General features: G+C 73.7%; 107 protein-coding genes (2 of these 107 running past the window's edge). 19 read left to right on the top strand and 88 right to left on the bottom strand.

The genetic code is table 11. The annotated features are described in order from the left end of the window. The 15 genes from pgeF to dinB form a co-directional block, all read right to left on the bottom strand. On the bottom strand, nt 1-701 hold the 5' portion of the coding sequence (gene pgeF, locus FE251_RS05370) for a peptidoglycan editing factor PgeF (RefSeq protein WP_139948183.1). It extends 58 nt beyond the left edge of the window; the window shows 701 of its 759 coding nt (coding positions 1-701); it begins with the start codon at nt 699-701; its stop codon lies beyond the left edge, outside the window. A 12-nt stretch (nt 702-713) separates the two neighbouring features. Next, on the bottom strand, nt 714-1928 hold the full coding sequence (gene ftsZ / locus FE251_RS05365; protein WP_139948182.1) for a cell division protein FtsZ: 1215 nt from the start codon (nt 1926-1928) through the stop codon (nt 714-716). A 220-nt stretch (nt 1929-2148) separates the two neighbouring features. After that, nucleotides 2149-3075 carry a cell division protein FtsQ/DivIB gene (locus tag FE251_RS05360; RefSeq protein ID WP_139948181.1) on the bottom strand — a complete coding sequence of 309 codons (927 nt, stop codon included), beginning with the start codon at nt 3073-3075 and terminating at the stop codon, nt 2149-2151. Continuing rightward, the gene (gene murC, locus FE251_RS05355; protein WP_139948180.1) at nt 3072-4433 is read right to left on the bottom strand and encodes a UDP-N-acetylmuramate--L-alanine ligase; all 1362 of its coding nucleotides are present in this window, start codon (nt 4431-4433) and stop codon (nt 3072-3074) included. The genes FE251_RS05360 and murC overlap by 4 nt, the downstream gene beginning before the upstream one ends. Next, a complete protein-coding gene (murG, locus tag FE251_RS05350) occupies nt 4430-5536 on the bottom strand; it encodes an undecaprenyldiphospho-muramoylpentapeptide beta-N-acetylglucosaminyltransferase (protein ID WP_139949264.1) in 1107 nt (368 codons plus the stop codon). The genes murC and murG overlap by 4 nt, the downstream gene beginning before the upstream one ends. Before the next feature lies 1 nt (nt 5537). Beyond that, nucleotides 5538-6809 carry a putative lipid II flippase FtsW gene (ftsW, locus tag FE251_RS05345; RefSeq protein ID WP_330998313.1) on the bottom strand — a complete coding sequence of 424 codons (1272 nt, stop codon included), beginning with the start codon at nt 6807-6809 and terminating at the stop codon, nt 5538-5540. Continuing rightward, the gene (gene murD, locus FE251_RS05340; protein WP_139948179.1) at nt 6806-8263 is read right to left on the bottom strand and encodes a UDP-N-acetylmuramoyl-L-alanine--D-glutamate ligase; all 1458 of its coding nucleotides are present in this window, start codon (nt 8261-8263) and stop codon (nt 6806-6808) included. Before murD ends, ftsW begins: the two co-directional genes overlap by 4 nt. Further along, nucleotides 8260-9354, bottom strand: coding sequence for a phospho-N-acetylmuramoyl-pentapeptide-transferase (gene mraY / locus FE251_RS05335; protein WP_139073565.1), 1095 nt, complete (start codon nt 9352-9354; stop codon nt 8260-8262). Before mraY ends, murD begins: the two co-directional genes overlap by 4 nt. Further along, complete coding sequence (locus tag FE251_RS05330; RefSeq protein WP_179954779.1) at nt 9348-10751, bottom strand: UDP-N-acetylmuramoyl-tripeptide--D-alanyl-D-alanine ligase; 1404 nt, start codon at nt 10749-10751, stop codon at nt 9348-9350. Before FE251_RS05330 ends, mraY begins: the two co-directional genes overlap by 7 nt. A 61-nt stretch (nt 10752-10812) precedes the next feature. Then, entirely contained in the window at nt 10813-12564 is a 1752-nt protein-coding gene (locus tag FE251_RS05325; protein WP_139948177.1) for a peptidoglycan D,D-transpeptidase FtsI family protein, read from the bottom strand. Then, a complete protein-coding gene (locus tag FE251_RS05320; RefSeq protein ID WP_139073568.1) occupies nt 12561-12944 on the bottom strand; it encodes a hypothetical protein in 384 nt (127 codons plus the stop codon). Before FE251_RS05320 ends, FE251_RS05325 begins: the two co-directional genes overlap by 4 nt. Further along, complete coding sequence (gene rsmH / locus FE251_RS05315) at nt 12941-13954, bottom strand: 16S rRNA (cytosine(1402)-N(4))-methyltransferase RsmH (protein WP_407925287.1); 1014 nt, start codon at nt 13952-13954, stop codon at nt 12941-12943. Before rsmH ends, FE251_RS05320 begins: the two co-directional genes overlap by 4 nt. 152 nt (nt 13955-14106) lie before the next feature. Continuing rightward, the gene (mraZ, locus tag FE251_RS05310; protein WP_139073663.1) at nt 14107-14538 is read right to left on the bottom strand and encodes a division/cell wall cluster transcriptional repressor MraZ; all 432 of its coding nucleotides are present in this window, start codon (nt 14536-14538) and stop codon (nt 14107-14109) included. 605 nt (nt 14539-15143) lie between these two features. Further along, nucleotides 15144-15527 (bottom strand): DUF3040 domain-containing protein, encoded by a 384-nt coding sequence (locus FE251_RS05305; protein WP_139948176.1) that lies wholly within the window; start codon nt 15525-15527, stop codon nt 15144-15146. Nucleotides 15528-15631: 104 nt separating this feature from the next. Next, nucleotides 15632-16861, bottom strand: a complete 1230-nt coding sequence (gene dinB / locus FE251_RS05300) for a DNA polymerase IV (protein WP_139948175.1) — start codon at nt 16859-16861, stop codon at nt 15632-15634. Nucleotides 16862-16886: 25 nt separating this feature from the next. Between dinB and FE251_RS05295 the strand changes: the two genes are divergently transcribed. Further along, nucleotides 16887-17753 (top strand): spermidine synthase, encoded by an 867-nt coding sequence (locus FE251_RS05295; RefSeq protein ID WP_139948174.1) that lies wholly within the window; start codon nt 16887-16889, stop codon nt 17751-17753. A gap of 52 nt (nt 17754-17805) precedes the next feature. Here the strand turns inward: FE251_RS05295 and FE251_RS05290 are convergent, their stop codons facing one another. From FE251_RS05290 to FE251_RS05270, 5 genes are all read right to left on the bottom strand, one after another. Further along, a complete protein-coding gene (locus FE251_RS05290) occupies nt 17806-18009 on the bottom strand; it encodes a cold-shock protein (RefSeq protein ID WP_139073571.1) in 204 nt (67 codons plus the stop codon). A 198-nt stretch (nt 18010-18207) separates the two neighbouring features. After that, nucleotides 18208-19155 (bottom strand): PAC2 family protein, encoded by a 948-nt coding sequence (locus FE251_RS05285; protein WP_168202656.1) that lies wholly within the window; start codon nt 19153-19155, stop codon nt 18208-18210. 71 nt (nt 19156-19226) lie between these two features. Next, on the bottom strand, nt 19227-19649 hold the full coding sequence (locus FE251_RS05280) for a response regulator (protein WP_139073666.1): 423 nt from the start codon (nt 19647-19649) through the stop codon (nt 19227-19229). Between the two features lie 5 nt (nt 19650-19654). Further along, nucleotides 19655-21262 (bottom strand): sensor histidine kinase, encoded by a 1608-nt coding sequence (locus FE251_RS05275; RefSeq protein WP_230976558.1) that lies wholly within the window; start codon nt 21260-21262, stop codon nt 19655-19657. Then, a complete protein-coding gene (locus FE251_RS05270; RefSeq protein ID WP_168202655.1) occupies nt 21259-22389 on the bottom strand; it encodes a SpoIIE family protein phosphatase in 1131 nt (376 codons plus the stop codon). The genes FE251_RS05275 and FE251_RS05270 overlap by 4 nt, the downstream gene beginning before the upstream one ends. A gap of 117 nt (nt 22390-22506) precedes the next feature. On the opposite strand from FE251_RS05270, the gene FE251_RS05265 reads away from it, so the two are divergent. The 3 genes from FE251_RS05265 to mgrA are packed head-to-tail and all read left to right on the top strand — an operon-like array spanning nt 22507 to nt 27048. After that, nucleotides 22507-24720 (top strand): HelD family protein, encoded by a 2214-nt coding sequence (locus FE251_RS05265; RefSeq protein WP_139948172.1) that lies wholly within the window; start codon nt 22507-22509, stop codon nt 24718-24720. 58 nt (nt 24721-24778) lie between these two features. After that, on the top strand, nt 24779-25996 hold the full coding sequence (gene serA, locus FE251_RS05260; protein WP_139948171.1) for a phosphoglycerate dehydrogenase: 1218 nt from the start codon (nt 24779-24781) through the stop codon (nt 25994-25996). A 20-nt stretch (nt 25997-26016) separates the two neighbouring features. Beyond that, nucleotides 26017-27048: an L-glyceraldehyde 3-phosphate reductase gene (gene mgrA, locus FE251_RS05255; RefSeq protein ID WP_139073574.1), complete on the top strand. Its 1032-nt coding sequence runs from the start codon at nt 26017-26019 to the stop codon at nt 27046-27048. Nucleotides 27049-27165: 117 nt separating this feature from the next. On the opposite strand, the gene nrdR is transcribed toward mgrA, so the two are convergent. Both nrdR and FE251_RS05245 read right to left on the bottom strand, forming a co-directional pair. Then, the gene (gene nrdR, locus FE251_RS05250; protein ID WP_139073575.1) at nt 27166-27681 is read right to left on the bottom strand and encodes a transcriptional regulator NrdR; all 516 of its coding nucleotides are present in this window, start codon (nt 27679-27681) and stop codon (nt 27166-27168) included. Nucleotides 27682-27768: 87 nt separating this feature from the next. Next, on the bottom strand, nt 27769-28227 hold the full coding sequence (locus tag FE251_RS05245; RefSeq protein WP_139948170.1) for a LysM peptidoglycan-binding domain-containing protein: 459 nt from the start codon (nt 28225-28227) through the stop codon (nt 27769-27771). Nucleotides 28228-28346: 119 nt separating this feature from the next. Here FE251_RS05245 and lexA point away from each other — a divergent pair, with 119 nt between their 5' ends. Beyond that, a complete protein-coding gene (lexA, locus tag FE251_RS05240) occupies nt 28347-29099 on the top strand; it encodes a transcriptional repressor LexA (RefSeq protein ID WP_456237481.1) in 753 nt (250 codons plus the stop codon). Then, entirely contained in the window at nt 29100-30113 is a 1014-nt protein-coding gene (locus FE251_RS05235) for an Ldh family oxidoreductase (protein WP_139948169.1), read from the top strand. On the opposite strand, the gene FE251_RS05230 is transcribed toward FE251_RS05235, so the two are convergent. The 3 genes from FE251_RS05230 to hflX are packed head-to-tail and all read right to left on the bottom strand — an operon-like array spanning nt 30110 to nt 34631. Then, nucleotides 30110-31057 (bottom strand): L-lactate dehydrogenase, encoded by a 948-nt coding sequence (locus FE251_RS05230; RefSeq protein WP_139073579.1) that lies wholly within the window; start codon nt 31055-31057, stop codon nt 30110-30112. The genes FE251_RS05235 and FE251_RS05230 overlap by 4 nt on opposite strands. A gap of 26 nt (nt 31058-31083) precedes the next feature. Beyond that, complete coding sequence (locus FE251_RS05225) at nt 31084-33150, bottom strand: ATP-dependent DNA helicase (protein ID WP_407925286.1); 2067 nt, start codon at nt 33148-33150, stop codon at nt 31084-31086. Further along, nucleotides 33147-34631, bottom strand: coding sequence for a GTPase HflX (gene hflX / locus FE251_RS05220; protein ID WP_139073670.1), 1485 nt, complete (start codon nt 34629-34631; stop codon nt 33147-33149). The genes FE251_RS05225 and hflX overlap by 4 nt, the downstream gene beginning before the upstream one ends. A 92-nt stretch (nt 34632-34723) precedes the next feature. Between hflX and FE251_RS05215 the strand changes: the two genes are divergently transcribed. Then, a complete protein-coding gene (locus FE251_RS05215) occupies nt 34724-35353 on the top strand; it encodes a class I SAM-dependent methyltransferase (RefSeq protein ID WP_230976557.1) in 630 nt (209 codons plus the stop codon). A gap of 116 nt (nt 35354-35469) precedes the next feature. After that, entirely contained in the window at nt 35470-35673 is a 204-nt protein-coding gene (locus FE251_RS05210) for a hypothetical protein (RefSeq protein WP_139948168.1), read from the top strand. Here the strand turns inward: FE251_RS05210 and dapF are convergent. Genes dapF through miaB form a run of 3 tightly spaced genes read right to left on the bottom strand, consistent with a single transcriptional unit; the run spans nt 35670 to nt 39103 of the window. Continuing rightward, nucleotides 35670-36575 (bottom strand): diaminopimelate epimerase, encoded by a 906-nt coding sequence (gene dapF, locus FE251_RS05205; RefSeq protein ID WP_139948167.1) that lies wholly within the window; start codon nt 36573-36575, stop codon nt 35670-35672. The two genes, FE251_RS05210 and dapF, sit on opposite strands and share 4 nt — an antisense overlap. Before the next feature lie 26 nt (nt 36576-36601). Next, nucleotides 36602-37534, bottom strand: a complete 933-nt coding sequence (gene miaA / locus FE251_RS05200) for a tRNA (adenosine(37)-N6)-dimethylallyltransferase MiaA (RefSeq protein WP_456237480.1) — start codon at nt 37532-37534, stop codon at nt 36602-36604. A 51-nt stretch (nt 37535-37585) separates the two neighbouring features. After that, nucleotides 37586-39103, bottom strand: a complete 1518-nt coding sequence (miaB, locus tag FE251_RS05195; protein ID WP_139948166.1) for a tRNA (N6-isopentenyl adenosine(37)-C2)-methylthiotransferase MiaB — start codon at nt 39101-39103, stop codon at nt 37586-37588. Between the two features lie 145 nt (nt 39104-39248). Between miaB and FE251_RS05190 the strand changes: the two genes are divergently transcribed. From FE251_RS05190 to FE251_RS05175, 4 genes are all read left to right on the top strand, one after another. After that, the gene (locus FE251_RS05190) at nt 39249-39968 is read left to right on the top strand and encodes an amino acid ABC transporter ATP-binding protein (RefSeq protein ID WP_139073671.1); all 720 of its coding nucleotides are present in this window, start codon (nt 39249-39251) and stop codon (nt 39966-39968) included. A gap of 23 nt (nt 39969-39991) precedes the next feature. Next, nucleotides 39992-40864 carry a glutamate ABC transporter substrate-binding protein gene (locus tag FE251_RS05185; protein ID WP_139948165.1) on the top strand — a complete coding sequence of 291 codons (873 nt, stop codon included), beginning with the start codon at nt 39992-39994 and terminating at the stop codon, nt 40862-40864. A gap of 74 nt (nt 40865-40938) precedes the next feature. Continuing rightward, the gene (locus FE251_RS05180; RefSeq protein ID WP_139948164.1) at nt 40939-41640 is read left to right on the top strand and encodes an amino acid ABC transporter permease; all 702 of its coding nucleotides are present in this window, start codon (nt 40939-40941) and stop codon (nt 41638-41640) included. Further along, on the top strand, nt 41637-42506 hold the full coding sequence (locus FE251_RS05175; RefSeq protein WP_139948163.1) for an amino acid ABC transporter permease: 870 nt from the start codon (nt 41637-41639) through the stop codon (nt 42504-42506). The genes FE251_RS05180 and FE251_RS05175 overlap by 4 nt, the downstream gene beginning before the upstream one ends. A 36-nt stretch (nt 42507-42542) precedes the next feature. On the opposite strand, the gene FE251_RS05170 is transcribed toward FE251_RS05175, so the two are convergent. The 3 genes from FE251_RS05170 to FE251_RS05160 form a co-directional block, all read right to left on the bottom strand. Beyond that, nucleotides 42543-43010, bottom strand: coding sequence for a regulatory protein RecX (locus FE251_RS05170; protein WP_407925293.1), 468 nt, complete (start codon nt 43008-43010; stop codon nt 42543-42545). Nucleotides 43011-43108: 98 nt separating this feature from the next. Further along, the gene (gene recA, locus FE251_RS05165; RefSeq protein WP_139073585.1) at nt 43109-44152 is read right to left on the bottom strand and encodes a recombinase RecA; all 1044 of its coding nucleotides are present in this window, start codon (nt 44150-44152) and stop codon (nt 43109-43111) included. Nucleotides 44153-44370: 218 nt separating this feature from the next. Beyond that, complete coding sequence (locus tag FE251_RS05160; RefSeq protein WP_139948161.1) at nt 44371-44601, bottom strand: DUF3046 domain-containing protein; 231 nt, start codon at nt 44599-44601, stop codon at nt 44371-44373. Nucleotides 44602-44688: 87 nt separating this feature from the next. Between FE251_RS05160 and FE251_RS05155 the strand changes: the two genes are divergently transcribed. Then, the gene (locus FE251_RS05155) at nt 44689-49386 is read left to right on the top strand and encodes an ATP-dependent helicase (protein ID WP_139948160.1); all 4698 of its coding nucleotides are present in this window, start codon (nt 44689-44691) and stop codon (nt 49384-49386) included. After that, nucleotides 49379-50164, top strand: a complete 786-nt coding sequence (locus FE251_RS05150) for a DNA-formamidopyrimidine glycosylase family protein (protein ID WP_139948159.1) — start codon at nt 49379-49381, stop codon at nt 50162-50164. The genes FE251_RS05155 and FE251_RS05150 overlap by 8 nt, the downstream gene beginning before the upstream one ends. Before the next feature lie 73 nt (nt 50165-50237). Here the strand turns inward: FE251_RS05150 and FE251_RS05145 are convergent, their stop codons facing one another. The 3 genes from FE251_RS05145 to pgsA form a co-directional block, all read right to left on the bottom strand. Then, complete coding sequence (locus FE251_RS05145; protein WP_230976556.1) at nt 50238-50546, bottom strand: helix-turn-helix domain-containing protein; 309 nt, start codon at nt 50544-50546, stop codon at nt 50238-50240. Nucleotides 50547-50683: 137 nt separating this feature from the next. Further along, nucleotides 50684-51187 carry a CinA family protein gene (locus tag FE251_RS05140; protein WP_139948158.1) on the bottom strand — a complete coding sequence of 168 codons (504 nt, stop codon included), beginning with the start codon at nt 51185-51187 and terminating at the stop codon, nt 50684-50686. After that, nucleotides 51184-51789 carry a CDP-diacylglycerol--glycerol-3-phosphate 3-phosphatidyltransferase gene (pgsA, locus tag FE251_RS05135; RefSeq protein WP_176554791.1) on the bottom strand — a complete coding sequence of 202 codons (606 nt, stop codon included), beginning with the start codon at nt 51787-51789 and terminating at the stop codon, nt 51184-51186. Before pgsA ends, FE251_RS05140 begins: the two co-directional genes overlap by 4 nt. Nucleotides 51790-51855: 66 nt before the next feature. Between pgsA and FE251_RS05130 the strand changes: the two genes are divergently transcribed. Beyond that, nucleotides 51856-53151, top strand: coding sequence for a CapA family protein (locus FE251_RS05130; protein WP_139948157.1), 1296 nt, complete (start codon nt 51856-51858; stop codon nt 53149-53151). Nucleotides 53152-53163: 12 nt separating this feature from the next. Here the strand turns inward: FE251_RS05130 and FE251_RS05125 are convergent, their stop codons facing one another. Then, complete coding sequence (locus tag FE251_RS05125) at nt 53164-55791, bottom strand: DNA translocase FtsK (protein WP_139073593.1); 2628 nt, start codon at nt 55789-55791, stop codon at nt 53164-53166. Between the two features lie 116 nt (nt 55792-55907). After that, nucleotides 55908-56318 carry a hypothetical protein gene (locus FE251_RS05120; protein WP_139073594.1) on the bottom strand — a complete coding sequence of 137 codons (411 nt, stop codon included), beginning with the start codon at nt 56316-56318 and terminating at the stop codon, nt 55908-55910. Between the two features lie 79 nt (nt 56319-56397). On the opposite strand from FE251_RS05120, the gene FE251_RS05115 reads away from it, so the two are divergent. Next, nucleotides 56398-57009 (top strand): TetR/AcrR family transcriptional regulator, encoded by a 612-nt coding sequence (locus FE251_RS05115; RefSeq protein ID WP_139073595.1) that lies wholly within the window; start codon nt 56398-56400, stop codon nt 57007-57009. On the opposite strand, the gene FE251_RS05110 is transcribed toward FE251_RS05115, so the two are convergent. Both FE251_RS05110 and dapA read right to left on the bottom strand, forming a co-directional pair. After that, nucleotides 56984-58669: a ribonuclease J gene (locus tag FE251_RS05110; protein ID WP_139073596.1), complete on the bottom strand. Its 1686-nt coding sequence runs from the start codon at nt 58667-58669 to the stop codon at nt 56984-56986. The genes FE251_RS05115 and FE251_RS05110 overlap by 26 nt on opposite strands. Then, nucleotides 58666-59565: a 4-hydroxy-tetrahydrodipicolinate synthase gene (dapA, locus tag FE251_RS05105; protein ID WP_139073597.1), complete on the bottom strand. Its 900-nt coding sequence runs from the start codon at nt 59563-59565 to the stop codon at nt 58666-58668. Before dapA ends, FE251_RS05110 begins: the two co-directional genes overlap by 4 nt. A 126-nt stretch (nt 59566-59691) precedes the next feature. On the opposite strand from dapA, the gene FE251_RS05100 reads away from it, so the two are divergent. Then, nucleotides 59692-60321 carry a GNAT family N-acetyltransferase gene (locus tag FE251_RS05100; protein ID WP_139949259.1) on the top strand — a complete coding sequence of 210 codons (630 nt, stop codon included), beginning with the start codon at nt 59692-59694 and terminating at the stop codon, nt 60319-60321. A gap of 27 nt (nt 60322-60348) precedes the next feature. Here the strand turns inward: FE251_RS05100 and FE251_RS05095 are convergent, their stop codons facing one another. Together FE251_RS05095 and dapB are read right to left on the bottom strand one after the other, a co-directional pair. Continuing rightward, a complete protein-coding gene (locus tag FE251_RS05095; protein ID WP_168202654.1) occupies nt 60349-61242 on the bottom strand; it encodes a serine/threonine-protein kinase in 894 nt (297 codons plus the stop codon). Between the two features lie 53 nt (nt 61243-61295). Beyond that, nucleotides 61296-62048 (bottom strand): 4-hydroxy-tetrahydrodipicolinate reductase, encoded by a 753-nt coding sequence (gene dapB, locus FE251_RS05090; RefSeq protein WP_139948156.1) that lies wholly within the window; start codon nt 62046-62048, stop codon nt 61296-61298. Nucleotides 62049-62112: 64 nt separating this feature from the next. Here dapB and FE251_RS05085 point away from each other — a divergent pair, with 64 nt between their 5' ends. Beyond that, on the top strand, nt 62113-63048 hold the full coding sequence (locus FE251_RS05085) for a nucleoside hydrolase (protein WP_139073600.1): 936 nt from the start codon (nt 62113-62115) through the stop codon (nt 63046-63048). A gap of 21 nt (nt 63049-63069) precedes the next feature. Here the strand turns inward: FE251_RS05085 and FE251_RS05080 are convergent, their stop codons facing one another. From FE251_RS05080 to rpsB, 25 genes are all read right to left on the bottom strand, one after another. Next, nucleotides 63070-64440 (bottom strand): M16 family metallopeptidase, encoded by a 1371-nt coding sequence (locus FE251_RS05080; protein ID WP_139073601.1) that lies wholly within the window; start codon nt 64438-64440, stop codon nt 63070-63072. Beyond that, complete coding sequence (locus FE251_RS05075; RefSeq protein ID WP_176554792.1) at nt 64433-66802, bottom strand: polyribonucleotide nucleotidyltransferase; 2370 nt, start codon at nt 66800-66802, stop codon at nt 64433-64435. The genes FE251_RS05080 and FE251_RS05075 overlap by 8 nt, the downstream gene beginning before the upstream one ends. Before the next feature lie 217 nt (nt 66803-67019). Next, nucleotides 67020-67343, bottom strand: coding sequence for a 30S ribosomal protein S15 (rpsO, locus tag FE251_RS05070; RefSeq protein ID WP_176554793.1), 324 nt, complete (start codon nt 67341-67343; stop codon nt 67020-67022). 39 nt (nt 67344-67382) lie between these two features. Then, nucleotides 67383-68327 (bottom strand): bifunctional riboflavin kinase/FAD synthetase, encoded by a 945-nt coding sequence (locus FE251_RS05065; RefSeq protein ID WP_139948155.1) that lies wholly within the window; start codon nt 68325-68327, stop codon nt 67383-67385. A 61-nt stretch (nt 68328-68388) separates the two neighbouring features. Next, nucleotides 68389-69822 (bottom strand): NupC/NupG family nucleoside CNT transporter, encoded by a 1434-nt coding sequence (locus FE251_RS05060; RefSeq protein WP_139948154.1) that lies wholly within the window; start codon nt 69820-69822, stop codon nt 68389-68391. A gap of 280 nt (nt 69823-70102) precedes the next feature. Next, nucleotides 70103-71044, bottom strand: a complete 942-nt coding sequence (gene truB / locus FE251_RS05055; RefSeq protein WP_407925285.1) for a tRNA pseudouridine(55) synthase TruB — start codon at nt 71042-71044, stop codon at nt 70103-70105. Between the two features lie 272 nt (nt 71045-71316). After that, complete coding sequence (locus FE251_RS05050; protein ID WP_139948153.1) at nt 71317-72081, bottom strand: sulfite exporter TauE/SafE family protein; 765 nt, start codon at nt 72079-72081, stop codon at nt 71317-71319. Nucleotides 72082-72092: 11 nt separating this feature from the next. Next, nucleotides 72093-72548 (bottom strand): 30S ribosome-binding factor RbfA, encoded by a 456-nt coding sequence (gene rbfA, locus FE251_RS05045; RefSeq protein ID WP_139073607.1) that lies wholly within the window; start codon nt 72546-72548, stop codon nt 72093-72095. A gap of 71 nt (nt 72549-72619) precedes the next feature. Next, complete coding sequence (gene infB, locus FE251_RS05040) at nt 72620-75502, bottom strand: translation initiation factor IF-2 (RefSeq protein WP_139948152.1); 2883 nt, start codon at nt 75500-75502, stop codon at nt 72620-72622. A 70-nt stretch (nt 75503-75572) separates the two neighbouring features. Next, complete coding sequence (locus FE251_RS05035; protein WP_139073677.1) at nt 75573-75923, bottom strand: YlxR family protein; 351 nt, start codon at nt 75921-75923, stop codon at nt 75573-75575. Nucleotides 75924-76031: 108 nt separating this feature from the next. After that, on the bottom strand, nt 76032-77012 hold the full coding sequence (gene nusA, locus FE251_RS05030) for a transcription termination factor NusA (protein ID WP_139073608.1): 981 nt from the start codon (nt 77010-77012) through the stop codon (nt 76032-76034). Between the two features lie 9 nt (nt 77013-77021). Further along, a complete protein-coding gene (locus tag FE251_RS05025) occupies nt 77022-77507 on the bottom strand; it encodes a ribosome maturation factor RimP (protein WP_139073609.1) in 486 nt (161 codons plus the stop codon). A gap of 67 nt (nt 77508-77574) precedes the next feature. After that, nucleotides 77575-78495 (bottom strand): DUF4439 domain-containing protein, encoded by a 921-nt coding sequence (locus tag FE251_RS05020; RefSeq protein ID WP_139948151.1) that lies wholly within the window; start codon nt 78493-78495, stop codon nt 77575-77577. Further along, nucleotides 78492-80285, bottom strand: a complete 1794-nt coding sequence (locus FE251_RS05015) for a proline--tRNA ligase (RefSeq protein WP_139948150.1) — start codon at nt 80283-80285, stop codon at nt 78492-78494. The genes FE251_RS05020 and FE251_RS05015 overlap by 4 nt, the downstream gene beginning before the upstream one ends. A 92-nt stretch (nt 80286-80377) precedes the next feature. Beyond that, nucleotides 80378-81208: a GNAT family N-acetyltransferase gene (locus FE251_RS05010; RefSeq protein WP_230976555.1), complete on the bottom strand. Its 831-nt coding sequence runs from the start codon at nt 81206-81208 to the stop codon at nt 80378-80380. 39 nt (nt 81209-81247) lie between these two features. Then, nucleotides 81248-82411, bottom strand: coding sequence for a flavodoxin-dependent (E)-4-hydroxy-3-methylbut-2-enyl-diphosphate synthase (gene ispG, locus FE251_RS05005; protein ID WP_139073613.1), 1164 nt, complete (start codon nt 82409-82411; stop codon nt 81248-81250). Nucleotides 82412-82450: 39 nt separating this feature from the next. After that, nucleotides 82451-83758, bottom strand: coding sequence for a M50 family metallopeptidase (locus FE251_RS05000; protein WP_139948149.1), 1308 nt, complete (start codon nt 83756-83758; stop codon nt 82451-82453). Then, entirely contained in the window at nt 83755-84921 is a 1167-nt protein-coding gene (dxr, locus tag FE251_RS04995; protein WP_139948148.1) for a 1-deoxy-D-xylulose-5-phosphate reductoisomerase, read from the bottom strand. The genes FE251_RS05000 and dxr overlap by 4 nt, the downstream gene beginning before the upstream one ends. Next, nucleotides 84918-85472 (bottom strand): DivIVA domain-containing protein, encoded by a 555-nt coding sequence (locus FE251_RS04990; RefSeq protein WP_456237474.1) that lies wholly within the window; start codon nt 85470-85472, stop codon nt 84918-84920. The genes dxr and FE251_RS04990 overlap by 4 nt, the downstream gene beginning before the upstream one ends. Then, entirely contained in the window at nt 85469-86644 is a 1176-nt protein-coding gene (rlmN, locus tag FE251_RS04985) for a 23S rRNA (adenine(2503)-C(2))-methyltransferase RlmN (RefSeq protein ID WP_139073615.1), read from the bottom strand. The genes FE251_RS04990 and rlmN overlap by 4 nt, the downstream gene beginning before the upstream one ends. A gap of 31 nt (nt 86645-86675) precedes the next feature. Continuing rightward, entirely contained in the window at nt 86676-87587 is a 912-nt protein-coding gene (locus FE251_RS04980; RefSeq protein WP_330998311.1) for a phosphatidate cytidylyltransferase, read from the bottom strand. 7 nt (nt 87588-87594) lie between these two features. Then, entirely contained in the window at nt 87595-88152 is a 558-nt protein-coding gene (gene frr / locus FE251_RS04975) for a ribosome recycling factor (protein WP_139073616.1), read from the bottom strand. Beyond that, nucleotides 88149-88946 carry a UMP kinase gene (gene pyrH / locus FE251_RS04970; RefSeq protein WP_176554795.1) on the bottom strand — a complete coding sequence of 266 codons (798 nt, stop codon included), beginning with the start codon at nt 88944-88946 and terminating at the stop codon, nt 88149-88151. Before pyrH ends, frr begins: the two co-directional genes overlap by 4 nt. 71 nt (nt 88947-89017) lie before the next feature. Further along, complete coding sequence (tsf, locus tag FE251_RS04965; protein WP_139073617.1) at nt 89018-89857, bottom strand: translation elongation factor Ts; 840 nt, start codon at nt 89855-89857, stop codon at nt 89018-89020. Nucleotides 89858-89883: 26 nt separating this feature from the next. Beyond that, nucleotides 89884-90891 (bottom strand): 30S ribosomal protein S2, encoded by a 1008-nt coding sequence (gene rpsB / locus FE251_RS04960; RefSeq protein WP_139073618.1) that lies wholly within the window; start codon nt 90889-90891, stop codon nt 89884-89886. A 554-nt stretch (nt 90892-91445) separates the two neighbouring features. Here rpsB and FE251_RS04955 point away from each other — a divergent pair. Further along, on the top strand, nt 91446-91997 hold the full coding sequence (locus FE251_RS04955; RefSeq protein WP_139948147.1) for a M23 family metallopeptidase: 552 nt from the start codon (nt 91446-91448) through the stop codon (nt 91995-91997). 327 nt (nt 91998-92324) lie between these two features. Here FE251_RS04955 and FE251_RS04950 read toward each other — a convergent pair whose 3' ends face one another. The 23 genes from FE251_RS04950 to FE251_RS04840 form a co-directional block, all read right to left on the bottom strand. Continuing rightward, on the bottom strand, nt 92325-93251 hold the full coding sequence (locus FE251_RS04950; RefSeq protein ID WP_179954777.1) for a tyrosine recombinase XerC: 927 nt from the start codon (nt 93249-93251) through the stop codon (nt 92325-92327). A gap of 119 nt (nt 93252-93370) precedes the next feature. Then, nucleotides 93371-94576: a formaldehyde dehydrogenase, glutathione-independent gene (fdhA, locus tag FE251_RS04945; protein ID WP_139073621.1), complete on the bottom strand. Its 1206-nt coding sequence runs from the start codon at nt 94574-94576 to the stop codon at nt 93371-93373. A gap of 101 nt (nt 94577-94677) precedes the next feature. Continuing rightward, the gene (gene dprA / locus FE251_RS04940; RefSeq protein ID WP_139948145.1) at nt 94678-95868 is read right to left on the bottom strand and encodes a DNA-processing protein DprA; all 1191 of its coding nucleotides are present in this window, start codon (nt 95866-95868) and stop codon (nt 94678-94680) included. Beyond that, nucleotides 95861-97396, bottom strand: coding sequence for a YifB family Mg chelatase-like AAA ATPase (locus FE251_RS04935; RefSeq protein ID WP_139948144.1), 1536 nt, complete (start codon nt 97394-97396; stop codon nt 95861-95863). The genes dprA and FE251_RS04935 overlap by 8 nt, the downstream gene beginning before the upstream one ends. A gap of 1 nt (nt 97397) precedes the next feature. Beyond that, the gene (locus FE251_RS04930; RefSeq protein WP_139073624.1) at nt 97398-97754 is read right to left on the bottom strand and encodes a YraN family protein; all 357 of its coding nucleotides are present in this window, start codon (nt 97752-97754) and stop codon (nt 97398-97400) included. 123 nt (nt 97755-97877) lie between these two features. Next, nucleotides 97878-98183, bottom strand: coding sequence for a DUF2469 domain-containing protein (locus tag FE251_RS04925; RefSeq protein WP_139073625.1), 306 nt, complete (start codon nt 98181-98183; stop codon nt 97878-97880). A gap of 7 nt (nt 98184-98190) precedes the next feature. Then, the gene (locus tag FE251_RS04920; protein WP_330998310.1) at nt 98191-99021 is read right to left on the bottom strand and encodes a ribonuclease HII; all 831 of its coding nucleotides are present in this window, start codon (nt 99019-99021) and stop codon (nt 98191-98193) included. Between the two features lie 46 nt (nt 99022-99067). Then, nucleotides 99068-99817 (bottom strand): signal peptidase I, encoded by a 750-nt coding sequence (gene lepB / locus FE251_RS04915; protein WP_230976553.1) that lies wholly within the window; start codon nt 99815-99817, stop codon nt 99068-99070. 80 nt (nt 99818-99897) lie between these two features. Beyond that, nucleotides 99898-100239 carry a 50S ribosomal protein L19 gene (rplS, locus tag FE251_RS04910; RefSeq protein WP_139073627.1) on the bottom strand — a complete coding sequence of 114 codons (342 nt, stop codon included), beginning with the start codon at nt 100237-100239 and terminating at the stop codon, nt 99898-99900. A gap of 158 nt (nt 100240-100397) precedes the next feature. Next, entirely contained in the window at nt 100398-101711 is a 1314-nt protein-coding gene (trmD, locus tag FE251_RS16070) for a tRNA (guanosine(37)-N1)-methyltransferase TrmD (protein WP_139948142.1), read from the bottom strand. 1 nt (nt 101712) lies between these two features. Beyond that, entirely contained in the window at nt 101713-102222 is a 510-nt protein-coding gene (rimM, locus tag FE251_RS04900) for a ribosome maturation factor RimM (protein ID WP_139073629.1), read from the bottom strand. 71 nt (nt 102223-102293) lie between these two features. Next, entirely contained in the window at nt 102294-102533 is a 240-nt protein-coding gene (locus tag FE251_RS04895; protein ID WP_139948141.1) for an RNA-binding protein, read from the bottom strand. Next, complete coding sequence (rpsP, locus tag FE251_RS04890; RefSeq protein WP_139073630.1) at nt 102523-102981, bottom strand: 30S ribosomal protein S16; 459 nt, start codon at nt 102979-102981, stop codon at nt 102523-102525. The genes FE251_RS04895 and rpsP overlap by 11 nt, the downstream gene beginning before the upstream one ends. Nucleotides 102982-103248: 267 nt before the next feature. Beyond that, nucleotides 103249-104031 (bottom strand): ABC transporter permease, encoded by a 783-nt coding sequence (locus tag FE251_RS04885; protein WP_139948140.1) that lies wholly within the window; start codon nt 104029-104031, stop codon nt 103249-103251. Next, complete coding sequence (locus tag FE251_RS04880; protein WP_139073631.1) at nt 104028-104960, bottom strand: ABC transporter ATP-binding protein; 933 nt, start codon at nt 104958-104960, stop codon at nt 104028-104030. The genes FE251_RS04885 and FE251_RS04880 overlap by 4 nt, the downstream gene beginning before the upstream one ends. A gap of 1 nt (nt 104961) precedes the next feature. After that, on the bottom strand, nt 104962-105717 hold the full coding sequence (locus FE251_RS04875; RefSeq protein ID WP_139073632.1) for a hypothetical protein: 756 nt from the start codon (nt 105715-105717) through the stop codon (nt 104962-104964). Beyond that, nucleotides 105714-106595 (bottom strand): ATP-binding cassette domain-containing protein, encoded by an 882-nt coding sequence (locus tag FE251_RS04870; RefSeq protein WP_139948139.1) that lies wholly within the window; start codon nt 106593-106595, stop codon nt 105714-105716. Before FE251_RS04870 ends, FE251_RS04875 begins: the two co-directional genes overlap by 4 nt. Further along, the gene (locus FE251_RS04865; RefSeq protein ID WP_139073634.1) at nt 106592-106954 is read right to left on the bottom strand and encodes a GntR family transcriptional regulator; all 363 of its coding nucleotides are present in this window, start codon (nt 106952-106954) and stop codon (nt 106592-106594) included. The genes FE251_RS04870 and FE251_RS04865 overlap by 4 nt, the downstream gene beginning before the upstream one ends. Nucleotides 106955-107125: 171 nt before the next feature. Then, a complete protein-coding gene (locus FE251_RS04860) occupies nt 107126-109966 on the bottom strand; it encodes a carbohydrate-binding protein (RefSeq protein ID WP_230976552.1) in 2841 nt (946 codons plus the stop codon). Nucleotides 109967-110159: 193 nt separating this feature from the next. After that, complete coding sequence (locus tag FE251_RS04855; RefSeq protein ID WP_139073636.1) at nt 110160-111515, bottom strand: ABC transporter substrate-binding protein; 1356 nt, start codon at nt 111513-111515, stop codon at nt 110160-110162. Nucleotides 111516-111561: 46 nt separating this feature from the next. Further along, nucleotides 111562-112527 (bottom strand): carbohydrate ABC transporter permease, encoded by a 966-nt coding sequence (locus tag FE251_RS04850; RefSeq protein WP_139948137.1) that lies wholly within the window; start codon nt 112525-112527, stop codon nt 111562-111564. Beyond that, nucleotides 112524-113366, bottom strand: coding sequence for a carbohydrate ABC transporter permease (locus FE251_RS04845; RefSeq protein ID WP_139949256.1), 843 nt, complete (start codon nt 113364-113366; stop codon nt 112524-112526). The genes FE251_RS04850 and FE251_RS04845 overlap by 4 nt, the downstream gene beginning before the upstream one ends. 53 nt (nt 113367-113419) lie before the next feature. After that, nucleotides 113420-115343, bottom strand: partial view of an alpha-galactosidase gene (locus FE251_RS04840; RefSeq protein WP_230976551.1) — the 3' portion only. Its footprint extends 254 nt past the window's final position; the window shows 1924 of its 2178 coding nt (coding positions 255-2178); its start codon lies off the right edge, out of view — the gene reads right to left on this strand; it ends in the stop codon at nt 113420-113422.

The following is a 115343-nucleotide window of genomic DNA, read 5'->3' as shown; positions in this document are numbered from 1 at the left end:
TAGAACCGCTCGTCCTCGGCGGTGCACAGGTCCAGCCGCTGCACGCGGCGCACGCCGGCGGCGCGAAGCTGCGCGGCCACGCCGGCGGGCAGGTCGAGGGCGGGGGTGCCCCAGGAGGTCTCGGCGCACGCCTCCGGCACGGCGCTGGCGACGTCCTCGCGCATCTCGCCGGGCACCTCGTAGCAGCGTCCGCAGATGCTCGGGCCGAGGCTCGCGTAGAGGTCCTCCACCACCGCGCCGCGGGCGCCGAGCTCCGCGAGTGCCGCGGCGACGACGCCGCCGACCATGCCCTGACGGCCGACGTGGACGGCGGCGACCTGCGCGCCGTCGGGCGTGGCGAGGAGGAGGGGGACGCAGTCGGCGACCATGACGGCCACCGCCGGCGTCGTGGGGCCGTTGCGGAGGGCGACGAGCGCGTCGCACTCCCCCGCGGTCACGGCCTCCGCGGCAGGGGGCGCGGTGACCGTGACGACCCGGGCGCCGTGCACCTGGCTCATCCAGGTGACGCGCTGCCCGAGCGCGCGGTCGAGGAGCGCACGGTTGGCGGTGACGGACTCGTCGTCGTCACCGACGTGCGGGCCGAGGTTGAGCCCGCCGTCGCCGTCCCGGGCGGCGTAGCGCCCCCCGGAGACGCCACCGGCGCGCGTGGTGAAGACACCACGCGCGCCGGGGCCCAGATCGCCAGAGACCAGCTCGAGCACGGCTCAGCCGGCTCAGCGCAGGAAGTCGGGGATGTCGAGGTCCTCCTCGCGACGACCGCGGACCGGCTCCTCGTCGAAGACCCGCGGCACCTCGAGCGGCCGGCGCTGCTCGCCCTCGCGACCCGCGTAGACCGGCTCGGGCTCCGGGGCCCGCTCGGGGCTGGCAGCCACGACGGGGCTCGGCGCGACGACCGGCTCGGGAGTGCTCGGGGCGCTGTCTAAGGCGACGGGCGCCTCGGCCGCACGACGGCGCGCGGGAGGCATCGCGACGGGCTTGGCCGTGGGCTCGTCGAACCCGGCGGCGATGACGGTGACGCGCACCTCGTCGCCGAGGGCGTCGTCGATGACGTTTCCGAAGATGATGTTGGCCTCGGGGTGCGCGGCCTCCTGGACGAGGCGGGCGGCCTCGTGGATCTCGAAGAGGCCGAGGTCGCTGCCACCCTGGATGGAGAGCAGGACGCCGTAGGCGCCGTCGATGCTCGCCTCGAGGAGCGGGGAGGAGATCGCCAGCTCGGCGGCCTGGACCGCGCGGTCCTCACCGCGGGCCGAGCCGATGCCCATGAGGGCGCTGCCCGCGCCCTGCATGACGGACTTGACGTCGGCGAAGTCGAGGTTGATGAGACCGGGGGTGGTGATGAGGTCGGTGATCCCCTGGACACCCGACAGGAGCACCTGGTCGGCGCTCTTGAAGGCGTCGAGGACCGAGACGTTGCGGTCGGAGATCGACAGCAGACGGTCGTTGGGGATGACGATGAGGGTGTCGACCTCGTCGCGCAGCGCCTCGATGCCGGACTCGGCCTGGGTGGAGCGGCGCCGGCCCTCGAAGGTGAAGGGGCGGGTGACCACGCCGATGGTGAGCGCGCCGAGCGAACGGGCGATCCGGGCGACGACGGGCGCGCCGCCGGTGCCGGTGCCGCCGCCCTCGCCGGCGGTCACGAAGACCATGTCGGCCCCGCGCAGGACCTCCTCGATCTCCTCCGCGTGGTCCTCGGCGGCCTTCTTGCCCACCTCGGGGTCCGCGCCGGCCCCGAGCCCGCGCGTGAGCTCACGGCCCACGTCGAGCTTGACGTCGGCGTCGCTCATGAGGAGCGCCTGGGCGTCGGTGTTGACGGCGATGAACTCCACGCCCTTCAACCCGACCTCGATCATCCGGTTGACGGCGTTGACACCGCCACCTCCGATGCCCACCACCTTGATCACTGCTAGGTAGTTCTGCGGTGCCGCCACGTCGGCCCCCTCACTTGAGTCTGCTGCTGGTCCACACGGCCTAACCCTCAATCTCTACCTCAGGGTTAGACTTATGTCATTCTCTGGCACCCGAACGCTAGGGGCCGACGAGGGCACCGGCAACGACCTCGGCAGGTGTGTCGCACGCGCCCGTGCGGTGTCCCCGGTCACCCCTGCTCCGGCGCACCCCCTCCCGCCGAGCGCCGGATCGTGCGCAGGGTCAGTCGGAGAGGGTCGGGGAGCGCGGGACGGTGACGTCGTAGACCGCGGCCGGGCGCTCCCGCACGACGGCGAGGACGGCGGCCTTGAGCTCGGACTCGGCCACGTCGCCCCACAGCACCCGGGCGCCGTCGGTGAGCTCGAGGGTGATCGACGCGGGGTTCGTCGCCCCGGCGGTCGCGACCTCCGCCCGCAGCTCCGCGGGCAGCTGGGCGAGGACCGCGAGCACGGCCTCGAGGGTCTGGCCTGCCCGCTCGCCGGACAGCGGCACGGTGACGCGCGGCAGCCCATCGGGCGGCTCGGCGACGGAGCCCACGACGACGCCGTCGACGTCGAGCAGGACGAGCCCTTCCTCGGCCGTCGCCGCGGCGACCGGCACGCGGGCGGTGACCTGCACGGACAGTCCGCGCGGCCAGGAGCGGCTGACGTCCACCGAGCGCACGGTGGTGATCGCGCCGACCTGCTCGGTGAGGCCGGCGGTGTCGAGCCGGGTGAGCGGGACGCCCTCGTGCCGCATGACGACGTCCATCACCGCCTCGACGGGGACGGTCGTCCCCTCCCCCGCCCCCGAGACGGTGACCTGCTCGACGTCGAGGGCGAGCAGCGGCGAGGCGAGCAGCGCCCAGGCGAGGGCGCCGACGGTGACGAGGACACCGACGGCGAGGAGCACCTTGCGCCACGCGAGCCGTCGCTGGGCGCGCGTGCGCTCGGCGAGGCGCTCGAGGAACCCCGGCCCGGCGGGCCGGCTGTCCTCGGGGCGCTGGCGCACCGGCAGCCAGCGCCGCGCGCGCTCGGTCGGCACCGGCTCACGGGCGGGCTGCTGCCGCGGGGCCGGCGGCGTCACGGTCGTCCGGCCGCGCTCCTCCTGGACCGGGACGTGCGGGGTGGGTCCGGGGCGCGGCAGGCGCGGCTGGGCGGGCGGCCTCACGCCCGCTCCTCCAGCAGGCGCAGGATGCGCGGTCCGAGCTCGGTGACGTCCCCGGCGCCCATCGTGAGGAGCAGGTCTCCGGGGCGGGCGAGACCGGCGACGACGGCCGCGGCCTCCTCCCGGTCGGCCACGTAGCGCCCGGCAGCGGTGCGCCGCGTGATGAGGGAGCCGTCGACGCCCTCGACCGGGTCCTCGCGGGCGGCGTAGACGTCGGTGACGACGACCTCGTCCGCGAGCGAGAGCGCGTCGGCGAACTCGGCGGCGAAGGCCACGGTCCGGGAGTACAGGTGCGGCTGGAAGAGCACGAGGACGCGTCCGTCACCGGCGGCCAGGCGGGCGGCGGTGAGCGTGGCGGCGACCTCCGTCGGGTGGTGGGCGTAGTCGTCGACGACCCGCACGCCGGCGGCGCTCCCCCGGTCCTCGAAGCGGCGACCGGTGCCGCGGAAGGAGCCGAGGGCGGCGGCGAGCTTGTGGGGGTCGGCGCCGAGGGCGACGCCCGCGCACCACGCACCGGTCGCGTTGCGCACGTTGTGCTCCCCGGTGGCGGCGAGCTCGAGCGGCACCGGGCCCTGCGGCGTGCTCAGCACCGCGCTCGCCCCGGCCGCGCCGAGGACGAGGTCGGTGATCCGCACGTGGCCCTCCCCCACGCCCGGCGCCTCGCCGGTGCCGTAGGTGAGGACCCGGGTCCCGGTGGCGCGCCGGGCCAGGCGCAGCGCGCCGGCGTCGTCGGCGCACACGACGAGCACACTCGTCACGCGCCCGGCGAAGTCGACGAAGGCCTGCTCGAAGGCCTCGCGCGAGCCGTAGTGGTCGAGGTGGTCGGGCTCGACGTTGGTGACGACGGCGACGGCGGGACGGTAGTTGAGGAAGGAGCCGTCGGACTCGTCGGCCTCGGCGACGAACGCCCGACCCCGCCCGAGGTGCGCCCCGCTGCCGAGCCCGGCGACCTGGCCGCCGATCGCCCAGCTCGGGTCGGCGCCGACCCCGGAGAGCGCGACGGCGAGCATCGCCGACGTCGTCGTCTTGCCGTGGGCTCCCGCGACCGCGACGAAGTCCTGGCCCTCGGCAGCGACGACGAGCGCCTGGGAGCGGTGGATCACCGGCAGGCCGAGCTCACGCGCCCGGACGAGCTCGGGGTTGTCGGGCCGCACCGCCGTGGAGACGACGACGGTCGCGTCCGGGGGCACGTGCACGGCGTCGTGCCCGACGTAGGCCGTGATGCCGGCGGCGCGCAGCCGCTCGAGGGTCGCGCTCGGGCGGGCGTCGGACCCACTGACCTCGAGCCCACGGGCGGCGAGGAGCTCGGCGACGGGCGCCATGCCCGCCCCGCCGATGCCGATGAGGTGGTAGCGCGTCATCGTCCCTCCCGGGCCGCCGAGATCACGAGGTCGGCCAGGCGTGCGGCGCCGTCGCGGACACCTGCCCCGGCGGCGGCACGACCCATCGCGGCGAGCCCGTCGCGGTCGGCGAGCAGCTCGAGGAGCGGGCCGGTGACGTAGCCGGCGGTGAGGTCCGCGTCGTCGACGAGCCGGCCCCCGCCCGCGGCGACGACGTCGGCGGCGTTGCGCCGCTGCTCGCCGTTGCCAATCGGCAGGGGGACGTAGACCGCGCCGATCCCGAGCGCCGCGAGCTCGCTCACCGTGCCCGCGCCCGAGCGGGCGAGGACGAGGTCGGCGGCCGCGTAGGCGCTGGCCATGTCGTCGAGGTAGGGCAGCACGTGGTAGCCGTGCAGGCCTGCGGTCGCGGCGCGGACCGGCTCGTCCTTGCCCTGGCCGGTGAGGTGGAGGACCTGCACTCCGGCGGCGTCGAGCGCGGCGGCGCCGGCGGACACGGCGTCGTTGATCCGCTGCGCGCCGAGCGAGCCGCCGGTGACGAGCAGCGTCGTGGCGTCGGGGTCCAGGCCGAGGGCAGCGGCGCCCGCCCGGCGGCGGGCGGCGGCGTCGGCCGCGCGCTCGGCGACGAGCTCGGCGATGGGCGCGCGCAGCGGCAGCCCGGTGAGCGTGGCGTGGGGCAACGGGGTGCCGGGGAAGGTGACGGCGACGTGGCGCGCCCAGCGGGCGCCGAGCCGGTTGGCCAGGCCCGGCCGGGCGTTCTGCTCGTGGACGACGATCGGCACCCCGAGCCGGCGGGCGGCGAGGTAGGCGGGCGTGGCGACGTACCCGCCGAAGCCGACGACGACCTCGGCGCGGCTCTCCTCGACGGCCGCGGCGGCGCGGCGGACGGCGTCACGCAGGCGCCCGGGAAGGCGCAGGAGGTCCGGGGAGGGCCGGCGCGGCAGCGGGGCACGGGGGACGACGCGCAGGGGCAGGCCGGCCGCGGGCACGAGACGTGACTCCAGGCCCTCGGCCGTGCCGAGCACGGTGAGCGCGGCACCCTCGGGACGGGCCGCGAGCTCGGCGGCGGTGGCGAGGAGGGGGTTGACGTGACCGGCGGTGCCCCCGCCGGCGAGCAGGACGCGCAGCTCAGCCACGACCGCGACCTCCCACCACGGCGAGGGACCGGCGCACCGCACCGCGCCGCGCGCGCAGTCCGGCGGCGGCGCCCGGCTCGTCGCGGGCGAAGGCGAGGACGACGCCCATGGCGAGCAGGGTCGCGATGAGCGCGGAGCCGCCGGCGGAGACGAGTGGCAGCGGCACACCGATGACCGGCAGGAGCCCGATGACGACCCCGATGTTGATGAGCGCCTGGCCCAGGATCCACGCGGCGATGGCCCCGGTGGTGATCTTGACGAACGGGTCGGGGTGGCGGCGCACGATGCGGAGCAGCCCCAGGGCGAGGACGGTGAACAGGCCGAGGACGAGGAGGGTGCCGAGCAGCCCGAGCTCCTCGCCGATGATGGCGAAGATGAAGTCGTTGTGCGCCTCGGGCAGGTAGGCCCACTTCTCCCGGGAGGCGCCCAGCCCCACCCCGGAGATGCCGCCGGTACCCAGGCCGTAGAGACCGTGGAGGGTCTGGTAGCACGCGCCCGACTCGTCGCAGTCGCCGCCGAAGACGGCCATGACGCGCTGGATCCGGTTGGGCGAGGCGATGACGAGGAAGGAGACGACGGCGGCGCCGGCGACGGCCGCGATCCCGAACCAGCGCATCGGCACGCCGGCGACGAACATCGCCCCGGCGACGACCGCGGCGACGACGAGCGCCGTGCCGAGGTCACGCCCGACGAGGACGAGGCCGATCGCCACGGCGGCGACGACGAGCCCCGGGACGAGGACGTGCTGCCACCGGTGGAGGAGGTGGGCCTTGCGGGCCAGGACGAGGCCGAGCCACACGGCGAGGGCGAGCTTGAGGAACTCCGAGGGCTGGACGGTCTGCCCGGTGCCCGGGATGAGGATCCAGTTCGTGTTGCCCTTCGCGCCGCGCGCGAGCGGGGTGAAGATCAGCGCCTGGAGGAGCAGGCCGACGCCGAGCGCGGGCCAGGCGAGCTTGCGGTACCAGGCGACGGGGATGCGGCTGGCGACGACCATGAGCGGCAGCCCGATGAGCGCGAACGTCGCCTGGTTGAGGAAGTGGCCCCACGGGCTGCCGGTCTCCCGGATCGAGGTGATCGAGGAGGCCGACAGGACCATGACGACGCCGATGGCGAGCAGCAGGAGGACCGCCCCGCCGACGAGGTAGTAGCTGAGCACGGCCGGGCCGCGCACGGCGGAGGTCTCACGGGCGCCGGTCCGCATCGCCCCGCGCCCGGCCCCCGGGGCGAGGGCACGCGCGGCGCGTGCCGGCTGGACCGCCGTCATCCCGGCTCCCCCGGCAGCGCGCGGACCGCCGCGGCGAAGGCGTCCCCCCGGGCGCCGTAGTCGGTGAACTGGTCCATCGACGCGCACGCCGGGGCGAGCAGCACGGTGTCACCCGGGCGGGCGAGCCGGGCGGCTGCGGCGACGGCAAGAGGCATCACGCCCTCAGTGTCACCAGCCTCCACCTCGGTGACCGGCACATCCGGTGCGTGTCGTGCAAGTGCCGCGCGCAGCGGGGCCCGGTCCACGCCGATGAGCACGACGGCGCGCAGCCGGTCGGCGACGCCGCGGACGAGCTCGTCGAAGGTCGCACCCTTGGCCAGGCCCCCGGCCACCCACACCCCGCGCCCGGGCGGCAGCGCGCCGAGGCTGGCGCGGGCGGCGTGGGCGTTGGTGGCCTTGGAGTCGTCGACCCAGGTGACGCCGTCGCGCGTGGCGACGGTCTCGATCCGGTGCCGCCCGCCGGTGAAGGAGCGCAGCCCGGCGGCCACGGCGGCGGGCTCCACGCCTCGTGCGCGGGCGAGCGCGGCGGCGGCGAGAGCGTCGGCGAGGACGTGACGGGGCACCTCTCCGCCGTCGGCCGGGGCGAGGTGGGCGAGGTCGGCGAGCGTCGCGAGCGGCACCGCGTGCGTCTGGCGGCGCCGGTCGAAGGCACGGTCGCACAGGACGTCCTCGACGAGGCCGAGCTCCCCGACGGCGGGAGCACCCAGCCGGGTGCCCACGGCCCGCGCCCCCTCGGCGACGTCGGCCTCCTCGACCATGGCCCGGGTCATGTCGTCGGTGTAGACGCACGCGACGCGGGTGCGGGCGTAGACCCGTGCCTTGTCCTCGCGGTAGGCGGCGAAGGACCCGTGCCAGTCGATGTGGTCGGGGGCGAGGTTGAGGCAGACGGAGGCGAGCGGCGCGACGCTGTGGGTGAGGTGGAGCTGGAAGCTCGACAGCTCGACGGCGAGCGCGTCGGCCCGGCCCTCGGCGACGACCCGCACGACCGGCGTGCCGACGTTGCCGACGGCCGGGGCGTGCAGCCCCGCCGCGGTGAGGATCGAGGAGAGCATGCCGACCGTGGTCGTCTTGCCGTTGGTGCCGGTGATGGTGAGCCAGTCGGGACCGGGACCCGGCGCGGCCTGCTGCACCTGCCAGGCGAGCTCGACCTCGCTCCAGCACGGCAGGCCGCTCGCGGCGGCCCGGGTGAGGAGCGGGGAGGTCGCGGGGACGCCCGGGGAGACCACGGCGAGGTCGGCGCCTCGGCCCAGGACGAGGTCGGCGAGCGTCTCGTCGTCCCCCGCGGCGGTGAGCCGGGCGGCCGGGCCGAGCTCGGCGCGGGCGGCCTCGACGGACGCCTCGCTGCGGTCCACCCCCTCGACGTGGGCGCCGAGGGTGGTGAGCACCTCCGCGGCCGCCCGGCCGGACGTGCCGAGCCCGACGACGACGACGCGCGCACCCGCCAGCGTGGTCATGCCACGGTCACCCACTCGGCGTAGAAGAGGCCGAGGCCGAGGGCGACGCAGAGTGCGGCGATGAGCCAGAAGCGGATGACGATCGTCACCTCGCCCCAGCCCTTGAGCTCGAAGTGGTGGTGGAGCGGGGCCATGCGGAACACCCGTCTCCCGGTCGCCTTGAAGAAGCCGATCTGGATGACGTCGCTCATGACGATGATGACGAACAGGCCGCCGATGACGATGGCGAGGAACTGGGTGTGGGTGAGGATCGACAGGCCGGCGATAGCGCCACCGAGGGCGAGGGAGCCGGTGTCGCCCATGAAGATCTGGGCCGGTGAGGCGTTCCACCACAGGAACCCGAGGCAGGCGCCGATGAGCGCGGCCCCGATGAGCGAGAGGTCGCGCGGGTCGCGCACCTCGTAGCACGCGGACCAGGCCGAGCTCGGGTCGGCCAGGAACTGGCAGTTCTGGTTCGCCTGCCACATGGCGATGACCGTGTAGGCGGCGAAGACCATCGCCGAGGCGCCGGTCGCCAGGCCGTCGAGGCCGTCGGTGAGGTTGACGGCGTTGGACCAGGCGGTGATGAGGAAGTTCGCCCACAGGATGAAGAGGATGAGCCCGAGCACGGCCCCGGCGAAGGCGAGGTCGATGCCGGTGTCACGCACCACCGAGACGTGCGTCGACGCGGGGGTGCGGAAGTTCTCGTTGGGGAACTGCAGGGCGAGGACGGCGAAGGTGACGCCGACGAACGCCTGGCCGACGATCTTCCACCGGGCGCGCAGCCCGAGGGAGCGCTGGCGGCTGATCTTGATGTAGTCGTCGGCGAAGCCGATGGCGCCGAGCCCGACGATGAGGAAGAGGAGGAGCAGGCCGGAGGCGTTCGGCGGACGGCCCGCGGTGAGGTTGGCGACCGCGTAGCCGACGACGGTCGCGAGGATGATGACGACCCCGCCCATGGTCGGCGTGCCGCGCTTGGTGTAGTGCGCGGTGGGGCCGTCCTGGCGGATGAACTGGCCGTAGTTCTTCTTCACGAGGAAGCGGATGAACAGCGGCGTGCCGAACAGGGCGATGACGAGGGCCGTGGCCCCGGCGACGAGGATCGTCACCACTGGGCACCACCTCCCGGCTCCCCGACGAGGCGCTCGGCCAGGCGCCACACGCCCGAGCCGTTGGAGCCCTTGAGCAGGACGAGGTCACCGGCGCGCAGCAGCCCGTCGAGCAGCTCGGCGGCGGCCCCGACGTCGGCGGGGGTGTGGACCTCGACGCCGGTGCCCGCGCCGCGGCGCACCTGCTCCCCGGTGATGCCGGGGGCGACGAGGACGTCGATGCCGAGCGCGGCGGCGAGGCGTCCGACGTCCTCGTGGGCGCGCTCGCTCTCCTCCCCCAGCTCGAGCATCCGCCCGAGGACGGCGACCCGCCGCTGGGCGGGCATCGCGACGGCGGCGCGCAGCGCGGCGGCCATCGAGTCGGGGTTGGCGTTGTAGGCGTCGTCCAGGACGACGACGCCGTCGGGCCGGTGGGTCACGGCCATGCGGTGGGCGCTCACCCGGTCCGCGCGGCTCAGGCCGCGGGCGACCGCCCCGGCGTCCAGGCCGAGGGCGAGCGCGGCGCCGGCGACGGCCAGGGCGTTGGACACCTGGTGCTCACCGTGCAGGGCGAGGCTCACCTCGTGGCGCGAGCGTGCCCCGGAGGAGTCGGTGTGGAGGACGAAGGAGGGGCGGGCCTGCTCGTCGAGGGTGACGTCGGTGGCCCGGACGTCGGCGTCCTCCCCGCGCCCGAAGAGGATGACGCGGCCGGGGGCCGCGGCGGCCATCGCCCGCACACGCGGGTCGTCGGCGTTGAGCACCGCGGTGCCCCCGTCCCGCAGGCCGGCGACGATCTCCGCCTTGGCGTGCGCGACGGCGTCGATGGTGCCGAACCCGCCCATGTGGGCGTGCCCGACGACGAGGACGACGGCGACGTCCAGCGGCGCGATCCGGGTGAGGTAGTCGATGTGGCCCGGGCCGCTCGCTCCCATCTCCAGGACGAGGTAGCGCGTCTCACGGGTGGCCGAGAGCACGGTGAGGGGCAGGCCGATCTCGTTGTTGAACGACTCGCGCGGCGCGACCGTGGGCCCGGCGTGCGCGAGCACCTGGGCGAGGACGTCCTTCGTCGTCGTCTTGCCGACCGAGCCGGTGAGCCCGACGACCTCGAGCGAGCCCTCGGCGCGCAGCCGGCGCAGCACCTCGCGGGCGAGCTCGCCCAGCGCCACGACGGAGTCGGTGACGAGGACGTGCGGACCCTCGACGGGCCGCTCGGCCACGACGACGACGGCGCCCGCCGCGAGCGCGGCGGCGGCGTGGTCGTGACCGTCGGTCCGCTCACCGCGGACGGCGACGAAGACGGAGCCTGGCTCGGCGAGCCGGGAGTCGGTGACGACACCGGAAGTGACGAGCTGCTGCGGGTCCACGCCCACCGCTCGCCCTCCGACTGCTTGGGCGAGCTGGGCGACGGTGAGCTGGATCATGGCTGCCCCCACCGGGCGCGCTGGTCTGAGGTCACGTTCCGACAATCTAGCCGCAGGGCGGTCACTGCGCCCGCAGCGGGAAGAGTGATGCAGGCGTCGTCGACGGCGGGATGCCGAGGTGCTGGAGGGTGAAGCCCGCGATCTCCTTGAAGGCCGGAGCCGCGATGATCGAGGACGGAACCTGGTGTCCCGGGTGGTAGACGACGATCCCGACGGCGAACTGCGGGTCGTCCGCGGGGGCCACGCCGACGAAGTTCGCGACGGTGCGCGTGAGGTTCCCCTCATCGTCGGGCACCTGGGCGGTACCGGTCTTGCCGGCGAGGCGGTAGCCGTCGAGCTGGCCGAGCACGCCGGTGCCCTCCTGTGAGACGACGCCCTCCATCATCGTCACCATCTGCGCGGCGGTCTCCTCGCTGACGACCTGCCGCCCCTCGGCGGCCTCGGCGGCGTGGAAGCGCCCGGAGGCGTCGGTCGTGCCGTCGACGAGCCGGGGCGGCAGGTAGACCCCGCCGTTGCCGAGGGCGGCGACGATCGCGGTGTTCTGCACGAGGTTGACGGCCAGGCCCTGGCCGAACATCGTCGTGTAGCGCTGGCGTCCGTCCCACGTGTCCGGGGAGCCGAGGATGCCGGGGGTCTCGCCGGGCAACTCGATGCCGGTCCGCTCCCCCATCCCGAAGGCGCGCATGTACTCGTAGCGCTGCTCGTCGCTCAGCCGGTCACCGATCATCACGGTGCCGGTGTTGGAGGACGTGGCGAGGATGCCGGCGACCGTCATCTGCTCGGTGGCGTGCGGGTCGGCGTCGGAGAAGGTCTGCCCGGAGGGCGTCGTGTACCGGTCCGGGGTGGTGAAGGTCGTCGTCGGGGTGACGACGCCGGCGTCGAGGGCGGCGGCGAGGGTCGGCAGCTTGCCGGTGGAGCCGTTCTCGTAGGCGGCCTGGACGGCGCGCGAGCCGCGGTTCTCCGGCGGGGTGGCCTGGTAGTCGTTGGGGTTGACGGTGTCGGAGTCGGCGAGCGCGAGGATGCGCCCGGTCTCGATCTCCTGGACGACGAGCGCACCCCACTGGGCGGCGTACCGGTCGACCGTCGCGTCGATGACCTCCTGGGCCCGGAACTGGATGTCGCGGTCGATCGACGTGTGGAGGGTGTCGCCCGGCTGGGCGGGCGTCGTCTCGCGCAGGCCGGTGGGGATGGACTGCCCGGTGCGGCCCACCTCGACGACGCTGCTGCCGGGGACGCCGCGCAGGGCGTCCTCGAAGGTGAGCTCGAGCCCGGCGAGGCCCTCGCCGTCGCGTCCGACGTAGCCCAGGACGTTGCCGGCCGTCGTGCCGTTGGGGTAGATCCGCTCGGAGGTGAGCTCGGGCTCGATGCCGGGGATGCGCAGGGCGCTGATCTCCCGCCACTGCGCCGGGGTGAGCCCGCGGGCGATGTAGGCGAAGGTCGACTCGCCGACCATGTCCGCGCCCAGCTCGGCGGCGTCACGCCCGAGGATGGGGGCGAGCAGGGCGGCGGCGGCGACCGCCCCCTCCTTGTCCTCGCCGTCGATCTCCGCCTCGAAGTCACGCACGCGGATCTGGTTGACGCCGACGTTGTAACGCTGGACCGAGGTGGCGAGGACCTCGCCGTTCGCGTCGAGGATGTCGCCGCGCGGGCCCTGGAGGGTGGAGTGCCGCAGCCGGGTGTTGAGCGCGTCCTCGGCCAGCCGCGGTCCCTCGAGGGCCTGGACGTAGACGAGACGTCCGGCGAACACGATGACGATCGCGAGCAGGACGGTGAGGACGGCGTTGTGACGACGCGTGAGGGTGCGCGAGGTCACCCCTCCTCACCCCCGCCGAGGATCCGTCCCTCCCGGAGCACGATGAAGTCGACCCGTTCGGCCGGGACCATCCCCAGGGCCTCGGCGCGCTGCTTGAGCGACGCCGGCGACCCGGCCTCCTCGACCTGCTGGACGAGGGAGGCCTCGGTCTCCACCAGGCGGGTGAGGGTGTTCTGGGACTCGAAGATCGCGTAGGCGTCCACGGCCATGTGGGTGTTGATGACGAGTGCGGCGACGAGCGACCCGAGGAGGATCGTCGCGCACAGGGCGAGATAGGGCACCAGCGACCGCGCCGGGGCGGGGCTGCGCACGACCTGGAGTCGAGGGCGCCAGGACCGGCGCGGCTCGACGACGGCGGTGCGGGCGGGCATCGCACTCATGCGTCACTCCTTGATCCTGGTCGCATGTGGTCTGGGGTGGGGCGGGTCCGTTCGGCGGCGCGCAGCCGGACGGAGGTGGCGCGGGGGTTGGCCTCGCGCTCGGCCTCGTCGGCCTCCTCCGCGCCGCGGGTGAGCAGCCGGAGGTAGGGCCGGTGGGTCTCCGGCTCGACCGGGAAGTCCGGTGGGGCGGAGGACGTCGCGCCGCGGGCCAGGGCCCGCTTGACGGCCCGGTCCTCAAGCGAGTGGTAGGCCATGACGACGATCCGGCCGCCGACGACCAGCGACTCCAGCGCCCGGGGCAGGGCGTCCTCGAGGACGGCGAGCTCGTCGTTGACCGCGATGCGCAGCGCCTGGAAGGTGCGCTTGGCGGGGTTGCCCCCGGTGCGGCGGGTGGCGGCGGGGATCGAGGCGCGGACGAGGTCGACGAGCTCGCCCGTCCGGGTGAGCGGCTGGGTCTGGCGCCGGCGCAGGACGGCGGAGGCGATCCTGCCTGCGAAGCGCTCCTCGCCGTAGTCGCGCAGGATGCGCCTCAGCTCCTCGGCGGAGGCGGTGGCGAGCAGCTCGGCGGCGCTCGTGCCGCGGGTGGGGTCCATGCGCATGTCGAGCGGGGCGTCCTGGGCGTAGGCGAAGCCGCGGTCGGCCTCGTCGAGCTGCAGGGAGGAGACGCCGAGGTCCATGAGGATGCCCTCGACGCCGCCGGGCGCGTGCTCGGCCACGACCCGGTCGACGTCGTCGTACACGGCGTGCACGGCGGTGAACCGGTCACCGAACGGGGCGAGCCGCTGTCCGGCGAGCGCGATGGCCTGGGGGTCGCGGTCGATGCCGACGACCCGAAGCTGCGGGAAGCGCTGGAGGGCGAGCTCGCTGTGGCCACCCATCCCGAGGGTGGCGTCGACGAGCACCGCACCGGGGCGCTCGACCGCGGGGGCGAGGAGGTCGAGGCACCGCTGCGCGAGCACGGGTACGTGCCGCTCAGCCGCGCTGCGCTCGTTCTCGGCCAGTGCCCTCACCTCCTCGTCCTTCTCGTCGTCCTGCTGGTCTTGCCACTGAGGCGGTCGGGGGCCCTCCACCACCCGACCAGGACTCCCGCCGCCGTGCTCTGGCGCCGGGGAAGTGCGTCAGAGTCGCGGTGAGAGACCTCGTCGTGCGGAGGCCGGGCCGGTCAGAAGATCCCGGGGACCACCTCCTCGGCGGTCTGGGAGAACGCCTCCTCGGAGGCGGCGAGGTACTCCTCCCACGCGTCGGCCGACCAGATCTCCACGCGGGCACCGGTGCCGATCACCGCGAGCTCGCGCTCCAGACCGGCGTAGCTGCGCAGGTGGGGCGGGATGGTGATGCGGCCCTGCTTGTCGGGCTGCTCGTCGGTGGCGCCGGCGAGCAGGACGCGCGAGTAGTCACGCACGCGCCGGTCGGTGACCGGTGCCTTGCGCAGCTGCTCATGGATCTCCTCGAACTCCCGCATCGGGTAGAGCGTGAGGCAGCGTTCCTGCCCCTTGGTGAGCACCAGCCCGCCCGCGAGCTGGTCGCGGAACTTGGCCGGGAGGATCAGCCGACCCTTGTCGTCCAGGCGCGGGTGGTAGGTGCCGAGGAACATGCCGGCCACCACCCTTCGCTGAACCACTGACCACCAGTGACCCCCACATTACTCCACTTCCCTCCCCCGTCAATGAAGAAACCCGACTTCCGCAGGAGAACTTTCCGCGAATGTGCAGGTCAGCACGGGTGGTGGAAGGTGGAGGGCTTTCGCGCCCCGACGCCCCGTTCCGGCGCCCTTCCCTGCCCCCGCCGCAGCCCTCTCCCGCCCCCCGCCGAGCGCCCTCCCCCTCCCCCACCGATAGCCGGGTCGCGCACCCGGTGCGCCGAAAAAGCGCGGGATCCTGCGCCTGACTCGCGGCGGCGTGGAGCGGGTGGACAGCGGCGTCACCCGCCCTGCGGGGACGGTCCTGGGCCGACGGCAAAGGACGCGGCGAGCCCGGCCGCGACGGTGCGGGACGGCGGTGGAGCGATGTGGAGGGACCCGGTGGGGCGATGTGGAGGGACCCGGTGGAGGGAGGTGGAGGGACCGCGCCCCGGGAGCGTCGTCCCCGCCGGGAGCGCCCGGGCTCAGGCGACGGCGCCCGGCTCGCCCCTGCCCACGACGACGTGTGGGGCCCGGGTCCTCAAGGGACCCGGGCCCCACACGGTGGTGTCGTCAGTGCGTCAGCGGCCGCGCTGGTCGCGGCGCCTGTCCCAGCGCTCCTCGAGACGCTGCATGAAGCCGCTGTGCTTCCGAGCCGGTGCGGGCGAGCCGCCACCCTTGCGCGCCGGGGCCATCTGGCGCGGCGCGGCACCCTTCGGCCGGGAGATGGCGAGCATGACCCCGCCCAGCATGGCGAGGAAGCCGAGGACGCCGAGCCAGATGAGGGAGCCGGCGACCCCGCCGACGAGCATCCCGAGCCCGGCGAGGACGAGCAGCGCCCCCAGGGCGAGCCGCCGACCGGAGTAGCGGTGGTCGGTGGTGAAGGTGCTCACCAGCCGTGGGTCGGAGCGGAGCTGCTGCTCCATCTGGCTGAGCACCCGCTGCTCATACTCAGAGAGAGGCATCGGTCCTCCGATCCGCGAGGGTGGGTGCCCTTCGACGAGGGCGACTGTGTCCAAGTTTAGGTCGCCGCAGCGCCGGACGAAAGCGGACGGGGACCCAGCGCCGTTCAGCCCTCCCCGGGCTGCTCGGTCCCCCGCCTCAGGAGGGCCGCGGGGCCGAGGGCAGCGGCTCCGAAACGCCGACGGATGCTGTCCATCGCCGCCTCGGCGTCCCGACGCTGGTCGTCCTCGTCGAGCCGGAGCTGGACCCCTCCGTCGGCAGGCGCCAGCTGCTCGACGCGCACGCCGAGCAGCCGCACCCCGTCGGCCGGGACGGCCACCTCGGCGAGCAGGGACCGCGCCACGCCGAGGACGTCGTGGCCGACGTCCGTGGCCGGGGTGGCGCGCGAGCGGGTGATCGTGCGGAAGTCGGCGAAGCGCACCTTGATGGCCACGGTCCTCCCGACGAGTCCGGCCGCGCGCAGCCGCGCCGCGACCCGGTGCGACTGGTCCAGGAGGACGGCCTCGAGGGTCGCGCGGTCCGTGACGTCGGCGGAGAACGTCGTCTCGGTGCCCACCGACTTCTCCACCCGCTCCGGCTCGACGGACCGCGGGTCCCGCCCGCTCGCGAGGTCGTGCAGACGCTGGCCGGCGGCCACCCCGAGGATCCGGTGGAGGGTGCGCACCGGGGTGGCGGCCAGGGTGGCGACGGTGTCGATGCCGTACCGGTGCAGCCGCTCGCGGGTCTTGTCCCCCACGCCCCACAGCGCGCCGACCGGCAGCGCGTGGAGGAAGTGCACGGTCTGTGCGCGCGGGACGAGCAGCAGTCCGTCGGGCTTGGCGTGGCTCGAGGCGAGCTTGGCGACGAACTTCGTCGCGGCGACCCCGACGGACGCCGGGATGCCGACCTCGGTCCGGATCCGCTCGCGCAGCTGCCGGGCGATGGCCGCGGGCGGTCCGAGGCGGCGCACGGCACCCGAGACGTCGAGGAACGCCTCGTCGATGCTCACCTTCTCCATGACCGGCGTCACGTCGGCGAGGATCTCCATGACGTGCCGGGAGACCCGCGTGTAGCTGTCGTGGTGGGGCGCCAGGACGACGGCCTGCGGGCACAGCGCCCGGGCGCGGCTCATCGGCATCGCCGAGTGGACGCCGAACTCGCGCGCCTCGTAGGTGGCCGAGAGGACAACCCCGCGCTGCTCACCGCCGACGATGACCGGACGCCCGAGGAGGTCGGGCCGGTCGAGCAGCTCGACGGCGGCGAAGAACGCGTCCATGTCCACGTGCAGGATCGAGCAGCCGGCGTCGTCGGTACCCCAGTCACGCCGGGCCTCCGCACTGCGCTCACCCCTGCTCATCCGGCACAAGGCTAGCCTGGAGCGCATGCCCGAGCGTCCATCCCGCCGGCGCAGCCGGCGCCTGCCCCTCCCCCACCTCCCCGCCGAGCCGGTGCAGACCTCCACCGGCGTCGTCGAGCTGCTGCGCGACCCGGGGCGTCCCTCGGCGGTCACCGTCTTCATCAACGACGCCGAGAGCTCCTACGTCGACCTCGCCGACCCCAGCCACCTCGAGTTCGAGTACATGCAGCAGATGGTGGCGGTGCTCGACGAGGTCGGCCCCCCGCCGACCGAGCCGTTGCGCGTCGTGCACCTGGGCGGCGCCGGGTGCGCCCTCGCGCGGGCGCTGGACGCGGCGCGGCCCGGCTCCACCCAGCTCGTCGTCGAGATCGACGCCGAGCTCGCCCGGCTGTCGCGCGAGTGGTTCGACCTCCCGCGCGCGCCGCGGCTGCGCATCCGGGTGGCGGACGCGCGAGCGGCCCTGGGCACGCTGGCGCCCGGCGCGTGGGACGTCATCGTGCGGGACGTCTTCGCCGGCATCGTGGTGCCTGACCACGTGCGCACGGTCGAGGCCGCTGCGGAGGCGCGCGCGGCACTGGCGCCCGACGGGCTGTACCTCGTCAACCTCACCGACCGGCCGCCGCTCACGGCGGCGCGGACCGAGGTCGCCACGCTGCTGGAGGTCTTCGGCCACGTCGCCGTCATCGCCGACCCCGCGATCCTGCGCGGCAAGCGCTACGGCAACGTCGTGCTCGTCGGGTCCACCACACCGATCGCCACCGCGTCGCTGGACCGGGCCCTACGGCGCCTGCCGCTGCCGGTGCGCCTCGTCGCCGGGGAGGACGTGCTCACGTTCGCCGGCTCCCACCGCCCGGCCCGCGACGTGGCCGGGACGGCGCCCGCCCCGGCCTGAGCAGCCGAAAGGGCCCGCACCGTGAGGTGCGGGCCCTTTCGAGAAGGGAGACTCAGAGAGCGTGGACGCTCTCGGCCTGCGGGCCCTTCGGGCCCTGCGTGATCTCGAACTCGACGCGCTGCGCCTCCTCGAGGGAGCGGTAGCCGTCGGACGCGATCGCGGAGTAGTGCACGAAGACGTCGGCGCCGCCGCCGTCCTGCGCGATGAAGCCGTAGCCCTTTTCGGCGTTAAACCACTTAACGGTTCCCTGTGCCATGGTGCTGTCCTTCCGGGGACGTTCTGGGGCCGACCGTGTGCCAGCCCCGCCTTGCCGCAATGCCTCGTCCCACGTCGTGCACAGCCCGGCGGTAAAGCCAGGGTCATACGTAAGCGAACTGCAACTGCAACGACCCTCAGTGTGGCACGTCCTGCCGGTCGTGGCTACCCATACTTTTCTCGAGTCTCCGGCCGAGGGTCAGGAGAGGGTCGTTCCGCCCTCGTCACCGGGCCCGTCCTCGGGCGACTCACCGGGGTCCGTGTGGTCGGCGAGGAACGCCTCGACCGCGGCCCCGATCTCCTCGGCGCTCGGCAGGTCGACCGGCTCGGCGAGGAGGGTCGTGCGCTCCTCCAGGCTCACCCCGCGCATGAACGCGTCGTACTGCTGCTCCAGTGCCCGGACCACCGCGGTGACCTCGGGCGATGCCGAGACCTGGCGCTCGATCTCGACGGCGGCCTCGCTCGCCGCGCGCTCGAGGTCGCCGACCGGGAGGGCGAGCTCGCCGGACCTGGCGATCTGCCGGACGAGCTCGGCGGCAGCCTGGTGGTACTGGCTCTGCGCGAGGTAGTGCGGGACGTTCGCGGAGAAGCCGACGGCCTGGTGGCCGGCCCGTCCGAGACGGAGCTCGATGAGCCCCGTCACGCTCCCGGGCACCTGGACAGTGCCGAGGATCTCAGGGGTGTCGACCAGCCCGTGCTCGGTGGCGTGCGCCGTCACGGTCGTGGGCCGCGTGTGCGGCACGCCCATCGGCACGCCGTGGATGCTGATCGTGCGCTGGACGCCGTAGCGCTCCACGGCGGCGATGACGGCGTCGACGAAGCCGTTCCACCGCAGGTCGGGCTCGCGGCCGTGGAGGAGGAGCAGCTCGGTGCCCTCGTCGTCACGGACGAGGTCGAGGGCGATGTAGGGCTCCTCGTAGTCCGTCCAGCGCCAGCTCTCGAAGGTCATCGGGGGCCGGTGGGCGCGGTAGTCGACGAGCTCGTCGACGTGGAAGGTGAGCACACGCCGGGTCTCGAGCGTCTCCGTGAGGTGGTGGGCGACCAGTGCCGCCGCGTGCCCCGCGTCCATCGCCCCGGTGAGCGCGTTGACGAGCACGCGGGCGTGCACGTCGCCCGCCTCGGGATGCACGTCGTACAGGTCAACCACCGTCTGCCTCCTCCACGTCGGTCCTGCGTTGTGGAACGCCGGGCGAGGGGCCGGCATTCCCGGCCGGTCGGTCAGCGCTTGGGCAGTCGCACGACCGAGACGAAGAACTCGTCGATCTTGCGGACCACCGAGATGAACCGCTCGAAGTCCACCGGCTTGGTCACGTAGGCGTTGGCGTGGAGGTTGTAGGAGCGCAGGATGTCCTCCTCCGCCTCCGAGGTCGTGAGGACGACGACGGGGATGCGGCGCAGCTCGGGGTGCTCCTTGAGCTCGGCGAGGACCTCACGCCCGTCCATCCGCGGCAGGTTGAGGTCGAGGAGGACGAGGTCGGGTGTTGCGGCGCCGGCGTGCTCACCCTCCTTGCGCAGGTAGCGCATGGCGGACTCGCCGTCGGCCACGACCGTGAGACGGTTGGCGACCTTGTACTCGGCGAACGCCTCCTCGGTCATGAGGACGTCGCCCGGGTCGTCCTCGACCAGCAGGACCTCGATCATGTCGCTCACGTCTGCACCTTCTCCTGCTCCGGTCCGCGCGGTGCGTCCCCGCCGTCGATCCTAGGGTCTGCCGGCGCCTCCGCCGTGCGGTCCACCCGCACGAGCCAGCGCTGGGGCTGGGCGGGCAGCGTCCAGCACACGGTCGTGCCCTCGCTCGGGTCCTGGTGGAGGATCCAGATCCGCCCGCCGTGGTACTCCACGATCCGCTTGCACATCGCCAGCCCGATCCCCGTGCCGCTGTAGGCGTCCTTGGCGTGCAGCCGCTGGAAGATCGCGAAGACGCGCTCCGCGTGTCGCGGCTCGATGCCGATCCCGTTGTCGCTGCACCGGAACTCCCAGTCCTCCCCCACGCGCTCGGCGGTGACGTGCACCCTCGGCGCCATGTCGGGGCGGCGGAACTTCACCGCGTTGCCGACGAGGTTCTGCAACAGCTGGGTGATGAGGCCGGCGTGGCCCACGACCTCGGGCAGCGGGTCGGAGGTGACGACCGCGCCGGTCTCCTCGAGGAGCTCGGAGAGGTTGTCCAGCGCCTCGGCCAGGCAGTCGCCGACGACGACGGGCGCCGGGTCCTCCTCCACCCGGCCGAGCCGGGAGAAGGCGAGGAGGTCCTGGATGAGGCGCTGCATGCGACGCGCACCGTCGGAGGCGAATGCGATGTACTGGTGGCCGCGCTCGTCGAGCTGGTCGCCGTAGCGCCGCTCGAGCAGCTGGGTGAAGGAGGCCACCTTGCGCAGCGGCTCCTGCAGGTCGTGCGAGGCGACGTAGGCGAACTGCTCGAGGTCGCGGTTGGAGGCGCGCAGCTCGGCCTGCGCCTGCTCGGCGGTGGCGATCTCCGCCACGAGCCGGCGGCGCATGGACTCGACGTCGTCGGCGAGCATGACGATCTCGCGCGGCCCTCCGCCGACGACGGGGCTGTCGAGGTCCCCCTGGGCCACCGCACGGCTGGAGACGGCGAGGTCGTCGAGCGGCTCGGTGACCCAGCGACGCAGGTAGCGCCAGAGCATGACCCCGGAGGCGACACCGAGCCCGCTGAGCGCGACGACCGAGCCGACGAGGATCCGCTGCCAGTCGCGCATCGTCGCGGCGGTCTCGTTGCGGTACTCGACGAGCGCCTCGAGGGTCTCATCGAGCTCCAGACGCACCTCGGAGTACCGCTCGACCCCGGTGGCATCCCAGTCCGCGGCGACCGAGGCGCCGTCGCGGGTGGCGGCGACGACGGGCTCGGCATGCTCCACGCGCCACGCGTCGACCGCCCCGGCCAGCTGGTCGAAGTGGGCGTGGAGCCGGGCGTCGTCGGGGAGGACCTCGCCGATGACCGACCGCACGTCGTCCGCCCGCCCGTAGGGCAGCTGGGCGTAGCCAGCGAGCATGTCCTCGTCACCACTGAGGGCGAAGGCGCGCAGGGCGGCCTCGGCGTCGACGATCTCGGACTGCAGGTCCTGCAGGTCGACGACGGCGGTGAACAGCAGCCGGGTCACGGTGTCCTGGTAGCGGACGAGCTGGCCGAAGGCGACAACCGCGACGACGAGCGTCACCGTGAGGAGCGCCGCGGCGCTGAGCACGGCGACCCGCAGCCGCCCGCGCAGCGACCAGGCCATACGGGGTGCGCTCACGCCGGGGACCAGCCGAGGAGGACGAACTGGGTGGCCGCGCGGTTCGGGCCGTAGGCCCGCACGACCCGCTCGACGGTGCCGGCGATCGCGTGGTCGTCGCCCCAGCCCTTGCTGGCGGCGTCCAGGACGGTGGCGAAGCCCTGGCCCGAACGGGCGCCGCTCTGGGCGAGGACGGCGTCGTGGAGGAGGAGGAGCCGCTCCTGGTCACCGACGTCGGTGGTGAGGGTGGGCCGGGGGCACGGTCCGCGACCCAGCGGCTCTCCCTGGGCGGTCGTCGCGAGCGGCTCGGCCGCGCCGGGGCTCATCGCGAGCGGGGCGTGGTGGCCGGCGAGGTGGCACACCGCGGTGTGGCGGGTGCCCGGAACGAGCTCGACGAGAGCGGCGCGGACCACCGCCCCGTGGGTGCGCACGAGGTGGTCGAGGGAGTCGAGGACCTCGACGGCGGCCAGCGTGCTGAGCGCGAGCCCACGGAAGGCCGCGCGTACCGTGGCCGCGACGGCCGCGGCGCCCGTGCCGCTGCCCTCCACGGTGCCGATGACCGCGAGGACACTGCCGTCGGGACGCTCGACGACGTCGCACAGCTGGGTGCTCAGGGCGTGCTCGTCGGAGTCACGCACGAGCACCCGCACCGGCGAGGAGGGCACGTGCGGCTCGGGCCGCATCCGCAGCGCGAGCTCGGCGACCTCCTCGGCGCGGGCGCGCAGCGCCTCCTGGCTGCGCCGGTCCCGGTCGCCACGGCGCCGCTCGACGGCGTAGCGCACCGCCCGGCCGAGCGCCTCCCCGTCCACCGAGCCCTTGACGAGGTAGTCCTGCGCGCCGGCGGCGACGGCCTCGAGGCCGCGCTCGGCGTCGTCGAGGCCGGTGAGGACGACGAGCGCCGCGTCCGAGGCGTCACGCAGCCGCACGAGTGCGTCGAAGCCCGTGGCGTCGGGCAGCCCGAGGTCGAGCAGGATGCAGTCGACCGGGAAGGCGAGGGCGTCGACCGCGGCCTCCAGGCTCCACGCCCGGGTGACCTCGGTCTCCAGGCCGGCGTCGCTCAGCAGCTCCTCGACGAGGACGGCGTCCCCGTCGTCGTCCTCGACGAGGAGCAGGTGGAGCGTGCCGGCGCGCGCCTCGGTGTCCGTCACTGTGGGGGGTCCTCTCGTCGGTCGGGACATCGTACGCAGACGGAGTCGCGCCCCGGACACGCCACGTCGGTCGCCGGGATCGTAGATAATGGTCAGCCGATCGAGAGGGGATGGAACGTGGCGCAGCCGAACGCGACGCGGGTTCCGTGGCAGGCGGACCAGGAGTTCGTCGACCATGTGTACGCGCGCCTCGACGACCTTCGGCGCCGCTACCGCGACCGCCTGGCCGACGTCCGCCGACAGGGCGCGTCGGGGACACCGCAGAACCGGTCCGAGCGCGACGCGTTCGCCACCCACTACGAGGAGACGCTCGCGCGGCTCGAGCAGGTGGAGAACCGGCTCGTCTTCGGCCGCCTCGACCTGCAGGACGAGTCGCGCCGGTACATCGGGCGCATCGGCATCGCAGACGACGAGCAGGAGTCGCTCCTCATCGACTGGCGCGCGCCGGCCGCCCGCCCCTTCTACCAGGCGACCGCCGCCCAGCGCGGTGAGGTCGTGCTGCGCCGCCACCTCATGACCCGCGGCCGCCAGGTCACCGGCGTGGAGGACGAGCTGCTCGACACGGCCGCCGACGTCGAGGGCCTCACCGGCGAGGGCGCCCTGTTCGCCGCGATGTCCGCAGCCCGCGAGGGCCGGATGAACGACATCGTCGCCACGATCCAGGCCGAGCAGGACGAGATCATCCGCTCCGACGTCGACGGCGTCCTCGTCGTCGAGGGCGGGCCGGGCACGGGCAAGACCGCCGTCGCGCTCCACCGCGCCGCCTACCTCCTCTACACCCACCGCGAGCGCCTCGAGCGCTCCGGGGTGCTCGTCGTCGGGCCGAGCCGGGTCTTCCTGCGCTACATCGAGCAGGTCCTCCCCTCCCTCGGTGAGAGCGGCGTCGTCGCCACCACGCTCGGCGACCTGCTCGCCGACGTCCCGGTCACCGGCACCGAGCCCGAGGCGGTCGCCGCGCTCAAGGGCCGGCCGGTCATGGCCCAGGTCCTGCGCAGCGCCGTGCGGGGCATCCCGCGCCGCCTCGCCGAGCCCGTCGTCCTCGACGTCGACGGCGAGCAGGTGCTCCTCGAGCCGGACGACGTGCGCTCCGCGCAGGAGCGCGCCCGGCGCAGCGGCCGGCCGCACAACATCGCCCGGCGCACCTACGCGACGGCGGTGCTCGAGGCCGTCGTACGCCGCTGGGCCGAGGACAAGGGCCTGGACCTGGAGTCCGAGCACGGCTACCTCCTGCAGTCGGTGCGCGAGTCGCGCGACGCCCGCCGCGAGATCAACCTGCGCTGGATGCCCACGACGCCCGAGCAGCTGCTGCGGCGGCTCTACGCCGACCCCGAGCTGCTCGCCCGCCACGCCCGCGGGCTCACCGTCCAGGAGCGCCGCCTGCTCCGCCGGCCCGCCGACGCCCCGTGGACCCCAGCCGACCTGCCGCTCCTCGACGAGCTCGCCGTCCTCCTCGGGCACCTGGAGAACCCGCAGCAGGAGCGGGCGCGCGTCGCCCGCGAGGCCGAGCAGGCAGCCGCGGTGGCCTACGCCGAGCACGCCATCCGTGAGGACGGCCTCGGCGGCGGCCTCGTCGACGCCCAGACCCTCGCCGCGCGGTTCGCCGCGCCGGAGGCGAGCCTGTCGGTCGCCGAGCGGGCGGCCGCGGACCGGGAGTGGACCTACGGCCACATCGTCGTCGACGAGGCGCAGGAGCTGTCGCCGATGGCGTGGCGCGCGCTGCTGCGGCGCAACCCGGCCCGCTCGATGACGCTCGTCGGCGACCTCGACCAGCGTTCAGGCCACACCCCCGCCCGCAGCTGGCGCGAGCTGCTCGGGACCGCGGCGCACGAGCACGTGCGCACGGCGGCCCTGACGATCAACTACCGCACGCCCGCCGAGGTCATGCGCGCCGCCGTGCGCGTCCTGCGCGCCGCCGGCGGGGCGCACGCGGCGCCCGCCCGCTCGGCCCGCGAGGTGCCCGGCTCGCTGCGCACGACGCGCCTGGCGGGCGAGGCCGACCTCGTCGACGTCGTCGCCGCGGAGCACGCCGCGCTCGGCGCGGGACGGGTCGCGGTGATCACTGCACCCGGCAGGGTCGCCGCGACGCGGGCCGCGCTCGCCGACCGGCTGGCGGGGAAGCTCGAGGCGCCCGGTGGGGACCTCCTCGGGGCGCCCGTCGTCGTCCTGGACGCCGTCGCGGCCAAGGGCCTGGAGTTCGACGTCGTCGTGCTCGTCGAGCCGGCCGAGATCGCCCGTGGCGGACCCGGCGACCTGTACGTCGCGATGACCCGGCCGACCCGCCGCCTGCACGTCGTCCACCGCGCCCCGCTGCCGGAGGGGTTCGAGGCGTAGCCGTCCGGTTGGCGGATCGGTTTCCCCCTTCGGGGCCCGGTGCGAGAACATAAGGTCCGTGCGCGCACTGCTGCTGGAGAACCCCCACCCGAACGCCGACCTTGCCCTGGAGGCCGCCGGCCTCGAGGTCCGCCGCCACCCCGGCGCGATGGGCGAGGACGAGCTCATCGCGGCCCTGGACGGCGTCCAGGTCCTCGGCATCCGGTCCAAGACGACGGTGAGCCGCCGGGTGCTCGAGGCTGCGCCGGACCTCCTCGTCATCGGCTCCTTCGCCATCGGGACGAACCAGATCGACCTGCGCTTCGCGGCCCACCGCGGCGTGGCCGTGTTCAACGCCCCGTTCTCCAACACGCGCTCGGTCGTCGAGCTCGCGCTCGGGGAGATCGTCGCGCTCAGCCGGCGCCTCACCGTCGTCGACGACGCCCTGCACGCCGGGACCTGGCTCAAGAGCGCGGCCGGCGCGCACGAGGTGCGCGGGCGCACGCTCGGCATCGTCGGCTACGGCAACATCGGCACGCAGCTGTCCGTCCTCGCCGAGGCGCTGGGCATGCGGGTGGTCTTCTACGACATGGCCGAGAAGCTCGCGCTGGGCAACGCACGGCGCATGGGCAGCCTGGACGAGCTGCTCGACGTCTCCGACGTCGTCACCCTCCACGTCGACGGTCGGCCGGGGAACGCGGGGATGTTCGGCCCCGAGCAGTTCGACCGGATGCGGCCCGGCTCGATCTTCCTCAACCTCTCGCGCGGCTTCGTCGTCGACTACGGCGCGCTGCGCGAGCACGTCCTCTCGGGCAAGATCGTCGGCGCCGCCGTCGACGTCTTCGCCGACGAGCCGATGCGCACCGGTGACCCGTTCGACTCCGAGCTGCGCGGCCTGCCCAACGTCATCCTCACCCCGCACGTCGGCGGGTCGACCGAGGAGGCGCAGGAGGGCATCGGCGCGTTCGTCTCGAACAAGCTCGCCCGCTACGTCCTGGACGGCACGACGACGATGAGCGTCAACGTCCCCCCGCTCGCCCTCGACCCGGCGCCCGCCGCCCGCCACCGGGTGGCCTACCTGCACCGCAACACCCCCGGTGCGCTGGCGCTGGTCAACCAGGCGTTCGCGGAGAGCGGGGCGAACATCGAGGGGCAGATCCTCGGCACCTCGGGCGACCTGGGCTACGTCATCACCGACATCGGCGGCGACCTGCCCGACGAGGCCCGCCAGGCGCTGGACGAGGTCCCCGACACCATCCGGCTGCGTGTCCTGCCTGCTGGGCAGACCGAGGTCTGAGCCGACTACGGTGGGGAGCCATGAGCTACCTGCCCGCGGGTGACCGCTACGACTCCATGATCTACCGCCGCTGCGGACGCAGCGGCCTGGACCTGCCGGCGATCGCACTCGGCCTGTGGCAGAACTTCGGGCACGACAAGTCCGAGGACACGCAGCGGGAGATCGTCCTGCACGCCTTCGACCGCGGCGTCACCCACATCGACCTCGCGAACAACTACGGCCCGCCCCCGGGCGCGGCCGAGTCGTTCTTCGGCCGGCTGCTCGCCACCGACCTCGCGCCCTACCGCGACGAGCTCGTCATCTCCTCCAAGGCCGGCTACCGCATGTGGCCGGGGCCCTACGGCGAGTGGGGCTCGCGCAAGTACCTCCTCTCCTCCCTCGACGCCTCGCTGCGTCGCCTCGGGCAGGACTACGTCGACATCTTCTACTCCCACCGCGACGACCCGACGACCCCGCTGCACGAGACGATGGGGGCACTGAAGACCGCCGTCGACTCCGGCCGCGCGCTCTACGCGGGCATCTCCTCCTACACCGCCGAGCGGGCCGCACAGGCCGTCGAGGTCGCGCGGGAGATCGGTCTCACGCTGCTCGTCCACCAGCCCTCGTACTCGATGCTCAACCGCTGGGTCGAGGAGGGCAGCCCGAGCGCGCTGGACGTCACCGCGGAGGCCGGGATGGGCAACGTCGTCTTCTCCCCGCTCGCCCAGGGCATGCTCACCGGCCGCTACCTCGACGGCGTGCCGCAGGACTCGCGCGCGGCGCGCGACGGCTCGCTGCGCCGGGAGTTCCTCACCGAGGAGAGCATCGGGCACATCCGGGCACTCGCCGACATCGCGGCCGAGCGCGGTCAGACGCTCGCCCAGCTCGCCATCGTGTGGGTGCTGCGCGACCCGCGCGTGACGACCGCCCTCGTCGGCGCCTCGAGCGTCGCACAGCTGGACGACACGCTCGCGGCGCTGGACAACCTCGAGCTCAGCGACGAGGAGCTCGCGCGCATCGACGAGCACGCCGTCGACGCCGGCATCAACATCTGGGCGGCGCGCACCCGCTGAGGCCGACAGGCCCGCGCGGGGCGAGGAGCCCTGCGCGCGGTCCGTCCCAGGGGCAGGCCCCGAGAGACGAGGAACCGGTGACGGTGGCGGCTTCCCCTCCGCCACCGTCACCGGTGGTCAGCGCGAGCCGGGCTCGCCAGCCTCAACACTAGCCGAGCCGTCCGCCTCGGGCCCGGGGGACGGGTCGGGGCGCTCGGCCCGCAGGGCGGTGATCGCCGACTCGAAGTCGTCCAGGGAGGTGAAGGAGGAGTAGACGCTCGCGAAGCGGAGGTAGGCGACCTCGTCGAGGGCGCGCAGCGGCCCGAGGATGGCGCGGCCGACCTCCTCGGCATCGATCTGCGCGGCGCCGGCCGAGCGCACGGTCTCCTCGACCTGCTGGGCCAGGAGTGCGAGGTCGTCGTCGGAGACCGGGCGGCCCTGGCACGCCTTGCGCACCCCGGCCATGACCTTCGCGCGGCTGAAGGGCTCGACGACGCCCGAGCGCTTCACCACCGAGAGACTCGACGTCTCGATCGTCGTGAAGCGCCGGTGGCACGCGGTGCACTCGCGCCGCCTGCGGATGGACGAGCCGTCGTCGGCCGTCCGCGAGTCGATGACCCTGGAGTCGGCGTTCCGGCAGAACGGACAGTGCACGCCAGGCTCCTCGTCGTTCGGGCGGTCCACCGTGCGGCACCGCTGAGGTGCACGGTACGGGCGCGCGAACGGGACGTGCAACATCGCTCAGGGCGCGGGGACGACGATCTGCTGCCCCACGACGAGCTCCCCGGACCCCAGGCCGTTGAGGCGCATGATGTCGTCGACGACGTCGCGCACGTCCTGCCCCTCCGCTGCCGACGTGGCGGCGATCGCCCACAGGGTGTCCCCCGCGCCGACGCTCACGCGCTCGACCGGTCCGGTGTACGTGCCGGCCTCCGAGGCGACGCTGCCCACCCAGGCACCTCCCGCGATCGCCAGGGCGAGTGAGGTGAGGAGCAGGAGGGCCCCGCGCACGACGCGCCCGCGGGCCGAGAGGCGGATCGCGGGCCTCGCGGCGGGACCGGCGGTGGGACGGGCGGTCGGCGCCACGACGGCGACGGGCGGGACGAAGTCCGGCCCGACGAGGCGGAGGTGGGGTGCCGGGCGGGCGGCGCGGACGCCACCGACGGGGCCGGACCGGACGGGGATCGCCAGTGCACTCATCGTCTCTCTCCTTCGAACGCCTGTTCGTCGAACATCTGTGCGACACCGTACTACGCGGCTCCGACACTGTCGACACGCCGTCGAACAGATGTTTGATATCGGCCGTGGGTCCTTCTACGCTGTCGAGCACGAGCACATCACCAGCCACTGACATTCGAGGAGCACGAGGCGTGAACCAGGACGAGCGGCCCGGCGCGACCGTGCACGAGCTCCCCGAGCGTGAGCCTGTCGACGGCGCCCTCACCGAGCGGCAGCGTCTCGTCCTCGAGACGATCCGCCGCTCGGTCGACGAGCGCGGATACCCCCCGACCATGCGGGAGATCGGCCACCTCGTCGGGCTCACCAGCCCGTCGTCGGTCAAGCACCAGCTCACCGCCCTCGAGCGCAAGGGGTACCTGCGCCGCGACCCCAAGCGCCCGCGGGCGATCGAGATCGTCGGCAGCGAGGTCCGCGGACCGCAGCAGCTCGGCAGCCCGGAGGACGGCACCGACGCCCCCGCGCCCACCTTCGTGCCCGTCGTCGGGCGCATCGCGGCCGGCGGCCCGATCCTGGCCGAGCAGACGGTCGAGGACGTCTTCCCGCTGCCGCGCCAGCTCGTCGGGGACGGGGACCTCTTCCTCCTCAAGGTCCAGGGCGACTCGATGATCGAGGCCGCCATCTGCGACGGCGACTGGGTCGTCGTGCGCCGCCAGCCGGTCGCGGAGAACGGGGAGATCGTCGCCGCCCTGCTGGGGGAGGAGGCCACGATCAAGACGCTCCAGCGCCGCGACGGCCACGTGTGGCTGCTCCCGGCCAACGAGGCCTACTCCCCCATCGACGGCGACCACGCCCAGGTCCTGGGGCGCGTCGTCTCGGTCCTGCGCAGCCTGTAGATGGCCGACGGCGAGCTGCGCCTGCCGCTCGAGGAGGTCCACCGCGTCGTCCGCGCCGCGGTCGGGCGGCTCGGGCTCACCGGCGAGCGCGGCGACCTGTGCGCCCGGCTGTTCGTCGAGGCCACCCGCGACGGGGTGTACTCCCACGGCGTCGAACGCCTCCCCCGCTTCGCACGCACCGTCGCCGCCGGCCTCGTCGACGTCTCGGCCACGCCGGAGCGGACTGCCGGCAGCGGGGCTGTCGAGCGGTGGGACGGACGGCGCGGCCCCGGGAACCTCAACGCCTGGGCCGCGATGGACCGCGCGGTCGCCCTCGCCCGCACGCACGGGGTCGGCGCCGTCGCCCTCGGCAACACGAACCACTGGATGCGCGGCGGCACCTACGGCCGGCAGGCGGCCGAGGCTGGCCTCCTCGCGATGTGCTGGTCGAACACCATCGCCAACACCTCCGCCGCCGGGGAGGAGCCCGTCGTCGGCAACAACCCGCTCGTCGTCGCCGTCCCCCGGCCTGCCGGTCCGCTCGTCCTCGACATGGCGCTGAGCCAGTTCTCCGTCGGTGTCCTCACCGGCTACGCCCAGCGCGGCGAGCGGCTCCCGGTCCCCGGCGGCTTCACCGCCGAGGGCGACCTCACGCACGACGCCGCCGCGGTCCTCGACAGCGGGCGCCCGGCCGCGGTCGGTCGCTGGAAGGGCTTCGCGCTCGCCGTCGTCCTCGACGCGTGGGCCGCCATGCTCTCCGGCGGGGCCGCGACCCACGAGCTCGGCACGGACCCGGAGGGCGAGAGCGGCCAGACCCAGTTCTTCCTCGCCCTCGACCCGGGCGTCGTCAGCGGTCCCGACGAGCAGGAGCGGGTGGCCGACGCCGTCGTCGCCTCGCTGCACGCCGCCGGCGCGGACCTGCGCTACCCCGGTGAGGGCACCGAGCGCGCCCGGCGCGAGAACCTCGAGCGCGGGCTGCCCGTGCGGCGGGCCACCTGGGCCGAGGTCAGCACCCTCGCGGGCGCGAGCGCCTAGAAGCCGAGCTCGCGCACGACCGAGCGGATCCGCTCGGCGCTGGCGTGCAGGCCGGCGAGCTCGGCACTCGTCATCGGAAGCACGAGGCGCTCCTCGGCACCGCTGCCGCCCACGACGGTGGGCACCGAGAGGCACACCCCGGAGATCCCGACGTAGTCGGTGAGCAGCGTGGAGACGGGCAGCACCCTGTTCTCCGAGCGGAGCACGGCCTGGATGATCTCGACGGCAGCGAGCGCGACGGCGTAGTTCGTCGCACCCTTGCCCGCGATGATCCGGTAGGCCGCGGCGACGACCTCCTCCGCGACGGCAGCCCGCGCGTCCGCGTCGAGCCGCGGCGCGTGCGTGGTGCTCCAGTCCAGCAGCGGGACCGCCCCGATCATCGCCGAGCTCCACAGGACGAGCTCGGAGTCCCCGTGCTCACCGACGACGTAGGCGTGGACGTTCTTCGCCGCGATGCCCGTCTCCTGGGCGATCCGGTGGCGCAGGCGCGAGGTGTCCAGGACGGTGCCGGACCCGAAGAGCTGCTCGCGCGGCAGCCCGGAGATCGTCAGGGCCGCCTGCGTGACGATGTCGACGGGGTTGGTCACCATGAGGTAGACGGCGTCCGGGGCGACGGCGGTGAGGCCCGGGACGAGGGTGCGCATGAGGGAGACGGTGCTCGCGGCGAGGTCGAGGCGCGTCTGCCCCGGCTGCTGCTTGGCACCCGCGGTGACGACCACGACGTCGGCGTCCCGGCACACCTCGATGTCGTCCGAGCCGACGACCTGCGCGGGTGGGACGAACTGGATGCCGTGGGCCAGGTCGAGCGCCTCCGCCTCGACCTTGGCCCGGTTGACGTCGTAGAGGACCACGCGCTGCGCGGCGCCCCGCATGAGCAGGGCGTAGGCGAGGGTCGCCCCCACCGTCCCGGCTCCGACGATCGCCACGGTGCTACCTCTGACCATGCCCACCCCTTTCGTCCTGCCCGAGCCTAGGTCCTGGTCGCGGGCTGCGCGCCCAGGCGGCGGAGCGCGCCGCGGGCGACCTCACCGTCGGTGGTCGGCCACAGCGGTGGCATCGAGCGGCGCAGGAAGGAGCCGTAGCGGGCCGTGGCGAGCCGCGGGTCGAGGACGGCGACCACGCCCCGGTCCCCGGTCGAGCGGATGAGCCGGCCGGCGCCCTGCGCGAGGAGCAGGGCGGCGTGGGTGGCGGCGACCGCCATGAACCCGTTGCCGCCGGACGCCGCGACGACCTCCGAGCGCGCGGAGCGCACGGGATCGTCCGGGCGGGGGAAGGGGATGCGGTCGATGACGACGAGCCGGCAGGTGCGCCCGGGCACGTCCACGCCCTGCCACAGCGACAGGGTGCCGACGAGCGTGGCGTCCTCGTCCTGCGCGAACCGCCGCACGAGGGAGGCGAGCTGGTCCTCCCCCTGGCACAGGACCGGGGTGTCGAGCTCGGCGCGCAGCAGGTCGGCGGCCTCCTCCGCGGCGCGCCGGGAGGAGAACAGGCCCAGCGCGCCTCCGCCGGAGGCGCGGACGAGGTCGACGAGCTCGCGCTGCGCCTCCTCGCTCGGGCCCTCGCGGCCGGGCGCGGGCAGGTGCCCGGCGACGTAGAGGATGCCCTGGCGGGCGTAGTCGAACGGTGAGCCGACGTCGATGCCCCGCCACCTCGTGCCGGCGCTCGTCGGCGTGACGGCGGGCTCGTCCTCCTCGCCCTCCGGGGCCGTGCGCCGGACCGGCCGCTCGGCGTCGTCGCCGTCGTCGAGGTGGTCGAGGAGGGAGACGCCCAGCGTGCGGGCCACGGGGTCGAAGGTGCCGCCGAGCGCGAGGGTGGCGGAGGTGAGGACTGCTGCGCGGCCGGCGAGCAGCTCGGTGGCGATCGGCCGGGCGACGTCGAGAGGTGCGAGATGGAGCCGGGCGGACTCGAAGCCGGTGCGGCCACGGTCGCACCACAGCACCTCGCGGCGCTGGGCGACGCCGTCGCCGAGGAGCCGCTCGGCGATCTCGTGGAGGACGAGCATGGCCGAGCGCGCCATGAGGCGTCCGCCCGGCTCGGCCTCGCCGTCACCGCGCAGGGCGGTCATCGCCTCGCGGCTGCCCGCCTCGAGGAGGGTGAGGGCGTCGAGGAGCTCGGCGGGCACGCGGCGCAGCCGGCCCGCCGGTGCGGTCTCGAGCCAGGCGCCGAGCGCGCGTCCCGCCGCCTCGAGCGACTCGGCACTCACCCCGGCGTGCTTGCGGGCCAGGCGCACCGTGCGGTCGACGACGGCTGCGGAGAGCTCGAGGGTCGACTGCGCGGTGACCCGCTCGGCGAGCTCGTGCGCCTCGTCGACGACGAGCACGTCGTGCTCGGGCAGCACCCGGGAGGACCCGGCGGCGGCGATGCCGAGCATCGCGTGGTTGGTGACGACGACGTCGGCCTCGTGCGCCGCGCGACGCGCCGCCTCGGGGAAGCACTCCTCGAGCATCGGACAGCTCGCGCCGAGGCACTCGAGCTTGGTCACCGAGACCTGGCGCCACGCGCGGTCACCGACGGCGAAGTCGAGGTCGTCACGGTCCCCCGAGTCGGTCTCCTCGGCCCACTCGCGCAGCCGCAGCACCTGCTCGGCGAGCGGCCCCCGGGCGGGCGCCCCGCCGGCGTCGGCGGTCGCGGCGTCGAGGGCGAACAGGCCCGGCTCGTCGTCCGCCGGGTAGCCGCCCGCGACCTTGTGCCGGCACACGTAGTTGTGCCAGCCCTTGAGCAGCGCGACGTTCGGGCGCGGCCGGCCGGACGCGGCGACGACGTCGGCGACGAGCGGGACGTCGTGGGTGAGCACCTGGCGCTGCAGGGCGAGGGTGGCGGTCGAGATGACGGCCCGCTCGTTGTGCTCGACGGCGTGGGCGAGGACGGGCACGAGGTAGCCGAGGGACTTGCCCGTGCCGGTGCCGGCCTGGACGAGGAGCGCACCGGGCTCGCGCAGGGTCCGGGCGACCTCGCGCGCCATCGTCAGCTGCCCGTCGCGTTCCTTGCCCCCGAGCCGTTCGACGGCGGCGTGCAGCAGCTCCGCGGTCGTGCTCACGCCGAGTGGGCGGCGACCAGCTCTGCCGCGAGCGCCTCGTCGACGAGTGCGGTGAGCCGGGTGCCGGTGCCCGTGTGCTCCTCGGCGATGACCTCACCGCTGTTGTGCGCCCGGGAGACGAGGTCGCCGCGCGAGTACGGCACGAGCACCTCGACCCGGACCGACGGGCGCGGCAGCAGCTCGGCGATGCGCTCGCGCAGCTCCTCGATCCCCGCGCCGGTGCGCGCCGAGACCGCGACGGCCCCGGGGTAGCGGGTGCGCAGCCCGGCGATCGTGCCCGGGTCGGCGAGGTCGGCCTTGTTGAGGACGATGACCTCGGGGATCTCCTCGACGCCCTCGATGTCGGCGAGGACGTCGCGCACGGCCTTGACCTGGCCCTCGGGGTCGGGATGGGCGGCGTCGACGACGTGGAGGACGAGGTCCGCCTCGGCGACCTCCTCGAGGGTCGAGCGGAACGCCTCGACGAGCTGGTGGGGCAGCGAGCGGACGAAACCGACCGTGTCGGCCAGGGTGTAGACCCGGCCGTCGGGCGTCTCGGCGCGGCGGACCGTGGGGTCCAGGGTGGCGAACAGGGCGTTCTCGACGAGCACGCCGGCGCCGGTGAGCCGGTTGAGCAGGGAGGACTTGCCGGCGTTCGTGTAGCCGGCGATCGCGACCGACGGGATGTGGGCGCGGTGACGCGAGGCGCGCTTGGTCTCCCGGGAGGGCGCCATCTGGGCGATCTGGCGACGCAGCCGCGCCATGCGGGTGCGGATCCGCCGCCGGTCGAGCTCGATCTTCGTCTCACCGGGGCCGCGCGAGCCGATCCCCGCGCCGCCGGCGACCCGGCCACCTGCCTGCCGGGACATCGACTCACCCCAGCCGCGCAGGCGCGGCAGCAGGTACTCGAGCTGGGCGAGCTCGACCTGCGCCTTGCCCTCCCGGGACTTCGCGTGCTGGGCGAAGATGTCGAGGATGAGGGCCGTGCGGTCGATGACCTTGACCTTGACGACGTCCTCGAGGGCGCGCCGCTGGGAAGGGCTGAGCTCGGAGTCCGCGACGACGGTGTCCGCGCCGAGCTCGGCGACGAGCTCGGCGAGCTCGGCGGCCTTGCCCGAGCCGAAGTACGTCGCCGGGTCGGGCGAGGCGCGGCGCTGGAGCACGGCGTCGAGCACGACCGAGCCGGCCGTCTCGGCGAGCGCCGCCAGCTCCGCCAGGGAGACCTCGGCGAGCTCGGAGTCCGGCCCGGACCACACACCGATGAGCACGACCCGCTCCAGGCGCAGCTGCCGGTACTCGACCTCGGTGACGTCCTCGAGCTCGGTCGACAGCCCGCCCACGCGACGCAGCGCCGAGCGCTCCTCGCGGTCGAGCTGCTCGCCGTCGAGCTCGTGACCGTCCGCGGCGTCCTCCTGCACGGCCGTGCCGGCCCGTGCGAGCACCCGTGCCACGACGTCGTGCGCAGGGTCGGTCGGTGCGGAGGTCTCGTCGTGCTCTGCCATGTTCTCCCAGTCGTCGTCCACTCCCCCAAGGGTCCCACGGAGGCGCGCCGGCTGCGAACAGATATCCACACCCCGCGAGGTAGGTTTCTGGGGTGAGCGAGCACTACTTCTCCGCCCAGCCGGCCTCCTCCGGGGAGACCCGCACGATGACCGTGGAGCTCCGCGGCAGGCGCGTCCAGGTGACCACGGCCGCCGGGGTGTTCTCCGGCGACCGCCTCGACCTCGGCACCCGGGTGCTGCTCGAGGCCGCGCCGGACCCGGCGCCGTCGGGCACGCTCGTCGACCTCGGCTGCGGGTGGGGTCCGGTGACCCTCGCCCTGGCGGCGGCCTCCCCCGCCGCGCGGGTGGTCGCCGTCGACGTCAACGAGCGGGCACGCGACCTCACGGCACGCAACGCCGCGGCCCTGGGCCTGCGCAACGTCGTCGTCGCCACGCCCGAGGAGGCGGCGGACCTGCTGCCCGACGGGATCACCGAGCTGTGGTCCAACCCGCCGATCCGCATCGGCAAGCCGGCGCTGCACGAGCTGCTGCGCACGTGGCTGGGCCGGCTCGCGCCCGAGGGCCGGGCCTACCTCGTCGTCGGGAAGAACCTCGGCGCCGACTCCCTGCACCGGTGGATCGAGACCGAGCTGGCGCTGCCGACCGAGCGCCTGTCGAGCTCGAAGGGCTTCCGGGTGCTCGACGTGCACTCGCCCGCAGCGGCGCCGGGCGCGGATCGCTAGCCCGGCCGGGCGCCGAACGGTCCAGCGCTACATGCGCGTCCTGCGGGCGCGGGGGGCCGACCTCCCCGAGCTGCTCTCGGCGTGACGAGCAGGCGTCGTGACCGGGTTCGTCCCCGGTGGCGACGCAGGCACCGGCGGCGACCCGCGCGCAGGTCGGCCGCGTAGGCGCGGTGGTCCGGGCGGTCCACGACGCGAGCGAGGGCCTGGACGCCGAGGAGCTCGGGCTGGGGCCCGCCCTGCTCCGGTTCCTCCAGGACAACACCGACGTCAGGCGCGCGGCGATCGCCCCCGGCCGGGAGGACGGCGCCGGAAACCCCTAGCGGAGGGTGAGGCGCGCGACCAGCGTCGCGGGACCGGTGAGCAGGGCGCGGCCGTCGTCGGTCAGACGCACGAGCAGCTCCCCACCGGGCACCTGCACCCGCCACAGCCGGGGAGCCTCCTGCCCGCCCCACGCGTGGAGCGCGACGGCGACGGCGCACGCGCCCGTCCCGCACGAGCGGGTCTCCCCCGCCCCCCGCTCCTGCACGCGCATGCGCACCGTGCCGGCCGTCTCCCCGTCGAGGGTCGTCTCCCCGAGGGGGACGACGAGCTCGACGTTGGTCCCCTCCGGGGGCAGCGGGTCGACGGCGACGAGCGGGCCGAGGTCGGCGCCGTCGAGCTCGGCGACGTCCGGCAGCGCGACGACGGTGTGCGGGTTGGGCATGGTGACGCGCAGTCCGGCGCGGGTGCCCTCGAGCCCGGTGGCCTGGACGGCGACGTCGAAGCCCCGCCGGACGGCCTCCGCACCGCCGGGCAGCCCCCACGGGCCCATGTCGACGGTGTAGAGCCCGCCGCTGCGCCACACCGAGCGCACCCCGCCGCGGGTGCCGAGGAGGACGGGCTCGCCGTCGGCGAGCGACAGCAGGCCCTCGTCCTCGAGGAAGGCGATGACGAGCCGGGCGGCGTTGCCGCACATCTCGGCCGGTGAGCCGTCGGCGTTGCGGTAGTCCATGAACCACTCCGCGCCGTGCGCGGCGGCCTCGGCCGCCTCGGCGAACGCACGGGAGCGGACGACGCGCACGACGCCGTCGGCCCCGATGCCGGCCCGGCGGTCGCACAGGGCGGCCACCGCGGCGGCGTCGAGCTCGCGAGCGCCGTCGGGGTCGGCGAGGAGGAGGAAGTCGTTCTCGGTGGCGTGCCCCTTGGTGAGGGACAGGCCGGACAGGGCCGCGAGGGAAGGCATGGCGAGAGCCTACGTCCGGCGACCGGTCAGGTCGCGGCCCCGTCCACGAAGGCCTGCGCCGCGCGTGCCGCGAGGTCCGGCCCGGGCTCCAGCCACCGGACGCGCGGGTCGCGGCGGAACCACTTCTCCTGGCGCCGGGCGAGCTGGCGGGTGGCGATGGTGATGGCCTCGTGCGCCTCGTCGACGTCGAGCCGCCCCTCGAGGACGGCCACCGCCTGGGAGTAGCCCACGGCCCGTGAGGCCGTGCGTCCCTGGGCCAGCCCCGCGGCCAGGAGGTCGCGGGTCTCCTCGAGGAGGCCGCCGTCGAGCATGGCACGGGCGCGCGCCGCGATGCGGCGGTCGAGCTCCTCGCGCGGGACGGCGATCGCCACCTGGACGGCGGGCAGGTGGTAGCGGTGCTCGGGCATCGAGGCCGAGTACGGGCGGCCGGTGAGCTCGATGACCTCCAGCGCCCGCACGACGCGGCGCGCGTTGGCCGGCAGGATCCGCGCGGCCGCCTGCGGGTCGCGGGCCGCGAGCTCGGCGTGGAGGATGCCGGGCCCCTCACGCTCGACGCGCTCCTCCAGCCGGGCCCGGACCTGCGGGTCGGTGCCGGGGAAGTCGAGCTCGTCCAGCGCGGCGCGCACGTAGAGCCCCGAGCCGCCGACGAGGACCGCGCGCCGGCCACGGCCGTGGACGGCGGCGACGTCCGCGCGCGCCTCACGCTGGTAGGCGGCGACGTTCGCCTCCTGGGTGACGTCCAGGACGTCGAGCTGGTGGTGTGCCACCCCGCGCCGCTGGTCCGGCGGCAGTTTGGCGGTGCCGACGTCCATGCCGCGGTAGAGCTGCATCGCGTCGGCGTTGACGACCTCGGCGGCGTCGGGGCCGCCGAGGAGGTCGACGACGTCGAGCGCGAGGTCCGACTTGCCCGTCGCGGTGGGCCCGACGACGGCGAGGACGGGGTGGGGCACGGCCGTCAGCCTACGTCGCCCCGGTCCCCCGGCCCCAGCCGCGGGTCCCCACGCCCGCGGTCAGCGGGTGCGCAGCGAGGGCATGCCGAGGGTGACGGCGCCACCGGGCGCGGGCGCCGCCCCGCCGCCGTGGTCGTGGTCGCCGCGGCGGGCGCGCTCCCAGGCGTCCCCGGCGCGCGTGCGGCGCAGGGCGTAGGTGCCGCCGAGCGCCGGGGAGTCGGCGACGAGGTGGTGCGGGGCGCCGTGGGTCACCGTCGCGGTGACCATGTCCCCGGGGCGTGGCAGCTCGGTGGTGCCCGGGGGCAGTGCGACGTGGACGAGCCTGTTGTCGGCGGCGCGGCCGCTGATCCTCGCCGTCGCGCCGTCCTTGCGGCCCTCGCCGTCGGCGACGAGCACCTCGACGGTGCGCCCGACCTGGCGCTCGTTCTCCAGGGTCCCGATCCGCTCCTGGAGGGCGACGAGCCGCTGGTAGCGGTCGGCGACGACGTCCGGCGGGACCTGGTCGGGGAGGTCGGCGGCCGGGGTACCGGGGCGCGGGGAGTACTGGAAGGTGAAGGCGCTGGCGAACCGGGAGGCCTCGACGACCTCGAGGGTCTGGGCGAAGTCCTCCTCCGTCTCCCCCGGGAAGCCGACGATGATGTCGGTGCTGATCGCGGCATTGGGGACGGCGGCGCGCACGCGGTCGAGGATGCCGAGGAACTTGGCCGAGCGGTAGGAGCGGCGCATCGCCCGCAGGATGCGGTCCGAGCCGGACTGCAGCGGCATGTGCAGCTGGGGCATGACCGTCGGCGTCTGGGCCATCGCCTCGATGACGTCGTCGGTGAAGGCAGCGGGGTGCGGGGAGGTGAACCGCACGCGCTCGAGGCCCTCGACCTGCCCGCAGGCGCGCAGCAGCTTGGCGAACGCGCCGCGGTCACCGAAGCTCACGCCGTAGGAGTTGACGTTCTGCCCGAGCAGCGTGACCTCGATCGCGCCCTGGGCGACGACCGCCTCGACCTCGGCGAGGACGTCACCGGGGCGCCGGTCGCGCTCCTTGCCGCGCAGGTGGGGCACGATGCAGAAGGTGCACGTGTTGTTGCAGCCGACGGAGATCGACACCCAGCCCGCGTAGGCGGACTCGCGCTTGGTGGGCAGCGTCGAGGGGAAGACCTTGAGCGACTCCTCGATCTCCACCTGCGCCTCGGCGTTGTGCCGGGCGCGCTCGAGGAGGGTCGGCAGGACGTCGAGGTTGTGGGTGCCGAACACGACGTCGACCCACGGGGCCTTGTCGACGATGCCGTCGCGCATCTGCTGGGCGAGGCACCCGCCGACGGCGATCTGCATGCCCGGCCGCCCGCGCTTGACGGCGGCGAGCTGGCCGAGGTTCCCGAAGAGCCTGGTCGCGGCGTTCTCGCGCACCGAGCACGTGTTGATGACGACGACGTCCGCGCCGGTGACGAGCGGGTCGGAGGCGGGGTCGGCCGGCACGTAGCCGGCGTCCTCCAGCATCCCGGCGAGGCGCTCGGAGTCGTGGACGTTCATCTGGCAACCCATGGTGCGCACGGCGTACGTGCGGGGTGCGCTGGCGGTGGCACTCATCGTCTGGCAAGTCTAGTTCCGCCCGGACTGTCCGACCTCACGCCCCCGGAAAACATGACCTGCGCCACTGCTTACGGTTAGGTTTGCCCGTATGACTCAGCCGGGCACCTCCATGCCCCCTCCCTCCAGCGAGCCTCTCGTGGAGATGCGGGCAGTCGAGAAGCACTTCGGGGACCTGCACGTCCTCAAGACCATCAACCTCACCGTGCACCGCGGCGAGGTCGTCGTCGTCATCGGCCCCTCGGGGTCGGGCAAGTCGACGCTGTGCCGCACGATCAACCGGCTCGAGACGATCGACTCCGGCGAGATCCTCGTCGACGGGACCCCGCTTCCCGAGGAGGGCAAGGCCCTCGCCAAGCTGCGGGCCGACGTCGGGATGGTCTTCCAGTCCTTCAACCTCTTCGCCCACAAGTCGGTCCTCGACAACGTGACCCTCGGCCCGATCAAGGTCCGCGGCATGAAGAGCAAGGAGGCCAAGGACCACGCGATGGACCTCCTGCGTCGCGTGGGGGTGGCCGACCAGGCCGCCAAGCTCCCCGCCCAGCTCTCCGGCGGCCAGCAGCAGCGTGTGGCGATCGCCCGCGCCCTGGCCATGCAGCCCAAGGTCATGCTCTTCGACGAGCCGACCTCCGCGCTGGACCCGGAGATGATCAACGAGGTCCTCGACGTCATGACCGAGCTCGCACGCTCGGGCATGACGATGGTCGTCGTCACCCACGAGATGGGCTTCGCACGGAGGGCGGCGGACCGCGTCGTCTTCATGGACCAGGGCGAGATCGTCGAGGAGAAGGACCCCGAGACGTTCTTCACCGCCCCCGAGTCGGACCGCGCCAAGGACTTCCTCGGCAAGATCCTCACCCACTGACCCGCACCGACCGAAGGAGACCCATGAGAATCACACGAGGAACCCGAATCGCGGCACTGGCTGCGGCGGGCGCGCTCATGCTCGCCGCCTGCGGCAGCGACGACGGCGGCAGCGGGAGCGGCGACGCGACCACCGGCGGCTCGACCGAGGGCGCGAACGGTGGTGACGGCATCACCATCGGCATCAAGTTCGACCAGCCCGGCCTCGGGCTCCAGGAGGGCAGCGAGTTCACCGGCTTCGACGTCGACGTCGCGCGGTACGTGGCGGGTGAGCTCGGCTACACCGACGACCAGATCACCTTCGTCGAGTCCCCCTCCGCCCAGCGCGAGAACATGCTGCAGAACAACCAGGTCGACATGATCTTCGCGACGTACTCGATCACCGACGACCGCAAGGAGCTCGTCTCCTTCGCCGGCCCGTACTTCGTCGCCGGCCAGGACCTCCTCGTGCGCGCCGACGAGACCGAGATCACCGGCCCGGACACCCTCGACGGCAAGGTGCTGTGCTCCGTCGAGGGCTCGACGTCCGCCGAGCGGATCCGCGAGGAGTACGCCGAGGGCGTGGAGCTCTACCCGACCGTCGGCTACTCCGAGTGCGTCGAGCTCCTCACCGCCGGCACGGTCGACGCGGTCACCACCGACGACGTCATCCTCGCCGGCTTCGCGGCCCAGCCGCAGTACGAGGGCCAGCTCAAGGTCGTCGGCAACCCGTTCTCCGAGGAGCGCTACGGCATCGGCCTCAACAAGGACTCCGACCTGTGCGAGGACATCAACGCCGCGGTCGAGAAGATGGTCGCCGACGGCGACTGGGAGCGGATCCTCGCCGAGAACGTCGGCGACTCCTTCACCCCGGACGCCTCGCTCAACCCGCCCACCGAGCTCGAAGCCTGCAGCTGAGCCACTGACGACGTCGGGGAGCGCGGCCTCGGGTCACGCTCCCCGACGTCTCGGCCTCGGAACGAAAGGAAGCAATGGGCGAGTACCTCTCGGGGTTCGCCGAGGTCGTCACGCAGTACGACGTGATCGGCGCGTTCGGCTCCAACCTCCGGCTCACCCTCTTCTCGGGGCTGGCCGCCCTGGTCATCGGCGTGGTCCTCGCGGCCATGCGGGTCAGCCCCGCGCCGAGCCTGCGCCTGGCGGGCGCCGCGTACGTCACGCTCGTGCGCAACACCCCGCTCACCCTCGTCGTCGTCTTCTGCTCCCTCGTCCTGTGGGGGCAGCTCGACATCCAGCTCGTCAGCCGTGACCAGGCGGGCTGGCTCGAGGTCAACAGCTTCCGCCTCGCCGTGCTCGGCCTGGCGGCGTACACCGGCGCGTTCGTCTGCGAGGCGCTGCGCAGCGGCGTCAACACCGTCCCTGTCGGCCAGGCGGAGGCGGCCCGGGCGATCGGCCTCGGCTTCACCGACTCGATGCGCCTCATCATCCTGCCGCAGGCCTTCCGCGGCTCGGTGGCGCCGCTGGGCAACACGCTCATCGCGCTGACGAAGAACACGACCGTCGCCCAGGCGGCCGGGGTGTTCCAAGCCTCCTCGGTGATGAACACGATGATCGAGTTCCACCCGCAGTACATCGTCGCGATCTTCCTGACCTTCGCCCTCGGCTTCATCGTCATCGTCCTGCCGATGGGGCTGCTGGCCACCTACGTCTCCCGGAAGGCGGCGGTCCGCCGATGAGCACCACCCTCTTCGACGCCCCCGGCCCCCGCATGCGGCGCCGCATCCTCGTGGCCAACATCATCGGGGCGCTCGTCCTCCTCGCGCTCCTCACCTGGGCGGTCGTCGGCCTCGCGGGCAAGGGCCAGTTCACCGCGCAGAAGTGGGAGCCGTTCCTCACGGCGAACGTCTGGGAGAACTTCTTCCTCCCCGGGCTGCTGGCCACCCTCAAGGCGGCGTTCCTCGCCATCATCGGCGCCCACCTCTTCGCACTCGTCTTCGGCCTGGGGCGCCTGTCCCAGCTCGCACCGGTGCGGTGGGCGTCCGGCGCCGTCGTGGAGTTCTTCCGCGCCGTGCCGGTGCTGATCATGATGATCTTCCTGTACTTCTGGTTCACCCGGAGCGGCGTGGTGCCTGCGTCCGAGGGCCCGCTCTGGGCCGTCGTCGTCGCGCTCACGCTCTACAACGGCTCGGTCATCGCCGAGCTGCTGCGCTCGGGCGTGGTGAGCCTGCCCCGCGGCCAGCGGGAGGCGGCGCTGACGATCGGCCTGCGCCACGGGCAGTCGCTGCGCCTGGTCGAGCTGCCCCAGGCGATGCTCGCCATGCTGCCGTCGATGGTCAGCCAGCTCGTCGTCATCCTCAAGGACTCGGCGCTCGGCTACATCATCACCTACACCGAGCTGCTGCGGGCCGCCCGGCTCGTCGGCAGCAACTTCGGCAACCTGCTGCCCGCGCTGCTCGTCGCGGCGGTGATCTTCATCCTCATCAACTGGATGCTCACGACGCTCGCGGAGCGTACGGCCTCCCGCATGCGCGCCCGCACGGCCGGGCCCGTCCGGGTCGGTGCGCCGTCGGCCGTCCCGCAGAGCGCGGGCGGGAGCCACTAACGCTGAGGGGGTCGCCGTCCGTGGACGGCGACCCCCTCACTGCAGGTCCTCCCCGCCCGGGTCCTCCCCCTCGCCGCCGAGGGCCTCCTCGACCGCGCGCATGACGACGCCGGGAGGGTAGCCCTTGCGGGCGAGCATCCCGGCGAGGCGGCGGCGCCGCTTCACCGGGTCCAGGCCGCGAGTCGTCCGCGCCTTGCGCACGGCGAGCGCGACCGCCGTGGTGACCTCGTCCTCGTCGTCGATCTGCTCGAGCGCCTGCTCGGCGACCTCGGGGCTCACGCCCTTGAGGCGCAACTCGTGGGCGAGCGCCCGCCGGGCCAGGCCACGCTCCTCGTGCCGGGTACGGACGAGCATCTCGGCGTACGCGGCGTCGTCGACGAGCCCGACCTCCTCGAACCGGTCGAGGAGAGCCTCGGCCAGCTCCTCCGGGACGTCCCGGGAGGCGAGCTTCCCGGCGAGCTGGGACCGGCTGCGCGGGGCGGCGGCGAGCTGGCGCAGGAGGATCGCGCGGGCGACCTCCTCCGTCGGCGGCTCGCGGTCCTCGGCGGCGGCGCCGGTGGCCGGGGGCTCAGGCGCCCGGCCACCGGAGCGACGTGCGGGGCTCAGAAGTCGACCTCGGCCTCCGCGCCGTCCTTCGCCTCGGCGGACTTGCCGATGCCGAGCTTGTCGAGGATCTTCTTCTCGATCTCCTCGGCGAGCTCGGGGTTGTCCTTGAGGAAGCGACGGGAGTTCTCCTTGCCCTGGCCGAGCTGGTCGCCCTCGTAGGTGAACCAGGCACCGGACTTGCGCACGATGCCGTGCTCGACGCCGAGGTCGAGCAGGCCACCCTCGCGCGAGATGCCCTGGCCGTAGACGATGTCGAACTCGGCCTGCTTGAAGGGCGGGGCCATCTTGTTCTTGACGATCTTGGCCCGGGTGCGGTTGCCCACCGGGACGGCGCCCTCCTTGAGGGTCTCGATGCGGCGGACGTCGATCCGGATCGAGGCGTAGAACTTCAGCGCCTTGCCACCGGTGGTGGTCTCGGGCGAGCCGAAGAACACGCCGATCTTCTCGCGGAGCTGGTTGATGAAGATCGCGGTGGTGCCCGAGGCGGACAGCGCGCCGGTGATCTTGCGCAGCGCCTGGGACATGAGGCGCGCCTGCAGACCGACGTGGGAGTCACCCATCTCGCCCTCGATCTCGGCCTTGGGCACGAGCGCGGCGACCGAGTCGATGACGACGATGTCGATCGCGCCGGAGCGGATCAGCATGTCCATGATCTCCAGCGCCTGCTCACCGGTGTCCGGCTGGGAGACGAGGAGGGCGTCGGTGTCGACGCCGAGCTTCTTGGCGTACTCCGGGTCCAGCGCGTGCTCCGCGTCGATGAAGGCGGCGATCCCGCCGGCCCGCTGCGCGTTGGCCACCGCGTGGAGGGCGACGGTCGTCTTGCCGGAGGACTCCGGGCCGTAGATCTCGACGACGCGCCCGCGGGGCAGTCCGCCGATGCCGAGGGCGACGTCCAGGGCCACCGACCCGGTGGGGATGACGGCGACGGGCGGACGGGTGTCGTCCCCCAGCCGCATGATCGAGCCCTTGCCGAACTGGCGGTCGATCTGGCTGAGCGCGGCCTCCAGGGCCTTGCTGCGGTCTGCTACGGGAGCGGCCATGTGAGTTCTCCTTGGGTCAGTCGGCCGGGCGCCGGCCGGGCGGAACAGGGCTGGTCTTCCAGGGCCCGCCCTCTCCGGACGGCTACCTGTTGGGGAGGCTATGCCCGACCACCGACATCCGGGTCGCGGCCCCTCCCGACTGTGGAGACCCGCGACCCGTCCTTCCCTGGGGACCAGCCTAGACCGAACGGGTGTTCGACCGCACGCGACACGCGGGGTCAGCGACGCTTCGGGTCCAGCGTCCCGCGGTGGCGCCAGCGCACGAGCTCACCGAGCTCCATCTCCTGGCACACGGCGTCCCACACCTGCTGCGGCGCGAGGCCGTCGGCGAGCGCCTGGGCGGCCGTCCGGTTACCCAGCGGCACGAGGACGAGCTCGGCGGCGAGGGTGCGGCCGTACGCCGAGCCGAAGGTGTCCTCCAGCGCCTGCCGGAACTCCGAGTGCTTCACCGCACAAGGGTGCCACGGCGGCCCGTGAGGGCGCGCACCGGAGGGCTCGGGGCGTGCGTGTCGGACCTCACCTGCACAATGAGGGCCATGGTGGCAGACGTGTTGGCCGGGTTCTCCGCCCCGACGCGCGCCTGGTTCGCCGGCGCCTTCGCCGCGCCCACCGCCGCCCAGACCGGCGCCTGGGAGGCGGTGCGCGCCGGGGACCACGCCCTCGTCGTCGCCCCGACCGGCTCGGGCAAGACGCTCTCGGCGTTCCTGTGGTCGGTCGATCGCCTCCTCACCGGGGAGGATCCCCCGCCCGAGCGGCGCGCCCGTGTCGTCTACGTCTCCCCGCTCAAGGCCCTCGCCGCGGACGTCGAGCGCAACCTGCGCTCCCCCCTCGTCGGCATCACCCGGGCGGCGGCCGCATCCGGCACCCCGCTGCGCGACGTCACGGTGGGCGTGCGCACGGGCGACACCCCACCCGCGGAGCGCCGCGCCCTGGCCACCCGGCCGCCGGACATCCTCATCACCACCCCGGAGTCGCTCTACCTCGTCCTCACCTCCGCAGCGCGCGAGGGGCTGCGCGGGGTGGAGACGGTCATCCTCGACGAGGTCCACGCCGTGGCCGGCACCAAGCGCGGGGCGCACCTCGCGGTCACCCTCGAGCGGCTCGACGCCCTCCTGCCGCGCCCGGCGCAGCGGATCGGGCTCTCGGCCACGGTGCGTCCGGTCGAGGCGGTGGCGCGCTTCCTCTCCGGTGCCCGCACCCCGGACGAGGGCGGTCGCCCGGTCCGCATCGTGCGCCCGGAGGTCGCCAAGGAGCTGCAGATCGACGTCGTCGTCCCCGTCCCCGACCTGTCCGACCTGCCCGAGGCACCGAGCGAGCCCGCGGCGGAGCCGGACCTGTCGGGCTCCGCCGCCGGCCGCCTGCCCGGACCGCACCGCGCCTCGATCTGGCCGCACGTCGAGGAACGCCTCGTCGACCTCATCACCACCCACCGCTCGACCATCGTCTTCGCCAACTCACGGCGCGGAGCCGAGCGCCTCGCCGCACGGGTCAACGAGGTCTGGGCCGAGCGCACCCGGCCCGCCGACGCGGAGAGCGGGCCCGCGAGCTCGGCCGACGCCTGGGCCGCCCAGGTCCCCGGGCAGTCGGGGACGGCCTCGCCGGCCGCCGACGGAGAGCTCGCCCGGGCCCACCACGGCTCGATGAGCCGCGAGGAGCGCACCCGCATCGAGACGGCGCTGAAGTCCGGCACCCTGCCCGCCGTCATCGCCACCTCCACCCTCGAGCTCGGCATCGACATGGGCACGGTCGACCTCGTCGTCCAGGTCGGTGCCCCGCCGTCGGTGGCCTCGGCGCTCCAGCGCATCGGGCGGGCCGGGCACCAGGTCGGGGCGCTGTCCCGCGGCGTCGTCCTGCCCACCCACCGCGGTGACCTCCTCGCGTCCTCGGTGACCTCCGTGCGGGCCCAGGAGGGGGCGATCGAGGCGCTGCACGTCGTGAGCAACCCGCTCGACGTCCTCGCCCAGCAGGTCGTGGCGATGCTCGCCGTGGACGACTGGTCGGTCGACGAGCTCGCCGCCCTCGTGCGGCGCAGCGCCCCGTTCGAGTCACTCGGGGACGCCTCCCTCCACGCGGTCCTCGACATGCTCTCCGGCCGCTACCCCAGCGAGGAGTTCGCCGAGCTGCGTCCGCGCGTCGTGTGGGACCGCGCCGCGGGCACGCTCACCGCGCGGCCGGGCGCGCTGCGGCTGGCGACGACGAGCGGGGGCACCATCCCCGACCGTGGCCTGTACGGCGTCTTCCTCGCCGCCACCGCGACCCAGGACGGCGACGGCGTCACCTCCGCGGGTCGGGGCGGGCGCCGGGTGGGCGAGCTCGACGAGGAGATGGTCTTCGAGTCGCGCGTCGGCGACACCTTCACCCTCGGGTCGAGCACGTGGCGCATCGAGGACATCACCCCCGACCGGGTCCTCGTCTCCCCCGCCCCCGGCCAGCCCGGGCGGCTGCCGTTCTGGAAGGGCGACTCCCCCGGGCGGCCCGTCGAGCTCGGCCGGGCGCTGGGCGCGTTCGTCCGCACGACCGCGGCGCTGCCCACCGACGAGGCGCACGCCAGGCTCGCGGCGCAGGGCCTGGACGAGTGGGCGCGGGACAACCTCCTCGGCTACCTGTACGAGCAGCGCGAGCACGCCCACCTGAGCGACGACCGCACGATCGTCCTCGAGCGCTTCCGCGACGAGCTCGGCGACTGGCGCGTGGTCATCCACTCCCCCTTCGGCTCCCGGGTCCACACCCCGTGGGCGCTCGTGCTGTCCGCGCGGCTGCGTGAGCGGCTCGGGATGGACGTCGCCGCCATGCCGGCCGACGACGGCATCGTCCTGCGCCTGCCCGACGTCGGCCCCGAGGGCGGGGAGCTGCCGATCGCTGCCGAGGACCTCCTCCTCGAGCCCGACGAGGTCACCGGCCTGGTCGTCGAGGGGCTCGCCGGCTCGGCGCACTTCGCCTCGCGGTTCCGCGAGGCCGCCGCCCGCGCGCTCCTCCTGCCGCGCCGGCGCCCCGACCGCCGCCAGCCGCTGTGGCAGCAGCGCCACCGCGCCGCCCAGCTGCTCGGCGTGGCGGTCGACCACCCCGACTTCCCCATCGTGCTCGAGGCGGTTCGTGAGTGCCTCCAGGACGACTTCGACACCCCGGCGCTGGCCGAGGTCATGGCGCAGGTGGCCCGGCGCGACCTGCGCGTCGTCGAGGTCTCCACCCCCACCCCCTCACCCTTCGCGCGCAGCCTGCTCATGGGCTACGTCGGGCAGTTCCTCTACGACGGCGACGCCCCCGCCGCCGAACGCCGCGCCGCCGCCCTCACCCTCGACCCGCGCCTGCTCGCCGAGCTCATCGGCCCGGGTGCCACCGAGCTCGCCGACCTCCTCGAGCCGACCGCCCTGGCGGACATCGAGGAGGAGGTGGGGCTGCGCCGCCACCCCGCCGGCGACCTCGAGGCCGTCGCCGACCTCGTGCGCCGCCTCGGTCCGGTCACCGGCGCCGACGTCGCCGCCCGGTGCGCCCCGCCCACGTCCGCCGGGGAGTGGCTCGCCGAGCTCGAGACGGCCCGGCGCGTCATCCGCGTCACCGTCGGCGGCCAGGAACGGTGGGCGGCGATCGAGGACGCCGGCCGGCTGCGTGACGCCCTCGGGGTGGCCCTGCCCGTCGGCCTGCCGGAGGGCGTGCTCGAGCCCGTCGCCGACCCGCTCGGTGACCTCGTCCGTCGCTACGCCCGCACGCACGGCCCCTTCCGCGCCGAGGAGCCGGCCGCCCACCTCGGGCTGGGGACCGCCGCGATCGCCCCGGTCCTGCGGCGGCTGACGGCGGCCTCCGCCCTCGTCACCGGACGCCTGCGCCCGGGCTCGGAGACCGGCGACCAGTACTGCGACGCCGAGGTGCTGCGCCGCATCCGCCGCCGCAGCCTCGCCGTGCTGCGTGCGGAGGTCGAGGCCGTGCCGGCGACCACCCTCGGGGCCTTCCTCCCACGCTGGCAGCAGGTCGCCACCGCCGGCAGCGGCCCCGCGGCGCTCGCCTCGGTGGTCGACCAGCTCGCCGGGGCCAGGGTCCCGGCCTCCGCCCTGGAGTCCCTCGTCCTGCCGGCGCGGGTCAGTGGCTACCGCGGCGCGCTCCTCGACGAGCTCACCACCGCGGGTGAGGTCCTGTGGTGCGGCGCCGGCGCGCTGCCCGGCGTCGACGGCTACCTCGTGCTCGCCCCCGCCGACAGCCCCGAGCTGCTGCCTCCCGCCCAGGAGGTGGCGGACGACCCGCTCCAGCACACCCTCCTCGAGGTGCTCGCCGGGGGCGGGCAGTTCTTCCGCGAGCTGCTCGCCGCCTGCCGCGAGCAGGACGCCATGGTGAGCACCGACCGGGTGCTCGACGCGCTGTGGGAGCTCGCCTGGGGCGGCCACGTGACCAACGACTCCCTCGCCCCCGTCCGCGCCCGGCTCTCCGGCGGCCGCCCGGCCCACCACTCCGCGCGCCGGCCGCCTCGGGCCAGCGGCGCGCTCTCCCGGCGTCGCTCGCTCGTCGCCGCGGCCGCCGGGTCCAGGCCGGGCGGGCCGCTACCGCCCGCCGCGGCCGGGCGCTGGTCCCTCGTCCCCCGCGCCGGCGGGAACGCCACGGCCGTCCTCGCGCAGGTCGCGGCGCTGCTCGAGCGGCACGGCGTGCTCACCCGGGGCGCGGTCGGCCTGGAGGACCTCCCCGGCGGATTCGCCACCGCCTACCCCGTGCTCACCCGGCTCGAGGACGCCGGGAAGGTCCGCCGCGGCTACCTCGTCGAAGGGCTGGGCGCGGCCCAGTTCGCCCTCCCCGAGTGCGTCGACCTGCTGCGCGACGCCGCCCGGCGCGCCTCGCCCACGCCTCTGCTCCTCGCCGCGACCGACCCGGCCAACCCGTACGGTGCCGCGCTCCCCTGGCCCGACGCCACGGCGGAGGGCGCCCGCCCGCGCCGTGCGGCGGGCTCGGTCGTCGTCCTCGTCGGCGGCGAGCTGTGCCTCTACGTCGAGCGAGGCGGGCGCACCCTGCTCTCCTTCACCACCGACCCCGCCCGCCTGGAGGTCGCGGCCGGCGAGCTCGCCCGCACCGCCGCACGCGGGACGCTCGGCCGTCTCACCCTCCACCGGGTCGACGGTGAGCCCGCGCTCGGCGCCGGCGGCCCGGTCCGCGCCGCCCTCCAGGAGGCGGGCTTCTTCGCCACCCCCCGCGGCCTGCGGCTCCGTGAGGACGGGCCGGCCCGGCGCGCGGCGGACGGAGCAGCACGTGCCTGAGGGGGACATCGTCCTGCGGGTGGCCCGGCGGATGGACGCGGTGCTCGCCGGCCAGCGGCTGGTCCGCGGCGAGCTGCGCTGGGGCCGCCTCGGGGACACCGACCTCGCCGGACGGGTGGTGCTCGGCAACCAGCCGGTGGGCAAGCACCTGCTCACCCGCCTCGACGACGGCCGCACGCTCCACACGCACCTGCGCATGGACGGCAGCTGGTGGATCACCCGCGCCGGCCAGGAGCGCGGCGCCGACCGCTCGCCCCGGGTCCGCGCGGTGCTCGGCACCGAGCGCTGGACGTGCGTTGGACGGCTGCTCGGGATGGTCGACCTCGTGCGCACGCGGGACGAGCACCTCCTCGTGGGCCACCTCGGCCCCGATCTCCTCGCCGACGGCGTCGACCTCGCCGAGTGCGGCGAGCGTGTCCGCGCACAGGGCGACCGCCCGATCGGCGCCGTCCTGCTCGACCAGACCGTCGTCGCCGGGATCGGCACGCTCTACCTCGCCGAGTCCCTGTGGGCCCACCGGGTCCACCCGCTGCGCCCCGCGCGGGACGTCGACCAGGCGCAGGCGCTGTGCGCGACCGCCCGCGCCCTCATGCTCCGCTCGGCGGACGCTCCGCTGCCCACCGCCACCGGGGAGAGCGCCCCCGGGCGCACCAGCCACGTCCACGGCCGGCGCGGGCGCCCCTGCCGGCGCTGCGGCACCCCGATCGCCGAGCTCCGGGTGGGCCCGCCGGGCCAGGAGCGCCCGGCGTTCTACTGCCCTGCCTGCCAGCCGCGCTGAGCGGCAACGACCCGGGCACGACTCAGCCCCCGACGGCCGGAGCCGGTCGGGGGCTGAGTGGGTCGCGCGGGTGTCAGGCGACGCCGGCGAGCTCCTTGCGGAGCGAGGAGACGAGCTCCTCGGGCACCGTGTCGGGGACGTGGACGCCCTCGGCGACCGCGATGCGGTCGCTGACCTTGCGCAGCACGAAGGACATGGGGATGTTGAGGGCGGTGCAGATGGAGGCGAGCAGCTCGGAGGACGCCTCCTTCTGGCCGCGCTCCACCTCGCTCAGGTAGCCGAGGGAGACGCGCGCTGCAGAGGAGACCTCACGCAGTGTGCGGCCCTGGTGCTGTCGCACCGTCCGAAGTACGTCACCGATCTCGCGTCGTAGGACGATCACCGGGGCCACCTCCTGTCGCTCGCCGTGGTTTGCCTTACGGTACCCCGGCGCAGGCGAGGGCGCGGGCCGGGACGGGAGCCGTCTCGCTGGGCGGTTGGGCGGCCCGAGCACGGTGCCGCCATGGATGTGGTGTGTCATCACCTGCTCCAACTCCGGCCCGAAGCAATTTGTTCCCGGTCCTCGAGCAGCCCGACGAGGAGGGCGAGCACCGCCGCGGTGCTCGCCCGCCGCACGAGCGGACGCGTGCCGGACAGGCGAAGACGCCGCACCCGCACGGTTCCGGCCAGGCTCGCGGCGACGAAGACCGTCCCGGCCGGGTGACCCTCGTCGGGGCCGGGGCCGGCGACGCCGGTGGTCCCCAGCCCGCAGTCCGCCCCGAACACGCGCGCGGCCCCGGTGGCGAGCTGGGCGGCCACCTCCGCCTGCACCGCGCCACCTCGCGCGAGCAGTGCGCGGTCCACCCCGAGCAGCTGCGCCTTGAGCTCGCTCACGTAGGCGACGAGCCCGCCACGCACCACACGCGAGGAGCCGGGCACGTCGACGAGCGCCGCGCTCACCAGCCCTCCGGTGAGGGACTCCCCCGTCGCCACCGTGAGGCCGGCGTCACGGAGCCGGCCGACGACGTCGCCGGCGGGTGTCACGGGGCGCCGGGTGCGGGGGCGCGCGCGATCCGGACCGCGCGGAGCACGTAGTCCAGACCGGTGACCACGGTGACGACGACGGCGAGCAGCATGACCCACCAGGCGACGAGGAGCACGACGTCGGCGGCACCCTGCGGCAGCAGGGCCTCCCACGGCACGAGGTAGGCGGCGATGAAGACGACCTGGAGCACCGTCTTGAGCTTGCCGCCGTTGGAGGCGGCCATGACGGCGCGACGCACCATGACGAAGCGGAGCGCGGTGATGCCGAGCTCGCGCACGATGATGATCACCGGCACCCACCACGGGATCGTCCCCTCGGCCCACAGGAGCACGAGCGCGGCGATGACGAGCGCCTTGTCCGCGATCGGGTCGGCGATCTTGCCGAAGTTCGTCACGAGACCACGGCTGCGGGCGATGTAGCCGTCGAGCTTGTCGGTCGCCGCGGCGAGGAGGAAGACGACCGCGGCCAGCACGCGCTGCGTGGTCGAGTCACCCAGCATGAGCACGGCGAAGACCGGCACGAGGGCCACGCGGACCATCGTGAGGACGTTCGCCAGGTTCCACAGCGGGACGTGCTGGGTCCCGTGGGTGTCGGTCGGCATGACACCAGGGTACGGTCCCCGGACAGGTGGACGGCATCCCGCACCCCGGCCAGTACGCTCTGCGGCATGGCGCGCCATGCCCACCCCTCCCGCCGCGGCCCGTCCGTCTGGGCGGTGCTGGGCCTCGCCGTCGTCGCCGCCGTCCTCGTCCTCGCGGCGCTGCTTCGCCCCTGGGACACCGAGCCCACGGTCACTGCCGACCCGACGCCGACGGCGACCGAGACCTCGGCCCCCACGCCGACGCCGTCCCCCACGCCCGAGCCGCCGCCGGACGCCCGCTTCACCATCGTCGGCGGCGGCGACGTCCTGCCCCACACCACCGTGATCCGGACGGCCGAGACGGGTGAGGGGTACGACTTCGTCCCGATGATGGAGGCGACGGCTCAGTACACCCGGGGCGCGGACCTCGCGCTGTGCAACTTCGAGGTCCCGCTCGCCCCGCCCGGCACGGCACCGAGCGGCTACCCGATGTTCGGGGCGCCGGAGGAGCTCGCCGCCGACCTCGCGAGGCTCGGCTGGGACGGCTGCTCGACGGGGACCAACCACAGCCTCGACCGCGGGATGGCCGGTCTTGAGCACACCCTGGACGCGATGGACGCGGCCGGGCTGGGGCACGTGGGGACCGCGCGCAGCGAGGAGGAGGCCGACAGCGCCCAGTGGTACGAGCTCGAGCGCGAGGGCCAGACCATCCGGGTGGCGCAGATCGGTGCGACGTACGGCACCAACGGCCTGCCGGTTCCCGCGGACAGCCCGTGGGCGGTCGAGCTCATCGACGCCGACCGGCTCCTGGGGATGGCCGCCGAGGCGCGGGCGGAGGGTGCGGACCTCGTCGTCGCGAGCATCCACTGCTGCAGCGAGTACAGCGGCACCCCCCACCCGGACCAGGTGAGCCTGGCCGAGACGCTCGCCGCGTCGGGCGAGGTCGACCTCGTCCTGGGCCACCACGCCCATGTGCCCCAGCCCATCGAGCGGCTCCCCGGCGGCCCGCGCGGTGAGGGGATGTGGGTGGCCTACGGACTGGGCAACTTCATCTCCAACCAGGACGAGCGGTGCTGCGTGCCGCAGACCGCCACCGGCCTGCTCGCCCTGGCCACCGTCGTCAAACCGTTCGACGGGCCCGCCCGGGTGGAGTCGATGGAGTGGACCGCCGTGACGGTCGACCGGGTCGGCGCGCAGCGGCTGTACGTCCTGTCCGACCTCCTCGCCGGCGCGCGGCCCGAGGGCCTGACCCTGTCCGAGGGGCAGATCAGCAGCCGCTACGAGCAGGTGCTCGAGGTCGTCGGTGACGCCGCGACCGAGCGCACCGAGCCCCCGCAGCCCACCGGCCCGCCCCCGCGGGTCCTGCCCCGCACGGATCGCTGAGCCGGCGGGGCGTCAGCGGCCGGTGAGGTGCCAGGCGTCCTCGTCGGACGCGGTGTCGTCGTCGTAGTAGTCCTCGGCGAGCGGCGCGTCGCCGGTGGGCAGCACGGTGGTCGGGTCGACCTCCGCCGCGACGTCGTAGGGCACGTCGTCGCCCGACGGCGGCACGTCCTCCCCGCGGAGCATCGCGAGGGTGGCCGGCAGGTCGTCGGGCTGGACGAGGACGTCGCGCGCCTTGGAGCCCTCGGAGGGACCGACGATCTCGCGGGACTCGAGGAGGTCCATGAGCCGCCCGGCCTTCGCGAAGCCGACGCGGAGCTTGCGCTGGAGCATCGACGTCGAGCCGAACTGGGAGGTGACGACGAGCTCGGCCGCCTGGAGCAGGAGGTCGAGGTCGTCGCCGATGTCCTCGTCGACCTGCTTCTTCGCCGCCGCCACGATGACGTCGTCGCGGTAGTTCGGCTTGAGCTGGGACTTCACGTGCTCGACGACGGCGTGGATCTCCGACTCGGTGACCCAGGCGCCCTGGACGCGCATCGGCTTGGGGGCGCCCATCGGGAGGAACAGCGCGTCCCCCTGGCCGATGAGCTTCTCCGCGCCGGGCTGGTCGAGGACGACGCGCGAGTCCGCGAGGGACGACGTCGCGAACGCCATCCGCGAGGGCACGTTCGCCTTGATGAGGCCGGTGACGACGTCGACGCTCGGGCGCTGGGTGGCGAGCACGAGGTGGATGCCGGCGGCGCGGGCGAGCTGGGTGATGCGCTGGACGGAGGCCTCGACGTCACGCGGGGCGACCATCATGAGGTCGGCGAGCTCGTCGACGACGACGAGGAGGTAGGGGTAGGGCGAGATCTTGCGCTCGCTGCCCGGCAGCGGCTTGACCTTGCCCGAGCGGACCCCGGCGTTGAAGTCGTCGATGTGCTTGTACCCGAAGGCGGCGAGGTCGTCGTAGCGGGCGTCCATCTCCCGCACGACCCAGTCCAGCGCCTCGGCGGCCTTCTTCGGGCTCGTGATGATCGGGGTGATGAGGTGCGGGATGCCCTCGTAGATCGTCAGCTCGACCCGCTTGGGGTCCACGAGCACCATGCGCACCTCCTCGGGGGTGGCACGCATCATGATCGAGGTGATCATCGAGTTGACGAAGCTCGACTTCCCGGCGCCGGTGGCGCCCGCGACGAGCAGGTGGGGCATCTTCGCGAGGTTCGCCACGACGTAGCCGCCCTCGACGTCCTTGCCCACGCCCATGACGAGGGGGTGCTCGGTGCGCCGGGCGGCCGAGGAGCGAAGGACGTCGCCCAGGGCGACGGTCTCGCGGTCGGCGTTGGGGATCTCGATGCCGATCGCCGACTTGCCGGGGATCGGGGACAGGATGCGGACGTCGGCGCTGGCGACGGCGTAGGCGATGTTCTTGCTCAGCGCCGTCACGCGCTCGACCTTCGTCCCGGCGCCGAGCTCCACCTCGTAGCGGGTGACCGTCGGGCCCCGGGAGAAGCCGGTGACCTTGGCGTTGATCTCGAACTGCTCGAGGACGTTGCTCAGCGCCTCGACGACGCGGTCGTTGGCGGCCGAGCGCACCTTGTGCGGCGCGCCCTTGACGAGGACGTCGTCGGCCGGGAGCTGGTAGACGATGTCGGGGCTGAGCTCGAGCTGCTCCGCGCGCGCCGGCAGCGGCGTCGTCGGCGGGGCGAGCAGCTCCTCCTCGACGGGCTCCGGCTCCGGCTCGGGCGCAGGGGCGGAGCGCTTGCGTCCCTTGCGGGGCAGGACGGTCGTGGCGTCGGGGGCGGCGGGGGCCTCGGTCTCCGCAGCCCGGACGAACGCCTCGTCGGCCTGGTACTCCCCCGGGGTGACCTCCGGGGCCTGCTTGGCGCGGCGACGGCGCGGCTTCGGCGGACGGCCGGCGGTGACCTCCTCCTCGGCAGGCGGGTGCTCGGCCGCCGCCCGCTCCCGGCCGGTGAGGGCGGCGAGCCTGCGCGGTATGGCCGCGATCGGGGTGGCGGTGATGATGAGCACCGAGAAGAAACCGAGGATGGCGAGAACCGGGATCGCGACCCACTCGCTGAGCAGGACGGTGAGCGGGGTCCCGACGAGCCAGCCGACGACGCCGCCGGCGTCCTGCACGGCCGGGAAGTCCTGGGTGGGGCTGGGCACCCCGCGGGCGACGTGGATGATGCCGGTGACGGCGACGACGGCGATCGACAGCCCGATGGTCACCCGGCCGTTGTCCTCGCCCCGCTCGGGGTGGCGCATGAGGCGCACGGCGAGGACGACGAGGACGAGGGGAAGCAGGACGGCGAGCACGCCGACGCTCCCGGCGGTGACGGCGTGGATGGCCGTCCCGGCGGCACCGGACAGCCCGAACCACTCCCGGGCGGCGACGACGACCGCGAGCGCGAGCAGCAGCAGGGCCACCCCGTCCTTGCGGAGCGCGGGGTCCAGCCCGCGAGCACCACTTCCCATTCGACGCAGGGTCCCTCCGATGACGTGGGCGAGGCCCAACCACAGCCCACGCACCATCCGGACCGGCCACGGGGATCGTGGTGGGCTGGGGGCGCGACTCGACCGTCCACCGGAACGCGCCGCCGAGCTCCCGCTCGGCCTGGCGGACCGGGCGGACCGTGCGGGGGAAGTCGTACGGGTCGCCATGTGTGTCCTCCAAGCGGTGCGTCGTGGACGCACCTGCGGGTCAACTGAACCACACCGGCACGCCCGCGCACCCGGTGGACACGCGACGGGGACCGGATCCGCCCGCATTCGGCGGGTCAGGCCGTGAGCAGCCCCACGCCGAGGGTGAGGAGCCCTGCCACGAGGAGCACGGCGCCGACGGGCAGCAGGATGACGAGGCGGTTGGGCCGCTCCCGGCCCCGGCCCACGGCGGAGAGGAAGAACCCCGCGGGCATGAGGATCGCCGCACAGAGCACCCCCGTCCGCGCCAGCCAGGCCCAGCCCCCGGTGAGACCGGTCGCCTCGGTGAGGAGCAGGCAGACGAGACCCAGGATGACGAACACGCCCGCGTGCGCGTGGCCGGCGCGGAAGAAGGACGTCTGGAACGGGGTGGCGGGCACCTTCGCGGTGGCCACCTTGATCATGAAGTAGCCGCCGCTCGTCACGGTGACCGCCGCGAGGACCGCGACGCCCGCCGTCGAGAGGGCTGCCGGTGACAGCTCGAGCACGATGGACCCCCCTGATTGGTCTAACACCGTTATCTAACAGTGTTAGACGGATGGCTGTCAACGCCCTAGACTCCGGCTCGTGCCCCGACCACGCCCCCATGACGCCGCCCTGCGCGCCACCCTCGTCGAGCTCGCCTCCGCGGCCGTCGCCGAGCGGGGCAGCGCCGGACTGTCCCTGCGCACGGTGGCGGCGCAGGCAGGCACGACGACGGCAGCCGTCTACACCCTCTTCGGCGGCCGCGACGGGCTGGTCGCCGCCGTCGTCGAGGAGGGCTTCCGGCGCTTCGCCGAGCACCTGGCGGCGGTCCCCCGCAGCGCGGACCCCGGTGCCGACCTCCTCGCGCTGGGCCTGGCCTACCGCGACAACGCGCTGGCCAACCCGCACTTCTACCGGGTGATGTTCGGGCCCGCCCCGGAGCAGGGAGGCGCCGCGGCCCCCACGACGGCTCAGCCGACCTTCCGGGTGCTGCGCGAGGCCGTCGCGCGTGTCCCCGGCGTCCCGGACGCCGACGAGCTCGCGCTGCGCCTGTGGGCGCTGGCCCACGGGCTGGTGAGTCTCGAGCTCGCCGGCCTGCTGCCGGGCGGCCGCGAGGAGCGCGACGCCCGCTACCGGGAGGCGCTCCTCGCCTCGCGCCGGGCCCCCGACCCGGGGCCCGGCACCGAGGTCACGCCTCGACGACCACCGGGATGATCATCGGGCGGCGGCGCAGCCGGCTGGAGGCCCAGCGGCCCACGATGCGGCGCATGACCTGCTGGAGCTGGTGGACGTCGGTCGTGCCGCCACGCGCGGCCTTGGTGAGCTCCTCGGCGACCTTGGGGAGGATCGCGTCGAAGACCGACTCGTCCTCGGCCATCCCGCGGGCCTGGATGTGCGGGCCCGCGACGACGGCGCCGGTCGCGGAGTCCACGGCGGCGAAGATCGAGATGAAGCCCTCCTCGCTGAGGATCCGCCGGTCCTTGAGCTCGGCCTCGGTGATCTCCCCGACGCTCGAGCCGTCGACGTAGACGTAGCGGCTCGGCACGGCTCCGACGATCCGCGCCCGGCCGTCGACGAGGTCGACGACGACGCCGTCCTCGGCCAGCACGACCCGCTCGGCGGGCACGCCGGTCTTGACGGCCAGCGCGCCGTTGGCGACGAGGTGGCGGATCTCCCCGTGGACCGGCATGACGTTGCGCGGCCGGACGATGTTGTAGCAGTAGAGGAGCTCACCAGCGCTCGCGTGGCCCGAGACGTGGACCCGGGCGTTGGCCTGGTGGACGACCTTCGCACCGAGACGGGTCAGCCCGTTGATCACGCGGTAGACGGAGTTCTCGTTGCCGGGGATGAGCGAGGAGGCGAAGATCACCGTGTCGCCCGGACCGACGGAGACCCGGTGGTCCCGGTTGGCGATCCGGCTGAGCGCGGCCATCGGCTCGCCCTGGGAGCCGGTCGCCATGAGGACGAGCTCGTCGTCGCGCAGGTCGTCGACCTGCTTGATGTCCACGATCGTGTCCTCGGGGACCTGCAGGTAGCCGAGGTCCGCGGCGATGCGCATGTTGCGGACCATCGAGCGCCCGACGAAGGCGACCTTGCGCCGGTGGGTGTAGGCGGCGTCGAGCACCTGCTGGACCCGGTGGACGTGGGAGGCGAAGGAGGCGACGACGATCTTCTGCTCGGCGGCGGCGAAGACCGAGTCGAGCACCGGGCCGATCTCGGCCTCGGCGGTGGTGAAGCCGGGGACCTCGGCGTTCGTCGAGTCCGTCATGAACAGGTCGACGCCCTCCTCCCCCAGCCGGGCGAAGGCGCGCAGGTCGGTGATGCGCCCGTCGAGCGGGAGCTGGTCCATCTTGAAGTCGCCGGTGTGGAGCACGTTGCCGGCCCCGGTGCGGACCATGACCGCGAGCGCGTCGGGGATCGAGTGGTTGACCGCGACGAACTCCGTCTCGAACGGGCCGAAGCGCTCGACCTGCCCCTCCTTGACCGCGAGGGTGGTGGGCGTGATGCGGTGCTCCTTGAGCTTGGCCTCGATGAACGCGAGGGTGAGCCGGGAGCCGACGAGCGGGATGTCCTGGCGCAGCCGCAGGAGGTAGGGCACGGCGCCGATGTGGTCCTCGTGGCCGTGGGTGAGGACGATCGCCTCGATGTCGCCCATCCGGTCGGCGATGTAGTCGAAGTCCGGGAGGATGAGGTCGACGCCGGGCTGGTCGTCCTCGGGGAAGAGCACGCCGCAGTCGATGACGAGCAGCCGGCCCTCGTACTCGAGCACGGCCATGTTCCGGCCGACCTCTCCGAGCCCGCCGAGGGCGACGATGCGCAGCGCTCCTGCGGGCAGCGGTCCGGGCGGTGTGAGGTCGGGGTGGGGGTGGCTCACAGAAGTCCTTCCTGGCGCAGCACTGTCTCCAGTGCCGTGATCTCGTTCTCGGCGGCGCGCACGAGGGGCAGCCGCACGGCAGGGCTCGGCAGCCGGCCCTGCAGGTGCAGCGCCTCCTTGACCATGACGGTGCCCTGTCCGCCTCCCATGATGGCATTGACGAGCCCGCGCGCGCGGTTCGCCACGGCACGCGCGGCCACGAGGTCGCCGTCGTCGACCTCGGCGACCATCTCGGCGTAGGCGCCGGCAGCGAGATGGCCGACGACGGACACGACCCCGGAGGCGCCGTGGGCGAGCCAGGCGAAGTTGAGCCCGTCGTCGCCGGAGTAGAACTCCAGGCCGGTGCGGGCCATGCGCTCGAAGCCGTGCTGCACGTCCCCGGTCGCGTCCTTGACGGCGAGGATCCGGGGGTGCTCGGCGAGCCGGTCGAGTGCGTCGTCGCCGATCGCCACGCCGGTGCGACCGGGGATGTCGTAGAGCATGACCGGCAGGCCGGTGGAGTCGGCGATCGTGCGGATGTGGGTGAGGACGCCGGCCTGCGAGGGCCGGTTGTAGTACGGCGTGACGACGAGGAGCCCGTGCGCCCCCGTGGCCTCGGCGCTCCTGGCGATGCGGACGGCGTGCGCGGTGTCGTTGGACCCGGCGCCGGCGATGACCATCGCGCGGTCCCCCACCGCCTCGACGACGCCGCGCACGACGGCGTCCTTCTCGGGCTGGTGGGTGGTCGAGGACTCACCGGTCGTGCCGTTGACGACGAGGCTGTCGCAGCCCGCGTCGACGAGGTCGACGGCGAGCTGCTGGGCGGTGTCGACGTCGACGGAGCCGTCGGCGTGGAACGGGGTGATCATCGCCACCGACACGGAGCCGAAGGTGCGCGTGGGCACGGCAGCATTCATGGGGAAGACGGTACCGCTCCGGCGCCACGACGCTCCTGCTCGTCCACCCGGCGGCCCGGGCCGCGCGCCCGTGGGGGCGGGCGGCGGGGGGGCGTCCCGTGTCCGCGATAACCTGCCCGGGTGAGGATGGACAGCGGACCGCACGACGAGGACGACCTGCTCGGAGCCCTGGCGGCGGGCAACCTGCCCGAGGAGGAGGACCCCCACGCCGGGCACGACCACGGGCCGACCGCCGACCTGTCGGTGCGTCCGGCCGTCCCGGAGGACGCCCCGCTCATCACCGCGCTGCAGCTCGCCGCGTGGCGGGCGCGCGGCCTGGTGGACGAGGACCTCCTCGCCACGGTCGACACCGCGGCCGTCACCGCCCAGTGGGGCGCGGCGATCACCGACCCGCCCTCACCGCGCCACCGCGTGCTCACCGCGCTCGCGGGCGGTGAGGTCGTCGGGTTCCTCGCCTACGCCCCCGCCGGGGACGTCTCCCTGCCCGAGTCCGCCGGCACCGACCCGGTCGAGGTGATCGCCCTCGAGGTCCGGGCCGGCCACACCCGCGAGGGCCACGGCTCGCGACTGCTCGCCGCGTGCGCGGACCTCGTGCGCGACTCCGGCGGCACCTGCCTCGTCACGTGGTCCGGTCAGGAGGACGAGGCGCGCACCCGCTTCCTCGGCTCCGCCGGGTTCGCCCCGGCCGGGCCGCGCCGGGCGCTGGGCACGGGCGCCGTCGACGTCGTCGAGAGCTGCTGGTTCGCCCAGGTCTGACCCCGCCGGCCCGACCCGGCCGGAGGCCTAGGCCGCGGCAGGCAGGTCGAGCACCTCGAGGATCGGGCGGGTGGCCTCCGCGTCCAGCCGGGTGACCGGGGCCTCCTCGCGGCGCCCGAGACTCGCCGGCAGCGGGTCGTCCTCCCGCAGGGCGGAGAGGGCCGCGTGGGCCTGCGCCGACGTGCAGCGCGCCGCCGGGTCCTTCTCGAGCATCGACGCGACGAGGTCGTCCAGCGCGGCCGGGACGCCGGGCACGAGCTCACGCAGCCGCGGCGCCGCGGCCCTCACCTGCCGGTGGAGCACGTCGGTCGGCGAGCCCGCGACGAACGGCGGGCGCCCCGCGAGGGCCGTCGTCAGCAGGCAGCCGAGGGCGTAGACGTCGCTCGCGGCGGTCGCCGGCGCCGAGGTCACCTGCTCGGGGGCCATGTAGGTCGCGGTCCCGAAGGTCACCGGCCCGGCGTCGTCGTCGGTCGACAGCGCGGCACCGAAGTCGATGAGGACGACGCCGTCCCCGGCGTCGAGGACGACGTTCGCGGGCTTGACGTCGCCGTGGACGACGCCGGCACCGTGGACGGCGGCGAGGGCGTCGGCCAGCCGCGCGGTCACGCGCACGGCCTCGACGGGCGCCATCGGCCCCTGGTCGAGCACGGCGCCGAGGTCCGGCCCGGTGAGGAGGTCCATGACGAGGTAGCCGGTGGCCCCGTCGTGCCCGGCGTCGTGGACGGCGACGACACCCGGGTGGGTGACCGACGCGGCGAGCCGTGCCTCGCGGCGCAGCCGCCCCGCCTCCCCGCCCCGGTCGGTGACCGTCTTGACGGCGACCTCGCGCCCGGACCTCACGTCACGGGCGGCCCAGACGGTCCCCATCCCGCCGCGTCCGACGACGCGGTGCAGCTGGTACCTGTCCGCGAGACGACTCACACCGACCATTCTCGTCCGCGCCCCGCCCGGGCGCCTCCCGTGGGAGGCGTTCCTCAGGCGAGGTCGAGGAGGTGCTCGAGGCCGACCGTCAGGCCCGGCCGCCGGGCGACGTTGCGCACCGCGAGGAGCACCCCGGGCATGAAGCTCACCCGGTCGAAGGAGTCGGTGCGGATGGTCAGCTGCTCCCCCGGGTTGCCGAGGAGGATCTCCTCGTGGGCGACCAGCCCGCGCAGCCGCACGGCATGGACGTGCACGCCGTCGACGACGGCCCCGCGGGCGCCGTCGAGCTGGGTCTGCGTCGCGTCGGGGGCCGGACCGAGCCCCGCCTCACGGCGTGCCGCGGCGATGTGCCGGGCGGTGGCGACGGCAGTCCCCGACGGCGCGTCGACCTTGTCCGGGTGGTGCAGCTCGACGACCTCGACGGACTCGAACCAGCGGGCGGCGCGGGCGGCGAGCTCCATCGCGAGGACGGCGGAGAGCGCGAAGTTCGGGGCGACGAGGACACCGAGGCCCTCGACCCGGGCGGCGTGGTCGGCCACCCGCTCCAGCGCGTCGGCGTCCCAGCCGGTCGTGCCGACGACGGCGTGCACGCCGGCGTCGAGGAGGGCGTGGACGTTGGCCTCGGTGACGGACGGGACGGTGAAGTCGACGGCGACGTCCGCCCGGCCGGCGAGCGCGGCGACGTCGTCGTCCTGCCCGAGACGCGCGACCAGCTCGAGGTCGGGCGCCTCCTCGACGGCCCGGCACACCGTGGCTCCCATGCGTCCGCCGGCGCCGAGCACCGCCACCCTCACGCGTTCGGTCATGACGGCGAGCATACGGCTCCAGGAGCGCGCACTATGCTCGCGCTCGACCCTCGGGAGGAGACCCATGACCCGCAGCATCATCCTCGACTGCGACCCCGGCCACGACGATGCCCTCGCCATCCTGCTCGCCGCGGGCGACCCCCGCGCCGAGCTCCTCGCGATCACGACGGTGGCGGGCAACCAGACGGTCGAGAAGGTCACCCGCAACGCGCGCGCCGTGTGCACGGTCGCAGGGGTCGAGGGCGTCACCGTCGCCCAGGGCGCGTCCCGCCCGCTCGTCCGTGAGGCGATCATCGCCCCGGAGTACCACGGCGACAGCGGCCTGGACGGGCCCGACCTGCCCGAGCCCACCGTGCCCCTGGACCCGCGCGGCGCGGCTGAGCTCATCGTCCGCACGGTCATGGACCGCGAGCCCGGGACCGTGGACCTCGTCCCCACCGGGCCGCTGACGAACATCGCCCTGGCCCTCGCGCTCGAGCCGCGGCTGGCCGAGCGCGTCCGCGGCGTCACCCTCATGGGCGGGGCCTACACCCGCGGCAACCGCACGCCCGCCGCGGAGTTCAACATCATCGCCGACCCGGAGGCCGCGGCGGCCGTCTTCGCCGCGCCGTGGCCGGTGACGATGGTCGGCCTGGACCTCACCCACCAGGCGCTGGCCGACGACGCCTTCCGCAGCCGGGTCCGTGCCCTCGGGACGCCGCTGGCAGGGTTCGTCGAGGAGCTCATGGAGTTCTTCACGCAGTCGTACGCGCGCCGCGGGTTCCCCGCGCCCGCCGTCCACGACCTGTGCGCCGTCGCCGCCGTGCTCGACCCGGACGTCATGACCTACCGCGACGCCTTCGTCACCGTCGAGCTCACCGGCACGTGGACCACCGGCATGACCGTCACCGACTTCGAGGGGCTCCTCGGCCGCCCGGTGAACACGCGCGTGGCCGTGTCCCTCGACCGCGACCGGCTGTGGGACATGACGGTGGCCGCCATCGAGCGCCTCGGCGGCTGAGCCGGCCGGCCGGCCCCCGGGTCAGGGGGCCGGGACCGGCGCGAGGGAGGCGAGCAGCGGGCCCGCGACGTCGTCCTCGAAGGGCCCGACGACGACGAGCGAGCGCGGCCGGGCGGCGAGCTCGGCCGCGAGCTCCTGGACCTGCTCGGCGGTGACCGCGCGGATGAGCTCGAGGCTCTCCGCGATCGTCGTGAGCTCGCCGTGGACGATCTCCGCGCGGCCCAGGCGCGACATGCGCGAGCCGGTGTCCTCCAGGCCGAGGACGAGGTTGCCGCACAGCTGGCCGACAGCGCGCTCGAGCTCCTCCGCACCGAGCGGCTCACGCGCGATCTTGTCGAGCTCGGCGCCGAGGAGGGTGACGACCTCGGTCGTGTTCTCCGGCGCGCAGCCCGCGTAGAGGCCGACGAGCCCGGCCTCCGCGTAGGAGGAGGCGAAGGCGTAGGTGGAGTAGGCGAGGCCGCGACGCTCGCGGACCTCCTGGAACAGGCGCGAGCTCATGCCACCGCCGAGCGCGGTCATGAGCACCGACAGCGCCCACCGCCGCTCGTCGCGGGCGGGCAGCCCCTGGCAGCCGAGGATGACGTTGGCCTGCTCGGTCGTGCGCCGCACGGTGAGGGCGCTGCCCTCGGTGGGCAGCGCGTCGCTGCCGGCCGTGCGCCGGGCGACGGGCGCCTCGGCGGGGTCGAGCCGCCAGCCGCCGGCCTCGACCGCCTGCAGCACCTGGCGGCACAGCGTCTCGTGGTCCACGGCGCCGGCGGCGGTGACGACCAGCTCGCGCGGCACGTAGGTGCGCCGGTAGTGCTCGAGGACGGCCTCGCGCGGAACCTCGCGGATCGTCGCCGGGGTCCCGCCGATCGGACGGCCGAGCGGGTGCGGGCCCAGGACCGCGGTGGCGAACTGCTCGTGGACGACGTCGACGGGGTCGTCCCCCGCCATCGCCAGCTCCTCGAGGATGACGCCCCGCTCGGTCTCGAAGTCCTCCGCGTCGAGCAGGGCGGAGGTCACCATGTCGGTGATGACGTCGACCGCCATGGGCAGGTCGGCGTCGAGCACCCGTGCGTAGTAGCAGGTGTGCTCCTTGCCGGTGGCGGCGTTCGCCTCGCCACCGACGGCGTCGAACGCGACCGCGATGTCCATCGCGTCGCGTCGCGCGGTGCCCTTGAAGAGCAGGTGCTCGAGGAAGTGGGTCGAGCCGTGGTGGCCGTCGGTCTCGTCACGAGAACCGACGGCCACCCACGCGCCCACGGCAGCCGAGCGCTGCGCGGGGATGGCCTCGCTGAGCACCCGGATCCCGCCGGGCAGGACGGAGCGTCGGATGACGCTGCCGTCCTGCTCGACGTGGAGCTCGGTGCCCGGCTCACCGGCCGGGCCGAGCGGAAGTGCTTCAGGCACCGGCGGTGTCGCCGTCCTCCCGGATGCGGTTGCGACGCTCGCGACGCTGACCGCCCTCGCGGCGGCTGCTGCCACCCTCGCGGCGGGGACGCTCGTCACGCTGCTCCTCGGCGGCGTCCTCGGTCCCGGCGTCGGTGGCCTCGGCGGCCTCGGCGTCACCGGTCTCCTCGTCGTCGACGACGGCGTGGAGGGAGAGCTTGCCGCGCGGGTCGACCTCGGCGAGCTCGACCTGGACCTGCTGGCCCACGGACAGGACGTCCTCGACGTTCTCCACGCGCTTGCCACCGACGAGGCGGCGGATCTGGGAGATGTGGAGCAGACCGTCCTTGCCCGGGGACAGGGAGACGAAGGCGCCGAAGGACGTCGTCTTGACGACGGTCCCGACGAAGCGCTCGCCCACCTCGGGCATCTGCGGGTTGGCGATCGCGTTGACGGCCTGGCGGGCCGCCTCGGCCGAGGGGCCGTCGGTCGCGCCGATGTAGACGGTGCCGTCGTCCTCGATCGAGATGTCCGCGCCGGTGTCCTCCTGGATCTGGTTGATCATCTTGCCCTTCGGGCCGATGACCTCACCGATCTTGTCGACCGGGACCTTGACGGTGATGACGCGCGGGGCGGTGGCGGCCATCTCGTCGGGTGCGTCGATGACCTCGGTCATGACGTCCAGGATGTGCAGGCGGGCGTCGCGCGCCTGGTTCAGCGCGGCGGCGAGCACCGAGGCCGGGATGCCCAGCAGCTTGGTGTCGAGCTGGATCGCCGTGACGAACTCGCGGGTGCCGGCGACCTTGAAGTCCATGTCGCCGAACGCGTCCTCGGCGCCGAGGATGTCGGTGAGCGCCGCGTAGCGGGTCTCACCCTCCACCTCGTCGCTCATGAGGCCCATGGCGATGCCGGCGACCGGGGCGCGCAGCGGCACACCGGCGTTGAGCAGCGACAGGGTCGAGGCGCAGACCGAGCCCATCGAGGTCGAGCCGTTGGACCCGAGGGCCTCGGAGACCTGACGGATCGCGTAGGGGAACTCCTCGCGGGTCGGCAGGACGGGCATGAGGGCCCGCTCCGCCAGGGCGCCGTGGCCGATCTCGCGGCGCTTGGGCGAGCCCACGCGGCCGGTCTCACCGGTGGAGTACGGCGGGAAGTTGTAGTTGTGCATGTAACGCTTGCGCGTCTGCGGGGAGAGCGTGTCGAGCTGCTGCTCCATGCGGAGCATGTTGAGCGTCGTCACACCCATGATCTGGGTCTCGCCGCGCTCGAAGAGTGCCGAGCCGTGCACGCGCGGGAGGACGTCGACCTCCGCGGACAGGGTGCGGATGTCGCGCAGCCCGCGACCGTCCATGCGCACGCCGTCCTTGAGCACCCGCTGGCGCACGAAGTGCTTGGTCGCGGCGCGGAAGGCGGCGGAGAGGTTCTTCTCCGACTCCGGGAACTGCTCGGAGAGGGCCTCGAGGGTGGCCTTCTTGACCTCGTCGAGGCGCTCCTCGCGCTCCTGCTTGCCGGCGATGGCGATCGCCTCGGCGAGGTCGGCGGCGGCGTGACCGACGACGGCCTCGTACTCCTCGGTCGTGTAGTCGAGGAAGCGGGGCAGCTCGGTGACCGGCTTGGCGGCCTTCTCGGCGAGCTCGGCCTGGGCCTTGCACAGCGCGAGGATGAACGGCTTGGAGGCCTCGAGGCCCTGGGCCACGATCTCCTCGGTCGGCGCGGTGGCGCCGTCCTGGATGAGCGTCCAGGCGTTGTCGGTGGCCTCGGCCTCGACCATCATCACCGCGACGTCCTCGTTGCCCTCGGCGTCGGTGACGACGCGTCCGGCGACGACCATCGAGAAGACGGCCCGCTCGAGCTCGGAGTAGCGCGGGAAGGCGACCCACTGGTCGTTGATGAGCGCGATCCGGGTGCCGCCGATCGGCCCCGAGAAGGGCAGGCCGGAGATCTGGGTGGACAGCGACGCGGCGTTGATCGCCAGGACGTCGTAGCTGTCGTCCGGGTGGATCGCGAGGACGGTCTCGACGACCTGGACCTCGTTGCGCAGGCCCTTGACGAACGAGGGGCGCAGCGGGCGGTCGATGAGCCGGCAGGCGAGGATCGCCTCGGTCGAGGGACGGCCCTCGCGGCGGAAGAACGAGCCGGGGATCTTGCCGGCGGCGTACTGGCGCTCCTCGACGTCGACGGTCAGCGGGAAGAAGTCGAAGTGGTCCTTCGGGTTCTTCCCGTACGTCGTCGCCGAGAGGATCATCGTGTCCTCGTCGAGGTACGCGACGGCGGAGCCGGCGGCCTGGCGGGCCAGGCGACCGGTCTCGAAGCGGATGGTGCGGGTGCCGAAGCTGCCGTTGTCGATGACGGCTTCAGCGGACGTGATTTCGGGTCCCTCCACGGGTGCCCTCCTTCTTGATCGTCCCCGCGCGGGCCTGGCGGCCTTCGATCGAGGCCCACGGACCGTCGGCGGTGCCGACCTTCCGGGGGCCACTACCGAGGACCGGCGCATGACACCGGCGCGGGAGTGGGTGTTTCTGTTCAGTTTGTGCCCGCCCGTCACCGGCGGACATGCAAGGCCGGCTCGGACCCCGTCGGGGTCCGAGCCGGCGCGGGTCCTAGCGACGCAGTCCGAGGCGCTCGATGAGGCTGCGGTAGCGCGCGATGTCGATCTTCTGCAGGTAACCGAGGAGGTTACGGCGCTGACCGACCAGGAGCAGCAGACCACGACGGCTGTGGTGGTCGTGCTTGTGGAACTTCAGGTGCTCGGTGAGGTCGTTGATCCGCCGGGTGAGCAGCGCGACCTGGACCTCCGGCGAACCGGTGTCACCCTCGTGGGTGGCGTACTCGGCGATGATGGACTGCTTGACGTCTGCAGCGAGGGGCACAGGTTCTCCTTGGGGTTCGTTGCGCGGAGCACCGGGGCATGTCCACCCGGGCATGACGCATCCGCGGCCGATCTGACGGCAGCGTCGATCGTATCAGACCCCGGACGCGCGCAGCACGGCGAGGGCGTCCTGCACGTCGTGGCCCATCTGGGCGATCAGCGGCTCGACGCCGTCGAAGCGCAGTGTCGGGCGCAGCCGGGTGACGAACTCCACGACGACCTCCTCGTCGTACAGCTCGAGGTCGTCGCGGCCGATGACGTGCGCCTCGACGGTGCGGACCGGGTCCCCGAACGTCGGGTTGGTGCCGATGGAGATCGCGGCGGGCAGCCGCTCCCCCGTCCCGCCGTGACGGCGCAGCCAGCCGGCGTACACGCCGTCGGCCGGGATGGTGCCGACCGAGTCGGCGGCGAGGTTCGCCGTCGGGTAGCCGAGCTCGCGACCGCGCGCGTACCCGCGCACGACGACGCCACGCATGCGGTGCGGGCGTCCCAGGACGGTGGCCGCGGCGGCGACGTCCCCCGACTCGACGAGCTGGCGGGCCCAGCTCGAGGACCACCGCCGGTCCTCGCCGACGTCGTGCACGACCTCGACGTCGAACCCGTGCTCCCGCCCGAGGGCCGACATGGTGTGCTGGTCACCGGAGTTGTCCCGCCCGAAGCGCGTGTCGTGCCCGACGACGACCGCCTGGGCGTGGAGGGCGCCGAGGAGGTAGGTGCGCACGAACTCCTCGGGCGTGGCCCGGGCGAAGTCGAGGGTGTAGGGCACGACGAGCGTGACGTCGATCCCGGCATCGGCGAGCAGCACGAGCCGGTCGGTGAGCCCGGTGAGGAGGGAGGGGGCGGCCTCGGGCCGGTGGACCTGCGCCGGGTGCGGGTCGAAGGTCAGCGCGACGGCCGGCAGTCGGCGCGCCCGGGCGTGGGAGATCGTCGTCTCGAGGACGGCGCGGTGACCACGGTGGACGCCGTCGAAGTTCCCGATGGTCACGACGCTGCCGGTCAGGTCGGCGGGGATCTGCTCGATGCCGTGCCACACCTGCACCCTGGGGCTCCTTCTCCTCACGACGGCCGCTCTCCACGGCCGCTGCCGAGACTACCCCGGGTCAGCCGATGAGAATTCCGGCGATCGCGGCCGACATGAGGTTGCCCAGGGTGCCGGCCAGCACGGCCCGCAGACCGAGGGTGGCGATGACGCCCCGCTGGGTCGGGGCGATGCCGCCGAGGCCGCCGAGGAGGATCGCGAGGGAGCCGAGGTTGGCGAAGCCGGTGAGCGCGAAGGTGATGATCGCCTGGGACTTCGCGCTGAACTCCTCCGCGCGGGGCGCGAAGTCGGAGAAGGCGACGAACTCGTTGAGGACGACCTTCTGGCCGAGGAAGCTGCCGGCGTCGACGGCCTCGTTGATCGGCACGCCGACCGCCGTCATCACCGGGGCGAACACGTAGCCGAGGATCTGCTGGACGGAGAGGTCGTCGACCCCGAAGAGCGAGCCGATGGCGCCGAAGATGATGTTGAGCAGCGCGACGAGGGAGATGAACGCGAGGAGCATGGCGCCGACGTTGAGCGCCAGCCCGAGGCCGTCGGACGCGCCACGGGAGGCGGCGTCGATGACGTTGACGGGCTCGTCGTCGTCGGCGGTGTCGTCGTCGGTGTCGGCGTCGGCCGGCTCGTCGGCCGCGCGGACCCGGCGCACGAGCTCGTCGCGACCCTCCACCGTGGCCCCGCGCCGCGCGCCGCGCTGGAAGGCGGCCCTCGCCCGGTCGGCGAAGCTGCGGTCCTCCTTCCGGCCGCCCGCCTTGCGGGGGACCTCCGGGGTGTCGGCGCCGCTCACCGTGTCGGGCGCCTGCACGACGGGCGTTCGCGCCGTCGTCGTCGCCCCGTCCGTGGGCACCGCGTTGGGCCCGATGTCGGACAGCGCGCCCGCGGGCACGAGCATCTTCGCCATGAGCAGCCCGGCGGGGGCTGCCATGAAGCTCGCCGCGATGAGGTACTCGAGGTTCGCCCCGAGCAGCGAGTAGCCGACGAGCACCGAGCCGGCGACCGTCGTCAGCCCGCCGGCCATGACGGCGAAGACCTCCGACGGCGTCATGTGCTTGATGTAGGGACGGATGACGAGGGGCGCCTCGGTCTGACCGACGAAGATGTTCGCCGCGGCATTCATCGACTCCGGGCCGGTGGTGCCGAGGACCTTCGCCAGGCCGCCCCCGATCCACCGCGTGACGAGCTGCAGCGCACCGATGTAGTAGAGGACGGCGGTGAGCGAGGCGAAGAAGACGATGACCGGAAGCACCTGGAAGGCGAAGACCGAGCCTTCGTCGGGCAGGATCGGCCCGAAGAGGAAGTCGATGCCGGACGAGGAGGAGTTGATGACGGCCTGGACCGCGGTGGTGAACTCCTCCAGCACCCACCTGCCGGCGGGCACGTAGAGCACGAGGAAGCCGAAGGTGATCTGGATGAGCAGCGCGAGCGTGATCGTCCGGTAGTTGATCCGGCGTCGGTCGACCGACAGCAGCCAGGCGATCGCCAGGACGAGCACCATTCCACCGAGTCCCCACAGCACCTGGAGCACGGCTTCCCCCCTCTCTCGTGCACGAGCGCACTCACCCTCGCACACACCCCGCCGCTCCGCCCGTGAGAGAGCGTCACCCGCCCTCCTCGCCCCCTCCCCCGCGACAGCCGAGTTCCGCACGACAGCCGACTTGTGCGCGACAGCCGAGTTCCGCGCGACAGCCGAGTTCCGCGCGGCGGCGGAGTTCGTCGCGACAGCCGAGTTCCGCGCGGCGGCAGACTCCGCCCTGGGAGTCCTGGAGGGCGACGCGTCAGGCTGGGTCGAGCACGAGCACCGGCCGGGCCTGCTCCCCGCGGTCCTCGACGAGCGCGACGACGTGTCCGTCCGGTGCCGCGACGGCGACCGTCCCGGGACACCCGCTCGGCGCGAGCCGCTTGCCGTACCGGACCGCCGTCGTCTCCTCCGCGGTGAGGTCACGCACCGGGAACGCGAGCCGGCACGCCTCGGTGAGCGAGAGCAGCCGCACCGGCGCACCCTCCTCGTGCGCGACGCCGAGCGCGGCCAGGTCGGCCGCGCCGTCGAGCCCGAACGGCCCGACCTGCGTGCGGCGCAGCGCGGTGAGGTGGCCGCCGGTGCCGAGCGCGGCGCCGAGGTCACGGGCGAGCGCGCGCACGTAGGTTCCGGACGAGCAGCCGACGACGACGTCGAGGTCGGTGACGGGCGTCCCGTCCTGCGCCGTCGTCGTGCGCCTGTCGAGGACGTCGAAACGGTGGATGACGACCGGCCGGGCGGCGAGCTCGACCTCCTCCCCGCCACGCACCCGCGCGTAGGACCGCTTGCCGTCGACCTTGATCGCGCTCACCGAGCTCGGCACCTGCTCGATCGGACCCCGAAGGTCCGTGAGAGCGGCCTCGACGGCCTCCCGGGAGACGTCGGGGGCGCCCACGGCGGTGGTGACGTCGCCCTCGGCGTCGTCGGTGATCGTCGCCTGCCCGAGCCGGATCGTCGCCGTGTACTCCTTGTCCGCGCCCACGAGGTAGGTGAGCAGCCGCGTCGCGCGGCCGACGCCGAGGACCAGCACGCCGGTGGCCATAGGGTCGAGGGTGCCGGCGTGGCCGACCTTGCGGGTCCCGGCGAGGCGGCGGACGCGTCCGACGACGTCGTGGCTCGTCCAGCCCGAGGGCTTGTCGACGACGAGGATCCCGTCGGCGGGGTCGGCGGATCCGGAAGGTGCGCGGCGTTCGGTCACCACGCGACGCTAGCAGCGCCCGACGGACGGGCCGTGGCACCAGGACATGTCGAGCGGCCGGCGGAGAGGAACGCCACTGCCGACCAGAACTCCGCTGTCGCGCGGAAGTCGGCTCTCGCGCGGAAGTCGGCTCTCGCGCGGAAGTCGGCTCTCGCGCGGAAGTCGGCTCTCGCGCGGAAGTCGGCTCTCGCGCGGAAGTCGGCTCTCGCGCGGAAGTCGGCTCTCGCGCGTAAGGGAGGGAGGCAGGGCCGGGGCCGGGGCCGGGGCCGGGGCGGTCAGGAGGGGGTGCGGCGGGCCTTGAGGACGAGCTGGACGGCGGTGACGAGGAGGAGGACGGCGAAGAGTCGCTGGAGCCACTCCCCCGGGGCCGCCTGGGCGACGAGGGTTCCGAGCGGAGCGCCGACGACGCCGCCCAGGCCGAGCACCGCTCCGGATCGCCAGTCGGTGTACCCGCGGCGGGCGTGACGCCACGCGCCGAGGAGCGAGATCGGCACCATGGCGGCGAGCGAGGTCCCCTGCGCCTCCTGAGGGGTGAACCCGAAGCCGAGGACGAGCAGCGGCACCATGACGATCCCGCCGCCGATGCCGATGAGGGCGGACAGCAGGCCCATGAGGAGGCCGGCGCCGACGTAGCCGAGCAGCACGACCGGCTCGAGGTGGGCGATCTCGCCGGCGCCCTCGACCGGCGGGGCCAGCGCCATGCGCACGGCGACCGCCACCATGACGGCGGCGAAGGCGATCTTCAGCGCCCGGTCGGACAAGCGGTGGAGCAGCTCGGCGCCGAGGAACGTGCCGACGAGCCCGCCGGCGACGACGAGGAGCGCGGGCACGATGACGACGTCCCCGGCGATGCCGTAGCTGAGGGCCCCGGCGAGGGCGGTGAGGGTGATCGCGGCGAGTGAGGTCGCCTGCGCCCGCTTCTGCGCCATCGCGAACAGCGAGACGAGGACCGGGACGAGGACGACGCCCCCGCCGATGCCGAGCAGCCCCGACAGGACGCCGACGGCGAGGCCGGCGGCGCCCAGTCGGGGGATGCTCACGGGCTGGGTGCTCAGCGGTCGGCCGGGTCGTCGGCCGTGAGCTCCTCGTCCCGCTCGCGGCGGTACGGGTCGGCCTCCCCGGCCGGGGTGGCGCCGGCCGCGAGGCGGGCCAGCTCGGCGTCCCGCTCGGCCGCCTCGCGCAGGACGCGGTCGAGGTCGGCCGCGGTCTCCGGGATGACGTCCGCCGTGAAGGCGAGGGTCGGGGTGAGCCGCAGACCGAGCTGCTTGCCCACCTCGGAGCGGATGAGGCCCTTGGCCGAGGCGAGGGCGGCGGCGGTGTCCTGCCGCGCCTGCTCGTCCCCGAGGACGGTGTAGTAGACGGTGGCGTTCTGGAGGTCACCGGTCACCCGGACCTCCGTCACGGTGACGAAGCCGAGGCGCGGGTCCTTGATCCGGGACTCGAGCATCGAGGCGACGATCTGCTGGATGCGGTCGCTCACGCGGCGCATCCGCGGGGTGTCGGCCATGGTTCCCTCCTGGTGGGCTGACGCGGCGTGGCGCGCACCGGCTGGTGCGCGCCACGCCGTCGTGTGGCGAATCAGCTACGCGGCTTCTCGCGCATCTCGAACGTCTCGATGACGTCACCCTCGGTGATGTCGTTGAACGACCCGAGGCTGATACCGCACTCGAAGCCCTCGCGGACCTCGGTGACGTCGTCCTTCTCGCGACGCAGGGAGTCGATGTTGACGTTCTCCCCCACGACGACGCCGTCCCGCAGGACACGCGCCTTCGTGTTCCGGCGGATGGTGCCGGACCGGACGATCGAACCGGCGATGTTGCCGACCTTGGAGGAGCGGAACACCTGACGGACCTCCGCGGTGCCCAGCTGGACCTCCTCGTACTCCGGCTTGAGCATGCCGCGCAGGGCCTGCTCGACGTCGTCGATCGCCTGGTAGATGACCGAGTAGTACCGGATGTCGACGCCCTCGCGGTCCGCCAGCTCCTGGACCCGCTCGGCGGGCTTCACGTTGAAGCCGATGATGATCGCGTTGTCGACCGTGGCGAGGTTGACGTCGTTCTGCGTGATCGCACCGACGCCGCGGTGGATGATGCGCAGGTCGACCTCGTCGCCCACGTCGATCTTGAGCAGCGAGTCCTCCAGCGCCTCGACGGCACCCGACACGTCGCCCTTGAGGACGAGGTTGAGGGTCTCGACGCGGCCCTGCTTGAGGGCCTCGGTGAAGTCCTCCAGGGACACCCGCTTGCGGCGCTTGGCCAGCGTCGCGGCTCGCTCGGCGGCCGCTCGCTTGTCGGCGATCTGCCGGGCGGTGCGGTCGTCGGGTGCGACGAGGAAGCTGTCGCCGGCGCGGGGCACCGAGGTGAGACCGAGGACCTGGACCGGCCGCGAGGGGCCGGCCTCCTGGACCGGGTCGCCGTACTCGTCGAACATCGCGCGGACACGGCCGTGGGCGGTGCCCGCGACGATCGCGTCGCCGACGTGCAGCGTGCCGGACTGGACGAGGACGGTCGCGACGGAGCCGCGGCCCTTGTCGAGGTTCGCCTCGATGGCGACGCCTCGGGCGTCCTTGTCGGGGTTGGCGCGCAGCTCGAGGGAGGCGTCCGCGGTGAGCAGGACGGCCTCGAGGAGCTCGTCGATGCCCATGCGCTTGAGCGCGGAGACGTCGACGAACATCGTGTCGCCGCCGTACTCCTCGGCCACCAGGTTGTACTCGGTGAGCTGCTGGCGGATCTTGGCGGGGTTGGCCCCCTCCTTGTCCACCTTGTTCACCGCGACGACGATCGGCACGCCGGCCGACTGCGCGTGGTTGAGGGCCTCCACCGTCTGGGGCATGACGCCGTCGTCCGCCGCGACCACGAGGATCGCGATGTCGGTGACGTCCGCACCACGGGCACGCATGGCGGTGAACGCCTCGTGACCGGGGGTGTCGATGAAGGTGAGCGCGCGCTCGTGGCCCTCGTGCTCGTGGTGGACCTGGTAGGCACCGATGTGCTGGGTGATGCCACCGGCCTCGCCTGCGACGACGTCCGTCTGACGGATCGCGTCGAGCAGCTTGGTCTTTCCGTGGTCGACGTGACCCATGACGGTGACGACCGGCGGGCGTGCCTCGAGGTCCTCGTCGGTCTCGGCGGCCTCCTCGGCCTCGAGGTCGATGTCGAAGCCCCCGAGGAGCTCACGGTCCTCGTCCTCGGGCGAGACGATCTTGATCTGGTAGCCGAGCTCGGCGCCGAGGGCCTGGAAGGTGTCCTCGTCCAGCGACTGGGTCGCGGTGGCCATCTCACCGAGGTGGAAGAGCACCGTGACGAGCGCCGCGGGGTTGGCGTCGATCTTGTCCGCGAAGTCCGCGAGGCTGGCTCCGGCGCGGATCTGCACCTCGGTGGTGCCGTTACCGCGGGGGACCTGGACGCCGCCGAGGCTCGGGGCGCCCTGCTGCTCGAACTCCTGGCGCTTCGCCCGCTTGGACTTGCGCCCGCGGACCGGCTTGCCGCCGGGACGACCGAACGCGCCCTGGGTGCCGCCGCGGCCACCACGTGCACCGCCGCCGCGGCCGGCGAAACCGCCGCCGCCACCGGGACGGCCTGCGCCACCGGGACCGCCGGCGCCACCGGGGGCACCGCCGCCGGGACGGCCGCGGCCGCCACCACGCGCGGGTGCACCGGGGGTGCCCACCGAGCTACGGCCCGGCATCATGCCGGGGGTCGGGCGAGCGCCACCGGGACGCGGCGCAGCCGCCGGACGCGGGCCACCGGTCCCACCGGGACGGGGCGCGCCGGGACGCGGGGCGCCTGCGGGGGCACCGCCGGCGGGGCGGGGGCCACCGGGCCGGGGACCACCGCTGCCACCGGGCCGGGGCATGCCCTGGCTCGTGGCGAAGGGGTTGTTGCCGGGACGCGGGCCACCGGGGCGCGGGCCACCGGGACGGGGGCCGCCACCGCTGCCGCCGCTGCGGGGCATGCCCTGGCTCGGGGCGAACGGGTTGTTGCCGGGACGCGCGGGCCGGGGGCCCGGGGCGGCCTGGGACGCCGGCTTCGGGGCAGGCGCTGCAGGCGCAGGGGTCTCGGCCTTGGCGGCCGGGGCCTGCGGCGCGGCGGGGGCCGGCGCGGGCTCGGGTGCCTTCTTCTCCTCGACCGGCGCCGGCTTCGGGGCGGCGGGGGTCGGGGTGGGAGCCGGGGCTGCCGGGGCTGCCGGGGCCGGGGCCGGGGCGTCGTCGGCCGGAGCGGCAGGCTTTGCCGCCGGGGCCGGCGCGGGCGCCTTCGGCTGCGGCTTACGGGGAGCCGGCTTCTTCTTCTCCGTCGACTCCGACGGGGCGGGAATCGCCTCCCGCAGGCGGCGCACAACCGGCGCCTCGACGGTCGAGGAGGCCGACTTGACGAACTCTCCGAGCTCGCTCAACTTGGCCATCACAGTCTTGCTGTCGACGCCGAGCTCCTTGGCGAGCTCGTGGACGCGAAGCTTTGCCACATTTCTCCTGTCTCGGCCCGCCCGGGACAGGGTGGGGCCGTGTTATTGCTTGGGGCTCATCGCTGGGTACTCATCGGGTGCCCATCGGCTTCCAACCCGCTTTCTTCGTCGATGACTCGTGCCGGGCCAGGTCTGGCTCGGCTGTGCTGAACCACTCCGCTACTGCGGTGAGGTCCACCGGTCCTGCGGATCGCAGGGCCCGGGTAAATGCCCGCCGGTGCTCGGCGAGGTCAAGACAGGCCCGGTCAGCGTGCAACCAGGCTCCCCGCCCAGGGGCGTCCGTCCGTTCGTCCACCACCGCGCGGTGCGCGTGGGGAACGAGGACGACCCGCACGAGAGCGGCCCGTCGGGCCTTGGCCCGACATCCCACGCACGTACGTACCTGTCCCCCGGCGGGAGCTGGGGAAGTAGGAGTCGTCATCATGGGATCAAGGGCACCGGCCCGTCCGGCAGTCTACCCCCGAACCCCCGCGCTGCACACCAAGAGCGTGCGCCCGGGGGTCCGGTGTGCTTGCTCACAGGGGGCGCCTCAGCCCTCCTGCTCGTCCTCCGTGTCGGCGTGGATGTCGATCCGCCACCCGGTGAGACGTGCGGCGAGGCGGGCGTTCTGGCCCTCCTTGCCGATGGCGAGGGAGAGCTGGAAGTCGGGGACGACGACGCGCGCGGAGCGCTCCTCGAGGTCGACGATCTCGACACTCGTGACCCGCGCCGGGGACAGCGCGCTGGCGACGAACGTCGCCGGGTCCTCGCTGTAGTCGACGATGTCGATCTTCTCACCGCCGAGCTCGCTCATGACGGCGCGCACGCGCTGGCCCATCGGACCGATGCACGCACCCTTGGCGTTGAGCCCGGGCACGGACGTGGAGACGGCGATCTTCGTGCGATGACCGGCCTCGCGGGCGAGCGCCCTGATCTCCACGGTGCCGTCGGCCACCTCGGGGACCTCGAGCGCGAAGAGCTCGCGCACGAGGTTGGGGTGGGTGCGCGAGAGGGTGACCGAGGGGCCCTTGGGGCCGCGGCTGACGTCCAGGACGTAGGCGCGCAGCCGGTCGCCGTGCCGGTAGGTCTCGGTCGGGACCTGCTCGTGCGCGGGCAGGACGGCCTCGAGCTCGCCGATGTCGACGAGCACGGTGCGCGGGTCGCGACCCTGCTGGACGACGCCGGCGATGAGGGTGCCCGCGCGGTCGCGCAGGCTCCCCATGACCTGCTCGTCCTCCGCGTCGCGCAGCCGCTGGACGATGACGCTGCGGGCGGTGGCGGTCGCGATGCGACCGAAGCCGCTGGGCGTGTCGTCGTACTCACCGACGGGGTTGCCCTCCTCGTCGAGCTCGGTGGCGATGACGGCCACCCGGCCGGACTTGCGGTCGACCTCCACGCGGGCGCGCTCGGCGGCCCCGGGGGTGCGCTGGTAGGCGAGGAGAAGGGCCTCCTCGATCGCGCCGACCAGCACGTCGAGGCTGATCTCGCGCTCGCTCTCGATGAGGCGCAGCGCAGTCATGTCGATGTCCATGTGTCCTCCTCAGCCCTCTTCGGCGTCCGTGGTGGGTCGCCCGAGCTCGGGCTCCACGGTGGCCGACGTGATGTCCGCGAGCGCGACCACGTGCCGGCTCCCAGTGTCGAGGACGACGTCCTCACCTGCGACCTCGACGATCCGGCCGCGCACCTCTCCCCCGGCGGTCCGGGCCACCACGAGGCGGCCCTGGGCGCGACGGAAGTGGCGGGCGGTGGTCAGCGGCCGGCTGATGCCGGGCGTGGACACCTCGAGGGTGTAGGCCCCGCGCACGACGTCGGCCTCGTCCAGTGCGGCGGACACCTTGCGCGAGACGTCGGTGAGGGAGTCGGAGTCCACACCGCCGGGCCCGTCGGGAAGGTCGACGACGACGCGCACGACGCTGCGCCGTCCGGCCGGGCTCACGGCGACGTCCTCGAGGTACAGGCCGGCGTCGGAGACGACCGGGTCGAGGACGCGGCGCAGCTCGGCTGCGACGTCCGACGGGCGGGTCATGTGCTCTCCTCATGGGTCAGGCTGCGGAACTACAACACCTTACCCGGGGCGGGCGGGGGTCCCGCGCTCAGGAGAGTCCTGGCAGGGCGGGCAGGGCCGCGCCCCAGGACCGTGCCTCACCTGCGGCGTCGACCGCTGCGGCGAGCAGCTCGGCCCTCCCCTCCTGCGCGGAGGCGAGAAGCATCACGTAGACGCGCACGACGTCGAGCTCGGCGGCGGCGGCGAGGGCGGCCGGGTCCTCGGCGTCGACGCCGGTGAGGTCGTAGGCGGCCTCGCGCCGGTCGTCCTCGGGGGCGACGGCGCCGGCGACGGCGGCGAGGTGGTCGGCGCGGTCCGCCGCGGCGCCGCGCTCGGCGCCGGTGCTGCGGGCCGCGGCGACGACGAGGGCGTAGCGTGCGGCGTCCAGCGTGCGGGAGGTGTCGGGGGCGAGGGTGCCGGGCTCGGGCACGGGCAGCGGCGCGGCGGGCAGGGTCGTGACCTCGGTGCCGAGCGCGGCGGCGAGGTCCGCGGCGAGGTAGGTGCGGGAGATCGCGACCGAGGCCAGCAGCTCGCCGAGCTCACCGGTCTGGGCGAGGGCGCCCGCCTGCGCGGAGTCCGCGGCCACGGTGAGGTCCCCGAGGACGTCCTCGGGGGTCGCCGCGGGCGCCGTCTCGGCGACCGTCGGGCTGGGCCCGGGCGGCTCGGTGGCGTCGGGTCCGGCGCCCGGCCACGGCTCCCACACCCCGCCCAGGGCGGCGTCGTGCTCACCGGAGGCGGTGGCGACGGCGGTCAGCGCCGCGGCGACGGCGGGGTCCTGCGCCGTCGTCGCGGCCGCGGCAGCCAGCACGGCGAGCTCGGCCGCGGCCAGCGCCGCTTCCTGCCGCGCCGTCTCGGCGGCGTCGGCGACGGGCACCTCGGGCGGCGGGGTCTCCAGCCGTACCCCGCACCCGGCGAGCGTCACGGCGACGAGCGCGGCGGCGAGCGCGGTGCGGGGACGGCGCGAGATCACGTCCGGGCGAGCGCCGCGCGCACGTTGTCGGCGACGACGTCCACGGCCTGCTCCACGGGCAGCTCGCGCCGCTCGCCGGTGGCGCGCACCCGCAGCTCGACCTTCCCGTCAGCGAGACCGCGGCCGACGACGAGGACGAGCGGGACGCCGAGCAGCTCGGAGTCGGCGAACTTCACGCCGGCCGACATCTTCGGCCGGTCGTCGAGGAGCACCTCGACACCCTGGGCGGACAGCGCGGTCCCGATGCGCTCGGCCTCGGCGAACACCTCGGGGTCCTTGCCGGTGGCGAGGAGGTGGACGTGGTACGGCGCGACGTTCATCGGCCAGGAGAGGCCGAGGTCGTCGCAGGTGGCCTCGGCGACGGCGGCCAGCGCGCGGCTGACGCCGATCCCGTAGGAGCCCATCGTCACGGTCACGGCCTTGCCGTTCTCGTCGAGCACCTTGAGGTCGAGGGCCTCGGCGTACTTGCGGCCGAGGGCGAAGACGTGGCCGATCTCGATGCCGCGCGCGAGCTCGAGGGGGCCCGAGCCGTCCGGCGCCGGGTCCCCGGCGCGGACCTCGGCGGCCTCGATGGTGCCGTCGGCGGTGAAGTCCCGGCCGGCGACCAGCCCGAAGACGTGCTTGCCCTCCTCGTCGGCGCCGGTGATCCAGCTCGTGCCGGGCACGACGCGCGGGTCGAGCAGGTAGCGCAGCGACGTGCGCTCCTCGCCCTCCCCGCCGGCGTTCGGGCCGACGACGGCCGGGCCGATGTAGCCCTTGACGAGCTCGGGGCGCGCGGCGATCTGCTCGTCGCTCGCGGCGGTGACCTGGGTGGGCTCGAGGGCGCCCTCGAGGCGGGCGAGGTCGACGTCCCGGTCACCGGGCAGGCCGACGACGACGAGCTCCTCGGTGCCGTCGGGGTGGGTGAGCGCGAGGACGACGTTCTTCAGCGTGTCCGAGGCCGTCCACGGGCGGTCGGTGCGCGGGTAGAGCTCGTTGGCACGCTGGACGAGGGAGTCGATGCTCGTGGAGTCCGGGGTGTCGCGGACCTCGGCCGGCGGGAGATCGGTCGCGTCGACCGGCTCGGGCACGGCGGCCCGGGCGGCCTCGACGTTGGCCGCGTAGCCGCCCGGCGAGCGGACGAAGGTGTCCTCCCCCGACGGCGTCGGGAAGAGGAACTCCTCGGAGCGGGAGCCGCCCATGGCGCCGCTCGTCGCGGCGACGATGACGTACTCCAGGCCCAGGCGGGTGAAGATCCGCTCGTAGGCGGCGCGCTGGGCCTGGTAGGAGCGCTCGAGGCCGGCGTCGTCGATGTCGAAGGAGTAGGCGTCCTTCATGATGAACTCGCGGCCACGGAGCAGGCCGGCGCGGGGCCGGGCCTCGTCGCGGTACTTCGTCTGGATCTGGAAGAGCGTGAGCGGCAGGTCCTTGTAGGAGGAGTACAGGTCCTTGACCAGGAGGGTGAACATCTCCTCGTGGGTGGGCGCGAGGAGGTAGTCGTTGCCGCGGCGGTCCTTGAGCCGGAACAGGCCCTGGCCGTACTCGGTCCAGCGGCCGGTGGCCTCGTAGGGCTCGCGCGGCAGCAGCGCCGGGAAGTGGACCTCCTGGGCGCCGGCGGCGGTCATCTCCTCGCGGACGACCGCCTCGATCTTGCCGAGCACCCGCAGCCCCAGCGGCAGCCAGGTGTAGATGCCCGGCGCGGCCCGCCGGATGTAGCCGGCGCGCACGAGCAGCCGGTGGCTCGGCAGCTCGGCGTCCGCCGGGTCTTCACGAAGGGTCCGCAGGAACAGGGTCGACATCCGCATCAGCACGCGGGCCAGCGTATCGCCCCGCGCGCCCGCACCGTCCCCCGAGCGGGCATGGGGGCGCGCGGCGCGGCGTGAGGTACGTCCCTCGCCGCGGGTCAGAGCAGGACGGTGGCGTAGGTGCCGACCTGCTCGAAGCCGGCGCGGCGGTAGGTGGCCAGCGCGGCGGCGTTGTAGCCGTTGACGTAGAGGGAGACGGTCGGGGCCGTGCGCATCCGCACGTCCTCCACGACCGCGGCCATGCCCGGGGCGGCGATCCCCTGCCCGCGGTGCTCGGGGTGCACCCACACGCCCTGGATCTGGGCGACGCCGAGGGCGCAGGCGCCGACCTCGGCCTTGAACACGACGCGTGGCCCCTCCGGCGCCTCCTCGATGCGCACGTAGGACCGGTTGGTGGCGACGAGCTCGCGCACCCGCGCGGCGTAGGCCCCGCCGGAGGCCAGCGGGGAGTAGCCGACCTCCTCGGTGAACATGGCGACGCACGCGGGCACGACGACGTCGAGCTCGTCGAGCGAGCTCAGACGCACGAGCGGGTCGGGCTCGACGGCGGCAGGGCCGGTGATCGCCATCGACGGTTGGTCCGCGCGCACCTCCCGGGCACGTGTCCACGAGGGGCCGAGCCGTTCCCACAGCGGCAGGACCTGCTCGGCGGGCCCGACGAGGGAGGAGGCGCGCCGGCCCCGCGAGCGGACGTGGTCGGCGACGGTGTCGAGCAGCTCGGGGTCCTCGACCCCGACGGGGACGAGGTTGGCGCCGGACCAGCACAGGGCCTCCAGCCGGCCCTCGCGCCACACGCCGAAGAGCTCGGCCCCGGAGAGCCGGCGCCGGCCGAGCTGCTCGACCTGGACCGCGGCGAGCACGCTGGCGACCGGGTCGACGGCGCACAGCTCCAGGGCCGCCTCGCGGTCCTCCTCACGCAGCGGTCGCACCCGCGCACCCGCAGGGTGCAGCCACCGGCCGAGCATCCCTCAGCCGGCCGTGACGACAGGCGTGCCGCTGTCGGACTCCAGGCCCATCTCCTCGGCGATCCGGTTCGCCTCGGCGATCAGGGTCTCGACGATCTGGTCCTCCGGGACGGTCTTGACGACCTCGCCCTTGACGAAGATCTGGCCCTTGCCGTTGCCGGAGGCCACCCCGAGGTCCGCCTCGCGGGCCTCCCCCGGGCCGTTGACGACGCAGCCCATGACCGCGACGCGCAGCGGGACCGTGAGGCCCTCGAGGCCCGCGGTCACCTCCTCGGCGAGGGTGTAGACGTCCACCTGGGCGCGGCCGCAGGAGGGGCAGGAGACGATCTCGAGCTTGCGGGGCCGCAGGTTGAGGGCCTCGAGGATCTGCGACCCGACCTTGACCTCCTCGGCGGGCGGCGCGGACAGCGAGACGCGAATGGTGTCGCCGATGCCCTGGGAGAGCAGCGCGCCGAACGCGGTGGCGGACTTGATCGTGCCCTGGAACGCGGGGCCGGCCTCGGTGACCCCGAGGTGCAGCGGCCAGTCGCCGCGCTCGGAGAGCATCTCGTAGGCGCGCACCATGACGACCGGGTCGTTGTGCTTCACGGAGATCTTGAAGTCGTGGAAGTCGTGCTCCTCGAAGAGGGAGGCCTCCCACACGGCGGACTCGACGAGCGCCTCGGCCGTGGCCTTGCCGTACTTCTTCAGCAGGCGCGGGTCGAGGGAGCCGGCGTTGACGCCGATGCGCAGGGAGACCCCGGCGTCGGAGGCGGCCTTGGCGATCTCCTTGACCTTGTCGTCGAACTTGCGGATGTTGCCCGGGTTGACACGCACGGCGCCGCACCCGGCCTCGATCGCGGCGAAGACGTACTTCGGCTGGAAGTGGATGTCGGCGATCACCGGGATCTGCGACTTCATCGCGATGATCGGCAGCGCCTCGGCGTCCTTGTCCGTGGGGCAGGCGACGCGGACGATGTCGCAGCCGGAGGCGGTGAGCTCGGCGATCTGCTGGAGCGTGGCGTTGATGTCGTGCGTCTTGGTCGTCGTCATCGACTGGACGCTCACGGGAGCGTCACCACCCACCTCGACGTTGCCGACGCGGATCTTGCGGGTCGGGCGGCGAGGAGCCAGCACCGGCGGCTGCTCCTTGACCGTCGGGATTCCCAGGGAGATCGGTGTGCTCACCCTGCAAGTATCCCTCACGGCCAGGGGTCCGTGCACGGCTCAGCCGGAGAGCGTGACGGGTCGCACGATGTCCGCGTAGGCCAGCAGCAGGCTCATCGCGACCATGACGGCGAGGACGACGTAGGTCAGCGGAAGCAGCCGGGCGACGTCGACCGGGCCGGGGTCGGGGCGACCACGCCAGGCCGCCACCCGCCGGCGCAGCCCCTCCCAGAGGGCGCCGGCGACGTGCCCGCCGTCGAGCGGCAGGAGCGGCAGGAGGTTGAAGACGAACAGGGCGAGGTTGAGCGAGGCGAGCAGGCTCAGCATGTCGGCGGTGCGCTCGGCCACCCCGTAGCTGTCGCCCTCGAGCGAGGCGATCTCCCCGGCGAAGCGCCCGACGCCGACGAGGCCGACGACGCTCGCGTCGCGCTCCTCGTCGCCGAACGCCGCCTGGGCGATGTCGACGAGGCGCTGGGGCAGGGTGAGCACGACGCCGAAGGTCGCCCCCACGGACTCGGCCACCCGGCCGGGCACCGCGGACAGCGGCTGCCGCACGAGCGCCGCCGTCGGCGCGATGCCGACGAAGGGCTGCGCCTCGGTGAGCGGCCGGCCGTCGGCGCCCGTGCGGACCTCGCCGTCGACGACGACGGGCCGCTCGGTGAGGGCGGCGGTGACGGTGACCGTGCGCTCGGTGCCGTCCCGCTCGACGACGACGCGCGCCGGGGCGGTGCCGGAGTCGGCGATCGCGGCGCGCACGTCGTCCCACGTCTCGACCGGCCGGCCCGCCCAGGACACGACCGTGTCACCGGGCTCGAGGCCGGCGAGCGCACCGGGAGCGGCGGGGTCGGCGTCGGTGCACTCGGCGGCCTCGGTGGTCAGGCACTCCTGGACGTTGCCGAGCGTCGAGGTGTAGGCCGGCACGCCGAAGCCGACGAGGACCACGGCGATGAGGACGGCGGCGATGAGCAGGTTCATCACCGGCCCGCCGAGCATGACGACGAGCTTCTTCGGCACGCTGAGGGAGGAGAACGTGCGGTGCTCGTCCCCGGGCCCGACCTCGGCCAGGGAGAACTCGCGCGCCTCCTCCACGAGGGTGGGGCGCCCGTCGCGGCGGCGCCGGACGGTCGCGCCCTCCCGGGCGGGCGGGTACATGCCGATCATCCGGACGTACCCGCCGAGCGGGACGGCCTTGACGCCGTACTCGGTCTCCCCGCGGCGGCGGGACCACAGCGTCGGCCCGAAGCCGACGAAGTACTCGGTGACCTTGACCCCGAACCGCTTGGCGGGCACGAGGTGGCCGACCTCGTGCAGGGCGATGGACACGACGAGCCCGACGACGAGGACGAGGACGCCGACGAGGAAGCTCATCGCGCGGCCAGCTCCTGTGCCCTGCGCCGGGCCCAGGCCTCGGCCTCGTGGACGGCCCGCAGGTCGAGGGCGGCGGCCGGGACGCCGTCGTGCTCGGCGAGGACCTGCTCGACGACGTCGGTGATCTCGAGGAAGCCCAGGCGGCCGGCGAGGAACGCGGCGACGCACTCCTCGTTCGCCGCGTTGAGGACGGCGGGGTGGGTCGCGGACGCGGCGGCGGCCTGCCGCGCGAGGCGCACACCCCGGAAGGTGTCCTCGTCGAGCGGCTCGAAGGTCCAGCTCGTGGCCTCGTCCCAGCGGCACGGCGCGACGGCGCGCGGCGGGCGGGCGGGCCATGAGAGCGCGAGCGCGATGGGCAGGCGCATGTCGGGCGGGGAGGCCTGCGCGATCGTCGAGCCGTCGGTGAACTCCACCATCGAGTGGACCACCGACTGGGGGTGGACCACCACCGTGATGTCCTCGGTGGGCACGTCGAAGAGCAGGTGGGCCTCGATGAGCTCGAGCCCCTTGTTCACCAGGGTCGCGGAGTTCACGGTGACGACCGGGCCCATGTCCCACGTGGGGTGGGCCAGCGCCTGCGCGGCGGTGACGCCGGCGAGCTCCTCGCGGCGGCGCCCGCGGAAGGGGCCGCCGGAGGCGGTGAGGACAAGCCGGGCGACCTCGCTGTGCGTGCCCGAGCGCAGCGCCTGGGCCATCGCCGAGTGCTCGGAGTCGACCGGGACGATCTGGTCGGGGCTGCGGCGCGCGGCGCGCACGAGCGCGCCGCCGACGACGAGGGACTCCTTGTTGGCGAGCGCGAGGCGCGAGCCGGCCTGCAGCGCGGCGAGGGTGGGCTCCAGGCCGACCGAGCCGGTGACGCCGTTGAGGACGACGTCGCTGCCGGCCCCGGCGAGCTCGGTCGCGGCGCCCGGGCCGACGAGCACCTCGACGGCAGGGGCGAGGACGCCGCGCTCGGCGGCGACGGCCGCGACCGCGGCGCGCACCTCCTGCGCCTCCCCGCGCGCGACGGCGACGAGGGGGACGTCGTGGTCGAGCACCTGCTCGGCGAGCAGGCGCAGGTTCCCACCGCCCGCGGCGAGGGCGACGACGTCGTAGCCGGCGGCGACCTCCAGGGCCTGGGTGCCGATGGACCCCGTGGAGCCGAGGAGCGTGAGGGTGGTCATTCGACGGCCAGGAGGACCTCGACGGCGCGGTCCAGGTAGGCGTCGACCACTCCCTCGGCGTAGGCCTTGTCGCGGCCCGCGGAGGGGAAGGTCGCGGCGCGCAGCTCGGCGGCCGTGAGGTCGCCGTCCGCGTCGAAGTAGTCCACGAGCCGGTCCATGAGGCGGTCGACGGCGTCACGCGAGTAGCCGCGCCCGCTCTCCGGGGCCGCGAAGCGCTCCCCCGCGGGGCGCACGAGCCGCGGGTAGAGGGTCGTCGCGCGCTCGGCGATGCGGTCCATCCACGCCTGCTGGCCGTGGGTGGCGACGAACGCGTCCCGGCGCCGCTGGACGATCGCGGCCTCGAGCCGGTCCAGGGCCGAGTCGACGGCGCCGGTCGCGTAGCCGGCGCGCACGAGGTCGAACGCGGCAGTGCGCACGTCACCCTCCGTCAGCCCCGCGTCCCCCACCGCGCCCGTCTCGTAGGCCTGGCGCGCGCGGGTGAAGAACTGCTCGACCTGGTCACGGTCGTAACCGGTGCTCATCCGCCCGACGACGGGGAACATCGTGCTCACTGCCCCTCCCGTGGAGCGTTCGCCGCCAGGGTCTCGGCCGCGAGCTGGCCGCAGGCGCCGTCGATGTCGCTGCCGCGGGTGTCACGGACCGTCGTCGGGATCCCGGCCGCGCGCAGGGTCCGCACGAACGTGTCCTCCACCCGCGGGTCGGATGCCGTCCACTTCGAGCCCGGCGTCGGGTTGAGCGGGATGGGGTTGACGTGCACCCAGCCGCGGCCGCGGGCGACGAGCTCGTCGGCGAGGAGCTGGGCGCGCCACTGGTGGTCGTTGATGTCGCGGATGAGGGCGTACTCGATGCTCACGCGGCGCCCGGTCGCGTCGAAGTAGCGGCGGGCGGCGTCGAGCAGCTCACCGACCTTCCAGCGCGAGTTGATCGGGATGAGCTCGTCGCGCAGGCCGTCGTCCGGGGCGTGGAGGGACACCGCGAGGGTGACCGGCAGGCCCTCCTTGGCGAGCTTGTCGATGGCGGGCACGAGCCCGACCGTCGAGACCGTGACGTTGCGGGCCGAGAGCCCGAAGCCCGCCGGGGTGGGCTCGACCATGCGGCGCACCGCGTCGACGACGGCGCGGTAGTTCGCCAGCGGCTCCCCCATCCCCATGAAGACGACGTTCGTCAGCCGGGTGGGCCCGCCGGTGAGCAGGCCGTCGCGGCACGCGGCCGCGGCCACGCGCACCTGCTCGACGATCTCCGCCGTCGAGAGGTTGCGGGTGAGGCCCTGCTGGCCGGTCGCGCAGAACGGGCAGGCCATCCCGCAGCCCGCCTGGGAGGAGACGCACAGGGTGGCCCGCTCGGAGTAACGCATGAGGACCGACTCGACCTTCGCGCCGTCGAACAGGCTCCACAGCGACTTGCGGGTCGCCCCGCCGTCGGCCTGGAGGCTGTGGACCTCGGTGAGCAGCTCGGGGAGCAGCTCGGCGACGAGCTCGTCCCTGCCCTGGGCGGGCAGGTCGCTCATCGCGGCGACGTCGCGGGTGAGGTGGCCGAAGTAGTGGCGCGAGAGCTGGTCGGCGCGGAAGGCGGGCAGCTCCTTCTCGCGCAGCACCTGGGCTCGGTCCTCCCGGGAGAGGTCGGCGAGGTGGCGCGGCGGCTTGCCGCGGCGGCGGGCGGTGAAGGTGAGCCGCGGACGCTCGCCGGCAGCGCCGGGCGTCGGGGGCAGGGAGGTCGTCGACATCGCGGCCGATTCTCTCAGATGATCCTGGGAATCAGCTGACGAACGTCGTGAGCAGGAGATAGCTCACCGGCGCGGTCATGAGGAGCGAGTCGAGCCGGTCGAGGATCCCGCCGTGCCCGGGCAGCAGCGTGCCCATGTCCTTGAGCCCCAGGTCCCGCTTGAGCAGGGACTCCGCGAGGTCGCCGACCGTCGCGGTGACGACGGCGCCGACCCCGAGGAGCAGGCCCGTCCACCACGGGGTGTCGAGCGCCAGGGTGGCCATCCCCACACCGACGAGCGCGGCGAGCAGGACCGAGCCGCCCGCTCCCTCCCACGACTTCTTCGGGCTGATCGACGGCGCCATCGGGTGCTTGCCGAACAGCACCCCGGCGACGTAGCCGCCGGTGTCGTTGGCCACCGCGCACAGCACGAACGTGAGGACGAGCCACGGGCCCTTGTCCTCGGTGAGGAGCAGGACGGCGAACCCGGCAAGGAAGGAGACGTAGGCCGAGCCCAGCACCCCGGCGCAGGCATCGCGCACCGCGTCCGGTCCCCCACCGTCGACCACGCGCCACACGAGCACGCCCCCGGCGGTGAGGAGGAAGGCGACGAGCATCGCCGCCGGGCCGCTCGTGTAGGCCGACACGAGGATCCCCGCGTTGCCCACCCACAGCGGCAGCAGCGGCACGGTGACGCCGTGCGTGCCGACCGCGCGCGCGAACTCCCACAGCCCGCCGCTCGTCGCGACGAGCGCGAGCACGACGAACGCCTCTTCGCGCAGGAAGAGACTGGCGAGGAGGACCGCGAGCAGGCCCAGGCCCACGCCGATGGCCGCGGGGAGGTTACGGCCCGCGCGGCTGCCCGGCTTCGGGGGCGGCGGCGGCACGAGGGCGCGCTGGGCCCCCGCCTGGATCTGGCGGATCTGGCGACGGGTGAGCGGCGGGTCGCCGCCGGTGGTGCTCACCTCCGGCTCAGACCTCGAGGAGCTCTCGCTCCTTGCCGGCGAGCAGCTCGTCCACGGCCTCGACCCGCTTGCGGGTGAGTCCCTCGAGCTCCTTCTCCGCGCGGTCGACCTCGTCCTCGCCGACCTCGCCGTCCTTCTTCATCCGGTCGAGCTCGTCCTTCGCCTTGCGGCGGTGGTTGCGGATGGAGATGCGGGCGTCCTCGGCCTTGGTCTTGGCGAGCTTGACGTAGTCGCGGCGACGCTCCTCGGTGAGGGCGGGCAGCACGATGCGGATGACGTTGCCGTCGTCGGTCGGGTTCACCCCCAGGTCCGACTCGCGCAGCGCCTTGATGATCGCGGCGGTCGCGCCACGGTCGTAGGGCGCGATGAGCACGGTGCGGGCCTCGGGGATGGTGAGGGAGCCGAGCTGCTGCAGCGGCGTGGGCGCGCCGTAGTAGTCGACGAGGATGCGGTTGAACATCCCGGCGTTCGCACGGCCGGTACGGATGTTGCCGAAGTCCTCGCCGGCCGCGTCGACCGCCCTGTCCATCTTGTCCTCGGCCTCGAGGAGGATCTCGTCGATCACCGTAGCTCCTTCATCGTCTCGTCCGTGGCACCGGTGGTGGTGCCGGGAATGGTCGCGGGGGCGTCGTCGACCGTCACCAGTGTTCCGATCTTCTCACCAAGCAGCGCCCGCGTGACGTTGCCCGGGCCGTTCATCCCGAAGACGCGCATCGACAGGCCGTTGTCCATGCACAGCGAGAACGACGCGGCGTCGACGACGCGCAGGTTGCGGCGCAGCGCGTCGGCGTAGGTCACGTGGTCCAGGCGGGTGGCCGTCGGGTCGAGCGCGGGGTCGGCGGTGTAGACGCCGTCGACGCCGTTCTTGCCGACGAGCACCTCGTCGCAGTGCGTCTCCAGGGCGCGCTGCGCGGCCACGGTGTCGGTGGAGAAGAACGGCATGCCGGCGCCGGCGCCGAAGATGACGACGCGGCCCTTCTCGAGGTGGCGCACGGCACGCAGCGGGATGTACGGCTCGGCGACCTGGCCCATGGTGATGGCGGTCTGCACGCGGGTACGCACCCCGGCCTGCTCGAGGAAGTCCTGGAGGGCGAGGGCGTTCATCACGGTGCCCAGCATGCCCATGTAGTCGGCGCGGGAGCGGTCCAGGCCACGCTTGGACAGCTCGGCGCCGCGGAAGAAGTTGCCGCCGCCGACGACGATCGCGACCTCGACGCCGGCGCGGGTGGCCTCGGCGATCTGGCGGGCCACACCGGAGACGACGTCGGCGTCCAGTCCGATGGAGCCACCACCGAAGACCTCGCCGGAGAGCTTGAGCAGCACCCGGCGGGCGCGGGGCATGTCGGACGTGACGTTCATGCAGACCTCCGAAGGGATGGTACGCGGGTGGCCCCGGCCCCGGTGGGGCCGGGGCCACCCGACGTGGTTACTCAGGCGCCGACGCGGAAGCGGGCGAAGGCGGTCACCTTGCCGCCGGAACCCTCGACGACCTTGCCGACCGTGGTCTTCGGGTCGCGGGCGAAGGCCTGGTCGAGGAGGACGGACTCCTTGAAGAAGCCGTTCATCCGGCCCTCGATGATCTTCGGCAGCGCGGCCTCCGGCTTGCCCTCGTTGCGCGAGGTCTCCTCGGCGATGCGACGCTCGCTCTCGACGACGTCGGCCGGCACGTCCTCACGGGTGAGGTACTGCGGGCTGTAGGCCGCGATGTGCATCGCGACGTCGCGCGCGACCTCGGCGCCGGCGGCGTCCGTGGCGACGAGCACGCCGACCTGCGGGGGCAGGTCCTTGGCGGTGCGGTGCAGGTAGCTCGCGACCTTCTCACCGGAGACGCGGGCGACGCGGCGCAGGACGAGCTTCTCACCCAGCGTGGCGGCGGTCTCGTCGATCAGCCCGCCGACGGTGGTGTCGTCGACCGGGGCGGCGAGGAGGGACTCGACGTCGGCGGCGCCGGAGGCGACCGCGGCGGCGAGGACCTTCTCGGACAGCGTGACGAAGACCTGGTTCTTCGCGACGAAGTCGGTCTCGGAGTTGAGCTCGACCATGACGCCGGTCTCCCCGGCGTCGTCGGAGACGACCTCGATCGCGACGAGACCGTCGGAGGCGGCGCGCCCCTCACGCTTGGCCACGCCCTTCAGGCCCTTGACCCGGATGATCTCGGTGGCCTTCTCGGCGTCGCCGTCGGCCTCGTCGAGAGCCTTCTTCACGTCCATCATGCCCGCGCCGGTCTTCTCGCGGAGGGCCTTGATGTCAGCGGCGGTGTAGTTCGCCATAAGTGTTCTCCAGTCGGGGTCGGGGCTCAGGCCTGGGAGGCCGTGGTGTCGTCGGAGGCCGGGGCGTCCGTCGCGGGGGCGTCGTCGGCCACCTGGGTGGCGTCCGCGCCCTCGGCGCTGACGGCCGGAGCGGACTCCTCGCCGGCCTCGGCGGCCGCGGCGACCTGCTCGGCGTCGTTGGTGACACCGGCGGCCTGGTTCGCGGCCTCGACGGCCGGGTCGGCCTGCTCGGCGGCGACCGGGGAGGCCTGGGCGCTCTGGTCGCCCTCGCCGGTGGCGAGGAGCTCGCGCTCCCACTCGGCCAGCGGCTCGGCCTCGGTCGGGGCGGCGCCCGAGCCCCCGCCGTGGCGGGTGACGAGGCCGGCAGCGGCGGCGTCGGCGATCACGCGGGTGAGCAGACCGACGGCGCGGATGGCGTCGTCGTTGCCCGGGATGCCGTAGTCGACCTCGTCCGGGTCGCAGTTCGTGTCGAGGATGGCGACGACGGGGATGTTGAGCTTGCGCGCCTCGGCGACGGCGAGGTGCTCCTTCTTCGTGTCGACGATCCACACGGCGGAGGGCAGCTTGGCCATGTCGCGGATGCCGCCGAGGGTGCGCTCGAGCTTCTCCTTCTCGCGGCGCATCATGAGCAGCTCCTTCTTGGTGAAGGCCGAGCCCGCGACGTCGTCGAAGTCGATCTGCTCGAGCTCCTTCATGCGCTGGAGCCGCTTGTGCACGGTGGTGAAGTTCGTGAGCATGCCGCCGAGCCAACGCTGGTTGACGTAGGGCATGCCGACGCGCGCAGCCTGCTCGGCCACGGCCTCCTGGGCCTGCTTCTTGGTGCCGACGAAGAGGATCGACCCACCGTGCGCGACCGTCTCCTTGACGAACTCGTACGCCCGGTCGATGTCGGTCAGCGACTGCTGCAGGTCGATGATGTAGATGCCGTTGCGCTCGGTGAAGATGAAGCGCTTCATCTTCGGGTTCCAGCGGCGGGTCTGGTGCCCGAAGTGCACGCCGCTCTCGAGGAGCTGGCGCATGGTGACGACGGCCATGGCTCGTCCTTTCCGGTGCGGGAGCTCCCGCACGTTCGGCGGCCAGGGCGCGGGTGTGCCGCTGCTCTGACCGCGGTTCGGGTTGTCTGCGGTCGACCGGGTGGTCGCCGCTCCTGGTGCTCACGGCTGCCGGCACCCGCTGGGCGGGACCGCGCCGACCGCCTCGCGTCGCTGGGTCGGGGTGAGCCGACTGCGAGCGCGACATGTGGGCACGCGATGTCAACCAGATCGCTCCGGCTGCGCCGCCAACTCTACCGCACCCCTCCCCCGTCCCACGCCGCCCGCCCTGTCACCCCCAGCACACCCCGCGAGCGCCGACTTGCGCGCGAGAGCCGACTTCCGCACGACAGCCGACTTGCGCGCGAGAGCCGACTTCCGCACGACAGCCGACTTTCGCACGACAGCCGACTTCCGCACGACAGCCGACTTCCGCACGACCGCAGTCCTCTGGCGCACGCACCGTCCCGCTCCACAACGCGGGGACAGCGACCACCTGAGCACAGGCGAAGCTTGCCCCAGCCCGTCCGGCGGCACGGTCGCGTCATCCTCACGACATGGGGCTGGCAGGAAACGTGGCGGGTGCAGCGGCGGTGCTCGGCGTCGTCGGCGGGCTGGTGCTGCTCAGCGGCCCGACGGTCGAGCAACCCCAACCGTCCGTGTTCACGGGAACGGACTCTGCCCAGGTGGAGTACGGGTGGCCGACCGGCTCCCCGGCGACGGTCGTTCGCCCGTTCGAGCCGCCGCCCGAGCGGTGGGCTGCCGGACACCGCGGCGCGGACCTGGCCCTGGGCGACGGCGCGCCCGTGCTCGCGGCGGCCGACGGCGTGGTCGTCTTCGCGGGGTCGGTCGCCGGGCGTGGCGTCGTCTCGATCGACCACGCCGACGGCATCCGCACGACGTACGAGCCGGTCTCCGCCGTCGTGCGACGCGGCGCCGGTGTGACGCGCGGTGAGCCGATCGGGACGCTGGCCGGGCTCGGGCACTGCGCACCGGAGCACTGTCTCCACTGGGGCGCACGCCGAGGTCGCGACGACTACCTCGACCCGCTCAGCCTCGTGACGGCGGAGGTCGTCATCCGGCTGCTCCCCCTTCATGGGGGCGGGTGACCTCACGCGGGTCGTGCTGCGGGGAGCCGAAGGGATGGTCGTGGAGGTCGCCTCTCACGCAGAAGTCGGCTCTCGCGCGGAACTCGGCTCTCGCGCGGAAGTCGGCTGTCGCGCGGAAGTCCGCTCTCGCGCGGAAGTCCGCTCTCGCGCACAAGTCGGCTGTCGCGCGGAAGTCCGCTCTCGCGCACAACTCGGCTCTCGCGCGGAAGTCGGCTCTCGCGCGGAACTCGGCTCTCGCGCGGAACTCGGCTCTCGCGCGGAAGTCGGCTGTCGCGCGGAAGTCGGCTCTCGCGCGGAACTCGGCTCTCGCGGGGTTGGGGGCGGGGGTCAGGCGCGGGGGTGGGCCTGGGTGTAGGCGGCGCGGAGGCGTTCGGGGGTGACGTGGGTGTAGCGCTGGGTCGTGGCGAGGGAGGCGTGGCCGAGGACCTCCTGCACCGTGCGCAGGTCGGACCCTCCGGCCAGCAGGTGGGTGGCGGCACTGTGCCGCAGGCCGTGCGGGGCGAGGTCGCGCACACCCGCGAGCGCCGTGAGCTTGTGGACGCGCTCGCGCACGGCACGTACCCCGAGCCGGCCGCCGCGGGCACCGAGGAACACCGCGGGCGGAGACGCCGGGGTCACCAGCTGCGGCCGGCCGCGCTCCAGCCACTCCCCCAGCGCACGGTCGGCGGGCACGCCGAAGGGCACGACCCGCTCGGTGCCGCCCTTGCCGAGCACCCGCACGGTGCGCTCGCGCCGGTCGAGCGCGTCGAGGTCGAGGCCGACGAGCTCGGCGACCCGTACTCCGGTGGCGTACAGCAGCTCGAGGACGGCCCAGTCGCGCAGGTGGGCCGGGTCGCCGTCGTCGGCGGCCTGCTCGGCGAGGTCGAGCAGGTGGGCCGCCTCGTCGACGGCGAGGATCTGGGGCACGCGCTTGTCCGGGCGCGGGCTCTGCAGCCGCCGCCCGACGTCGGCGGTGAGGTGGCCCTGACGGTGCGCCCACGTGCAGAACGTCCGGGCGGCCGCGGACCGACGCGCCACCGTCGCCCGCGAGCGCCCCTCACGGGCCTGCCCGGCGAGCCAGGCGCGCAGCGTCGTGAGGTCGAGGTCCGCGAGGTCGACGGCGGCGGAGTCCTCACCGTCCGCACCCGCCGGCGCGAGGGAGGCGAGGAGGGAGCGCACGTCCGAGACGTACCCGCGCACCGTGTGCTCCGACAGCCCGCGCTGGAGCTCGAGGTGCCGCGCGAAGGCGGCGAGGAGGGCGTCGGTGTCGTGCACGCGCTCACCGTCGCGCGTCGCCGTGGCGAGGGCAACCAGCCGCGCCGGGGCATCGCCCGCCGGGCCCCCCGGCCGACCGACGAGGCGGCGGACGGGGAGGAGCCCGGCGAGGCAGACGGTCAGCCCAGCGAGCCGTGCGCGTCGATGACGTACTTGCGCGCCGCCCCCTTGTCGAACTCGGCGTAGCCGCGCGGGGCGTCGTCGAGGCTGATGACCTCGGCGTTGACCGCCTTCGCGATGTGCAGCCGGTCGCGCAGGATCGCCTTCATGAGGTCGCGGTGGTACTTCATCACCGGGGTCTGGCCGGTGACGAAGGACAGCGCCTTGGCCCAGCCGGTGCCGAAGTCGAGCGAGAGCGCACCGCGCTTGGCGGACTCGTCGACGCCGCCCGGGTCACCGGTGACGTACAGCCCGGGGATGCCGACGGCGGCCCCGGCGTCGGCCACCATCATCACGCTGTTGAGGACGGTCGCCGGGGCCTCCTTGCCCTCGTGGCCCTTCGCCTCGAAGCCGACCGCGTCGACGGCGGCGTCGACGAACGGGTCGCCGATGACCTGCTCCATCTGCTCGTGCGGCTGCCCCTTGGCGAGGTCGATCGTCTCGCAGCCGAAGCTGCGGGCCTGGGCGAGGCGCTCGGCGTTGAAGTCACCGACGACGACCACCGACGCCCCGAGCAGCTGTGCCGAGGCCGCTGCCGCGAGCCCGACGGGGCCTGCTCCCGCGACGTACACCGTCGACCCGGTGGTCACCCCGGCGCTGTAGGCGCCGTGGTAACCGGTGGGCAGGATGTCCGACAGCATCGCGAGGTCGAGGATCTTCTCCATCGCCTGGTCCCGGTCGGGGAAGACGAGGCAGTTCCAGTCCGCGTAGGGGACCAGGACGTACTCCGCCTGCCCGCCGACCCATCCCCCCATGTCGACGTAGCCGTAGGCACTGCCCGGCCGGTCGGGGTTGACGTTGAGGCAGATCTCGGTGCGCCGGGCCTTGCAGTTGCGACAGCGCCCGCAGGAGATGTTGAACGGCACCGAGACGAGGTCGCCCTTCCTGACGAACTCGACGTCGGGGCCGGTCTCGACGACCTCGCCGGTGATCTCGTGGCCCAGGACGAGGTCGGGCGGGGCGGTGGTGCGCCCGCGGACCATGTGCTGGTCCGAGCCGCAGATGTTCGTGGCGACCGTCTTGAGGATGACGCCGTGGGGGACCTTGCGCCCGACGTTCGCGGGATTGACCCCCGGCCCGTCCTTGAGCTCGAACGTCGGGTAGTCGATCTCGATGACCTCGACGGTGCCGGGGCCCTTGTACGCAACCGCTCTGTTGCCAGCCATGTCTGTTCCCTCCCGTGTCCGCCCGAGGGCAGCGCGAGTGCAGGGGTGCGAGACGTGTGCGGCTCGGGCACGTCCCGCCACGCTAACGGATGTGACGTGCGTCACGCACCCCCGCGGGGGTCACGCGCCCGCCGCCACCCGGCCCCGGAGCGCTCGGCCCGCCCGGCCAGCTCGAGGCGCCCGACGCCGGAGCGCACCTCCTGCTCGCTGAGCCCTGCCGCACGGGCCAGGTTGCTCACCGTGGCCCCAGTCCGCAGCGGCAGGGCGTCGAGCACGCGGGCGCCGAGCGGGTCGAGCCCGTCGAGCAGCGCCCGCTCGACGGGCGGCTCCTCGCCGAGGTCCTGACCGCTCGGGGACAGCAGCTCCAGCACGTCGGCGGCCCCGGTGACGCAGACGGCGTCGGTGTCGCGCAGGAGGCGGTGGCAGCCCACGGAGGCCATGGACGTCACCGGCCCGGGCACCGCGCCGACCGGCCGCAGGAGCTGCTCGGCGTGCCGGGCCGTGTTGAGGGCGCCGGAGCGCCACGCCGCCTCGACGACGACGCACACCTGCCCGAGCGCCGCGATGAGGCGGTTGCGCAGGAGGAAGCGGTGCCGGCCGGGCACCGACCCGGGCGCCGGCTCGGCGAGAACGACGCCCTCGGCCATGACCGCCTCGAGCAGCGCGGTGTTGCCCGCCGGGTAGAGCCGGTCCACCCCGCCGGCGAGGACCGCGCACGTGGGACCGCCGACGCTCAGCGCCCCTCGGTGCGCGGCCGCGTCGATGCCGTAGGCACCGCCGGACACGACGACGACGCCCCGCTCGGCGAGGTCGATCGCCAGCTGGGCGGCCACGTGGTCGCCGTAGCCCGTGCTCGCCCGCATGCCGACGACGGCGGCGCTGCGCCCGAGCCGGTCGAGGCGCCCTGCGCCGCGTACCCACAGCGCCGCGGGTGCACGCTCGGCGAGGTCGTCGAGGGCGGTGGGCCACTCGTCGTCGCCGGGGACGACGAGGCGTCCGCCGAGGGAGTGGAGCACGGCGAGCTCGCGGCGGATGTCGAGGTTCTCCAGCCGCGGGAGCCAGCGGGCCACCGCCTCCTCCCACGGGGGCGACACGCCGGCGTCCACCGACCCGGCGGGCAACGCGCGGCCGGACCAGCCGCGGGAGTCCACGTGGCAGAGCCAGTCGAGCGCGCCGGCGGCGCCGAGGTGGGCGCGCAGGGTGCCCGCGGCCGCGTCGCCGGGCTCGGCGAGGCGGGTCCAGGCGGCGGCCGCGAGCCGCGGGTCGGTGACGTCGAAGGGCAGGTCAGCCACGGGGTCCTCCCCTGATCCGCAGGCTCATGGCGGCCCCGACCTCGTCGAGGCCGGGGTGGGGACGCCCGGAGAGGTCGGCGAGCGTCCACGCGGTGCGCAGCACGCGGTCCATGCCGCGCAGGCTGAGCGTGCCGGTGTCCAGCGCCCGTTCGAGGACGGCCCGGGCCGCCGGGCCGAGCCCGTGCTCGGCGGCGCGCAGCCAGGCGCCGGGCACCTCGGAGTTCGTCTGCCAGGGGGTGTGGGCGAGCCGCTCGCGCTGCGCGGCGCGCGCGCGTGCCACCCGCGCGGCGACGACGGCGCTCGACTCCCCCCGGCCGCCGAGCGCGGCGGCGGCGCGGGTCACGGAGGGGACGTCGATCTGGAGGTCGACGCGGTCCAGGAGCGGGCCGGACAGCCGGGCGAGGTAGCGGCGCCGCTCGAGCGGGGTGCACGTGCAGGTGAGGCCGGTGCCCGAGGCCTTTCCGCACGGGCACGGGTTGGCGGCGAGGACGAGCTGGAAGCGTGCGGGGTAGCGGGCGGCGCCGCGGGCCCGGTGGACGACGAGCTCGCCGCGCTCGAGCGGCTGGCGCAGGGTGTCGAGCACCCGGCGGGGGAACTCCGGCGCCTCGTCGAGGAGGAGGACGCCGCGGTGCGCGCGGGAGGCGGCGCCGGGCCGTGGCACGCCGGACCCTCCGCCGACGATCGCCTGGGCGGTCGCGGTGTGGTGCGGCTCCTCGAACGGCGGGCGGCGCACGAGCCCGCCGTCGAAGGTGCCGGCGACGGAGTGGATGGCGGTGACCTCGAGCGCGTCGGCGTCCTCGAGGTCGGGCAGCAGGCCGGGCAGCCGGGCCGCGAGCATCGACTTGCCCGCCCCGGGCGGGCCGACCATGAACAGGTGGTGTCCTCCGGCGGCGGCGACCTCGAGCGCGAAGCGCGCGTCGTCCTGCCCGACGACGTCGGCGAGGTCGCGTTCCTCCCGGGCCCGCCCGGCGGGAATCGGCGGGCCCGGGAGCTCCTCGGCGGGCGGGGGCGTGACGTCCGCGCCGTACTCCCTGGCGAGCTCGGCGAGGTGGTGCACACCGCGCACCTGCGCCCCGGGCACGAGCCGCGCCTCCGCGAGGTTCGCGGCGGGCACGACGACGTGAGGGCGTCCGGCGGCGACGGCGGCGGCGACGGCGGGCAGCACCCCGCGGACCGGGTGGACACGGCCGTCGAGGCCGAGCTCGCCGAGGTGGACCACTCCCCCGGCCCGCTCGGCGCCGGGAAGCCCCTCGGCCCCGAGGCACGCGACGGCGATGGCGAGGTCGAACGCCGATCCTGCCTTGGGCAGGGAGGCGGGTGAGAGGTTGACGGTGCGGCGGCGCGCGTCCCACGGCAGCGAGCTGGAGGTGACCGCCGCCCGGACGCGCTCCTTGGCCTCCGACAGGGAGGCGTCGGGCAGGCCGACGAGGGTGAGCGCGGGCAGCCCGCTCGCCGCGTGCGCCTCGACCTGGACGAGATGGCCCTCGACGCCGACGAGCGCGACCGACCACGTGCGCGCCAGGCCCACCTCAGCCCACCGCCTTGAGGTGCTGGACGAGCGCAGGACCGGTGCGTGGGCGCAGCACGGCGACGACGTCGACCCGCACCTCCTCGGCGTGCTCGGCGTGCTCGCGCAGCCAGCGGGCGGCCAGCCGGCGCAGCCGCTCGAGCTTGGCCGGGTGCACCGCCTCGGCGGGGTGCCCGAACCGGGTCCCGCTGCGGGTCTTGACCTCGACGAAGGCGATCGTGGCACCGTCGCGGGCGACGATGTCGATCTCGCCCTCGCGGCAGCGCCAGTTGCGGTCGAGGATCCGCCAGCCGTCCTCCTCGAGCATCGCGACGGCGATCCGCTCGCCGAGCGCGCCGAGCTCGTCCTTCGCAGCCACCGGGCACCACCTCCGCGAGCAGCCTCGCAGCGGCCGCCCACGCCCCGGCGGCCGCGCCACCCGCCCGGGGGACGGGCAGCTCGCGGGCGCGCGCTGTGGAGCAGGCTCGGGAGAGCAGCCGGCTCAGGAGGGGAGGTTGAGCTCCGCCTTGGGCAGCTCCTCGACGTTGACGTCCTTGAACGTCACGACCCGCACCGAGCGCACGAAGCGGGCGGAGCGGTACACGTCCCACACCCACGCGTCCCCGAGGGTCAGCTCGAAGAACACCTCTCCCCCGGCGCTGCGTACCTGCAGGTCGACCTCGTTGGCGAGGTAGAACCGTCGCTCGGTCTCCACCACGTAGGAGAAGAGCCCGACGACGTCGCGGTACTCGCGGTACAGCTCGAGCTCGAGATCGGCCTCGTAGTTCTCCAGGTCCTCTGCGCTCACGAGCCCATCATGCCCCGGGTGCGGCCACGAGTGCGTCACGAGACGCCTCGGCGCGGCCGGGCTGCCCCGCGGCGGAGGCCTCCGCCGCGTCGGCGACGGCGTCCTCGACCGCCTCCTCGACCGCCTGCGCGACGGCCTCGGCGACGGCGGCGTCGTCGCCCGGCAGCGCGGTGGGCAGCCGCCACGAGCGGCGGTGCAGCTCGCACGGGCCGAGCTCGCGCAGCGCGGCGACGTGCTCGGGCGCGGAGTAGCCCTTGTTGCCCTCCCACCCGTAGGCGGGGTGGTGGGCGGCGAGGTCGACCATGATCGCGTCGCGCTCGCACTTGGCCAGGACGCTGGCCCCGGCGACGACGGCGCAGCGCAGGTCCGCCTTGACCTGGGTGCGCACGGGCGGGGTGGGGGCCGCAGCAGGGTCGGCGAGCTCGGCGAAGAGGTCCTGGGGCGGGGTGAGCCAGTCGTGGATGCCGTCGAGCACGACGATGTCGGGGTGGATTCCGTCGGCGGCGAGGGTGGCGAGGGCGCGCGTACCGGCGAGGCGCAGCGCGGCGATGATGCCGAGCGCGTCGATCTCCTCGGGCGAGGCGTGCCCGACGGCGCTGCCCACGGCCCACCGGCGCACCGGCTCACACAGCGCCTCGCGCGCGGCGGGGGCGAGGAGCTTGGAGTCCCGCAGGCCGCGCGGCAGCTGCCCGGTGTGCTCGTCGACGACGCACACCCCGACGCTCACCGGGCCGGCGAGGGCCCCGCGGCCCACCTCGTCCATCCCGGCGACGAGCCGGTGGCCGGAGGCGAGCAGCTCGCGCTCGAGCTGGCGGGAGGGGGCGCGACGGGGAGGCACGTCCCCATGGTAAGCATGCACCCGCCAGGCCCGGCGGGCCCGCCGGTCAGGGCTCGGGGACCTCGGCGAAGGTGTCGCCGGGGTTGCGGAACAGCGACCAGTGGTCGAAGGGCCACAGGATGAGCGCCGCGGTGCCGACGACGTTCTCCATCGGGACGGCGCCCCCACCCGGGTCGCCCAGGTGGGAGCGGGAGTCCTGGGAGTTGGAGCGGTTGTCGCCCATGAGCCACAGGTGCCCCTCGGGCACGGTGACGGAGAACTCGGTCTCGCTGGGGCTGACCCCGGGCTTGAGGTAGGGCTCGTCGATGCTCACGCCGTTGACCATGAGGCGGCCGTCGGCGTCGCAGCACTCGACGGTGTCCCCACCGACGCCGATGACGCGCTTGATGAGGTGCTCCCCGGCGTTCTGCGGCAGGAGCCCGACGAACGTCAGCGCCTCCTCCAGGCCCCGCTGGACGGCGTTGCGGGTGTCGGGCTTCTGCTCGAGCCAGCCGCCCGGGTCGACGAAGACGACGACGTCGCCGCGGTGGACGTCCAGCGGGCCGGGGGCGAGCTTGCTCACCAGCACGCGGTCACCGACCGCGAGGGTGTCCTCCATCGAGCCGGAGGGGATGAAGAACGCCTGGACGAGGAACGTCTTGATGATGACCGACAGGACGAGCGCGCTGACGACGACGATGGCGGTCTCGCGCAGCCAGCCGCGCTTGCGTGGCTGTGCGCCGGCCCGGTCGCCCCGCCCGCGGGCCCGGTCGCGGCGCCGTCCGTCGGCCGGCGCGGTCTCGTCGTCGTTGGTCACGGCCAGCGTTCGCTCCTGTCGGGAAATGCTTCTGCCCGGCTGCGTGAGCCGGGCAGAAGCGATGGGTTTCGCGTGCGCGGTCAGCGCTTCTCGCGGATGCGAGCCTTCTTCCCCTGCAGGCCGCGCATGTAGTACAGCTTGGCGCGACGGACGTCACCGCGGGTGACGACCTCGATCTTGTCGATCGACGGGGAGTGCACCGGGAAGGTGCGCTCGACGCCGACGCCGAAGCTCACCTTGCGGATGATGAAGGTCTCGCGCACACCGGCGCCGGAGCGGCCGACGACGTAGCCCTGGAAGACCTGGATACGCGAGCGGTTGCCCTCGACGACCTTGACGTGCACCTTGAGGGTGTCACCGGCGCGGAAGTCGGGGATGTCGTCGCGCAGCGAGGCGGAGTCGACGTGGTCCAGGGTCTGCATGTTGGTGCCTTCCCGCTGGTGCCACAGGTCACCGGCGCTGTTCGTGGCAGCGGTCGCTGCCGACTCGACGTGAGTGGTCCGCGTCCCTGGAGCACCGGTCCCCTGTGGCAGACCGCGCGCGGTACGGGCGCATGACCGGACCATCTTGCCACACGGCGTCAGCCGACGGTAATCGGTGTGCTCAGCACCACGTCGTCGTTGGGCACCCCGCCGACGTCGAAGGTCCGCCGCCCGACGACGGTGAAGCCGGAGCGCTCGTAGAAGCGGCGCGCGCGGCGGTTGGCGACGTTCGTGCCCAGCCATATCGTCTCCGCGCCCCGCGCGCCCGCCGCGGCGGTGCACGCGGCGAGGAGCCGGCGGGCGAGGCCGCTGCCGTGGACGTCGGGCCGGACGTAGCACTTGCTCAGCTCGGCGCTGCCGGCGCCCTCCTCCAGCCCCGGGCGCGGGGAGTCGAGGACGACCATCGTGTAGCCGAGCAGCGCGCCGGTCACCTCGTCGGCGGCGACGTGGAGGAGCCGCTGCGGGTCGGTGAGGTAGCGCGCGAAGCTCGCCTCGTCGAGGTGGGTCGCGACGAACGCCGCGACGGCGTCGGCGCCGAGGGAGGGCGGGCAGGCGAGCGGGAAGGTCGCGGCGGCGAGCGCGGCGAGGGCCGCGGTGTCGGCCGGCTCGGCGGGCCGCACGACGGCGCGCCGCGGTCCCTCGGGCGCGACGTACCACCCCAGGTCGGCGAGGACGCGCCGGTCGGCGGGGTCCAGGGCGTCGGGTGCGAGCCGGGCGAGCAGGTCGGGGCGGCGGGCGGCGGTGCGCTCCAGCGCCCGGTCGCGGCGCCAGCGGGCGACCTTGCCGTGGTGGCCGGAGGTGAGGACCTCGGGCACGGCGTGCCCGCGCCACTCCGGCGGCTTGGTGTAGACGGGGTACTCCAGGAGGCCGGCGGCGCCGTGGGACTCCTCGACGAGCGACTCGGGGTTGCCGACGACGCCGGGCAGGAGGCGGGCGACGGCCTCGATGACGACGAGCGCGGCGACCTCCCCGCCGTTGAGCACGTAGTCCCCGATGGAGATCTCGCGGACCTCGACGCCGGGACGGGTGGCGTAGTGCTCCGCGACGCGGGCGTCGATGCCCTCGTAGCGGCCGCACGCGATGACGAGGCGCCGCGCCCCGGCGAGCTCCTCGGCGGTGCGCTGGGTGAGCACCTCTCCCCCGGGTCCGGGGACGAGGAGGACGGCGGGCTGCCCGGCGTCGTCGTCGGCGAGGACGGCGTCCAGGGCCTCGCCCCACACGTCGGGGCGCATGACCATGCCGGCGCCGCCGCCGAAGGGCGTGTCGTCGACCGTGCGGTGGCGGTCGGCGGTCCAGTCGCGCAGGTCGTGGACGGCGAGGTCGAGCAGACCGGAGCGGCGCGCCTTGCCGACGAGGGAGAGGTCGAGCGGGGCGAGGTAGTCCGGGAAGATCGTGAGGACGTCGATGCGCACGTCAGGCCTCGTCGGCGGCGAGCAGGCCGTGGGGCGGGTCGATGACGACCCGGCGCCCGGGCACGTCGACGAGCGGGACGATCTCGGCGACGAACGGCACGAGGGTGCGCGCGCCGTTCTCCTCGGTGAGGACGAGGACGTCCTGGGCGGGCAGGTGCTCGATGCCCGCGACGGTCCCGACGTGGCGGCCGGTCGTGTCCTCGACGGGCAGCCCGACGAGCTCGTGGGGGTACCAGGCGTCCTCCTCCACCTCGTCCTCGACGGTGACGAGCAGGAGCGTGCCGCGCAGCGCCTCGGCGGCGGTGCGGTCGGGGACCTCGGCGAACCGGGCGTACCACGAGCCGCTGCGCTCGGTGCTCTGGACGACGGTGAGCGGGCCGCGGTCGGCGGGATCGGTCGGCAGGACGGCGCCGGGGGCGAAGCGCCCGGCGGGGTCGTCGGTACGGACCTCGAGGCGGACCATGCCCTGCAGGCCGTGGGCGGCGCCCACACGGGCGACGACGAGCTCCATCTCGGACTCCTCGGTGGTAGAACGGCGCGAGCCCTGGCTCACCGGGGTGAACCAGGGCTCGCGGCTGACGATCAGCGCAGGTCGGTGTCGACGACGTCGACGCGGACCGGGCCGCGCGTGGACAGCGCGGAGACGACGGTGCGCAGCGCGCGAGCGGTGCGCCCCTGCCGGCCGATGACGCGGCCGAGGTCGTCGGGGTTGACGCGCACCTCGAGCAGCTCGCCGCGGCGCAGCGAGCGGGAGGTGACGGTGACGTCGTCGGGGTTGTCGACGACGCCACGCACCAGGTGCTCGAGAGCGTCAGCCAGCATTGGTCTCGTCGGTGGTCTCCTCGGCGGAGGTGTCCTCCGCGGGAGCCGCGGCCTCGGCGGCCTTCGCCTCGGAGGCCTTGGCCTTGCGCTTCTCGGCCTCGTCCTCGGCGGCCTTGATCGCCGCGGCCTTGGCCTCGGCGGCGCGCTCGGCGGAGCCGTCCTTGGACCGCAGGGTGCCCTCGGCGCCCGGGAGGCCCTTGAACTTCTGCCAGTCGCCGGTGATCTTGAGGAGCGCGGCCACCTGCTCGGTGGGCTGCGCACCGACGGAGAGCCAGTACTGGGCCCGGTCGGAGTCGATCTCGATGAACGAGGGCTCCTCGGTCGGGTGGTACTTGCCGATCTCCTCGATCGCACGACCGTCGCGCTTCGTGCGGCTGTCCATGACGACGACGCGGTAGTACGGGGCGCGCATCTTGCCCATGCGCTTGAGACGGATCTTGACTGCCACTGTGGTGGTCACTCCTGGTTCATGTGAGGTGGTCCGCGCTCGGTCCCGGTGGGTCACGGGCACGAGGTTGGCCCTGGACACGGTTCCGCCGGGTGAGAGGGGCCCTGCGGTCCGAGTACAGCGCAACATTCTGCCAGACCCTGGGCCCCGCGCCCAACCATCGGGGACGGACTGCCGGATGGGGCGTTGGTCACGCCGGGGCGCGGGGTGCCGAGGGCGCCCCTCCGCCCTCCACGGAGGGGCGCCCTCGGCACCCCGCGCCGCCGCTCAGGACCAGCGGAACAGCTTGGCCGCCAGCGGGTAGCAGACGAGGACGTAGCCGGCCATGACGAGCAGCTGCTGGGCCGGGAAGCCGCCCTCGAACCACGCGGTCATGAGCGCCTGGCTCGCCGCGCCGAGCGGCGTCCAGGTGGCGATGGTGGCCAGCGACTCCGGCATCATCGGGCCGGGCGTCCACATGCCGGCGAAGAGCAGCATCGGGAAGTAGATGATCATCCCGAGGCCGGAGGCGGCGCTGCCCTTGGGGGAACGGGCCGCGATGAGCAGCCCGATCCCGAACATCGCCGCCGTCCCGAGGACGAAGGCGCCGAGCGCGAGCAGCGGCTGGTCCGGTGCCGGGGTGCCGAAGGCGAGCGACGCGGCGAGCAGGGCGAGCAGCGAGGCCGCGACGACGGCGACGACGTTGATGAGGACGTGGGCGACGAGCACGCCCTGCGGGCGCATCGGCGTCGTGGACAGGCGACGCAGGACGCCGTTGTGCCGGTAGTCGGCGAGGTAGACCGGCAGCGTGATGAGGGCGACGCTCGCCATGGCCGTGGCGAGCGCGATCGGCGCCATGAGGTCGACCGGCCGCAGGCCGAGCCACGGCTCGGGCAGCTCCACGATCGTGTCGCGCATCCCGGGGATGATGAAGCCGATCCCCAGGACGAGCACCGTCGGGAAGAGCAGCGCGAAGAACAGGCTGCTGAAGTCCCGCGTGAACAGCCGGGCCTCGGCGAGGGTGAGAGTGGCCATCCCTCTCGTCCGGGAGCGTGCGGTGAGCGTGGTCATGAGGAGACCTCCTCGTGGGTCGGGGTCCCGGTCACGCGGACGAAGACGTCCTCGAGCGTGCGGGACAGGGTGCGGATCTCCTCGGGGACGACGTCGCGCTCCGCGAGGGCCAGGACGGCGGCGGGCAGGACCCGGTGGCCGCCCCTCACCACGTACTCCCCGTCGTCGGGCGTGACGGAGGTGACGTCCGGCAGCGCCGCGAGGACGGCGGGGATCGAGTCGGGCGACCCGTCGGGCAGGCGAAGGCGGAAGGCTCGCTCGTCCTCCTGTGCCCGGATGAGCTCCGCCGGGCTGCCCTCGGCGACGACGCGGCCGTCGTCGATGATGACGAGCCTGTCGCACAGCCGCTCGGCCTCGTCCATGAAGTGGGTGACGAGCACGATCGTCACGCCCGTGTCGCGCACCCGCTCGATGAGCGCCCACGTGTCGCGGCGGGCCTGCGGGTCCAGGCCCGTGGTGAGCTCGTCGAGGATCGCGACCTCGGGGTTCCCCACGAGCGCGAGCGCGATGGACAGCCGCTGCTGCTGACCGCCGGAGAGGTCGGCGAAGGCGGTATCCCGTCTGTCCTGCAGGCCGAGCAGCTCGAGGAGCTCCTCCGGGTCGGCGGGGTCGGCGTAGAAGGAGGCGTACAGCCGCAGTGCCTCCAGGACCCGGAGCTTGGGCGGCAGCCTGGACTCCTGGAGCTGGATGCCCAGGCGCTCCCGGACCGCGGACGGGTCGCGCTGCGGGTCGGCCCCGAGGAGGCGGACGGTGCCACCGTCGGCCTGGCGCAGGCCGGCGAGGCACTCCACCGTCGTCGTCTTCCCGGCACCGTTGGGGCCGAGGATCCCGAAGATCTCCCCCCGCCCGATGGTGAGGCTGAGGTCGGCGACGGCGACCTTGGCGCCGTAGGTCTTGCGCAGGTTGCGGATCTCGATGACGGGTTCCATGTCAGGACTCCGATCGCTTGACGGGGACGGTCCGGGCGAGCAGGGCGAACGCGATGGCCGCGGCCACCAGGAGCACGCCGCCGGCGAGGACCGCGGCCACGGGCGGCACGTCCCAGGGGACGAAGGGAGCCTCGCTCCAGCTGGTGGCGAACATCGTGTAGAGCACCGGCAGCACGGTGAGCGGGAGGGCGAAGGTGCCCCACCAGCCGCCGAGCCGGTAGTAGGTGATGCCGATGAGCAGGCCGCCGATCGTGCCGGCCGCCGCGGCGAGCGAGTAGTCCAGGAGGAGCGGGCCGAGCCCGGTCTGCCAGACCCCCTCGGTGTACTCGACTCCCGGCGTCGCGTCGTGGTCCCAGCCCATCCGGGCGTAGAGGACGCCCTCGAGGAGCGTGAGGACGGTCCCCGTGACCGCGTGGAGCAGGGCGGCCAGGACGCCGGCCACCAGGGACCCGCCGACGAACGAGCGACGGGTCATCCCGTTGGCGACGTGCGGGCCCAGGTAGACGGTGGCCACGAGGATGGCGATGGACATGAGGAACCAGACGAGCGGTCCCTGCCGGACGAACTGGACGACGGAGAAGTCGACGGTGCCGCTCACCCCCAGGACGACGAGGGTGGTGACGACGATCCCGGCGACGCAGATCCCCCAGAACCACGCCCACATGAACCCGTAGATCCTCAGGTGACGGTCCGCCGCGCGGACCCACTGCGGGCGGCGGGCACGGGCCCGGCTCGGCGGCGCTACGGTGCGACTCATCGGCGCACCTCCTTGTCGGTGAGGGCGATGAACAGGTCCTGGAGAGGCACGGCCCCGACCTCCAGGCCGTCGGCGTGCAGCCGCTCGCGCGTCTCCTGGTCGAGGCGCCCGAGCACGGTCACCTGCTTCGTGGGGCCGAGCACGGTCTCCCCGAGCACGCGCAGCCCGGCGGTCGCGGCGTCCACCCGGTCGGCGGCGCCGGTGACGGTGGCGCCCTGCTCGCGCAGCGTCTCGGCCTCCTCGGCGACGAGCACCGCGCCGCGGTCGAGCACGACGACGTTCTCGAAGAGCTGCTCGACCTCGCTGATGAGGTGGCTGGAGACGACGACGGTGCGCGGGTGCTCGACGTAGTCGGCGATGAGCAGCTCGTAGAAGCGGCGGCGGGAAGGTGCGTCCATGCCGAGGTAGACCTCGTCGAACATCGTCACCGGGGCGCGCGAGGCCAGGCCGATGACGGCACCGAGCGCGGAGCGCTTGCCGCGGGAGAGCTTGGCCGGCTTCTTGCCGGGGTCGAGCTCGAAGGTCTCGAGGAGCTCCTCGGCGTAGGCCTGGTCCCACCGCGGGCGGGCCGAGGCGACGAAGTCGAGGGTGACCCGGATCTTCTCGTCCGGCAGGACGTCGCCGCCCTCCCTGATGAGGCACACCTGCTCCATGAGGGCCTCGTCCTCGTACGGGTCGCGCCCGTCGACGAGCACCTGCCCGCTGGTGGGGCGCAGGAGCGAGGCGACGGCGGAGAGCATCGTCGTCTTGCCCGAGCCGTTGCGGCCGAGCAGCCCGGTGATGGTGTTGGCCGGGAGTCGGACGGTGGCGGAGTCGACCGCCCGGGTGTCCTTGAAGTCGACGGTGAGGTCGCGCAGCTCGACGTCGAGACCGCTCATGCCCGCTCCCCCCTCTGCTCGATGTAGCGCACGACCTCGCCCGGCGTGATGCCGAGCATGCGGGCCTCGTCGAGGACCGCGTCGAGGTGGTCGGTGAAGAAGGCGCCCCGGCGACGCTCGCGCAGCCGCTCCCGGGCACCGTCGGCGACGAACATGCCCACTCCTCGCTGTTTGTAGATGACGCCCTCGTCCACGAGCTGCGCGAAGGCCTTGGCAGCGGTGGCGGGGTTGATCCGGTAGGTGGTCGCGTACTGGGTGGTGCTCATGACCTGGTCACCCTCGGCCAGCGTCCCGTCGAGGACCTGGCGACGCAGGTGCTCGGCGATCTGCACGTAGATCGGCTCGGGTCCGTCGAACATCGGAGCACCTCCCTCACTGGTTCATTACATGAGTAATGAACCATAGAACCGGTCGGGCGGTCAAGCCCTTCCGCCCCGCGCCGCGGGTCGCACGAGCCGACGCGCGCTCAGGGCACGACAAAGGGGTCCCCCGTCGCCGCAGCAGGCGCGAGAGACCCCTTCGTCGGACCGTCAGCCGCAGGCCGCTGCCAGGTACGTCCCGTCGGCCCGGCTGGTCACCGGGCTGCCGTCGACCAGGCCGGTCGCGACCACCGAGGCGGTTCCCGCGGCGATCTCGGTCTGGCGCGAGGCGAACGCAACACTCACGGCTCGCCCAGCGTCCAGCCCGGCGACGGACCTGGTGCCGAACGGCGTGCCGATCTCCACCGCCACCGGGACCGCGCTCTCGTTCGTCACGCGGACGACCACGTGGGCCCGTCCGGCCACGCACCGGACCGTAGCCGCGGAGTCGATGGCCAGCTCCCCGCCGGCCGTGTTCGTGACGCCGAGAGTGAGCGGCGACAGCTGGATCCAGTCGATGTTCGGAGCGTTTCCGGTGGCGTTGCCGAGCCGCAGGTCTCCCTCGTCGGTCGTGAGGTCCACCGGCACCGTGTGGGTCCAGAACCCCTGCCACGAGTAGTTGTGCCGGAAACCGCCGCGGGTGGTCTCACCACCCTCCTCACCGATGTCGAGGAACCGGGTGATGACGTCGGTGTTGTAGTCGTGCCCGGTGTTCCGCTCCGCGTTCGCGTAGCGCACCGACAGGTTGTACTGCCCGGCGCCGAGCTGCTCCGGCCGGGCGACAACGGCGTAGTTGCCCTCACCCCCACCGAGCTGACCGACCTGTTCACCCGAGACGTTGGTGGGCTGCGCGACGGTCTCGGTACGAGCCTCGCCGTGCAGCGTGACCTGCGAGGAGTCCTCGGCCTCGATCGTCACCGTCTCACTGTCCGCCTCCGCGGCCCGCGTGACGGTGAGCGAGGAGACGAGGGCACCGTCCGGCGCGCCCACGGTCACCTCCGAGACGCCCTTGCCGAGGTGCACGCGCGCGGTCGAGACCCACTCACCCGCGGCACTCGCCCCGACGCCGTCGACGGCACGCCGGTTGACGGCGAGGTCGACGCCGGCCGCCCCCTCCGTCGCGTACTCGAGCGCGACGTCGTAGTACCCGGTCTCGCGCACCGAGGGGAAGAACGTGATGGCCCCGTCCCCCGACACCTCGACTGCCCCGCCGTCGGCGGCGGTGTAGTCCACCGTGGCGTCACCGCTGCGGGCGAAGACGGCGGGGTAGGTGGTCGTCTCGGGTCCCGTGACGAGGGTGAGGTCGAACTTGTCGAGCGAGATGTCCGAACCGGGCAACAGCGTGGAGCCGTCCGCACTCATCCGCACCGACAGCTCGTGGGAGCCGGCTGTCAGCTCGACCAGGGTCTCCGCACGACCGCGGTACCCCCAGGAGAAGCCTGCCTCGTAGTCGATGGTGGACGCCTGGACGCCGTCGACGAACAGAGCATGCCGGCCAGGGCCGTTGGCCGGTCCGTTGACGCCCGCGACCGCGCCGAAGCGGTAGGTCCCGTCAGCGGGCACGTCCACCGTCCAGGTGAGGGAGGACGTGACACGGTTGGTCGACCCGACGTCCCGCCCGCGTGACGCCGCGAACGTCCAGTCGTCCGTGGGCGACTGGTTGTAGGCGGTGACGTCGCGCAGCACGGTGTCCTCGGCCTCCACCTCGACGCGCCACGTCGGGTCGACGGTGGGCTGGGTGGGCAGCGCCGGCGTGATGACCGCCTGGTAGGCCGAGAGCCTGTCGTCGTTGGCGACGTCGATGACCATCACGTCGTCCAGGGCGAGCCGGTGCGTCGCGACGACGGGCGGCGCCTGTGCCTCCCCTTCCTGTCCGGACCACTCCGCCTCACGAATCTGGATGTCGACGACGTCCCCGAACACTGCGGGGTCGAGGCCCGACAGCTCCAGGCGCACCTCGTTGTCCGTGCCACCGAACAGGACGGTCGCCTGCCTCTTGCCCGGGTCGAGGGTCGCGATCCCCTGGAGCGTGTCCGGCCTGTTCAGGACGGGCGGGGTGACCTGCACGGTGTCGCCCCCCAGGTCGGCGTACCACTTGAGCAGCCACCAGGCCCCGTTCGCGCTGTTCGACTTGGCCATGTTGTCGTTGAGGTTGCCGGCGTACGTCCAGTACGCGGTCTGCGCGTCGACCTTGGTGTCCTCGAACATCGTGAGCCACTGGACGATGTTGCCCGGGACGGACATGTCCCGGCGCATCGCGTACTCGTTGATGTTGATCGGAAGCGGCCCGATCCCGAGCTCCCGCTCGAGCGCGCGGTAGGCGTCGTAGTTCGACCGGTAGGTGGCCAGGTTGTTCCGTCCGAGCTCGTGCCAGGTGAACATGTCCGGCAGGACGTCGTTCTCCTTCGCGAACGTGAGGAACTCACGCGTCCTCGCAGGCTGCCACCTCGAGTCCCCGGGGCCCGCGATCCTCGCCTCCGGGTACACCTCCTTGATCGTCTCGTACGCCGCCTTCCAGTCCGCGAGGAAGGTCTGCCCCATCTGCTCCCAGTTCCCGTACCAGTTGATGCCGTCCGGCTCGTTGAAGGGTGTGAAGACGTACCGCTCGGGGTAGTCGGAGTTCTCCACGACGTCCGCGACTACCGTGCGGACGATCTCGAGGTAGCTCTCGAAGTCGTCGGGCCGCCGGCCGCCCGTGTAGGGCCAGTCGGGGTAGTAGTCCTGGATGTTGGTCATCATGTACTCGCCCCCGTTCTCGAAGAACGCCCGCTCGACCTCGAGCGGGTCCCCGTTGGGGTGCTGCGCGCCGCGCGGCGCCTTCTGCGTGAGGTGGTGGGGGCCCGCGCCGGCGATGATCGCGTCCGTGGGGACGCCGTCGTCGCCGAGGCCGTAGAGCATTCCCGAGGCGCCACCCTTGAACGGGCCGGTGGACACTGCGAAGTCGATCTCGAGAGCGTCGCTCGCGGCCTGGGCCACCGGTGCCGCCGCAGCGGACCCGGTGGCGACCAGCACCGCCGCGGTGACGGAGGCCGCGACCTGCCGTGCCGTCCTCCGCCGGGGCTCAGTTGATGGACTGGATGTCATCGCGCACTCCTTCGTACGTGCGAGGTCGTCCTCGCGCTGTTCGGCGTCCGAACCGGCGGTCGGTCTGGTCGACCACCAGCGCTGAGCAGCCCGCGACGAGCGCCGGGAGCCACTCGCCAGGTCAGTCGAAGAGACTGTTGACCTGGTCGTTTGCAGCAGCCAGCGAGGCGGCGTCGCCGTTGCCCTGGAGGTAGGACTCGATGCTGGCGCTCATGATGTCGTTGATCTGTGACCAGTTGTCGGCGATCGGGAGCAGGTGCGTCGTCCCCTGGTCCACCTGGACGGTGAAGGCCGTGACGTCCCACCCCTTGTCGGCGAACGCCTCGGTCGCCTTCTCGGTCGAGCTCTGGATCGCCGGGAACACCACGGCGGACTCCGCGACGACGTCCTGGCACGCGGTCGAGCCGAGGTACTTCACCCACTCCCACGCCGCGTCGGCGTCGCTGGTTCCTGACCAGATCCCGTCGGACAGCCCGTTGAACACAGAGGCGCGCTGGCCGCTGGGACCGATCGGGGTGGGCACGACCTTCGTCGGCACGTCATCCTGCCCGAGGTAGGAGCCGTTCATCCAGGAGCCGTCGGTCACGAGCGCGTACCGCCCGGCGAGATAGCCGTTCAGCGGGTCCTGCTCGGAGAGCGCGATGTCCAGACTGGGCATGTAGCCCTTCTCCTGCAGGCCGCGGTACCACTCCATGGTCTCGGCGAACTCCGGCGCGGCGAAGTTGAACGCCGTCGTCCACGGTGTCGTGTCACCGAAGTACCAGTCGTTCCCGAGCGCGAACGGGGCCCACGTCTGCTGGCCGGAGGCGTTGAGCCCGTTGCCCGACAGGGCCAGTCCGTACACGGCGACGTCGTCCTTGTCGAACCCTGGCTCGGTGCCGCGGACGCCGTTGCCGTCGACCGTCAGCGCCGCGACGGCCTGCTCGAAGGTGCCGCCGTCAGTGGGGTTCCACTCCAGGGCTGCGAGGTCCTCGGCGGTGAGGCCGACCTCAGCGGCCATCGTCTCGTTGTAGAAGAGGGCGACCGTGTCGAAGTCCTTCGGCAGGCCGTACCTCTCCCCCGCCTGGTCCTGCCACAGGTCGGCGAGTCCGTCCTGGTAGACGGACAGGTCGAGCCCGTCCTCCTCGATGCGGTCGGAGATGCCCAGCAGCTGGCCCTGCGCGACGAACTCGGGGTAGTAGGACAGGTGGTTGGCGAACACGTCGGGAGCGGTGTCGGACGCGAAGCCGGTGGTGAGACCCTGCCAGTAGTCGGCCCACCCGTACTGCTCGATGGTGACGGTGATGTCGTGCTCGGCGGCGAAGTCCTCGGCACACTGCTGGTAGGCCGGTTGCTGGTTGGAGTCCCACAACCAGTAGCTGATCTCCGTCCCTGCCGAGGAGGGGTCGTCGTTCCCGGAGGAACAGCCTGCGGCTGCGAGCCCGAGCACGGCGGCGCCGGTGCCCAGCCGGACGAGGGGGCGTAAGAGGTGCGTCATTGCGTGACCTTTCGGTAGGAGGACCGGTGCCCGTGAGGTGCGGCGGCTACTTGATCCCGGAGTAGCCGAGGTTGTTGACGAGTCGTCGCCCGAAGGCGAGGAAGAGCAGGAGGACCGGGAGCGCGGCGATGAGGGCCGCTGCCATGAGGCCCGACCAGTCCGGGCCGGTCTGCGGGGTCTGCGACCGGAAGATGCCGAGCGCGACGGTGAGTACCCGGGCCTCCTCGGCCCGCCCGACCAGCAAGGGCCAGAAGTACTCGCTCCAGGCCGTGATGAACGTCAGCAGCCCGAGAGTCGTCATGGGGGTCCACGACATCGGGACGATGATCTGGAAGAAGATGCGGCCGTGGCCGGCACCGTCGATCATCGCCGACTCCTCGACCTCGCGGCTGATCCCGAGGAAGAACTGCCGCATGAAGAAGACCGCGAACGGGGTCATGAAGAAGAACGGCAGGATGATCCCGGGCAGCGTGTTCAGCAGGCCGAGGTCCCGGATGAGGACGAAGTTGGGCAGCTGGACGAAGATCGGCGGGACCATGAGCGCGGTGAGGAAGAGGAAGAACACCGCGTCCCTGCCCGGCCACCGGAGGCGGGCGAACGCGTAGGCCGCCATCGAGCTGAAGAAGACCTGCCCCACCATGACGGTGGTGGAGACGATGACGGAGTTGCGCAGGTAGAGCCAGAAGTTGAGGGTCCCGGAGGTACCGCCGGCCGCGGCGATCTCCTCCTGGCTCGCGAGCCCGAGGACCCGGCGGAAACCACCCCAGCTGAAGTCCACGGGCAGGGGGTTGCCCGGGTCGAGGTACAGCGCACCGTTGCTCGACAGCGCCGTCCGCAGCATCCAGTAGAACGGCACGATCGTCACGAGCAGGATCAGGCCGAGGAGGGCCCACGCGATGCCCCGTCCCAGCGTGGGGCGGTGCAGGCGTCGACGCCGCGCCGGAGCGGTCGCCGGGGTCGCCTGGAGGTCGCGCTCGGCGTCCTCGGTCCTGGGTGCGGGAGTGAAGATCATCGGAGGTCCGACTGGTTCGAGCGCAGCAGCTTCAGTTGCGCGTAGGCGATGAGGGCGAGGGCGAGCAGCAGGAAGACCGACAGCGCCGAGGCGTAGCCGAGGTCGAACCGCTCGAACGCCTGCTGGTAGATGTAGTAGTAGATGACGCGAGTCGCGTTGACCGGGCCGCCCTGCGTCGTGACGGCGACGGTGTCGAAGATCTGGAACGACCCGACGACGGTGATGACGAGGACGAGCGCGAGCACGGGCCGCAGCAGCGGCAGGGTGATGGAACGGAACATCCTGGGCTCGCTCGCCCCGTCGAGGGCGGCGGCCTCGTAGAGCTGCCTGGGGATGGTCTGCAGGCCGGCGAACACGAGCAGGGCCGTGTACCCGACGAAGCGCCAGACGTTGATGAGCGCGATCGTCGGGATCGCGGTCGCCTCGTTGCCGAAGAACGCGACCCTGTCGAGACCGAGCCCGTCGATGACGACGTTGACGATGCCCGTCGAGTAGTCGAACATCCAGAACCACACGAGGGCGACGACGACGTTCGCGACCAGGTAGGGCAGCAGGATGATCCCCCGGATCAGGACGGACCGCGTCAGCCTGTGCATCAGCACGGCGATGAGCACGGCAAGGACCGTCTGGACCGAGATGTTGACGAGGACGTACTGGGCGGTGACGACGAGGGAGTTCCAGAAGAGCTCGTCGGCGAACATCCGCCTGTAGTTCTCGACGCCGACGAACTCCCCGCCACCGACGAGCTTGGCGTCGGTGAGGCTGAACCACGTCCCACGGACGGTGGGCACGAGGAAGAAGACGACGAACCCGAGCGTCGCGGGCGCGATGAACAGCATCGCCGCTCCCAGGTCGCGTCTCGCGCGTCGGGAGAGCCGCGCCTGCGCGACGGTCACGTCCCGCTCCTCTCGGTCGCCGCCTCGTCGTCGGTGCCATCGACCCGGGTGACGAGGATCAGGGCCGTGTGGTCAGGGAGCAGTGCCGGGACGTCCACGCCGACCCGGCTCAGCACCGCCCCGGGCAGGTCCGCCCCGTCCGGGGTCCACCATGCCGGGAGCACCTTGGGGTCGGGAGTGTGCTCCCCCAGTGCCGGCCCCGCTGGGGTGATGCGGTAGACGACGTCGTCCGCCAGGCCCGCCAGCCTCACCCTCGCCACCGGCCAGGTCACCGGCCGCTCGAGGAGGGTGACCGAGTACAGGGCGCGCGTCCGGTCCGGCGCGACGGCGCCGTGCAGCCACAGCGCGCCGCCCTCGCTCGAACGGCGGACCACTCGACCGGTGTGGATGAGCTCGCGGTGCTCCTTGTAGAACTCGATCCACGCGGCCAGCTCACGGCGTTCCTGCTGCGACGCCGCGCCCAGGTCCCACTCGATCCCGAAGTGCCCGAACAGGGCGGTAGCCGCACGGAAGTCGAGGTCGAGGCGCCGTCCCGTCGTGTGCGCCTCGGGCGCTCCGACGTGGCTGCCGACCAGCTCCGGTGGCAGCAGCTGTGCGGTCCACCGCTGGATCTGCTGGCGCTCGTGCGCATCGATGCAGTCGGAGGCCCAGACCCGGTCGGTGTGCTCGAGGATCCCGAGGTCCACCCGTGCCCCACCCGAGGAGCACGACTCGATCTCGAGCTCGGGGCAGGCCTGCCGGATCTCAGCCATGAGTCGGTACGCGGCCAGGGTCTGCTCATGGACCCCGGCACGGAGCGTGCGGGTCGAGCCGGCGTCGACGAGGTCCCGGTTGTGGTCCCACTTGACGAACCTGATCCCGTACTCCCGCACGAGGGCCACCATGCGGTCCCGGACGTGCCGGAAGGCACCGTCGTGCGTGAGGTCGAGCACCTGCTGGTGCCGGAACGGGGCGGGCAGCCGCCCGGGTACCTGCAGCATCCACTCGGGGTGCTCGCGCGCCAGGTCGGAGTCAGGACTGACCATCTCCGGCTCGAACCACAGTCCGAACTCCATCCCGAGTGCGCTGACGTGCTCGACGAGCTGCCCGAACCTGCCGCCGCCCCACACCGCCTCGGAGACGGACCAGTCCCCCAGACCGGCGGTGTCGTCGCGGCGGCCTGCGAACCACCCGTCGTCGAGGACGAACCGTTCGACCCCCACCTCGGCCGCGTGGTCGGCCAGGGCGCGGAGCGTGTCGAGCTCGTGGTCGAAGTACACAGCCTCCCAGACGTTCATCACCACGGGCCGCGGTGTCGCCGGGTGACTCTCGCGGGCTCGGAGGAGCTGGTGGAAGCGGCCGGCCGACGCGTCCAGCCCGTCGCCGTAGGACGCGTAGACGAACGGCGAGACGTAGGACTCCCCGCCCCCGAGCACGACCTCGCCCGGCAGGAGGAGCTCGCCGCCGAGCAGGAGCCGCTCGCCCGTGTGGACCCGCTCGGCGATGCTGCGGTGGTTACCGCTGAACCCGACGTGCAGGCCCCAGACCTCCCCGCGATCGAAGTCGAAACCTGCCTCACCGGCGAGGAGGACCGTGACGGCGTCGGCCCCGGTCCGCCCGTGGCGCCCCTCGCGGAGGTGCGAGCCCACACGGAACGGACCGCGCTGCGGGACCCTCTCCTTCGCCCAGCGTCCGGCGAGGTCGAGCACCTCGTCCGCGTGCCCAGGAACCGGCAGCGCCAGGTGGAGTCCGTCGACGACGTATGGCGCGTCCTCGAGGTTGGTGACCTCCGCGCGAAGCCGGACGACCCCCGACGGCAGCATCTCGATCTCGAGGTCGAGGCCCAGTCCTGCGTCCACGTCCGTCGCATGTACCCGTGCGGAGCCGCCGAGGCCCTCGGTCGTGACGACCGATGCCGTCTGGTCCGGCCGGAACCTCGGC

It is taken from the genome of Georgenia wutianyii (assembly GCF_006349365.1).
Taxonomy (GTDB): Bacteria; Actinomycetota; Actinomycetes; order Actinomycetales; family Actinomycetaceae; genus Oceanitalea; species Oceanitalea wutianyii.
The sequence above is the reverse complement of the archived record's forward strand: the minus strand, read 5'-3'. Positions and strand labels throughout refer to the sequence as shown.

Excerpts from the sequence above, each read along its gene's own strand:
- murC (WP_139948180.1), bottom strand. The coding sequence starts at position 4,433 with ATGACGCGCTACCACCTCATCGGCATCGGCGGGGCGGGCATGGCGCCC.
- ftsW (WP_330998313.1), bottom strand. The coding sequence starts at position 6,809 with ATGACGGCGGTCCAGCCGGCACGCGCCGCGCGTGCCCTCGCCCCGGGG.
- murD (WP_139948179.1), bottom strand. The coding sequence starts at position 8,263 with ATGACCACGCTGGCGGGTGCGCGCGTCGTCGTCGTCGGGCTCGGCACG.
- FE251_RS05330 (WP_179954779.1), bottom strand. The coding sequence starts at position 10,751 with ATGATCCAGCTCACCGTCGCCCAGCTCGCCCAAGCAGTCGGAGGGCGA.
- FE251_RS05320 (WP_139073568.1), bottom strand. The coding sequence starts at position 12,944 with ATGAGTGCGATGCCCGCCCGCACCGCCGTCGTCGAGCCGCGCCGGTCC.
- mraZ (WP_139073663.1), bottom strand. The coding sequence starts at position 14,538 with ATGTTCCTCGGCACCTACCACCCGCGCCTGGACGACAAGGGTCGGCTG.
- FE251_RS05305 (WP_139948176.1), bottom strand. The coding sequence starts at position 15,527 with ATGCCTCTCTCTGAGTATGAGCAGCGGGTGCTCAGCCAGATGGAGCAG.
- dinB (WP_139948175.1), bottom strand. The coding sequence starts at position 16,861 with ATGAGCAGGGGTGAGCGCAGTGCGGAGGCCCGGCGTGACTGGGGTACC.
- FE251_RS05295 (WP_139948174.1), top strand. The coding sequence starts at position 16,887 with ATGCCCGAGCGTCCATCCCGCCGGCGCAGCCGGCGCCTGCCCCTCCCC.
- FE251_RS05290 (WP_139073571.1), bottom strand. The coding sequence starts at position 18,009 with ATGGCACAGGGAACCGTTAAGTGGTTTAACGCCGAAAAGGGCTACGGC.
- FE251_RS05280 (WP_139073666.1), bottom strand. The coding sequence starts at position 19,649 with ATGATCGAGGTCCTGCTGGTCGAGGACGACCCGGGCGACGTCCTCATG.
- mgrA (WP_139073574.1), top strand. The coding sequence starts at position 26,017 with ATGAGCTACCTGCCCGCGGGTGACCGCTACGACTCCATGATCTACCGC.
- FE251_RS05245 (WP_139948170.1), bottom strand. The coding sequence starts at position 28,227 with ATGAGTGCACTGGCGATCCCCGTCCGGTCCGGCCCCGTCGGTGGCGTC.
- FE251_RS05235 (WP_139948169.1), top strand. The coding sequence starts at position 29,100 with ATGGCCGACGGCGAGCTGCGCCTGCCGCTCGAGGAGGTCCACCGCGTC.
- FE251_RS05230 (WP_139073579.1), bottom strand. The coding sequence starts at position 31,057 with ATGGTCAGAGGTAGCACCGTGGCGATCGTCGGAGCCGGGACGGTGGGG.
- hflX (WP_139073670.1), bottom strand. The coding sequence starts at position 34,631 with ATGGCAGAGCACGACGAGACCTCCGCACCGACCGACCCTGCGCACGAC.
- dapF (WP_139948167.1), bottom strand. The coding sequence starts at position 36,575 with ATGCCTTCCCTCGCGGCCCTGTCCGGCCTGTCCCTCACCAAGGGGCAC.
- miaB (WP_139948166.1), bottom strand. The coding sequence starts at position 39,103 with ATGAGTGCCACCGCCAGCGCACCCCGCACGTACGCCGTGCGCACCATG.
- FE251_RS05190 (WP_139073671.1), top strand. The coding sequence starts at position 39,249 with ATGCGGGCAGTCGAGAAGCACTTCGGGGACCTGCACGTCCTCAAGACC.
- FE251_RS05185 (WP_139948165.1), top strand. The coding sequence starts at position 39,992 with ATGAGAATCACACGAGGAACCCGAATCGCGGCACTGGCTGCGGCGGGC.
- FE251_RS05180 (WP_139948164.1), top strand. The coding sequence starts at position 40,939 with ATGGGCGAGTACCTCTCGGGGTTCGCCGAGGTCGTCACGCAGTACGAC.
- FE251_RS05175 (WP_139948163.1), top strand. The coding sequence starts at position 41,637 with ATGAGCACCACCCTCTTCGACGCCCCCGGCCCCCGCATGCGGCGCCGC.
- recA (WP_139073585.1), bottom strand. The coding sequence starts at position 44,152 with ATGGCCGCTCCCGTAGCAGACCGCAGCAAGGCCCTGGAGGCCGCGCTC.
- FE251_RS05155 (WP_139948160.1), top strand. The coding sequence starts at position 44,689 with ATGGTGGCAGACGTGTTGGCCGGGTTCTCCGCCCCGACGCGCGCCTGG.
- pgsA (WP_176554791.1), bottom strand. The coding sequence starts at position 51,789 with ATGCCGACCGACACCCACGGGACCCAGCACGTCCCGCTGTGGAACCTG.
- FE251_RS05130 (WP_139948157.1), top strand. The coding sequence starts at position 51,856 with ATGGCGCGCCATGCCCACCCCTCCCGCCGCGGCCCGTCCGTCTGGGCG.
- FE251_RS05125 (WP_139073593.1), bottom strand. The coding sequence starts at position 55,791 with ATGGCGACCCGTACGACTTCCCCCGCACGGTCCGCCCGGTCCGCCAGG.
- dapA (WP_139073597.1), bottom strand. The coding sequence starts at position 59,565 with ATGAATGCTGCCGTGCCCACGCGCACCTTCGGCTCCGTGTCGGTGGCG.
- FE251_RS05100 (WP_139949259.1), top strand. The coding sequence starts at position 59,692 with ATGGACAGCGGACCGCACGACGAGGACGACCTGCTCGGAGCCCTGGCG.
- dapB (WP_139948156.1), bottom strand. The coding sequence starts at position 62,048 with ATGACCGAACGCGTGAGGGTGGCGGTGCTCGGCGCCGGCGGACGCATG.
- FE251_RS05085 (WP_139073600.1), top strand. The coding sequence starts at position 62,113 with ATGACCCGCAGCATCATCCTCGACTGCGACCCCGGCCACGACGATGCC.
- rpsO (WP_176554793.1), bottom strand. The coding sequence starts at position 67,343 with ATGCCCGGGTGGACATGCCCCGGTGCTCCGCGCAACGAACCCCAAGGA.
- FE251_RS05060 (WP_139948154.1), bottom strand. The coding sequence starts at position 69,822 with ATGGTGCTCGTCCTGGCGATCGCCTGGCTGCTGTCGGTCGACCGACGC.
- rbfA (WP_139073607.1), bottom strand. The coding sequence starts at position 72,548 with ATGGCCGACACCCCGCGGATGCGCCGCGTGAGCGACCGCATCCAGCAG.
- FE251_RS05035 (WP_139073677.1), bottom strand. The coding sequence starts at position 75,923 with ATGACGACTCCTACTTCCCCAGCTCCCGCCGGGGGACAGGTACGTACG.
- nusA (WP_139073608.1), bottom strand. The coding sequence starts at position 77,012 with ATGGACATCGACATGACTGCGCTGCGCCTCATCGAGAGCGAGCGCGAG.
- FE251_RS05025 (WP_139073609.1), bottom strand. The coding sequence starts at position 77,507 with ATGACCCGCCCGTCGGACGTCGCAGCCGAGCTGCGCCGCGTCCTCGAC.
- FE251_RS05000 (WP_139948149.1), bottom strand. The coding sequence starts at position 83,758 with ATGAGCTTCCTCGTCGGCGTCCTCGTCCTCGTCGTCGGGCTCGTCGTG.
- dxr (WP_139948148.1), bottom strand. The coding sequence starts at position 84,921 with ATGACCACCCTCACGCTCCTCGGCTCCACGGGGTCCATCGGCACCCAG.
- rlmN (WP_139073615.1), bottom strand. The coding sequence starts at position 86,644 with ATGTCGACGACCTCCCTGCCCCCGACGCCCGGCGCTGCCGGCGAGCGT.
- pyrH (WP_176554795.1), bottom strand. The coding sequence starts at position 88,946 with ATGAACGTCACGTCCGACATGCCCCGCGCCCGCCGGGTGCTGCTCAAG.
- tsf (WP_139073617.1), bottom strand. The coding sequence starts at position 89,857 with ATGGCGAACTACACCGCCGCTGACATCAAGGCCCTCCGCGAGAAGACC.
- rpsB (WP_139073618.1), bottom strand. The coding sequence starts at position 90,891 with ATGGCCGTCGTCACCATGCGCCAGCTCCTCGAGAGCGGCGTGCACTTC.
- FE251_RS04955 (WP_139948147.1), top strand. The coding sequence starts at position 91,446 with ATGGGGCTGGCAGGAAACGTGGCGGGTGCAGCGGCGGTGCTCGGCGTC.
- fdhA (WP_139073621.1), bottom strand. The coding sequence starts at position 94,576 with ATGGCTGGCAACAGAGCGGTTGCGTACAAGGGCCCCGGCACCGTCGAG.
- rplS (WP_139073627.1), bottom strand. The coding sequence starts at position 100,239 with ATGCAGACCCTGGACCACGTCGACTCCGCCTCGCTGCGCGACGACATC.
- rimM (WP_139073629.1), bottom strand. The coding sequence starts at position 102,222 with ATGGAGCTCGTCGTCGCCCGTGTGGGCGCCGCCCACGGCCTGCAGGGC.
- FE251_RS04895 (WP_139948141.1), bottom strand. The coding sequence starts at position 102,533 with ATGCTGGCTGACGCTCTCGAGCACCTGGTGCGTGGCGTCGTCGACAAC.
- FE251_RS04885 (WP_139948140.1), bottom strand. The coding sequence starts at position 104,031 with ATGACCACGCTCACCGCACGCTCCCGGACGAGAGGGATGGCCACTCTC.
- FE251_RS04880 (WP_139073631.1), bottom strand. The coding sequence starts at position 104,960 with ATGGAACCCGTCATCGAGATCCGCAACCTGCGCAAGACCTACGGCGCC.
- FE251_RS04875 (WP_139073632.1), bottom strand. The coding sequence starts at position 105,717 with ATGAGTCGCACCGTAGCGCCGCCGAGCCGGGCCCGTGCCCGCCGCCCG.
- FE251_RS04870 (WP_139948139.1), bottom strand. The coding sequence starts at position 106,595 with ATGAGCGGTCTCGACGTCGAGCTGCGCGACCTCACCGTCGACTTCAAG.
- FE251_RS04865 (WP_139073634.1), bottom strand. The coding sequence starts at position 106,954 with ATGTTCGACGGACCCGAGCCGATCTACGTGCAGATCGCCGAGCACCTG.
- FE251_RS04855 (WP_139073636.1), bottom strand. The coding sequence starts at position 111,515 with ATGACGCACCTCTTACGCCCCCTCGTCCGGCTGGGCACCGGCGCCGCC.
- FE251_RS04850 (WP_139948137.1), bottom strand. The coding sequence starts at position 112,527 with ATGATCTTCACTCCCGCACCCAGGACCGAGGACGCCGAGCGCGACCTC.
- FE251_RS04845 (WP_139949256.1), bottom strand. The coding sequence starts at position 113,366 with ATGCTGTTCATCGCGCCCGCGACGCTCGGGTTCGTCGTCTTCTTCCTC.